This window comes from Saccharopolyspora montiporae (genome assembly GCF_015209505.1).
In the GTDB taxonomy this organism is placed as follows: Bacteria; Actinomycetota; Actinomycetes; order Mycobacteriales; family Pseudonocardiaceae; genus Saccharopolyspora; species Saccharopolyspora montiporae.
Genome location: NZ_JADEYC010000018.1, coordinates 1 through 112,914, shown reverse-complemented (window position 1 = coordinate 112,914; position 112,914 = coordinate 1). Strand labels below are relative to the sequence as shown.

The 112,914-nt window shown below is 70.4% G+C and carries 113 protein-coding genes (1 of these 113 only partly in view); 26 read left to right on the top strand and 87 right to left on the bottom strand.

Annotated elements, in window-relative coordinates:
• From IQ251_RS11465 to IQ251_RS11455, 3 genes are all read right to left on the bottom strand, one after another.
• Positions 1-17 carry the start of a sigma-70 family RNA polymerase sigma factor gene (locus IQ251_RS11465; RefSeq protein ID WP_193928620.1) on the bottom strand. Its footprint begins 556 nt before the window's first position, so only the first 17 of its 573 coding nucleotides appear in the window; it begins with the start codon at positions 15-17; its stop codon lies off the left edge, out of view.
• 445 nt (positions 18-462) lie between these two features.
• The gene (locus IQ251_RS11460) at positions 463-1,059 is read right to left on the bottom strand and encodes a response regulator transcription factor (RefSeq protein WP_193928498.1); all 597 of its coding nucleotides are present in this window, start codon (positions 1,057-1,059) and stop codon (positions 463-465) included.
• A 291-nt stretch (positions 1,060-1,350) separates the two neighbouring features.
• Complete coding sequence (locus IQ251_RS11455) at positions 1,351-2,502, bottom strand: MerR family transcriptional regulator (RefSeq protein ID WP_193928497.1); 1,152 nt, start codon at positions 2,500-2,502, stop codon at positions 1,351-1,353.
• 211 nt (positions 2,503-2,713) lie between these two features.
• On the opposite strand from IQ251_RS11455, the gene IQ251_RS11450 reads away from it, so the two are divergent.
• Positions 2,714-3,019: a WhiB family transcriptional regulator gene (locus IQ251_RS11450; protein WP_193928619.1), complete on the top strand. Its 306-nt coding sequence runs from the start codon at positions 2,714-2,716 to the stop codon at positions 3,017-3,019.
• 213 nt (positions 3,020-3,232) lie between these two features.
• Here the strand turns inward: IQ251_RS11450 and groL are convergent, their stop codons facing one another.
• Positions 3,233-4,852 carry a chaperonin GroEL gene (gene groL / locus IQ251_RS11445; RefSeq protein ID WP_193928496.1) on the bottom strand — a complete coding sequence of 540 codons (1,620 nt, stop codon included), beginning with the start codon at positions 4,850-4,852 and terminating at the stop codon, positions 3,233-3,235.
• Positions 4,853-4,971: 119 nt separating this feature from the next.
• Positions 4,972-5,262 carry a co-chaperone GroES gene (groES, locus tag IQ251_RS11440; protein ID WP_193928495.1) on the bottom strand — a complete coding sequence of 97 codons (291 nt, stop codon included), beginning with the start codon at positions 5,260-5,262 and terminating at the stop codon, positions 4,972-4,974.
• Between the two features lie 766 nt (positions 5,263-6,028).
• Here groES and IQ251_RS11435 point away from each other — a divergent pair.
• Together IQ251_RS11435 and IQ251_RS11430 are read left to right on the top strand one after the other, a co-directional pair.
• Positions 6,029-7,645 (top strand): alkaline phosphatase D family protein, encoded by a 1,617-nt coding sequence (locus tag IQ251_RS11435; RefSeq protein ID WP_193928494.1) that lies wholly within the window; start codon positions 6,029-6,031, stop codon positions 7,643-7,645.
• A gap of 49 nt (positions 7,646-7,694) precedes the next feature.
• Complete coding sequence (locus tag IQ251_RS11430; protein ID WP_370591331.1) at positions 7,695-8,285, top strand: SanA/YdcF family protein; 591 nt, start codon at positions 7,695-7,697, stop codon at positions 8,283-8,285.
• Here the strand turns inward: IQ251_RS11430 and tsaD are convergent.
• The 6 genes from tsaD to IQ251_RS11400 form a co-directional block, all read right to left on the bottom strand.
• A complete protein-coding gene (tsaD, locus tag IQ251_RS11425; protein ID WP_193928493.1) occupies positions 8,254-9,333 on the bottom strand; it encodes a tRNA (adenosine(37)-N6)-threonylcarbamoyltransferase complex transferase subunit TsaD in 1,080 nt (359 codons plus the stop codon). The two genes, IQ251_RS11430 and tsaD, sit on opposite strands and share 32 nt — an antisense overlap.
• Positions 9,330-9,824, bottom strand: coding sequence for a ribosomal protein S18-alanine N-acetyltransferase (rimI, locus tag IQ251_RS11420; protein WP_193928492.1), 495 nt, complete (start codon positions 9,822-9,824; stop codon positions 9,330-9,332). The genes tsaD and rimI overlap by 4 nt, the downstream gene beginning before the upstream one ends.
• Complete coding sequence (gene tsaB, locus IQ251_RS11415) at positions 9,821-10,477, bottom strand: tRNA (adenosine(37)-N6)-threonylcarbamoyltransferase complex dimerization subunit type 1 TsaB (protein WP_193928491.1); 657 nt, start codon at positions 10,475-10,477, stop codon at positions 9,821-9,823. Before tsaB ends, rimI begins: the two co-directional genes overlap by 4 nt.
• A gap of 46 nt (positions 10,478-10,523) precedes the next feature.
• A complete protein-coding gene (allB, locus tag IQ251_RS11410) occupies positions 10,524-11,861 on the bottom strand; it encodes an allantoinase AllB (RefSeq protein WP_193928490.1) in 1,338 nt (445 codons plus the stop codon).
• Positions 11,862-12,289: 428 nt separating this feature from the next.
• A complete protein-coding gene (locus tag IQ251_RS11405; protein ID WP_193928489.1) occupies positions 12,290-13,411 on the bottom strand; it encodes a glycerate kinase in 1,122 nt (373 codons plus the stop codon).
• 154 nt (positions 13,412-13,565) lie between these two features.
• Positions 13,566-14,387, bottom strand: coding sequence for a hydroxypyruvate isomerase family protein (locus IQ251_RS11400; RefSeq protein WP_193928488.1), 822 nt, complete (start codon positions 14,385-14,387; stop codon positions 13,566-13,568).
• 152 nt (positions 14,388-14,539) lie between these two features.
• Here IQ251_RS11400 and IQ251_RS11395 point away from each other — a divergent pair, with 152 nt between their 5' ends.
• From IQ251_RS11395 to IQ251_RS19730, 9 genes are all read left to right on the top strand, one after another.
• On the top strand, positions 14,540-14,788 hold the full coding sequence (locus IQ251_RS11395; RefSeq protein WP_193928487.1) for a hypothetical protein: 249 nt from the start codon (positions 14,540-14,542) through the stop codon (positions 14,786-14,788).
• A gap of 58 nt (positions 14,789-14,846) precedes the next feature.
• Complete coding sequence (locus IQ251_RS11390) at positions 14,847-15,212, top strand: helix-turn-helix domain-containing protein (protein WP_193928486.1); 366 nt, start codon at positions 14,847-14,849, stop codon at positions 15,210-15,212.
• A 211-nt stretch (positions 15,213-15,423) separates the two neighbouring features.
• Positions 15,424-15,948, top strand: a complete 525-nt coding sequence (gene uraD / locus IQ251_RS11385) for a 2-oxo-4-hydroxy-4-carboxy-5-ureidoimidazoline decarboxylase (RefSeq protein WP_193928485.1) — start codon at positions 15,424-15,426, stop codon at positions 15,946-15,948.
• Positions 15,945-16,274: a hydroxyisourate hydrolase gene (uraH, locus tag IQ251_RS11380; protein WP_193928484.1), complete on the top strand. Its 330-nt coding sequence runs from the start codon at positions 15,945-15,947 to the stop codon at positions 16,272-16,274. Before uraD ends, uraH begins: the two co-directional genes overlap by 4 nt.
• 5 nt (positions 16,275-16,279) lie before the next feature.
• Positions 16,280-17,170, top strand: a complete 891-nt coding sequence (pucL, locus tag IQ251_RS11375) for a factor-independent urate hydroxylase (protein WP_193928483.1) — start codon at positions 16,280-16,282, stop codon at positions 17,168-17,170.
• A gap of 199 nt (positions 17,171-17,369) precedes the next feature.
• A complete protein-coding gene (locus IQ251_RS11370) occupies positions 17,370-18,752 on the top strand; it encodes a nucleobase:cation symporter-2 family protein (protein ID WP_193928482.1) in 1,383 nt (460 codons plus the stop codon).
• 141 nt (positions 18,753-18,893) lie between these two features.
• A complete protein-coding gene (locus IQ251_RS11365) occupies positions 18,894-19,952 on the top strand; it encodes a S8 family serine peptidase (RefSeq protein ID WP_193928481.1) in 1,059 nt (352 codons plus the stop codon).
• A 159-nt stretch (positions 19,953-20,111) separates the two neighbouring features.
• On the top strand, positions 20,112-20,666 hold the full coding sequence (locus IQ251_RS11360; protein ID WP_228046579.1) for an SAM-dependent methyltransferase: 555 nt from the start codon (positions 20,112-20,114) through the stop codon (positions 20,664-20,666).
• A 39-nt stretch (positions 20,667-20,705) separates the two neighbouring features.
• The gene (locus tag IQ251_RS19730) at positions 20,706-20,903 is read left to right on the top strand and encodes a hypothetical protein (RefSeq protein ID WP_228046578.1); all 198 of its coding nucleotides are present in this window, start codon (positions 20,706-20,708) and stop codon (positions 20,901-20,903) included.
• Positions 20,904-20,937: 34 nt separating this feature from the next.
• Here the strand turns inward: IQ251_RS19730 and IQ251_RS11355 are convergent, their stop codons facing one another.
• From IQ251_RS11355 to aceB, 3 genes are all read right to left on the bottom strand, one after another.
• Entirely contained in the window at positions 20,938-21,297 is a 360-nt protein-coding gene (locus IQ251_RS11355) for a hypothetical protein (protein ID WP_193928480.1), read from the bottom strand.
• Between the two features lie 76 nt (positions 21,298-21,373).
• Positions 21,374-22,630 (bottom strand): DUF6986 family protein, encoded by a 1,257-nt coding sequence (locus IQ251_RS11350; RefSeq protein WP_370591330.1) that lies wholly within the window; start codon positions 22,628-22,630, stop codon positions 21,374-21,376.
• A 136-nt stretch (positions 22,631-22,766) separates the two neighbouring features.
• Positions 22,767-24,377 (bottom strand): malate synthase A, encoded by a 1,611-nt coding sequence (gene aceB, locus IQ251_RS11345; RefSeq protein ID WP_193928479.1) that lies wholly within the window; start codon positions 24,375-24,377, stop codon positions 22,767-22,769.
• Positions 24,378-24,600: 223 nt separating this feature from the next.
• Between aceB and IQ251_RS11340 the strand changes: the two genes are divergently transcribed.
• Entirely contained in the window at positions 24,601-25,380 is a 780-nt protein-coding gene (locus tag IQ251_RS11340) for an IclR family transcriptional regulator (protein ID WP_193928478.1), read from the top strand.
• Between the two features lie 68 nt (positions 25,381-25,448).
• Here the strand turns inward: IQ251_RS11340 and tsaE are convergent, their stop codons facing one another.
• The 6 genes from tsaE to glmS all read right to left on the bottom strand — a co-directional run bounded on the left by tsaE (position 25,449) and on the right by glmS (position 32,219).
• The gene (gene tsaE / locus IQ251_RS11335) at positions 25,449-25,925 is read right to left on the bottom strand and encodes a tRNA (adenosine(37)-N6)-threonylcarbamoyltransferase complex ATPase subunit type 1 TsaE (protein ID WP_228046577.1); all 477 of its coding nucleotides are present in this window, start codon (positions 25,923-25,925) and stop codon (positions 25,449-25,451) included.
• A complete protein-coding gene (locus tag IQ251_RS11330; protein ID WP_193928477.1) occupies positions 25,922-27,025 on the bottom strand; it encodes an alpha/beta fold hydrolase in 1,104 nt (367 codons plus the stop codon). The genes tsaE and IQ251_RS11330 overlap by 4 nt, the downstream gene beginning before the upstream one ends.
• A gap of 67 nt (positions 27,026-27,092) precedes the next feature.
• On the bottom strand, positions 27,093-28,229 hold the full coding sequence (gene alr / locus IQ251_RS11325) for an alanine racemase (protein ID WP_193928476.1): 1,137 nt from the start codon (positions 28,227-28,229) through the stop codon (positions 27,093-27,095).
• 163 nt (positions 28,230-28,392) lie between these two features.
• The gene (locus IQ251_RS11320) at positions 28,393-29,895 is read right to left on the bottom strand and encodes an NAD(P)H-hydrate dehydratase (protein ID WP_193928615.1); all 1,503 of its coding nucleotides are present in this window, start codon (positions 29,893-29,895) and stop codon (positions 28,393-28,395) included.
• An 87-nt stretch (positions 29,896-29,982) separates the two neighbouring features.
• Positions 29,983-30,354 carry a holo-ACP synthase gene (locus IQ251_RS11315; protein WP_193928475.1) on the bottom strand — a complete coding sequence of 124 codons (372 nt, stop codon included), beginning with the start codon at positions 30,352-30,354 and terminating at the stop codon, positions 29,983-29,985.
• A gap of 2 nt (positions 30,355-30,356) precedes the next feature.
• Positions 30,357-32,219, bottom strand: a complete 1,863-nt coding sequence (gene glmS / locus IQ251_RS11310) for a glutamine--fructose-6-phosphate transaminase (isomerizing) (protein WP_193928474.1) — start codon at positions 32,217-32,219, stop codon at positions 30,357-30,359.
• Positions 32,220-32,366: 147 nt separating this feature from the next.
• On the opposite strand from glmS, the gene IQ251_RS11305 reads away from it, so the two are divergent.
• Positions 32,367-33,194 (top strand): dienelactone hydrolase family protein, encoded by an 828-nt coding sequence (locus IQ251_RS11305; RefSeq protein ID WP_193928473.1) that lies wholly within the window; start codon positions 32,367-32,369, stop codon positions 33,192-33,194.
• Positions 33,195-33,230: 36 nt separating this feature from the next.
• Here IQ251_RS11305 and IQ251_RS11300 read toward each other — a convergent pair whose 3' ends face one another.
• From IQ251_RS11300 to IQ251_RS11240, 14 genes are all read right to left on the bottom strand, one after another.
• Complete coding sequence (locus tag IQ251_RS11300) at positions 33,231-33,956, bottom strand: hypothetical protein (protein WP_193928472.1); 726 nt, start codon at positions 33,954-33,956, stop codon at positions 33,231-33,233.
• Between the two features lie 5 nt (positions 33,957-33,961).
• A complete protein-coding gene (locus IQ251_RS11295; protein ID WP_193928471.1) occupies positions 33,962-36,349 on the bottom strand; it encodes a WXG100 family type VII secretion target in 2,388 nt (795 codons plus the stop codon).
• Between the two features lie 3 nt (positions 36,350-36,352).
• Complete coding sequence (locus IQ251_RS11290; RefSeq protein WP_193928470.1) at positions 36,353-36,661, bottom strand: hypothetical protein; 309 nt, start codon at positions 36,659-36,661, stop codon at positions 36,353-36,355.
• 142 nt (positions 36,662-36,803) lie between these two features.
• Entirely contained in the window at positions 36,804-37,115 is a 312-nt protein-coding gene (locus IQ251_RS11285; protein ID WP_193928469.1) for a hypothetical protein, read from the bottom strand.
• A gap of 170 nt (positions 37,116-37,285) precedes the next feature.
• Positions 37,286-37,411: a hypothetical protein gene (locus IQ251_RS19995; protein ID WP_255526580.1), complete on the bottom strand. Its 126-nt coding sequence runs from the start codon at positions 37,409-37,411 to the stop codon at positions 37,286-37,288.
• A gap of 6 nt (positions 37,412-37,417) precedes the next feature.
• On the bottom strand, positions 37,418-37,585 hold the full coding sequence (locus IQ251_RS11280) for a hypothetical protein (RefSeq protein ID WP_193928468.1): 168 nt from the start codon (positions 37,583-37,585) through the stop codon (positions 37,418-37,420).
• Positions 37,586-37,635: 50 nt separating this feature from the next.
• The gene (glmM, locus tag IQ251_RS11275; protein ID WP_193928467.1) at positions 37,636-38,970 is read right to left on the bottom strand and encodes a phosphoglucosamine mutase; all 1,335 of its coding nucleotides are present in this window, start codon (positions 38,968-38,970) and stop codon (positions 37,636-37,638) included.
• Positions 38,971-39,223: 253 nt separating this feature from the next.
• On the bottom strand, positions 39,224-39,667 hold the full coding sequence (gene rpsI / locus IQ251_RS11270) for a 30S ribosomal protein S9 (protein WP_370591352.1): 444 nt from the start codon (positions 39,665-39,667) through the stop codon (positions 39,224-39,226).
• A gap of 56 nt (positions 39,668-39,723) precedes the next feature.
• Positions 39,724-40,170 (bottom strand): 50S ribosomal protein L13, encoded by a 447-nt coding sequence (rplM, locus tag IQ251_RS11265; protein WP_193928465.1) that lies wholly within the window; start codon positions 40,168-40,170, stop codon positions 39,724-39,726.
• A gap of 499 nt (positions 40,171-40,669) precedes the next feature.
• Positions 40,670-40,957, bottom strand: coding sequence for a WXG100 family type VII secretion target (locus tag IQ251_RS11260; protein WP_193928464.1), 288 nt, complete (start codon positions 40,955-40,957; stop codon positions 40,670-40,672).
• 55 nt (positions 40,958-41,012) lie between these two features.
• Positions 41,013-41,315, bottom strand: coding sequence for a WXG100 family type VII secretion target (locus IQ251_RS11255; RefSeq protein WP_228046576.1), 303 nt, complete (start codon positions 41,313-41,315; stop codon positions 41,013-41,015).
• A gap of 242 nt (positions 41,316-41,557) precedes the next feature.
• Positions 41,558-43,411 (bottom strand): type VII secretion-associated protein, encoded by a 1,854-nt coding sequence (locus IQ251_RS11250; protein WP_193928462.1) that lies wholly within the window; start codon positions 43,409-43,411, stop codon positions 41,558-41,560.
• Between the two features lie 259 nt (positions 43,412-43,670).
• A complete protein-coding gene (locus tag IQ251_RS11245; RefSeq protein WP_193928461.1) occupies positions 43,671-43,874 on the bottom strand; it encodes a DUF397 domain-containing protein in 204 nt (67 codons plus the stop codon).
• Positions 43,864-44,712, bottom strand: a complete 849-nt coding sequence (locus tag IQ251_RS11240) for a helix-turn-helix domain-containing protein (protein ID WP_193928460.1) — start codon at positions 44,710-44,712, stop codon at positions 43,864-43,866. Before IQ251_RS11240 ends, IQ251_RS11245 begins: the two co-directional genes overlap by 11 nt.
• Between IQ251_RS11240 and IQ251_RS11235 the strand changes: the two genes are divergently transcribed.
• Positions 44,711-45,169, top strand: coding sequence for an HC3 family zinc finger protein (locus IQ251_RS11235; RefSeq protein WP_228046575.1), 459 nt, complete (start codon positions 44,711-44,713; stop codon positions 45,167-45,169). The two genes, IQ251_RS11240 and IQ251_RS11235, sit on opposite strands and share 2 nt — an antisense overlap.
• Here the strand turns inward: IQ251_RS11235 and eccCa are convergent.
• A complete protein-coding gene (gene eccCa / locus IQ251_RS11230; protein ID WP_193928459.1) occupies positions 45,151-49,248 on the bottom strand; it encodes a type VII secretion protein EccCa in 4,098 nt (1,365 codons plus the stop codon). The genes IQ251_RS11235 and eccCa overlap by 19 nt on opposite strands.
• A 304-nt stretch (positions 49,249-49,552) precedes the next feature.
• Between eccCa and eccD the strand changes: the two genes are divergently transcribed.
• Both eccD and mycP read left to right on the top strand, forming a co-directional pair.
• A complete protein-coding gene (gene eccD / locus IQ251_RS11225) occupies positions 49,553-50,998 on the top strand; it encodes a type VII secretion integral membrane protein EccD (RefSeq protein WP_193928458.1) in 1,446 nt (481 codons plus the stop codon).
• A gap of 11 nt (positions 50,999-51,009) precedes the next feature.
• Positions 51,010-52,407 carry a type VII secretion-associated serine protease mycosin gene (gene mycP / locus IQ251_RS11220; protein ID WP_193928457.1) on the top strand — a complete coding sequence of 466 codons (1,398 nt, stop codon included), beginning with the start codon at positions 51,010-51,012 and terminating at the stop codon, positions 52,405-52,407.
• Positions 52,408-52,809: 402 nt separating this feature from the next.
• On the opposite strand, the gene eccB is transcribed toward mycP, so the two are convergent.
• Positions 52,810-54,396: a type VII secretion protein EccB gene (gene eccB, locus IQ251_RS11215; protein ID WP_193928456.1), complete on the bottom strand. Its 1,587-nt coding sequence runs from the start codon at positions 54,394-54,396 to the stop codon at positions 52,810-52,812.
• Between the two features lie 174 nt (positions 54,397-54,570).
• Between eccB and eccE the strand changes: the two genes are divergently transcribed.
• Together eccE and IQ251_RS11205 are read left to right on the top strand one after the other, a co-directional pair.
• Positions 54,571-55,875: a type VII secretion protein EccE gene (gene eccE / locus IQ251_RS11210; RefSeq protein ID WP_193928455.1), complete on the top strand. Its 1,305-nt coding sequence runs from the start codon at positions 54,571-54,573 to the stop codon at positions 55,873-55,875.
• On the top strand, positions 55,872-56,603 hold the full coding sequence (locus IQ251_RS11205; protein WP_193928454.1) for a hypothetical protein: 732 nt from the start codon (positions 55,872-55,874) through the stop codon (positions 56,601-56,603). Before eccE ends, IQ251_RS11205 begins: the two co-directional genes overlap by 4 nt.
• A 62-nt stretch (positions 56,604-56,665) precedes the next feature.
• Here the strand turns inward: IQ251_RS11205 and truA are convergent, their stop codons facing one another.
• The 8 genes from truA to infA all read right to left on the bottom strand — a co-directional run bounded on the left by truA (position 56,666) and on the right by infA (position 61,336).
• A complete protein-coding gene (gene truA / locus IQ251_RS11200) occupies positions 56,666-57,502 on the bottom strand; it encodes a tRNA pseudouridine(38-40) synthase TruA (protein ID WP_370591329.1) in 837 nt (278 codons plus the stop codon).
• A 62-nt stretch (positions 57,503-57,564) separates the two neighbouring features.
• Positions 57,565-58,074: a 50S ribosomal protein L17 gene (gene rplQ, locus IQ251_RS11195; RefSeq protein WP_193928453.1), complete on the bottom strand. Its 510-nt coding sequence runs from the start codon at positions 58,072-58,074 to the stop codon at positions 57,565-57,567.
• A 49-nt stretch (positions 58,075-58,123) separates the two neighbouring features.
• The gene (locus IQ251_RS11190) at positions 58,124-59,209 is read right to left on the bottom strand and encodes a DNA-directed RNA polymerase subunit alpha (RefSeq protein WP_193928452.1); all 1,086 of its coding nucleotides are present in this window, start codon (positions 59,207-59,209) and stop codon (positions 58,124-58,126) included.
• A 136-nt stretch (positions 59,210-59,345) separates the two neighbouring features.
• A complete protein-coding gene (gene rpsD / locus IQ251_RS11185; protein ID WP_193928451.1) occupies positions 59,346-59,951 on the bottom strand; it encodes a 30S ribosomal protein S4 in 606 nt (201 codons plus the stop codon).
• Between the two features lie 26 nt (positions 59,952-59,977).
• Positions 59,978-60,382, bottom strand: coding sequence for a 30S ribosomal protein S11 (rpsK, locus tag IQ251_RS11180; protein ID WP_093414154.1), 405 nt, complete (start codon positions 60,380-60,382; stop codon positions 59,978-59,980).
• Between the two features lie 25 nt (positions 60,383-60,407).
• Positions 60,408-60,788: a 30S ribosomal protein S13 gene (rpsM, locus tag IQ251_RS11175; RefSeq protein ID WP_193928450.1), complete on the bottom strand. Its 381-nt coding sequence runs from the start codon at positions 60,786-60,788 to the stop codon at positions 60,408-60,410.
• A gap of 160 nt (positions 60,789-60,948) precedes the next feature.
• Positions 60,949-61,062, bottom strand: coding sequence for a 50S ribosomal protein L36 (gene rpmJ, locus IQ251_RS11170; protein WP_193928449.1), 114 nt, complete (start codon positions 61,060-61,062; stop codon positions 60,949-60,951).
• 52 nt (positions 61,063-61,114) lie between these two features.
• Positions 61,115-61,336: a translation initiation factor IF-1 gene (infA, locus tag IQ251_RS11165; protein ID WP_009948665.1), complete on the bottom strand. Its 222-nt coding sequence runs from the start codon at positions 61,334-61,336 to the stop codon at positions 61,115-61,117.
• Positions 61,337-61,742: 406 nt separating this feature from the next.
• Between infA and IQ251_RS11160 the strand changes: the two genes are divergently transcribed.
• Positions 61,743-62,390 carry a class I SAM-dependent methyltransferase gene (locus IQ251_RS11160; protein ID WP_370591328.1) on the top strand — a complete coding sequence of 216 codons (648 nt, stop codon included), beginning with the start codon at positions 61,743-61,745 and terminating at the stop codon, positions 62,388-62,390.
• A 186-nt stretch (positions 62,391-62,576) separates the two neighbouring features.
• Positions 62,577-63,185: a class I SAM-dependent methyltransferase gene (locus tag IQ251_RS11155; protein WP_193928448.1), complete on the top strand. Its 609-nt coding sequence runs from the start codon at positions 62,577-62,579 to the stop codon at positions 63,183-63,185.
• A gap of 57 nt (positions 63,186-63,242) precedes the next feature.
• Here the strand turns inward: IQ251_RS11155 and map are convergent, their stop codons facing one another.
• From map to IQ251_RS11010, 29 genes are all read right to left on the bottom strand, one after another.
• Entirely contained in the window at positions 63,243-64,034 is a 792-nt protein-coding gene (gene map / locus IQ251_RS11150; protein WP_193928447.1) for a type I methionyl aminopeptidase, read from the bottom strand.
• Between the two features lie 211 nt (positions 64,035-64,245).
• Complete coding sequence (locus tag IQ251_RS11145) at positions 64,246-64,800, bottom strand: adenylate kinase (protein ID WP_193928446.1); 555 nt, start codon at positions 64,798-64,800, stop codon at positions 64,246-64,248.
• 206 nt (positions 64,801-65,006) lie between these two features.
• Positions 65,007-66,320 (bottom strand): preprotein translocase subunit SecY, encoded by a 1,314-nt coding sequence (secY, locus tag IQ251_RS11140; protein WP_193928445.1) that lies wholly within the window; start codon positions 66,318-66,320, stop codon positions 65,007-65,009.
• 565 nt (positions 66,321-66,885) lie between these two features.
• Positions 66,886-67,335 (bottom strand): 50S ribosomal protein L15, encoded by a 450-nt coding sequence (gene rplO, locus IQ251_RS11135; RefSeq protein WP_193928444.1) that lies wholly within the window; start codon positions 67,333-67,335, stop codon positions 66,886-66,888.
• A 2-nt stretch (positions 67,336-67,337) separates the two neighbouring features.
• Positions 67,338-67,517: a 50S ribosomal protein L30 gene (rpmD, locus tag IQ251_RS11130; protein ID WP_193928443.1), complete on the bottom strand. Its 180-nt coding sequence runs from the start codon at positions 67,515-67,517 to the stop codon at positions 67,338-67,340.
• A 6-nt stretch (positions 67,518-67,523) separates the two neighbouring features.
• Positions 67,524-68,132 (bottom strand): 30S ribosomal protein S5, encoded by a 609-nt coding sequence (rpsE, locus tag IQ251_RS11125; protein WP_193928442.1) that lies wholly within the window; start codon positions 68,130-68,132, stop codon positions 67,524-67,526.
• Positions 68,133-68,167: 35 nt separating this feature from the next.
• Positions 68,168-68,569 carry a 50S ribosomal protein L18 gene (gene rplR / locus IQ251_RS11120; RefSeq protein WP_193928441.1) on the bottom strand — a complete coding sequence of 134 codons (402 nt, stop codon included), beginning with the start codon at positions 68,567-68,569 and terminating at the stop codon, positions 68,168-68,170.
• A gap of 2 nt (positions 68,570-68,571) precedes the next feature.
• Complete coding sequence (rplF, locus tag IQ251_RS11115; RefSeq protein WP_193928440.1) at positions 68,572-69,111, bottom strand: 50S ribosomal protein L6; 540 nt, start codon at positions 69,109-69,111, stop codon at positions 68,572-68,574.
• A 16-nt stretch (positions 69,112-69,127) separates the two neighbouring features.
• Positions 69,128-69,526: a 30S ribosomal protein S8 gene (rpsH, locus tag IQ251_RS11110; protein WP_193928439.1), complete on the bottom strand. Its 399-nt coding sequence runs from the start codon at positions 69,524-69,526 to the stop codon at positions 69,128-69,130.
• A gap of 234 nt (positions 69,527-69,760) precedes the next feature.
• On the bottom strand, positions 69,761-69,946 hold the full coding sequence (locus tag IQ251_RS11105; RefSeq protein WP_193928438.1) for a type Z 30S ribosomal protein S14: 186 nt from the start codon (positions 69,944-69,946) through the stop codon (positions 69,761-69,763).
• A gap of 43 nt (positions 69,947-69,989) precedes the next feature.
• On the bottom strand, positions 69,990-70,565 hold the full coding sequence (rplE, locus tag IQ251_RS11100) for a 50S ribosomal protein L5 (RefSeq protein WP_193928437.1): 576 nt from the start codon (positions 70,563-70,565) through the stop codon (positions 69,990-69,992).
• A 4-nt stretch (positions 70,566-70,569) separates the two neighbouring features.
• The gene (gene rplX / locus IQ251_RS11095; RefSeq protein WP_193928436.1) at positions 70,570-70,884 is read right to left on the bottom strand and encodes a 50S ribosomal protein L24; all 315 of its coding nucleotides are present in this window, start codon (positions 70,882-70,884) and stop codon (positions 70,570-70,572) included.
• Positions 70,884-71,252: a 50S ribosomal protein L14 gene (gene rplN / locus IQ251_RS11090; RefSeq protein WP_193928435.1), complete on the bottom strand. Its 369-nt coding sequence runs from the start codon at positions 71,250-71,252 to the stop codon at positions 70,884-70,886. Before rplN ends, rplX begins: the two co-directional genes overlap by 1 nt.
• A 133-nt stretch (positions 71,253-71,385) precedes the next feature.
• Positions 71,386-71,661, bottom strand: a complete 276-nt coding sequence (gene rpsQ / locus IQ251_RS11085; RefSeq protein WP_193928434.1) for a 30S ribosomal protein S17 — start codon at positions 71,659-71,661, stop codon at positions 71,386-71,388.
• The gene (gene rpmC / locus IQ251_RS11080; protein ID WP_193928433.1) at positions 71,658-71,900 is read right to left on the bottom strand and encodes a 50S ribosomal protein L29; all 243 of its coding nucleotides are present in this window, start codon (positions 71,898-71,900) and stop codon (positions 71,658-71,660) included. Before rpmC ends, rpsQ begins: the two co-directional genes overlap by 4 nt.
• Positions 71,900-72,319, bottom strand: a complete 420-nt coding sequence (gene rplP, locus IQ251_RS11075) for a 50S ribosomal protein L16 (RefSeq protein ID WP_193928432.1) — start codon at positions 72,317-72,319, stop codon at positions 71,900-71,902. Before rplP ends, rpmC begins: the two co-directional genes overlap by 1 nt.
• A 3-nt stretch (positions 72,320-72,322) precedes the next feature.
• The gene (rpsC, locus tag IQ251_RS11070) at positions 72,323-73,189 is read right to left on the bottom strand and encodes a 30S ribosomal protein S3 (protein ID WP_193928431.1); all 867 of its coding nucleotides are present in this window, start codon (positions 73,187-73,189) and stop codon (positions 72,323-72,325) included.
• The gene (gene rplV, locus IQ251_RS11065; RefSeq protein ID WP_193928430.1) at positions 73,189-73,605 is read right to left on the bottom strand and encodes a 50S ribosomal protein L22; all 417 of its coding nucleotides are present in this window, start codon (positions 73,603-73,605) and stop codon (positions 73,189-73,191) included. Before rplV ends, rpsC begins: the two co-directional genes overlap by 1 nt.
• Positions 73,606-73,647: 42 nt before the next feature.
• Positions 73,648-73,929 carry a 30S ribosomal protein S19 gene (gene rpsS, locus IQ251_RS11060; RefSeq protein ID WP_193928429.1) on the bottom strand — a complete coding sequence of 94 codons (282 nt, stop codon included), beginning with the start codon at positions 73,927-73,929 and terminating at the stop codon, positions 73,648-73,650.
• Positions 73,930-73,947: 18 nt separating this feature from the next.
• Complete coding sequence (gene rplB / locus IQ251_RS11055; protein ID WP_193928428.1) at positions 73,948-74,784, bottom strand: 50S ribosomal protein L2; 837 nt, start codon at positions 74,782-74,784, stop codon at positions 73,948-73,950.
• A gap of 32 nt (positions 74,785-74,816) precedes the next feature.
• Positions 74,817-75,116, bottom strand: a complete 300-nt coding sequence (gene rplW, locus IQ251_RS11050) for a 50S ribosomal protein L23 (protein ID WP_193928427.1) — start codon at positions 75,114-75,116, stop codon at positions 74,817-74,819.
• On the bottom strand, positions 75,113-75,784 hold the full coding sequence (gene rplD, locus IQ251_RS11045; protein WP_193928426.1) for a 50S ribosomal protein L4: 672 nt from the start codon (positions 75,782-75,784) through the stop codon (positions 75,113-75,115). Before rplD ends, rplW begins: the two co-directional genes overlap by 4 nt.
• Positions 75,784-76,434: a 50S ribosomal protein L3 gene (rplC, locus tag IQ251_RS11040; RefSeq protein WP_193928425.1), complete on the bottom strand. Its 651-nt coding sequence runs from the start codon at positions 76,432-76,434 to the stop codon at positions 75,784-75,786. The genes rplD and rplC overlap by 1 nt, the downstream gene beginning before the upstream one ends.
• A 65-nt stretch (positions 76,435-76,499) precedes the next feature.
• Positions 76,500-76,805 (bottom strand): 30S ribosomal protein S10, encoded by a 306-nt coding sequence (rpsJ, locus tag IQ251_RS11035; RefSeq protein ID WP_009948626.1) that lies wholly within the window; start codon positions 76,803-76,805, stop codon positions 76,500-76,502.
• A gap of 529 nt (positions 76,806-77,334) precedes the next feature.
• A complete protein-coding gene (gene tuf / locus IQ251_RS11030; RefSeq protein WP_193928424.1) occupies positions 77,335-78,528 on the bottom strand; it encodes an elongation factor Tu in 1,194 nt (397 codons plus the stop codon).
• A 212-nt stretch (positions 78,529-78,740) separates the two neighbouring features.
• On the bottom strand, positions 78,741-80,843 hold the full coding sequence (gene fusA, locus IQ251_RS11025) for an elongation factor G (protein WP_193928423.1): 2,103 nt from the start codon (positions 80,841-80,843) through the stop codon (positions 78,741-78,743).
• A 97-nt stretch (positions 80,844-80,940) separates the two neighbouring features.
• Complete coding sequence (rpsG, locus tag IQ251_RS11020) at positions 80,941-81,411, bottom strand: 30S ribosomal protein S7 (protein ID WP_193928422.1); 471 nt, start codon at positions 81,409-81,411, stop codon at positions 80,941-80,943.
• On the bottom strand, positions 81,411-81,785 hold the full coding sequence (gene rpsL, locus IQ251_RS11015) for a 30S ribosomal protein S12 (protein ID WP_193928611.1): 375 nt from the start codon (positions 81,783-81,785) through the stop codon (positions 81,411-81,413). Before rpsL ends, rpsG begins: the two co-directional genes overlap by 1 nt.
• Positions 81,786-82,275: 490 nt before the next feature.
• The gene (locus IQ251_RS11010) at positions 82,276-86,235 is read right to left on the bottom strand and encodes an ADP-ribosylglycohydrolase family protein (RefSeq protein ID WP_193928421.1); all 3,960 of its coding nucleotides are present in this window, start codon (positions 86,233-86,235) and stop codon (positions 82,276-82,278) included.
• A 329-nt stretch (positions 86,236-86,564) separates the two neighbouring features.
• Here IQ251_RS11010 and IQ251_RS11005 point away from each other — a divergent pair, with 329 nt between their 5' ends.
• The 4 genes from IQ251_RS11005 (at position 86,565) to IQ251_RS10990 (ending at position 89,124) form a co-directional block, all read left to right on the top strand.
• Positions 86,565-86,981, top strand: a complete 417-nt coding sequence (locus IQ251_RS11005) for a DUF6319 family protein (protein ID WP_193928420.1) — start codon at positions 86,565-86,567, stop codon at positions 86,979-86,981.
• A 129-nt stretch (positions 86,982-87,110) separates the two neighbouring features.
• Positions 87,111-87,569 (top strand): YbaB/EbfC family nucleoid-associated protein, encoded by a 459-nt coding sequence (locus IQ251_RS11000; protein ID WP_193928419.1) that lies wholly within the window; start codon positions 87,111-87,113, stop codon positions 87,567-87,569.
• The gene (locus tag IQ251_RS10995; RefSeq protein ID WP_193928418.1) at positions 87,569-87,922 is read left to right on the top strand and encodes a WXG100 family type VII secretion target; all 354 of its coding nucleotides are present in this window, start codon (positions 87,569-87,571) and stop codon (positions 87,920-87,922) included. The genes IQ251_RS11000 and IQ251_RS10995 overlap by 1 nt, the downstream gene beginning before the upstream one ends.
• Positions 87,919-89,124: a WXG100 family type VII secretion target gene (locus IQ251_RS10990; RefSeq protein ID WP_193928417.1), complete on the top strand. Its 1,206-nt coding sequence runs from the start codon at positions 87,919-87,921 to the stop codon at positions 89,122-89,124. Before IQ251_RS10995 ends, IQ251_RS10990 begins: the two co-directional genes overlap by 4 nt.
• A 41-nt stretch (positions 89,125-89,165) precedes the next feature.
• Here IQ251_RS10990 and IQ251_RS10985 read toward each other — a convergent pair whose 3' ends face one another.
• The 4 genes from IQ251_RS10985 to rpoB form a co-directional block, all read right to left on the bottom strand.
• Positions 89,166-89,963 (bottom strand): hypothetical protein, encoded by a 798-nt coding sequence (locus IQ251_RS10985; RefSeq protein ID WP_193928416.1) that lies wholly within the window; start codon positions 89,961-89,963, stop codon positions 89,166-89,168.
• A 39-nt stretch (positions 89,964-90,002) separates the two neighbouring features.
• Complete coding sequence (locus IQ251_RS10980; protein WP_193928415.1) at positions 90,003-90,806, bottom strand: hypothetical protein; 804 nt, start codon at positions 90,804-90,806, stop codon at positions 90,003-90,005.
• A 194-nt stretch (positions 90,807-91,000) separates the two neighbouring features.
• Positions 91,001-94,912, bottom strand: coding sequence for a DNA-directed RNA polymerase subunit beta' (locus IQ251_RS10975; protein ID WP_193928414.1), 3,912 nt, complete (start codon positions 94,910-94,912; stop codon positions 91,001-91,003).
• A gap of 122 nt (positions 94,913-95,034) precedes the next feature.
• Positions 95,035-98,529: a DNA-directed RNA polymerase subunit beta gene (rpoB, locus tag IQ251_RS10970; RefSeq protein ID WP_193928413.1), complete on the bottom strand. Its 3,495-nt coding sequence runs from the start codon at positions 98,527-98,529 to the stop codon at positions 95,035-95,037.
• Positions 98,530-99,316: 787 nt separating this feature from the next.
• Here rpoB and IQ251_RS10965 point away from each other — a divergent pair.
• Positions 99,317-102,655: a CHAT domain-containing protein gene (locus tag IQ251_RS10965; RefSeq protein WP_228046574.1), complete on the top strand. Its 3,339-nt coding sequence runs from the start codon at positions 99,317-99,319 to the stop codon at positions 102,653-102,655.
• Between the two features lie 21 nt (positions 102,656-102,676).
• Here the strand turns inward: IQ251_RS10965 and IQ251_RS10960 are convergent, their stop codons facing one another.
• From IQ251_RS10960 to IQ251_RS10915, 10 genes are read right to left on the bottom strand one after another with little or no spacing between them, the layout of a single operon-like run.
• Complete coding sequence (locus tag IQ251_RS10960) at positions 102,677-103,702, bottom strand: hypothetical protein (protein WP_193928412.1); 1,026 nt, start codon at positions 103,700-103,702, stop codon at positions 102,677-102,679.
• Between the two features lie 46 nt (positions 103,703-103,748).
• A complete protein-coding gene (locus IQ251_RS10955; RefSeq protein ID WP_228046573.1) occupies positions 103,749-104,294 on the bottom strand; it encodes an Rv1363c family protein in 546 nt (181 codons plus the stop codon).
• A 13-nt stretch (positions 104,295-104,307) separates the two neighbouring features.
• On the bottom strand, positions 104,308-105,411 hold the full coding sequence (locus IQ251_RS10950; RefSeq protein WP_193928411.1) for an MlaD family protein: 1,104 nt from the start codon (positions 105,409-105,411) through the stop codon (positions 104,308-104,310).
• On the bottom strand, positions 105,411-106,586 hold the full coding sequence (locus IQ251_RS10945) for an MCE family protein (protein ID WP_193928410.1): 1,176 nt from the start codon (positions 106,584-106,586) through the stop codon (positions 105,411-105,413). The genes IQ251_RS10950 and IQ251_RS10945 overlap by 1 nt, the downstream gene beginning before the upstream one ends.
• Positions 106,586-107,791: an MCE family protein gene (locus IQ251_RS10940; protein ID WP_193928409.1), complete on the bottom strand. Its 1,206-nt coding sequence runs from the start codon at positions 107,789-107,791 to the stop codon at positions 106,586-106,588. Before IQ251_RS10940 ends, IQ251_RS10945 begins: the two co-directional genes overlap by 1 nt.
• Entirely contained in the window at positions 107,788-108,768 is a 981-nt protein-coding gene (locus IQ251_RS10935) for an MCE family protein (RefSeq protein ID WP_193928408.1), read from the bottom strand. Before IQ251_RS10935 ends, IQ251_RS10940 begins: the two co-directional genes overlap by 4 nt.
• Positions 108,765-109,790 (bottom strand): MCE family protein, encoded by a 1,026-nt coding sequence (locus IQ251_RS10930; RefSeq protein ID WP_193928407.1) that lies wholly within the window; start codon positions 109,788-109,790, stop codon positions 108,765-108,767. Before IQ251_RS10930 ends, IQ251_RS10935 begins: the two co-directional genes overlap by 4 nt.
• Positions 109,787-111,160 carry an MCE family protein gene (locus IQ251_RS10925; protein WP_193928406.1) on the bottom strand — a complete coding sequence of 458 codons (1,374 nt, stop codon included), beginning with the start codon at positions 111,158-111,160 and terminating at the stop codon, positions 109,787-109,789. Before IQ251_RS10925 ends, IQ251_RS10930 begins: the two co-directional genes overlap by 4 nt.
• Positions 111,157-111,996, bottom strand: a complete 840-nt coding sequence (locus IQ251_RS10920) for an MlaE family ABC transporter permease (RefSeq protein WP_193928405.1) — start codon at positions 111,994-111,996, stop codon at positions 111,157-111,159. The genes IQ251_RS10925 and IQ251_RS10920 overlap by 4 nt, the downstream gene beginning before the upstream one ends.
• A 1-nt stretch (position 111,997) precedes the next feature.
• Positions 111,998-112,789 (bottom strand): MlaE family ABC transporter permease, encoded by a 792-nt coding sequence (locus IQ251_RS10915; protein WP_193928404.1) that lies wholly within the window; start codon positions 112,787-112,789, stop codon positions 111,998-112,000.
• Between the last annotated feature and the right edge of the window lie 125 nt (positions 112,790-112,914).

The window sequence follows — 112,914 nt, the reverse complement described above, 5'->3', positions numbered from 1 at the left end:
TCCCCCACATTGGTCATCGCAGACAGCAGCCCTGGTGTTACGCGTTCAAGCGATTCGGATTTGCCCGGCGAACTCCGCGTGCCTCGCACGCCGCGCCGCCGTCACCGTACCGGGGAATGTCCGGACGTTGGACGGGGAGTGGGGCGGCCGAGCGTCGGGAGTCACGTGTTCATCAGTACCAGATGTGGCGGACGAGGCGGTCGGCCAAGGGCACGGCGCTGTTGATGAACAACGGCCGGACAGCGAGACGATCTTCACAGGGCGGCGGGCGGCGCCGCGGGCCCGCCATTCGGCGACGGCCGCGGCGGCGCGGGGAATGACCCGGTTCGCCCGATGCGCACGGGGGTGGATGTGGTTGGCGCCACATCCACCCCCGTAACGAACTCCGGGGAACCGCAACGTCCCTCGCCGAGCACCGGCCGGCCCTGGATCGCATGCCGGTGAGCTAACTCACGGGCGAGGTCAGGCGACCAACCCGCGGCGGAATCCGTGCGCCACGGCCTGCGCCCGGTCCCGCACCCCCAGCTTGCGGAACAGCCGCCGGGCGTGCGTCTTCACGGTGTCCTCGGGCAGGTAGAGCTCGCGGCCGATCTGGCCGTTGCTCTTGCCCTGGCTCATCCCGCGCAGCACCTGCAGCTCCCGTTCGGTGAGCTGCACCCCCGGATCGGAGGGCTGGCGCGGCGCCGGCACCGACGTGCTGGCGAGGGTGTGCGCCAGGGCGGCGACCAGTTCCGGCCGGGACGCGTCCCACCGGAGGTAGCCCCGCGCACCGCCGGCGATGGCCGCGGCGATGCTGGCCGCGTCATCCGGGGCGCCGAACACGATCACGTTCGCTTGCGGGTGCGCCGACACGAGCCGGCGAGTTGCCTCGACACCGTTGGGCACCGCGCGCTGGGTGCCGACGAGCACCACGTCCGCGGATTGCCGGGAGAAGCGGGCGAGCAACTCATCGCCGTGTGCGACGCAATCGATCCGGCTCACTCCGGGGACAGCCGACATCACACGAGTGAGCCCTTCCCGGACGCTCCGTCGGTCATCGCAGATCAGGACCGTCGTCACGGGAACTCCTTCCTGCAGGCGAGTGACGTTCCACCTCCCCTATCGGAAGCAGGGGCCCAAACCTTGACACGATCCGGTGCTTAATCCGTCCAGTTTTCCGGGACGGGTGCCCGCGCCGTCGGCGTCACTGGAACGGAGCACACCGGACCCGGCTCACCGACCCGGTAGGGATCAAGGCGCATACCTGCGAAATTCACCCGATCGCACGCTGTAACGGCGAACCCGGATCCCGTTCGGCCGAACGCCGCGCGGGCCGAAAACTCGCAATGTGACTTACGACACAGCACGGGTTCAGCCCAGCACGGCCGAGCTGATCCGGTCGACCGCGGTCTCGAAACCGCCCAGGAGTTCGACGTGCGGGGGCAGCGCCCCCGCCGACCAACCCCCGCCGCCGAGGAACACCCGCGAGCGCTGCCGGGTCACCGGGATGTCGTCCAAGACCCCCGGGGCCGCGTAGGGCGGCTGCTCCGACCAGAGGACCACCGCAGCCGGCGCCGATCTGCGCACCGCCGCGGCGAGCGCTTCGCGGGGCAGGGCGGCTCCGAACAGCCGGTGCCCCACGCCCGCTGCCGCCAGCGCGGCGGCCAGCGCCACCAGGTCGAGCTCCTGCGGTTCACCCGGCACCGGGGCCAGCACCACCGGGCGCGGATTGATCGGCGGCGGAGCACTGGCGATGACCGAGCGCAGCGCGGTCGCCGAGCATTCCGCCAGCAGCTGCAGCACCTCGGCATCGGCCCCGGTCCGCTGCCTGCGTTCGCTGACCGCGCGCAGCACCGGCTGCAGCATCGACGTCCAGGTGGCGACCACGCCGTCATCGCGCAGGGATTCCAGCAACAACTGCTGCGCCGACCAGGAGTCCAGCGACAGCGCCGCCCTGCCGAGCCCGCGCGCGGCCGGTGCGGCACCGGTGAGCCGGAGCCCGCGTCCGCCGGTACTCGGCGCCGAGACGTCGATCTCCTCGCCCTCGGCTTCCAAGACCCCGGACATCATCAGCGGGGCCTCGCGCTCCTCGCCGGACACCTCAACCGCGCCCCCGGCGCCGGAGGACCCGGCGGCGGCCCCCTCCGCACCCGAGGACCCGGCGACCTCCCGGGCCGCGTGGCTGTGCGCGTAGCGGGCGGCTTCAGCGGGCGAGGCGCCGCGCAGCAGTGCGCGCTGCATCTGTTCCAGGCGCGCGATGTCGGCCGGTCCGTACCGGCGGTGTTTCCCGCTCGCGTGGTCGGTGGGGCCGAGTCCGTACCGGCGGTCCCAGGTGCGCAGCGTCGCGGGTGCGACCCCCAGCCGTCGGGCCACCGCAGCGACGGTCAACCGGGGCTCGTCGTCCCGCTGCTGCGGGTGCTCGTCCGAACCGCTCGCGGGTTCGCCGGTCGGCTCACCGGGATCGAAGGAGTTCCCGGGAACGTCTCCCCCGAGCTGTTCCGGCCGCGCTGTCACGCCGGACATGTTCCGGATCTGCGCGCCCGGAGGCAAGCCACCCCGTCATGCGAGCGCATGTCGTCGATCTTCGACACGTCGGATCACCCCAATGATGAACAAGTTATGGCGCGATAAGGGTTGAACAAGCTTTGGCGCGGTTTTACGGTTGGATCATGCGAGGTCGCGGCAGCCCGCCGCGGCCGGGGAGGGGTTCCACCGGTAGGAGGTGGTCATCGCAATGGCGGACACTCGACGTCTTCCAGGGCCGAACGCCGATATCTGGGATTGGCAGATACGGGGCTCCTGTCGAGGTATGGACAGCGCCTACTTCTTCCACCCGGACGGCGAACGCGGGCCGGCCCGGGCGCGACGGGAAGCCAAGGCGAAAGAGGTGTGCCAGCACTGCCCGGTGCTGACGCAGTGCCGCAATCACGCGCTGAAGGTGCAGGAGCCGTACGGCATCTGGGGCGGATTGTCCGAATCGGAGCGCGAAGTCATCATCAAGGCGCGCAAGCGCCAGAGCCTGACCACTGTGGCCAGCTGACGCGCTCGACGACCGGCACGGCCGGCGGGCACCGGGGTCGAATGGCTACGAGGGGCGTCATTCGCCACCGGGCGTCAGCAGGAAATCGGGGCGGCACCCGCATTGGGTGCCGCCCCGATTTCTGGATTCACGACCGTCGGTCGCGGGTATCCGGTTGTGGTTCGCCCGCGCCGGCCCGCCTGGGCCGGACCGCGGCGAGTCCGGTGCGGACGGTCAGTGACCGTGCCCGTGGCCGTGGCCGGAGTCGTCGTCCTGCTCCTCCTCCGGCTTGTCCACCACGGAGCTCTCCGTGGTGAGCACCATCCGCGCGATGGAGGCCGCGTTGGACACCGCGGAGCGGGTGACCTTGAGCGGGTCCACGATGCCCGGCTTGATCAGGTCGCCGTACTCCTCGGTGGCGGCGTTGTAGCCGTGGCCCCAGTCGAGGTCGCGGACCTTGGACACCACGACGGCGCCCTCCTCGCCCGCGTTGTTGGCGATCCAGTGCAGCGGGGCGGTCAGCGCGCGGCGGACCAGCTGCACACCGGTCGCCTCGTCACCGGTGAGCCCGAGGTCGCCCTCCAGCACCTTGGCCGCGTGGATCAGGCTGGACCCGCCGCCGGGCACGCTGCCCTCCTCGGCCGCGGCCTTGGCCGCCGCCACGGCGTCCTCGATGCGGGACTTGCGCTCCTTGAGCTCGGTCTCGGTGGCGGCACCGACCTTGATCACCGCGACGCCGCCGGCCAGCTTGGCCAAGCGCTCCTGCAGCTTCTCGCGGTCCCAGTCGGAGTCGCTGGCCTCGATCTCCTTGCGGATCTGCTCGGTGCGGGCCTGCACGTCGCTGCTCGCACCCCGGCCGTCGACCAGCGTGGTCGCGTCCTTGGTGACCGTGGCGCGGCGGACACCGCCGAGCACCTCCGGGCCGACCTCGGACAGCTTGAGCCCGACCTCGGGAGCGATGACCTGCGCGCCGGTGACCGCGGCCAGGTCGTCCATGAACGCCGTGCGCCGGTCACCGAAGTACGGTGCCTTGACCGCGACGACCTTCAGCGTCTTGCGCACCGCGTTGACGGCCAGGGTGGACAGCGCCTCGCCCTCGACGTCCTCCGCGATGATCAGCACCGGCTTGCTGTTCTGGGCGATCTTCTCCAGCAGCGGCAGCAGCTCCTGGACGTTGGAGATCTTCTCCTTGTGCAGCAGGACCTGCGCGTCCTCCAGGACGGCCTCCTGACGCTCCGCGTCGGTGACGAAGTGCGGGGAGATAAAGCCCTTGTCGAACTGCACGCCCTCGGTGACGTCGAGCTCGGTGGCCAGCGAGGAGGACTCCTCGATGCTGATCACACCGTCGTCGCCGACCTTCTCCATCGCCTCGCCGACCAGGCCGCCGATGACCTCGTCGCGGGACGAGACGGTGGCGATCTGGGCGATGTTGTCCCGGCCCTGGACCGGGGTGGCCTTCTCCTTGAGCTTCTCCACGACCGCGTCGGCGGCCTGCTGCAGGCCGACGTTGAGCGAGGCCGGGTTCGCACCGGCGGCCAGGTTCCGCAGGCCCTCGCGGACCAGGGACTGCGCCAGCACGGTCGCGGTCGTGGTGCCGTCGCCCGCCACGTCGTTGGTCTTGGTGGCGACGCTCTTGGCGAGCTGGGCACCGAGGTTCTCGAACGGGTCGTCGAGCTCGATCTCCCGGGCGATGGTCACGCCGTCGTTGGTGACCTGCGGTCCGCCGAACTGCTTGTCCAGCACGACGTGCCGGCCACGGGGCCCGAGCGTGACCTTCACGGCGTCGGCGAGCTGGTCGACACCGCTCTCCAGAGCCCGGCGCGACTGCTCGTCGAAGGTGATCTGCTTAGCCATGTTTCAACAGCCCTTCATCACATCCTGATCGGTTCGGGGCAGCGGGCCCCGACATGCGACCGCCCCGGAGGTCCCGCGGCCGGGACCGCCGGGGCGGTGTTGCTCGCGCGCAGCGGACGTCAGTTGACGACGGCCAGCACGTCGCGGGCGGAGAGGATCAGGTACTCCTCGCCGTTGTACTTGACCTCGGTGCCGCCGTACTTCGAGTAGATGACGACGTCACCCTCGTTCACGTCAACCGGCACCCGGTTGCCCTTCTCGTCCACGCGACCCGGGCCGACGGCCAGGACCTTGCCCTCCTGGGGCTTCTCCTTGGCGGTGTCCGGGATAACGATGCCGGACGCAGTGGTCGTTTCGGCCTCGCTGGCCTGGACCACGATCTTGTCCTCAAGCGGCTTAATGCTCGCCACGGTGTGACCTCCACCTTCTGGGGCCTTCGAAGCGTTGGCTGGAAAATGACGGCCCCGTGACTCCCCGCCGTCGCGGGTGCCGGGGTGCAACGGCACCGTTCGCCTAGCACTCTACTCATGCGAGTGCCAACGCTCAACAACCGGCCGGTCGGAGCGGGCACCGGAACCACCGGAACGGGGGACTGATCCACCGCGACCGGGCGCTGCGATCCACACCGGACACTCCGGCGGCGCGGTGTCACCGAGCGCGCACCGGCCGAGGCGCACCGTGTCGCGGCCGCCGGTGATCGCGCCCTGGGCGCACTACCTGCGGAGTCGTCACCGACGATCAACGCATCGTGATCGTCGCTGGTAGATCCCCATGCGGGATATGTCACCAAACTCTCGGCGGACTTTACGGGCGCCCAGCTCGGTGCCCTAGGTTCAGCGCCATGCCAGCCCTTTCCAAGCCCAAGAACAGGCCCTGGGAGCGACGCCCCCGACCTGCTCGGCCGCCGGGACCGAAGGCCCCGCCGACCCGTTCCGGCTGGCGGCCGAAGTAACGCGGTCCGCGCCGCACCCGCGGAAAACCGCCCGTGCCCCCGATCCCGGTGAACCACCGGACCCGGTCGTGCGCCCCGGTCCTCCGGCGCCCGGCCGCCATCCGCTCCGGCGAACCGAAAACCCGGATTTCGCCGGGAATTCATGCGATCATCCACTTTCGCAGGTAGCCGCGCGGCGGTCATCGATCCACGCTCGGCTGCGGACGATCGTGGAGGAGGACCCGATGGCGAACACGTCCGGGACCGGACGTACCGAGCCCCTGCGCACCGGATCCCTGCGGAACGGCCCCCGGCAGCAGGCGCTGTCCCGGCGGTCGGTGCTGCTCGGCGGTGCCGCGGTAGCGGGCGCCGCGCTGGGCGGATCCCTGCCCGCGTGCGCGCAGCCGGCCCCGGGCGCCGCGACGGCGGGGGCGGGGGCGGCCGACCCGTTCACCCTCGGCGTCGCGTCCGGGGACCCGCTGCCGGACGGGATGGTGCTGTGGACGCGGCTCGCGCCGGAACCCACCGCTGAGGACGGCTCCGGTGGCATGCCGGCGCGGCCGGTCCCGGTCGAGTGGGAGGTCGCCGCCGATGAGCGGTTCACCCGCGTCGTGCAGCGCGGGACGACGACCGCGGCCCCGGAGTTCGGGCACAGCGTGCACGTCGAGACGACCGGCCTGCGCCCGGGGCACGAGTACTTCTACCGCTTCCGCACCGCTTCGGCGCTGTCTCCCGCCGGCCGCACGCGGACCGCGCCGCATCCCGGCTCCGCCGCCGAGCTGGCGCTGTGCTTCGCCTCGTGCTCGCACTACGGCGAAGGCCACTTCACCGCGTACCGGCACCTGGCCGAGGAGGAACCACAGCTGGTCCTGCACCTCGGCGACTACCAGTACGAGTACGCCGCCGAGGCCGGCGACGTCCGCGAGGTCCTGGGACCGGAGACGCGCACGCTGGCCGGCTACCGGCAGCGGTACGCGCAGTACCGCACCGACCCGGATCTGCAGCTCGCGCATGCCACGGCCCCGTGGATGGTGGTCTTCGACGACCACGAAGTGGACAACAACTGGGCACGCGGGACACCGGAGGAACCCGAGGAGGACTTCCTGCAGCGGCGGGCGGCTGCGTTCCGCGCCTACTACGAGAACATGCCGCTGCGCGCCGCATCCCGCCCGCGCGGGGCCGACATGCGGCTGTACCGCAGGTTGCGCTGGGGCTCGCTGATCAACCTGCACATGCTGGACACCCGGCAGTACCGGGACGACCAACCGTGCGGTGACGAGGGCGAGGCCGACTGCCCGGAACGGCTCGACCCCGACCGCACCCTGCTCGGCACCGAGCAGGAGCGCTGGCTGCTCCGGGGGCTCGGCAGCAGTTCGGCGCGCTGGGACGTGCTCGGCCAGCAGGTGTTCTTCTCCCGGCTGGACACCGATACGGACGACTCCGTCGAGTTCAGCACCGACTCCTGGGCGGCCTACGTCGCCAACCGGGACCGGATCGCGCGCGGCCTCGGCGGCACCCGCAACGGCGTGGTGCTCACCGGGGACGTGCACCGGCACTGGGCCGGCGAGGTGCACGCCGCGCACGAGGACACCGACTCGCCGCGGGTGGCGACCGAACTGGTCACCAGCTCGATCTCCAGCGGCGGCGACGGCGACTCGGACCCGAACGCGGAGGTCCTCGACCACAACCCGCACCTGAAGTACTACGCGAACCGGCGCGGCTACGTGCGCGCCGAGTTCACCGCCGAGCAGGTGCGCGCCGACCACCGGGAACTGCCGCACGTCAGCACGCCCGGCGCCCCGGTGCGCACGGGCGCGTCGTTCGCCGTGGCCGACGGGGATCCCGCGTTGCACCGGGTCTGAGCCGACCCGGTCCTCGCGCGACCCTCGGTCACCCGGCACACTTGGCCCCGTGCGCGTGCGACGGCCCGTCCTGGCTGCCCTGGGAACCGGTGCCTTGGTGGCACTGCCCTACTGCTGGCTGCTGCTGCGCAGCGCCGGGCGGATCCGCACCACCCGGAACGTGCCCGCGACCGGAACCGCGCTGGTGCTCGGCGCGGGCGTGCGCCGGGACGGCACGCCGAGCCTGATCCTGCGCGGACGGCTGGAGGTCGCGCAGGACCTGCTGGAGTCCGGAAAGGTCCGGCGCATCGTGGTCAGCGGCAGTCCCCGTTCACGGGGGCACAGCGAGCCGGTCGTGATGCGCGACCACCTCGTGTCCCGGGGCGTGCCCGCGGAGCTGGTGCTGCTCGATGAGTCCGGTGTGGACACCTGGTGCTCGTGCCGGCATGCCGCCGAGGACCTGGGGCTGCGCGAGGTCACCGTGGTGACCACCGGGTTCCACCTGCGCCGCGCGGTGGCGCTGTGCCGCCGCACCGGGATGGAGACGTGGGGTGTCGGGCACGACGCGAGAGCGGCCGGACTGCGGCGGGTCGCCGCGCGCGGCGCGCGGCGCGAAGCCCTGGCGGTGGTCAAGGCGTTCTGGTGGCGGCACCATCCGTGACGGACACCGACGTCACCGGCAGACCCGGGTCGGTGGCCATGTCCAGCGGCGAGGGCTCGGTGCCGGACGCCAGCACGTGCGCGCCCAGTGCCGCGATCATCGCCCCGTTGTCCGTGCACAGCCGCGGTTTCGGCACCCGGAGCAGGATTCCGGCCGCGGCGCAGCGCTCCCGGGCCAGCGCAGCGAGCCGCGCATTGGCGGCCACTCCACCGGAGATCACCAGGGTGCGCACATCGTGGTCCTGCGCCGCGCGCACCGCTTTGCGGGTGAGCACATCGGCGACCGCTTCCTGGAACGAGGCGCACACGTCGGGCACCGAGATCTCGCGGCCTGCCTGCTGCTCGGTCTCCACCCAGCGCGCCACCGCGGTCTTGAGCCCGGAGAACGAGAAGTCGTACGCGGCGTCGCGGGGACCGGTGAGCCCGCGCGGGAAGTCGATCGCCTCGGGGTCGCCGAGGGCGGCCTGCGCGTCGATGGGCGGTCCGCCGGGGTAGGGCAGGTCCAGGATGCGGGCGACCTTGTCGTACGCCTCGCCCGCCGCGTCGTCGATCGTGGAACCGACCTCGGTGATCCGGCCGGCCACGTCGTCGACGAGCAGGAGCTGGGTGTGCCCGCCGGAGACGAGCAGCGCCAGGCTGCGCTCCGGGAGGGCGCCGTGCTGCAGGGTGTCCACCGCGATGTGCCCGGCGAGGTGGTTCACGCCGTAGAGCGGGACGCCCAGCGCCGCCGCGTAGCCCTTCGCCGCGGACACCCCGACCAGCAGCGCACCGGCCAGTCCCGGGCCCGCGGTGACCGCCACGGCGTCCACATCGGATAGCCGGAGGCCGGATTCGTCCAGCGCCCGCTGCACGGTGGGCGCCATCGCCTCCAGGTGCGCGCGGCTGGCGATCTCCGGCACCACCCCGCCGTAGCGGGCGTGCTGGTCGACGCTGGAGGCCACCGCATCGGCCAGCAGCTGAACCGAGCCGTCGGCGCCCAGCCGGACCAGCCCCGCGCCGGTCTCATCGCACGAGCTCTCGATCCCGAGAACCACGCGGTCCGCGGTCATCGGACCTCCTCCGCATCCGCGGTCCGGGCGGTGCGGCGCATCGTGTGCGCATCCGCCCCGGACGGCTGGTAGTAGCGCTTGCGCAGCCCGACGACCTCGAAACCGTGCGCCCGGTACAGGGCGATGGCCGATTCGTTGTCGGTGCGCACTTCCAGGAACGTGGTGGCCCGCCGCTCATCCGCCCGGGCCAGCAGCGCGCGCAGCAGCGCGGTGCCGATGCCCAAGCCCTGGTGGTCCGGATCGACGCCGATGGTGTGCACCTCGGCCTCCGGGTGCGCGCCGCGGTTCACCGCGAGCCCGGCATAGCCCAGCAACGCCTCGTCCGGTCCGTAGGCGCCCAGGTAGTAGTGGCCCTGGTCGATCTCGGAGACGAACGCCTCCCGCGACCACGGGTCGTCACCGGGGAAGATCAGCCGCTCCAGCTCGGCGCAGCGGGTCACATCCCGGCGGCGCAGCTTGAGCACGCGGAACGCCGGCTCGGCGCCGCTCATCGCTCTCCCCGCACCAGCACGGACTTGCGGGCCGCGGGTTCGGCCGCATCCGGCCTGCGCAGGTACACCGGGACCAGCGGGTGCGGCGCCGCGTCGAGCGAGGTGCGCGCGGCCGCCACCAGACCGGCCGCATCGGGGAAACGCGGCTCGACCGGCTCCAGACCGAGCTCGCCGGCCATCTCCCCGGCGACCTGGTGCACTCCCTCGGTCGGCACGTCCGCGGCCCGGTCCACGTGCGGGCCGTCCACCCGGTTGCGTTCGGCGTCGTAGGCGGCCCAGTAGACCTCCTTGCGCCGGGCGTCGGCGGCCACGAGCAGCGATTCCCCAGCCGGGACGCGCAGCGCCACCGCGTCCAGCCCGCACACCGGGTGCACCGGGACGTCCAACGCTTGACCGAGCGCCGCCGCGGTGGCCATGCCCACCCGCAGCCCGGTGAACGGTCCGGGACCGGCGCCCACCACGATCGCGTCCGCATCCGCCAGGCGGTGCCCGGCCTCGGCGGCGGCCTCGCGCAGCAGCGGGACGAGCAGCTCACCGTGCGCCCGCGGGTTCAGCACGGCGCGCTCGGCGAGCGCGCGTGGCCCGCCGTCGCGAAGTGCGACCAGTCCGGCCGTGACCGCCGGGGTCGAGGTGTCCAGCGCAATGACGAGCACAGCTGCTCAGACTACGGGAGTGCAGGTCACCGGGGCTATGCGGGGTTCAACCGCGGTCGAGCAACCGACCGCCCGGCGCACCATCGGCGTCGATCCGGGTCCCGCGCAGCCAGGTCTGCCGCACCACGCCGGACAGGGTCCGCTGGTGGTAGGCCGACACCGGATTGCGGTGCCGCAGGTCGCCCGCGTCGACGACGAACGCCTCGTCCGGCGCGAACACGCAGAGATCGGCGTGCTTGCCCGGTTCGATGGCGCCCTTGTCCCGCAGCCCGGTCAGCTCGGCGGGGCGGCGCGCCATCCAGCGCAGCACGTCGGCGAGGTCGTAACCGCGCAACCGCGCCTGGGTCCACACCGCGCTGAGCCCGAGCTGGAGACCGGACACACCGCCCCACGCCTCGCCGAAGTCCCCGGTGTCCCGCCGCTTGAGCTCGGGGGTGCACGGCGAGTGGTCGCTGACCACGCAGTCGATCGTGCCGTCGGCGAGCGCCTGCCAGAGCAGTTCGCGATTGGCCGCCTCGCGGATCGGCGGGCAGCACTTGAACTCGGTGGCACCGTCCGGGATCTCCTCGGCGGTGAAGCACAGGTAGTGCGGGCAGGTCTCGACGGTGACCCGGACGCCGTCGGCGCGCGCGGCGGCGATCATCCGCAGCGCGTCCGAGGAGGACAGGTGCAGGATGTGCACCCGGGCCCCGGTCTGCCGGGAGAGCTCCAGAACCTGTGCGATGGCCAGGTTTTCGGCATCACGCGGTCGGGATACGAGGAAGTCGGCGTACTTCCCGCCACCGGCTCCGGGGGCGGAGTCGACGGTCTCCGCGTCCTCGGCGTGCAGGATGAGCAGCGCGTCGAGATCCGCGACCTCGCGCATCGCGGACAGCAGCTCGGAGCTGCTCAGCGGGGGGAACTCGTCGACGCCGGAGTGCAGTAGGAAGCTCTTGAACCCGAACACCCCGGCGTCGTGCAGCGTGCCCAGCCCGCCGAGGTTCTCCGGTACGGCTCCGCCCCAGAAACCGACGTCCACGTGCGCCTTCGGCGCCGCGACCTCCCGCTTGACCTGCAGCGACTCCGGGTCGACGGTGGGCGGCAGGCTGTTGAGCGGCATGTCCAGGATGGTGGTGATCCCGCCCGCGGCGGCGGCCCGAGTGGCCGTGTCGAAGCCTTCCCATTCGGACCGGCCCGGGTCGTTGACGTGCACGTGGGTGTCGACCAGGCCGGGCAAGAGAACTTCGTCAGCGGCGAGGTGCACTTCGCGGGCCGCGGTGAGCTCGGCCCCGACCGGCTCGACGGCGGCGATCCGCCCGTCGCGCACGGCGACCGCTCCGGACCCGGAGCCTTCCGGGGTGATCATCCGCTGGGCGCGGAAAACGACGTCGAACGGCTCGACCACGGTGCGGACCTCCTCGGAATCGGATTCAACAAAGTGTTGATGCAATGTCCTCGGAGGTCAACCCCGCACCCGTTTCGACCCGGTCGCGCAGCCGGACACGCACGAGCTCCCGGCGCAGCGAGAGCGCCGGGAGCTCGACGTGCCGGAGACGGTCAGTGGCCGCCGGGACCGCCGGTCTCGGCGAGCGGTTCATCGGGCTTCGGCGGGACAGGGCTCGCTCGACCGGGAAGGTGCACCGGTCGGACACGCACCCTCGACCGCGCAGTGGGAACGGTTTCCAACTCGGGTGTGTTCGCGGCCGACCGGCCCGCTTCGGTGAGCACACGCGACGATCCCGGCACATCGCCCGATGCGGCCGCACAAAGCCGCCGCACCGCGGTGTGTCGTCGTTGTGAGTGTCGCTCTCGGCTGCGCAGCGGCGGTGCAGGTCAGAGCCAGTCGCGGGCCAGCTGTTCGCCGAGTCCGGTCAGCAGCGCGCCCGCCTCGCGCATGCAGCGGTCCGCGTCGGGCTCCACATCGGACAGCGCGTACACCGCCCGCAGCCCGGCCTGCTCGGCGCGTTCCGCGGACAGCAGGTTGCGTCCCGCCACCGCCACGGCGGGCACCGACGCCGCCGCCGCGCGCCCGGCCACCGCGGCCGGCCCTTTGCCGTGCAGCGTCTGCTCGTCCAGCGAGCCCTCGCCGGTCACCACGAGTCCCGCGCCGGCCAGCTGCTCCTCGAACCCGGCGATCTCCAGCACGACCTCGGCCCCCGGGCGCATCCGGCCGCCGAGGGCGGCGAGCACCGCGAAGCCGACCCCGCCGGCGGCACCCGCGCCCGGCTCGGCCGCCACGTCCCGGCCGGTCGCCGCGCGCACCGCGCCTTCCCACGCGGTCAGCGCGGCCTCCAGCCGCTCGACCTGGTCGGCATCGGCACCCTTCTGCGGGCCGTACACCCGCGCTGCACCGCGCTCGCCCAGCAGCGGATTGTCCACATCGGACGCCAAGACCACCTCGGTGTCGGCCAGCCGCGGATCCAGCCCGGACAGGTCCAGTTCGGCCGCGTTCACCAGCGGACCGCCGCCCGGTGGAACCGGATTGCCCGCGGCGTCCAGCACCCGGGCGCCGAGCACGGTCAGCATCCCGGCGCCGCCGTCGGTGCACGCGCTGCCGCCGATGCCGAGCACCACGGTGCGCGCCCCCGCGTCCAGCGCCGCGCGAATCGCTTCACCGGTGCCCTCGCTGGAGGCGGCCAGCGGCGCCGGTTCGTCGAAGTCGAGCAGCACCAGACCCGACACCGCGGCGAGCTCCACCACCGCGGTGCGCTCCCGGACGGCGATCCACGCGTCGACCGGATCGCCGACCGGACCGGTCGCCTGCACCGGCAGCCGCCGGAAACCGCCCGCCACCGCCGCCTGCACGGTCCCGTCACCACCATCGGCGACCGGGACCTCGCGGATCTCCACGTCCGGCCGCTCACGCCGGATGCCGGCGGCGACCGCCTCGACGACACCGGGCGCGGTCAGCGACCCCTTGAACTTGTCCGGCGCGATCAGGACAGGACCAGCCAATGTGAACTCCCGAAGTAGTGCGCGCGGTCCGCCTCGCGGGCGGCCGCGCCGTACCGGCGACCCCGCGGGCGGGGCCGCCACGTCTAGTCGCGGCCGTGCAGCCGCATGCCCCCGCGCAGCACCGCGCGGGCGAGCCCGATGCCTCCGATGCCGCTCATCGCGCGCGACCACCTGCCGGCACGTGCTGCAGCCAGCCGAAACCGTCCGCGCTCGCGCCCGTCGGCAGGTACTCCAGGCCGATCCGGCCCGGATACCCCACCGCGTCCAGCTGCGCGAAGAACTCCGCGAAGTCGATGCCGCCGGTTCCCGGCTCGTGCCTGCCGGGCGCGTCGGCGATCTGCACGTGACCGATGTCCGCGGACCAGCGCTGCAGCGCAGCGCGGGGATCGTCCTCGTTGACGACCAGGTGGTACAGGTCGAAGAGCAGGCCCAACCGGCCGTCCAGCCCGGTGGCGCGCACCCGCTCGACGAGCGCCATCGCCTCGGCCGCGGTGCGCAGCGGATACCCGGGCACACCGCTGAGCGGCTCCAGAAGCACCTGCCCGCCGATCCGACCGACGGCCTCGGCCGCGTACCGCAGCGACCGCACCGCGAGCTCGTCCTGCTGCTCCGGGGTGCCGCCGGTGCGGGTGCCGTGCAGCGCGTTGAAGAGCCGGCAGCCGAGTCGCTCGCCGATACCGGCGACCACGTCGGCGTTGTCGGTGAACTCCCGGGCGCGGGCCGGGTCGGACAGCACTCCGCGCTCGCCCGCGGGCATGTCCCCGGCGTAGAAGTTCAGCACCACCAGGGATACCCCGGCGTCGGTGATCGACCGCACGAACCGGTCCACCTCCGCATCCCCGGGCACCGGGCGGTCGAACGGCCACCAGGACTCGACCGCGTCGAACCCGGCTGCGCGGGCCGCCGCCGGTCGCCGCTCGACCGGGAGCTCGGTGAACAGGACGGAGAGGTTGACGTCGAAGCGGTCGGGATGCACCGGCCCCCCTGTGGCGGTTCGCGGGATGTCTCGCGGAACCTAGCCACCGCGGTGGCACCGGTCAACGCGCCCCGCCCGCACCGCCGACCGCCGCGCGGCGCCCGTACGTTTAGGTTTGCGCCACACCCAGTCGCATCCTCGGGAGGCCGACGATGATCCTGCGCGCCGAGTTCACCACGGAGCCGTTCGAAGGGGAAGGCGAGCCGCCCGCGCACGCGGTGGCCGCGCGCGATCTGCTGCTGCGCTCCGGGCTCGAACCGGATTTCGGACCGCTGGGCACCTCGGTCACCGGCAGTCGCGAGGTGCTGCTGCCCGCGCTGTCCCAGCTGCTGGACGAGGTGCTCAGCACCGACGCGGACCGGATCACCCTGCAGGTGACCGTGGAGCGACCGCAGGGCTAAAACCGCTCGCGCGACGTTCGCGTCCGGGGGAGGCGGACCGGCGCGTTAGGCTCGCGGTGTGCACCCGCTCGCCACCGCGATCGCCCCGCTGCTCGCCCGCACCGGCGGTACGACCGTGCCGCTCGCGGAACGCGCGGCCGGAGATGTGCTGCTGTATTGGGACGGTGTCCCCGCGGTCGCCGTCCGGCTGCCGGGTGAAGAGCTGACGAGCGCCCTGGACCGGATGATCGTCCAGGTGGAGGACGAGCTCGGCGCGCAGTTGCCCGACCTGTCCCGCCCGGACAAGCAGCGCGCGGTGCGCCTGCTGGAGGAGCGCGGGGCGTTCACGCTGCGCAAATCGGTGGAGTCGGTGGCCAAGGCGCTCGGCGTCAGCCGGTTCACGGTCTACAACTACCTCAACCGGGACAGCGGCGCGGACGACTGACCGGTCCGCCCGGCACGCGGTCCCGCGCCCGGCCCGTTACCTCCGCGAGTGGCGGCGCAGGCCCGCTGACCCGATACTTCAACAAACTGTTGACACCTTGCGGCGCTCGCCCGTAGCTTCTCCCGAACCACAAGCTCGTGACCAGCGCCACCGCCGCCGCGCTCAGCGCAGAACGGCCTGCGTCACCCGGAGATCCCGTGTTTGGACCGCTATGCCGACACCGCCATCCGATACCGCAGCAGGCCCCGGCGGGCTGAACGCGCTGCCCCGCGCGGAGCTCCTGGCACAGCTGCGCTCGTGCCTGGACATCCCCCGCTGGGCCGAGGACATCGCCGCGGCCGCCCCGTTCCCCGACGCGGACGCGGTGCAGCGCGCCGCGGACGCCGCGGCGCCCGAGCTCACCGAGCAGGAGATCCACCAAGCCCTGGCCGCGCACCCGCGGATCGGCAGCCGCCCGGAGGGGTCCGGCACCGAGGCCACCTGGTCGCGCAGCGAGCAGTCCGGCGTGGACTCCGCCGACGCGGACCTCGCCGAGCGGCTGCACCGCGGCAACGCGGCCTACGAGCAGCGGTTCGGGCACGTCTACCTGGTCTGCGCCAGCGGGCGCAGCGGGGCCGAGCTGCTGGAGATCCTGCACGCGCGCCTGGACAACGACCCGGCCGACGAACTGCGCGTCGTCGCCGGGGAACTCCGCGAGATCGCACGACTGAGAGTGGCGAGGCTGATCCAACGATGAGTGCAGTGACCACGCACGTGCTGGACGCGGCTGTCGGCAGGCCGGCCGCGGGCATCGCGGTGCGGCTGGAGACCGCGGACGGGTCCGCCGAGCTCGGCCGTGCCGCCACCGATGACGACGGCCGGGCCCGCGACCTCGGGCCGGACCGGCTGGACGCGGGCGATTACCGACTCACCTTCGACACCGGGGAGTACTTCGCCCGCACCGGTACCGACACCTTCTACCCGCAGGTGCAGATCACCTTCCGCATCGCCGATCCGGCCCAGCACCACCACGTTCCGCTGCTGCTGAGCCCGTTCGCCTACTCCACGTACCGAGGGAGCTGACCACCATGGGCATCGTCATGGGCCCGAACCAGTACGGCAAGGCCGAGGTGCGGCTCGTCGCCGTCGACCGCTCGACCCCGCGCCACCGCATCAAGGACCTCACCGTCAGCAGCGCGCTGCGCGGCGAGCTCGATCCGGCGCACCTGACCGGGGACAACAGCAAGGTGCTGCCCACCGACACGCAGAAGAACACCGTCTTCGCCTTCGCCCGCGAGGCTCCGGTCGGCGAGATCGAGGACTTCGCGCTGCGCCTCGGCAAGCACTTCACCTCCACCGCGGACGGGATCACCGGCGCCCGAATCCTCATCGACGAGCACGCCTGGGAGCGCATCCAGGTCGACGGCGCCGGGCACGACCACTCGTTCAGCCGCGGCGGCGACGAGAAGCGCACCACCGCGGTGACCTTCGACGGCGAGCACGCGCACGTGGTCTCCGGGCTGCGCGACCTGGTGGTGCTCAAGTCCACCGGCTCGGAGTTCCACGGCTACCCGAAGGACCGGTACACGACGCTGGCCGAGACCTCCGATCGCGTGCTGGCCACCGCGGTCACCGCGCGCTGGCGCTACAGCAGCACCGACGTGGATTGGGCGAAGAGTTTCGAATCGGTGCGCGCCCGGCTGCTGGCCGCCTTCGCCGAGACGCACAGCTACGCGCTGCAGCAGACGCTCTACGAGATGGGCAAGGCGGTGCTGCACGAGCACCCGGAGATCGCCGAGGTCCGGCTGTCCCTGCCGAACAAGCACCACTTCGCGGTGGACCTCCAGTTCTGCGGACTGGACAACGCGAACGAGGTCTTCCACGCCGCCGACCGCCCGTACGGGCTGATCGAGGGAATCGTCACCCGCGACGAAGCCGAGCCGCAGCCCGCGGCCTGGTACAGCATCGACGAGTTCTAGAAACCCACCGGAAAGGCCCGACCCGCGGACGCGGATGTTCGCGGGCGGATGAATCCTGCCCGAAAAACGGTCCGCACGACCATTTCCACTGCGGACGGATCTTCAATTCCCGGTAACGGAAGGAAACTTCGGCACAACCGGGAAAAGTCAACCTTATCGCCCAGGCATTCCCATTCTCCTCGCGGCCCTGGAGCATTCGATGGCGCTGTTCAAAACCCGCCGGAACCACGGCACCCGGAACGGATCACCCGCTGACGTGCACCCGGTCGACCAGGTCCCACCGCCCGCGCGCATGCTCGCCTACGGCGTGCAGCACGTGGTGGCCATGTACGCCGGGGTGGTCGCCCCGCCGCTGATCATCGGCGAGGCCATCGGCCTGCCCCCGACGGATCTCACCCTGCTCATCGGCGCGAGCCTGTTCACCGCCGGGATCGCCACGATGCTGCAGTCGCTGGGCGTGTGGCGGGTGGGCGCCCGGCTCCCGTTCGTCAACGGCGTCACCTTCGGCTCCGTGGCCCCCATCCTGGCGATCGTCGGGCAGCAGACCGGCCAGGAGAACCCGCTATCGGTGATCTACGGGTCCGTGCTCATCGCCGGGGTGCTGGCGTTCCTGGTCGCCCCGTACTTCTCCCGCCTGGTGCGGTTCTTCCCACCGGTGGTCAACGGCACCGTCATCACGCTGATCGGATTGTCGCTGATGCCGGTCGCGGTGGGCTGGATCGCCGGCCAGGACGAATCCGCACCCGACTACGGGGCGCCGGGCAAGATCCTGCTCGGCGCGTCGACGTTCGCGCTGGTATTGCTGCTCAACCGGTTCCTGAAAGGATTCCTCAACCGGATCGCGCTGCTGATCGGCCTGGTCGTGGGCTCGCTGGTGGCCTGGCCCGCCGGCTACGTGGACACCTCGACGTTCGCGTCCGCGCCGCTGTTCGACCTGCCCGTGCCGTTCGACCTCGGTGCGCCCGCGTTCAGCATCACCGCCACGCTCTCGATCTGCATCGTGATGCTCGTGGCCATGATGGAGAGCACTGCCGACATGATCGCGCTCGGCGAGATCGTGGACCGCCCGGCCGATGAGGCCACGATCGCCGCGGGACTGCGCGCGGACGGCGCCGGGAGCGCGCTGGCCGCGGTGTTCGGCGGATTCACCTGCAGCGCGTTCGCGCAGAACGTCGGGCTGGTCGCGCTGACCCGGGTGCGCAGCCGATACGTCGTGGCCACCGGCGGCGGCGTCCTGGTGCTGCTCGGGCTGTTCCCGATGGCCGGCGCGGTGGTCTCCCTGGTCCCGCAGCCGGTGCTCGGCGGGGCGGCGCTGGTGCTGTTCGGCTCGGTGGCCGCCAGCGGCATCCGCACGTTGGGCCGGGCCGACCTCGGGGATCCGCTCAACTCGCTGCTCGTGGCCGGCGCGCTGGGCATCGGACTGGTGCCGGTGGTGGCCCCCGGCTTCTACGAGAGCTTCCCGAGCTCGCTGCGCACAGTGCTCGACTCGGGTATCAGCACCGGGTGCATCGCGGCGCTGCTGCTCAACCTGCTGTTCAACGCGTTTCGCCGGAAAACGGCCGATACGCCGGAAAACGCCTGATCACCGCGCATGCGCGGTGTCGTTGCTGCTGCATTCGGCGCAATTTCCTGGTCCCGCGGGCGGTATTTCGCGATCAGGTGAAACGGCCTGCCGTTCCGGTTCGTTGATCGCGAGAACTCATGCCCGAAGTTGGGAGACGCAATGCGAACGCGCGTCCTGATCACCGCCGCGCTGGTGGGTGCCTCGGCACTCGCCGCGCCGGCGGCAGCAGCGGAGGAACCGGAACCGGCAGCACCCGGTCCCACCGCGCAGCAGTGGGGCCTGGACCAGGTGCACGCCCCCGATGCGTGGCCGGTCAGCACCGGCGCCGGCCAGACGATCGCCGTGGTCGACTCCGGCGTGGACCTCGACCACCCGGACCTGGCGAACAAGCTGGTCCCCGGCGCCACCTTCGTGGGCTGCGGTGACCGTCCCGCGCCGTGCGGCAACGGCGACTGGCGCGGGACGGACGGCGAAGGCCAGCCCGCCGACGTGCACGGCACGCACGTGGCCGGCATCGCCGCCGCCTCCGGCGGGGTCACCGGCGTGGCCCCGGACGCGCGGATCATGCCGATCAAGGCCCTGGAGGACGGGTCGGGCAGCTTCGCCGAGATCGGCCAAGGCGTGCGGCACGCGGCGGACAACGGCGCCGACGTGATCAACCTCAGCGTGGGCGCCTTACCCGGTTCGCAGGCGCTGACCCTGCTCGGGCTGACCGCGGAGACCAAGGAAGCGATCGCGTACGCGCGGGAGAAGGGCGTGGTCGTGGTCGCCGCCGCGGGCAACGAAACCGCGCCGCTGTGCGCGACTCCCGCGTTCGAGTCCGGGGCGCTGTGCGTGGGCGCCACCGACCAGCAGGAGAACCGGGCGCTCTACTCCAACCTCGGGATCAAGCTGGACACCGACGTGGTCTCCGGACCCGGCGGCTCCTCGCTGGGCGGCTGCGAGGAGGACATCTGGTCCACCGTGCCGCGCGGCATGGGCTCGGGCGAGTGCGGCGACGCGGACCACGACGCGCTGGCGGGCACCTCGATGGCCGCCCCGCACGTTTCCGGTGTGGCGGCGCTGCTGACCGCGCAGGGCCGGAACGCCGACGGCGTCGAGCAGGCGCTGCTGGACTCCGCGCGCACCCCGCTGCTCGGGGACGCGCGCGGGGTGTTCAACCCGCTGTACGGCAAGGGCATCGTCGACGCGGGGGCCGCGGTCCGCGCACCGGCCTGATCCGTCCCGACCTGCGAACGAAGGGGGCCGTCCGATCCCGGGCGGTCCCCTTTTTCGGGCCGCAGGCGGTGGCCCGAAGACGCGTCCATTGCCGTGACCGGCACGTTCGCGCGGGAAAACCGATTGTCCCGAAACGCCGGTGCGGGTCAGGCTGACCTCATGAGCACCGAGGACTCCGCGGTCGCGACCCGTGCCGCCGCCTACCCCGATCTGGATCACATCTACGCCCAGTGCAGCGGGCCCGGCGGATTGCGGCTGGCCGAGCACCTGGCCGAGGCAATCGGATTGCGCGCGGGCGCCGTGCTGGTCGATGTGGGCGCCAACCGGGGATTGCAGACCTGCTGGCTGGCCAAGGAGTACGGGGTCACCGCGCTCGCCCTCGACCCCTGGGAAGACCGGCAGGACGGTCGCCCGATGGTCGAGCACATCGCAGGCAACGCACGCGAGTGGGGCGTCGCCGACCGGGTGATCGCGGTGCGGGCAGGTGTCCCCGATACCCCGTTCGCGGCGGAATCCTTCGACTTCGCCTACTGCACCACGACGCTGGAAATGATCCGCGGCCTTCAGGGCGAGGCCGGCTATCGGGACGCGCTCGGCGAGATCCACCGGATCCTGAAGCCCGGTGGGATGTTCGGGCTCGGTGAGCCGATGCACCTGGATGCCCCGATTCCCGAGGATCTGCGCCCGTACGTGACCCGGGGTGAGTTCTGCTAGGCCGACTGCTTCAGCGACCTGACCAGTACGGCGGCCCAGGTGGCCGACGCGGGGTTCGACGTGGTCCACGCCGAGCATCCCGCGGACGCCGCCGCGTGGTGGGACGAGTTCGCGCGCCACGACCCGTTCGCCAAGGCCGACCCGGACGGCGACCCCACCACCTTGCGGATCGATGCCGGGCGCTGGACCAGCTTCGGCGTGGTCATCGCGCGCAAGCCGACCGGTCCGCGGAGCTGATCCGCCGACCGGTCGGCGCGGCGACCGCACCCGGTCAGCAGCGCTTGCGGCGCCGGCAGCCGAACGCGAGGGCCGCGGTGACCAGCACGCTCGCCAGGGCGATCTGCCCGCCGAGCACGATGCGGTTGACGCTGACCGCCGGGTGCCAGACCACGGAACCGTCCTCGCGCACCGCGAACGCCCCGACCGGCCGGGCCACCCCGCCGGCTCCGCTGCCGCTACCGGTTCCCCCGCCGGAATCACCGCCACCGCCGCGACCACCGCCGAAGCGCACCTCGGCCACCGGCAGCAGGGTCGTCCCGCCCTGCCGCACCGGTTCACCGAAGACCTGGTCACCGGTCACCCGATCCGCCACCGCCCGCAGCGCGTCGCGCTCGCCCGAGTCCTCGCCCATCGTTGTGCTCCCGTCCGGTCCGCCGATGCCGTCCGCGGACGATTCTGGCAGAGCGCGAGCCCGGGCACCGCCGCGTTCAGCGGGCCAGCGACCGCAGCCGGTCCTCGTCGATCCCGGTCGTGCGCTGCACCTCGGCGGCGTCGGTGGCCCCGCTGTCCAGCGCCCGCACGAAGGTCGCGGCCAGCGCGCGGGCGGTGGCCGGCTCGTCCAGCACCGCCGAATCGGACTGCCCGACGTAAGCGGCCAGCCGCTCACCCTGCGGACCCGCGGCTTCCCGGAACTCGGCGAACACCGCCGCGTAGCGGGTGACCAGCTGCGCCGGGTGCAGGTCCCAGCTCTGGTGGAAGCCGTGCGCCAGCGACCGGCGCACCAGCCGGTAGTGCGTGCGCCACCCGTGCTCGACCTGGTCGCCGACCGGCAGCACGTTGGTGGATCCGTCCGAGCAGAGCACCCCGCGCCCGGCTGCGGCGACCTGCATCGCGTTCCGGGCGAAGTCGCAGGCTCCGTGCGCCAGGTGCTGGTGCTGGGCGGTCAGCCCGCACGCGGCCGTGTAGTCGTACGTGCCGAAGTGCAGGCCGCTGATCCGGCCCGCCCCCGCGCGCAGGAATCCGGGCAGCGCGAACCGCCCGTCCGCGTCCACGACGGACTGGGTGGTCTCCACCTGGATCTCGAAGCGCAGCGCCCCGCTCGGCAGGCCCAGCCGCTCTTCGAGCAGGCCGAGCAGTTCGGCGAACACCTCGACCTGCGCGACATCGACGACCTTGGGGAAGGTGATGACCAGCCCGTCCGGCAGGTCCCCGCCCTCGTCCAGCAGCGCGGTGAGGAAGACGTCCAGGGTGCGCGCGGAACGCTCGCGCAGCTGCGGGGTGTCGAACGACTTCACCCGCGGCCCGAAGAACTGCGGGCCACCGCCGCCGGCGCACCACCGCGCCGCGATGCGCGCGGTGCGGTCGGCATCGGCGTCCTCGGTCTCGTCGTCCGGTGTCCCGTAGCCGTCCTCGAAGTCGAAGCGCAGGTCCTCGACCGGGGCGCGCTCCAGCTTCGCCCGCACCCGCGGGTGCACGGCGGAGGCCGTGCCGGGATCGAGGTCGAGCAGCGCGGCCAGCTCGGTCGGTCCGGGCAGGTGCCCGTCCAGTGCCGCCAGTGCCTGCCGGCCCCAGTCGTGCACCGTGTCCGGACCGATCGCACCGGCGGGCACGTAGCAGGTGTGCACCGGTTGCCGGGAGCTCGGCGCACCGGGGTACTCCCGCCGCATCTTCTCGTCCACAGGAGACAGTCGAGCCAGCAGCTCGGTCACCTCGGCCCGGTCCAGCGATTCCGCAATGCCACCCACGATTCCTCCACTGCTCAGCGGTGCGGGGCGTCCCCCGGCGGAATCCTCCACCGGGGAACGCCCCGCGCACGTCATGGACATCTCCCGGCCGCGCCGGGATTCGGCCCTCCTGGAACCCGATCCGCGCCGGGACGCCTCAGTCGATCTGCTCGTAGGCGGGCAGGGTCAGGAAGTCGACGAACTCGTCGGCCACCGCGACCTTCTCGAACAGCTCGACCGCGCGGGAGAGGTCGTCGGTGGGGAACCCGGATTCGGCGCGCAGCGCCTTCTCCGTGTCCGCGATCACCTCGCGGACCAGTTCGACCGTGACCTGCTCGCCACCGGCCAGGACCACGTCGTTGTGCAGCCACTGCCAGAGCTGCGACCGGGAGATCTCGGCGGTGGCGGCGTCCTCCATCAGGTTGTGGATCGCCGCTGCGCCGTTGCCGCCCAGCCAGGACACGATGTAGCGGACGCCGACGTCGACCGCCGCGCGCAGGCCCTCGATCGTCTTCTCACCCGGCGTCGCTGCGACGTTGAGCAGGTCGTCGGCGGTAATCGCCACGTCCTCGCGGACCCGGTCGATCTGGTTGGGCTTGTCGCCGAGGACCTTGTCGAACTCCTCGAAGCAGATCGGGACCAGCCCGGGGTGCGCGACCCAGGAACCGTCGAAGCCGTCCCCGGCCTCCCGGCTCTTGTCGTCGTGCACCTTGCCCATGGCCTTCTCGTTCGTCTCCGGGTCCTTGGTGGGGATGAACGCGGCCATGCCGCCGATCGCGAACGCACCGCGCTTGTGGCAGGTGCGCACCAGCAGCTCGGTGTAGGCCCGCATGAACGGCGCGGTCATGCCCACCGAGTTGCGGTCCGGCAGGATGTAGCGGTCCGAGTCGCGGAACGTCTTGATGACGCTGAACAGGTAGTCCCAGCGCCCGGCGTTGAGCCCCGCGGAGTGGTCGCGCAGTTCGTAGAGGATCTCCTCCATCTCGAATGCGGCCGGGTAGGTCTCGATGAGCACGGTGCCGCGGATGGTGCCGTGCGGGATGCCGAGCTGCTGCTGGGCGTGCGTGAACACGTCGTTCCACAGCCGGGCTTCGAGGTGGCTCTCCATCTTGGGCAGGTAGAAGTACGGCCCGCTGCCGCGCTGCAGCAGCTCGGCGGCGTTGTGGAAGAAGTACAGGCCGAAGTCCAGCAGCGCGCCGACCATCGGCTTGCCGTCGACGAGCACGTGCTTCTCGTCCAGGTGCCAGCCGCGCGGGCGCACCAGCTGCACGGCGTGCCGGATGTCGTCGCGCAGCGAGTACGACTTGCCTTCCGGCGTGTGCAGCTCGATCTGCTTGCGCACCAGGTCGTACAGGTTGACCTGGCCGGACACCACGTTGTCCCAGTGCGGGGTGTTCGCGTCCTCCAGGTCGGCCAGCCAGATGCGGGCGCCGGAGTTGGCCGCGTTGATGGCCATCTTGCGGCTGGTCGGCCCGGTGATCTCGACGCGCCGGTCGGCGATGTCGGCCGGCGGTTCGGCGACCTGCCAGTCGCCCTCCCGCACGTGCTTGGTCTCGGGCAGGAAGTCGAGCCGCCCCTTCGCGGCGGCCTCGGCCCTGCGCTCGCCCCGGCGGGCGAGCAGATCGTCGCGCCGCGCGCCGAAGGTGCGCTGCAGGTCGGCAACGAACTCCAGGGCGGCGCTGGTCAGGATCTCGTCGCCGCGCTCCACCGCGCCGCCGAGCACCCGCACGCCGGGAACGGTTGCTGCGTCAGGTGCCGTTTCGGACATGGGAAGTCCACCTCTTTCTGCCGTGCATCACCGCGGTGGCCGATCCGCTCACCGCGCCGCGGGAAGTCGTAGAACCAGCCTCGCAAGGACCAAGCTTTTCTGCATCGTGGATGTTAGTTTCCACATGGCGTTCCGAGCAACACCGTACGCTCGTACCGGAACGGCTAGACTCGCGCGGTCGGCGCGAAGCGGACGGACCAGTGCAGTGGGAGGGAGTTGTGCGATGACCACTGCCCCGAAGGGCGCGAACCAGGGCGGCGGGGTGCAATCGGTCGAGCGGGCCTTCGAGCTGCTCGAACTGATGGCCGACTCCGGCGGCGAGGTCGCCCTGTCGGAACTGGCGGACCGGTCCGGTCTCCCGCTGCCGACCATCCACCGGATCATGCGCACCCTGGTCGGCAACGGCTACGCGCGCCAGCAGCCCTCCCGCCGCTACGCGCTCGGCCCGCGGCTGATCCGGCTCGGCGAGACCGCCAGCAAAGCCCTCGGCGCCTGGGCTCGCCCCTACCTGGCCGAACTCACCGAGGCCACCGGGGAGACGTCGAACATGGCGGTGCTGGACGGCGCGCAGATCGTCTACGTGGCGCAGGTGCCCTCGCAGCACTCGATGCGGATGTTCACCGAGGTCGGCCGTCGCGTCGACGCGCACGCCACCGCCGTGGGCAAGGCCGTCATGGCCGACCTGCCGCCGGACTCGGTGAATCAGCTGCTCAGCCGCAGCGGGATGCGCCCGCAGACCGAGCGCACCATCAGCACCGTCGAGGAGATGCAGCACGAACTCGGCCGCATCCGGCAGCACGGCTACGCGGTCGACGACGGGGAGCAGGAGGTCGGGGTCCGCTGCTTCGCGGTCGCCGTGCCGGACGCCCCCGCGGGCGCGGCGATCTCCATCAGCGGCCCGGAAGGTCGGATGACCCGCATCTCGCTGGACGAGGTGATCCCGCTGATGCAGCGCCTGGCGCACGAACTCGCCGACGAGCTAGCGGTCAGCGATACCGCCTGAGCCGGGCAACCGCGTCGAGACCCGCCGGGTGGTGCCGGCCGCGCGCGCCGGAACCGGCCGGCACCACGTCACGCGACCGCCAAACCCTGCACCCGCTGCTGCCACGCGGTGCCGTGCGGCTGCAGCCGCACCTCGCGCACGTCGTCGGATCCGCGGGACAGGCCCAGCAGCAGGAACGAATCGGCCAGCCGCTCCACCAGCCCGGCGCCCCATTCGACGACGACGGCCGCCTCGGTGAGGTCGGTATCCAGGTCCAGATCGTCGATCTCGTCCAGCCCGCCGAGCCGGTACGCGTCCACGTGCACCAACGCGGGCCCGGTCCCGGACGCCGGCCGGTGCACCCGGGCGAGGACGAAGGTCGGCGAGGTGATCCGCCCGGAAACCCCCATCCCGGCGGCGATACCCCTGGTCAGCACGGTCTTACCCGCGCCGAGCGGGCCGTCCAGCAGGACCAGGTCCCCGGCCCGCAGCAGCGCCCCCAGCCTGCGGCCGAACTCCAGCGTGTCCGCCTCCAGCGGCAACCGGATCGCGCGGTCGATGCTCAACTCCCCGCCACCTTCCTCCGTCGCGCGGTCCGCTTCCGGGCATAGCTCCTGCGCACCAGCGCTGCGATGTGTTCGGTGACCAGCTCGGGACACTCCAGGATCACCAGGTGGCCCGCCCCCGCGACCCGGACGAGCTCGGCGTCGGGCAGTTCCCCGGCGATCACCTCCGCGTGCGGCACGTACGGGGTGAGCCGGTCGGCGTCCCCGCTGAGCACCAGGACCTCGCAATGCCGCAACGCGGCCAGCGCATCCTTCCGGGAGTGCGTACTGATGGTCTCCAGGAAGTCGGTGATGACCTCCACGGACGTGGACCCGATCATGTCGGCCATCAGGTCCACCACGGTGGGCGAGATCGACCGGTCACCGAACGCGAGGGTCCGGATGACGTTCCAGGTGATCCGGTCGCCGACCTTGCGGGTGCGCTCCACGAGGGCCGGCTGCAGATCGGCCAGCACGCCCAGGCCGCGGGTCAGCGGATTGGACCGGGACAGCACCGGCCGCGGCAGCCCCGAGGAACCCACCTCGCCGCACGAGCTGCCGACGAAGGCCACCCCGCGCACGTGGTCGCGGAAGAGCTCCGGCCGCTGCGCGGCCAGCGCCATGATCGCCATCCCGCCCATGGAGTGGCCGACGAGCACCACCGGCCCGCTGCGGACCGTCGCGCGCAGCACCGCGTCCAGGTCCCGGCCGAGCTGATCGATGGTGCTCGTGCGCTTCGACGAGTGCCCGGACCGGCCGTGGCTGCGCAGGTCGAACAGCACCAAGCGCACCCGCGGATCGGACATCTCCGGCAGGTCGCGGCGCTGGAAGTGCCAGGACCGGGAATCCAGCGTGAAGCCGTGCACGAGCAGCACGGTCAGCTCCGCCTCGCCCTCGGCCGGGTCGATCTCCTGCACCGACAGCGGGATCCCGTCATCGGCGGCCACGGTCGACCGGCGGTCCGACGGCAGCTGGCCGAGGACCTCGTCGGCGTACGGATCGGTGGACTTGCGGCGCAGCGCGGCGCGCGTGCTGTGCGTGGCGACCCCGACCGCCGCACCGGTCACCGCCGCCCCCACGGCTCCGCTGCCCCACGCGAGGGCCTGCCACAGCGGCTTCATGCCGACCTCCCCAGTCCGCCGAACCGTTCGCCGCGACACCGCGGGACCGGGCACCCGCGCCGCCCCATCACGCCTCCACCACCGTGCGCGTCACCCGCGGCCGGTACATCCCGGTGACGATCTCGTAGTGGATGGTGCCGAGGCCGTCCGCCCACTCGGCGGCCGTGGGCTCCCCGCGGTCGCCCGGCCCGAACAGCACCACCTCGTCGCCCTCGTGGACCTGGTCGTCCCCGCAGTCCACGACCAGCTGGTCCATGCAGACCCGGCCGACCACCGGACGGCGGCGCCCGGCCAGCCAGACCGACATCCGGCCGGACAGCCCGCGCGGCACGCCGTCGGCGTAGCCGACCGGCACCAGCGCCAGGGTCACCGCGTGCGGCGCGGTCCACCGGTGCCCGTAGGAGACTCCTTCGCCGGCCGCGACGCGCTTGGTGCCCACCACCGAGGAGCGGAAGGTCATCGCCGGGCGCAGATCGTGTTCCCCGACCCCGGGAACCGGATCCAGCCCGTACACCGCGATCCCCGGGCGGACCAGGTCGAAGTGCAGGTCCGGCCTGGTCAGCAGGGCCGCGGAGTTGGCGAGGTGCCGGATCGGGCGCAGTCCGGCCGCGCGAGCGCGCAGGTAGGCGTCCTGGAACCGCTCCGCCTGCCGGTCCACCGAGGGGTGCCCGGGCTCGTCGGCGCAGGCCAGGTGCGACCAGACCGCGGCGACCTCGATCCAGCCGCGCTCCTCGGCCTTGGCCGCCCGTTCCACCAGCGTCGGCCAGGCCGCCGGCGGGCACCCGTTGCGGCTGAGCCCGGTGTCGATCTTCAGGTGCACCCTGGCGGTGCCCCCGCGCCGGTCCGCGGCCGCGGCGATCCGGTCGAGCTCGCCGACCGAGGAGGCGGACAGTTCCACATCGGCGTCCACCGCGGGCCCGAAGTCGTCGTCGGCCGTGTGCAACCAGCACAGCAGCGGCGCGCGCACACCCGAGGTGCGCAGCTGCAACGCCTCGTCGACCGAAGCGACGCCGAGGCAGTCCGCCCCGGATTCGAGCGCGGCCCGCGCGACCGGTACCGCCCCGTGCCCGTAGCCGTCGGACTTGACGACGACCATGGTCGCGGCGCCCGAACGGCGGCCCCGCGCCGAGAGCACCCTGGTGTTGTGCCGGATCGCACCGAGATCCACCCGCAGGTCGGCACGCCGGGCTGGCTGGTCACTCATGGCCTGGACATGGTCCCACACCCGACCCCGGCGGCTGCGCGCGCCGGACACCTTCTCCCCTGGTCAGCCGCACTGTAGCCAACATCACTCGAACCGGTGGGACGGTCGGGCCTGCGCAAGGGCCCGGCCGGGAACAGCCTGCGACGCCGATCGGCCCACGCCGTCACGTCAAGGCGGCGCGGCGGACCGCTCGGACGGCGGCGGGAACCTGGTCGAGCAGCGCAGACGCCCCGATCGGCGCGCCGACGCCGTCCGCATCCCGCGCAGCCAGCTCGGCGGCGTCCGAGTGCACCCGGGTGGCGCAGCCGCACGCCAGCCACGGGTCCATCCCGGAGGCCAGCAGCGCGCCGATCAGCCCGGTCAGCACGTCCCCGGAACCCGCGGTGGCCGGCCAAGCCTGCTGCGAATCGTTCACCAGCACCCGGCCGTCCGGGGCGGCGACGACCGTGGTGTTGCCCTTGAGCAGCAGCACCACGTCGAAGCGGGCGGCGACGCGACGGGCCGCGGCCACCCGGTCCGTCCCGACCGGTCCGGCGCCGAGCCGTTCGAACTCCCCGTCGTGCGGGGTGAGCACCACCGGTGCGTCCGGGTCGCGCGCGTCCCACAACGTCGGGTCCGCGCCCAGCAGCGTGATCGAATCGGCGTCCGCGCAGACCGGGCGCCCGGAATCGAACACGTGCCGCAGCACGTCCCGCCCGCTGGCACCGGTTCCGATGCCCGGTCCGACCGCCCACGCCTGCACCCGCCCGGCGTCGGTGACCGAACCGGTGACCACCACCTCCGGCCAGCGGCGGCACACCTCGTCGGCGGCCGGGCCCGCGTAGCGCACCATCCCGGAGGTCGCGCGCACCGCCGAACCGCCGGCCAGCACGGCCGCGCCGGGGAACGTGGCGGAACCGGCCGCCACGCCGACCACGCCCTGGCTGTACTTGTCGTCCTCCGGGCCCGGCACCGGCCACGCCGCACCGACATCGGCGGCGTCGAGCACGTGCAGCTCCGGCTCGGGCAGATCGCCGTCCAGCCCGATGTCGGCGACCAGCACATCACCCGAGCGCACCGCCCCGGGCCCGAGCACGTGGCACGGTTTGCGCCCGCCGAAGGTCACCGTCACGTCCGCCGACACAGCGGGGCCGTCCACCGCACCGGTGACCGGGTCGACCCCGCTGGGCAGGTCGACGGACACGATCGGCATCAGCACCCGGTCGACCAGCTCGGCGGCCATCGGGCGCAGCCCACCGGACGCGGAGAGCCCGACGATCCCGTCGACGACCGCGTCCGCCCGCTGCACCGCCTCCGCGGCCTCGGCACCGACCCCGGTCGTGTCCGGGTTCGGTCCCTCGGCGCGCACCGCGCGACCCCCGGCGCGGCGCAGCGCGAGCAGTCCGCCCTGGTGCGCCCGATCGGCGTCCAGCAGCACGGCCGTCACACCGACACCTCGCTTGCGCAGGAAGGATCCTGCCCACAGCGCGTCACCGCCGTTGTTGCCCGCACCGACGAGCAGCGTGACGTGTCGCCCGGCGACCCCGCCGGTGCACTCGGTCAACACCTGCGCGGTGTGCCGCGCGACGGCGTGCGCGGCGCGACGCATCACGGCCGGCTCGGGAGTCCGGGTGAACAGCCGCTGCTCGGCGGCACGGATCTGCTCGGGCGTCCACACTCCGCGCATCGGGTCCTCCGGCGACCACATCGTCGTTCCAGCCGAGCCCATGATCGCAGGTCCGCGCGGCGCCGCCCGCGGAGGAGCCCCGCGCGGTCAGCGGCCTTCGGCCACCACGTGCGCCCCGGCGACATCCGCGTCGTGCGTCAGCGACACGTGCCAGGCCACCACTCCGCGCTCCCGGGCCGCGGCCGCCAGCGCACCCGAGATGCGCAGCTCCGGACGACCGTCGGCGCCCGGCACCACCTCGCAGTCGAGGAACCGGCAGCCCGCCGGGACGCCGAGCGCCTTGGCCGCGGCCTCCTTGGCGGCGAACCGCGCGGCCAGCGAGCGACCGGTCCGCGGACTGCCGTCCGGGCGGGAGCGTTCCCGCGGGGTGAACACGCGGTCCGCGAGCCCCGGCGTGCGGCGCAGCGTCGCGGCGAACCGCGGCACCCCGACCAGGTCCGTGCCGATCCCGACGAGCACGACTACTCCACGGTCACGGACTTGGCCAGGTTGCGCGGCTTGTCCACGTCGTAGCCCCGCGCCCGCGCGATCTCGGCCGCCATGACCTGCAGCGGAACGGTCGACACCAGCGGCTGCAGCAGTGTGGGCACGGCCGGGATGGTGATCAGCTCGTCGGCGAACGGCCGCACCTCCTCGTCACCGCGCTCGGCGATGACGATGGTGCGGGCGCCGCGCGCCTGGATCTCCCGGATGTTGGACACCATCTTGGCGTGCAGCTGGGCGCGGCCGGTGGGCGAGGGCATGACCACCACGACCGGCAGATCCTGCTCGATCAGCGCGATCGGCCCGTGCTTGAGCTCGCCCGCGGCGAAGCCCTCGGCGTGCATGTAGGCGAGTTCCTTGAGCTTGAGCGCGCCCTCCAGCGCGACCGGGTAGCCCACGTGCCTGCCCAGGAACAGCACCGCCTTGGACGTGGCCATCTCGGTCCCGAGCTCGCGCACCTGCTCCACGGTGGACAACGTGTCGCGCACCGCTTCGGGCATCGCCGCCAGCTCGTCGAACTCGCGGGCCACCTCGTCGGAGTACTTCGTGCCGCGCGCCTGGGCCAGGGCGAGGCCGACCAGGTAGTTCGCCGCGATCTGCGCGAGGAACGTCTTGGTCGCCGCCACCCCAATCTCCGGTCCGGCGTGCGTGTAGAGCACCGCGTCGGACTCGCGCGGGATCTGCGCACCGTTGGTGTTGCAGATCGCCAGCACCCGGGCGTGCTGGGTGCGCGCGTGCCGCACCGCCTCCAGCGTGTCGGCGGTCTCCCCGGACTGCGAGATCGCCACGACCAGCGTGTCCCGTCCCAGCACCGGGTCGCGGTAGCGGAACTCGCTGGCCAGCTCGACCTCGACCGGGATCCGGCACCAGTGCTCGATGGCGTACTTGGCCAGCAGCCCGGAGTGGTACGCGGTCCCGCAGGCGACGACGAAGACCTTGTCGATGTCGCGCAGGTCCTGCTCGGCCAGCCGCAGCTCGTCGAGGACCACCCCGCCCCGGGCGAAGTGCCCGCGCAGCGTGTTGCGCAGCGCTTCCGGCTGCTCCTCGATCTCCTTGAGCATGAAGTAGTCGTGGCCGCCCTTCTCGGCGGCCGACAGGTCCCAATCGACGGTGAACGGTTTGACCTCGACGTCGGCACCCGCGAAGTCGGTCACCCGGTAGCCGTCCCGGGTGATGGTCACCACCTGGTCCTGGCCGAGCTCCACCGCATCCCGGGTGTGCTCGATGAACGCCGCGACGTCGGACGCCAGGAAGTGCTCCCCGTCGCCGACCCCGACGACCAGCGGCGACGACCTGCGCGCGGCCACCACGGTGCCCGGCTCGTCGGCGTGCGTGACGAGCAGGGTGAAGGCGCCCTCCAGCCTGCTCGCGACGGCGCGCACGGCGGCGCTGAGGTCCCCGGCCGCCGGGCCGTCCGCGTAGGCGGCCGCGACCAGGTGCGCCGCGGACTCGGTGTCGGTGTCGCTGGCCATCTCGACCCCGCGACCCTCCAGCTCACCGCGCAGCGCCGCGAAGTTCTCGATGATCCCATTGTGCACCACGGCGACCTTGCCGGTCGCGTCGCGGTGCGGGTGGGCGTTGCGGTCGGTGGGGGCGCCGTGCGTGGCCCAGCGGGTGTGCCCCATGCCGCTGTCGCCGGTGAACCGGGCCTCATCGGCCTCGGTGATCCGCTTCTCCAAGTTCGTCAACGCACCCGCGGCGCGCTCCACGACGAGTCCGCCGACCCCGTCCGGCAGGGCGACCCCCGCCGAGTCGTAGCCGCGGTACTCCAGCCGCCGGAGGCCGTCGAGCACCACGTCCAGCGCCTGGCGATGTCCTGCGTAACCAACGATGCCGCACACCCGGCCCAGCGTAGCTACCGCCACCGAGCCCGGGCCTGGCGAGTACCGGCATCGTCCCTGGTTCGGGGTGGATCGAGTGGGCGCATTCACACCCGGACCGCGATGGTGCGCGCCACCTGCGACGCGTGTCCGCTAACGTTGCCGACCATGGCGCGCACAGCCAAGAAGATCCGGTCCCCGAAGCACGCGCTGGAGCAGCTGTCCCGGCGCGGTCCGCACGACGTGCTGCACGGCGATCCGGCGCTGGTGGGGCTGCCGGGCGTGCTCTGCACCCCGCGCTCCGGACTGGGGCTGCCCGCGCTCGCGTTCGGGCACGGTTGGCTGCAGCCGCCCCGCCGCTACCTCGGTCTGCTGCGGCACCTGGCCTCGTGGGGCTTCGTGGTGGTGGCGCCGGGTACCCAGCGGGGACCGTTCGCCTCGCACCGCATGTTCGAATCGGACCTGCGCACGGCCCTGGACATCGCGATCGGGGCCCGGCTCGGCGAGGGCGCGATCAGCGTGGACCAGCGTCGGCTGGGCGCGGCCGGGCACGCGATGGGCGGCGGGTCCGCAGTGCTGGCGGCCGCGACGGACGAGCGGATCCGCGCGGTGGCGACGCTCGCCGCGGCCGAGACGCACCCGCCCGCCTCGGACGCCGCGGCGCAGGTGCGCGTGCCGGGCCTGCACCTGGCCGCGGGCAACGACCTGCTGGCCCCGGCGGTGGCCAACGCCCGGCCGATCGCGGCGTCCTGGGCCGGTCCGGTTCAGCTGCGCACCATCAAGAAAGCCAGCCACCTGGGCTTCACCGAGGGCAGGCACTGGACCGAGCTGGTGCTGCACGGCAAGGGCGAATACCGGACCCAGCGGCTGGCCAAGGGCCTGCTGACCGCGTTCTTCCTCCGCGAACTGGCCGGCGACCGCCGCGGCGAAGCCCTGCTGGAGCAGGACGTCTCCGGCGCGGCGATCGACCAGGAACACACCCGCGCAGCGGCCTGAACCCGGGCCGTGCCCCCGGCGAAGGCACGGCCCGGGTCAGCGCAGCCAGGTCTGGTTCTCGAAGTCCTCGTCGTCGTCCACCGGCTGCCTACGCTGCGGGCGCGGTGGCGGCCCAGGTTTCGCCTGCGGTGCGGGCGGCGGCTCCGGTGCTGCCGGCTGCGGCTTGTCCTTCCTGCCGAACCGGCCGGCCTGCACGTTCCAGGCGTTCGCGGGCTGCTGCGGCGCCGCCTGGCCCGGTCCGCCCGGTTGCCCCTGCTGGCCCGGTTGCCCCGGCGCCCCCGGATGCCCCGGTGGCAGGGGCGGTGCGGGCGGGGCCGGGGGCGCCAGCGGGTGGCCGAACCGCCCGGCCCGTCCCTGCCATTCCTGCTGCGGCGGCGGGGTTCCCGCTGCAGCCGCAGGATTCGTCGCGGCCGGGCTCGGCACCGCGGGGCCGGTCGCGGCCGCGCGCTCCTTCTCCTGCGCGACCAGCTGCTCGGACAGCCGCTCGACCTCCGGATCGACGTCCGCGTCCAGATCCTCCGCCCCGGTGCCGATCTCCTGCGGGCCCGACGTGTCCTCCTGCTTGCGGAGGAACTCCGAGCGCTCGCGGACGCGCTCCAGGAGCTTCTGGCCCTTCTCGGTCGTCTCGGCGGCGTTCTTGTCCGCCTTGGCCGCGGTGTCCCGCCAGGTCTGCTCGACCACGCGGGCGTTCGCGGCGTGCTGCGCCACCAGACCGGTGAGCCGGTTCCGGAAGGCTTTCAGGTTCTCGCTATCCCCGGTCATCCGACTCACTTCTCCGGTTCGCGTTCTTCACCGATGACCGAGCGGAAACGCACCTTGGACGCCTCGATGCCGTCATCGAACAGCTGGCCCGAGGTCTTCCACGGGCTGTCGTTGCTGCGCTCCTGGTCACCGCCCTGCTGATTGGCGCCGGCGCCGCCCATCATGCCGCCACCCATCATGCCGCCACCCGCGCCGCCTTGGCCTTGGCCGCCCTGCGCGGCCGCCGGTGCCGCGGGCTGGCCACCGCCGTCGCCCATCGCGGCCATGCCGGGCGTTCCGCCTGCGCTGGTCTGGCCACCGGGCGGCATGGCCGGCATGCCGGACGTCCCGCCACCGCCGCCGCCCGCGGGCACACCCCCGCCACCACCGCCGGCCGGAGCACCACCGCCACCGGCACCGGCAGCCCCGGCGCCGGCAGGATCACCACCGCCGGAACCACCTTCCACGCCCGGGATCTCACCGGAAGCACTGCCGAACGAAGCACCGCCCCCGGGCGGCATCCCACCGCGCGCCGAGGCCGGGTCCGGACCACCGGCACCGGACTCACCGAAGTCGACGGTCTGGTTCAACGGGGGTTTCCCGTCGCCGTTGTCCACCCCGACCTGGATGCCGCCCTCGGGATTGCGTTCCAGCGTGATCGTGCGGCCGCCCTCCTCGATGACGGCCTTGCCGTCCTCGCCGGGCTGCACCGGGATCGGACCGTCCGCACCGGGAGCACCGCCCTGCCCGGACTCGCCCGGGGCGCCACCGCCTTCCGGACCGAAGCCGACCTCGTAGGTCTTGGGCTTGCCGTCCTCGCCGATCAGCTCGACCTGGGTCTTGCCGTCCGGACCGGGCTTGCCGACGCCGACCGCGTCCTCGCCCTCGCCGAGCGTGACCTTCTCCTCGCCGGGAGCCCCGGGCGTTCCCGGACCACCGGGTCCGCCGGGTTCACCCGGACCACCAGGAGTTTCCCGACCGCCGGGAGTTTCCGCACCACCAGGGGATTCGCCAGCGCCCGCCGCGTCCGGACCACCGGATTCGCTCGGGCCGGGCGGCATCTCCCTCGCATCGGACGGCGGCTGGCCAGCGCCGGCACCACCGGCACCCGCACCACCGGCACCAGCACCACCGGCGGCGCCACCCTCGGCACCACCACCGGCGCCACCACCGCCACCGGCTTGCTGCCCGGCCTGGTCACCACCCGACTCGGGCTCGCCCTGGCCGTCCTGCCCGTTGCCGCCCTGCTCCTTCTCCGGACCCGGGTTCTGGAACGGGTTCTCCTCAGCCTTGCCCAGCTCCTCGGTGAGCTGCCCGAACGCCTCGTCGACGCTCTTCTTCGTGTCCGCGCACATCTTCACGAACTGCTCGCACTGCTCCTCCACCGTCGAGGCGAAGGTCTCCCGCACCACCTTGCTGCACTGAACCCGGATCTTCTCGCGGGCCTCGCCGGCCAGATCTCCGCAATCTTCCTCGATCGGGACGTCCCAGATCGAGCAAGCCATCCGCAGAGTTTTGTCGTCATCCGTACCGTTGGCCACGTCAATCGTGGTCTTCCAATCCTGTGGCGCCTTTCCGCCGATCTGCTCGCTGTGCTCGTCCAGACCGAGAGTGGTTTCCGCTTTCTTGCGCACCAACTCGGCCACTGACTTGATGGTTTCCCGAGTCATCCCAGCTGCATCGTTGACCGCCCCAATCACCCGATCGTTGACGGTGGGGGTGAACTTCGACGCGAAGAAGTCCTGTGCGGAGTCCGCGGCACCACCGGTCCAGCCCTGCCACAAGCCGCCCAGCTTGCCCGACATGCCCTCGTGTGATTCCCGCAGCTGCTTCTCAGCCCCGTCGAGGGATTCGGCGCACTGCACGAGCTTTTCGAAGCTGAGTCCGCGCTGCTGATCGTAGTGCTTCTGCAGCGTCTCGACCTTCCGGACTTTGTCCTTGTCCTCGTGGTCAGTCGCGATCTCGTGGTATAGCGGCACGAAGTTCTTAAAGAAGAGCAGCCCTGGTTTGCCTGCGTCCAGCAATTCGTCCGCGTCCTTGGCCCCGGCGCCACCGTGCACGCCGTCCGCGCCCTTGCTCCGGCTGTCTTCCAGCTTGCCTTTGCCGTCGGCTACGGCCTTGTCATGCTGTTCCCGCTTCGCCGCTCCATCATCAGCAGACTCCTTGGCTTTCCCATACGCCTCGATGAGACTTTCGTCGGTACCACCCCCGGTGGCGACGTCGGCCCATGTGGCGCCATACCCGTCGTCATACTTGTTGAGGTAGGGAGTGGCATCCGGATTGGTTCGGAAATAGCCCAGCTCATCCGCTGACGCATACCGAACGGCCAGCTCTTGTTTCTGATCGTCCGGGACGTCGGGGCTGTCGAGGAGCTTCTTGACGTCTTCCCACTCGGGGGGCTTCTCATCTGACATGCGTCACTCCCCGGACTTTTCGACGGTGGCGGAGGATTCGGCGTCGGACCAGTCGTAGCCGGATCCGGTCTGCTCCAGCTTGCCCGCGAAGTCGTCCATCGCATCGGCCATGCTGGTCACACACTTGGCGAGCTTGTCCATGCCATCCTGGAACCCCTGGAAGTTCTCGCCGTGCTCCCGGCCGAAGTCGCCCTGCCCCATGCCGAGATCGCCGAGCTTGGCACCGTGCTGGTCCCGGACCGGGTCCGCCTGCGCCCGGATGCCGGAGGCGACCGAGGTGAACTCACCGGCGTTGGCTTCGAACCCTGACACCGCTTACCCCCTTGCTGAAACCGATCGGCATCCGGACACAACGCGCGACGCCGACGAAGACCTTGTGGGCCTCATCGTGGCAGCTTTCGATCATGCCGAGCGCCGAGTTCGCGCATTCGCTTGCATCCGCGAAGGGCCCCGGTCACCAGCCCCGGTCCTGCTGCGGCGGCTGGCCCCAACCCTGCTGGGGCTGCGGCTGCTGGGGCTGCGGCTGCTGGTACGGCTGCGGCCAGCCGGGCACCTGCTGCGGTGCCTGCGGCGACTGGAAGCCTTGCGGCGGCTGCTGGAAACCCGGCGGAGCCTGTTGGAACCCCTGCTGCCAGCCGTGCGGCGGCATCGACTGCCCGTACGCCTGCGGACCGGTGCGCTTGCTGCGCACGACGAGCCAGCTGACCAGCGCAACGAACCCGGCCACGAGGAGGAAGAGGACGAAGACAAGGAGGGGGATAGCCACGGTACGGCTCCAACGGTGATCGACATCAGTGCCAGCCGTGAACCTATCCGAGACACCGAAGCACTGGCCGCCGACCAGATGATCCGGGCAACGGGCGCATGCCGGACTCGATCCGCGCGCACGATGACGGGCCGCACCGCCAGCGGTGCGGCAGCAGCCCGGTGCGCCGGCTAGAAGACGATCGGGATCCCCCACCCCTGAGCCATCACCACGGCGGCCAAGAAGGCGCTCACCACCAGTGCGACCAGGGGCAGGAGGAAGACCACCAGCAGGTCACCGAAAACGCGTCCACGCACGAACGATCACCTCGTCCGCTGCCGGTGTGGCCGGTTCATCAGCCAGGACCCGCTCTCGTGCGCGGCGCTGACGACCTTGATCCCGGCCAACGCGAGCGCAGCCAGCGCGACGATCCCGGCCACGAGCCCGATGGCCACGAGTCCGGCGGTCATGGCGACAACAATGGCACCCATGTGATCAGGATCTCACATCAACGAGTCGATCGGAGATCCACATCACAAGTTCACCGGATTGCGGCAACCACCTCGGCCAGATGTTCGGCCACCTGCTGGGCCGTCTGCTCGTTCGGCGCCTCCACCATGACCCGCACCAATTGCTCGGTGCCGGACGGGCGCAGCAGCACGCGCCCGGTCTCGCCCAGCTCGGCCTCAGCGGCACCCACCGCAGCGGTCACCTCCGCCGCGGACACCGCGACCGCCTTGTCCACCACTCGCACGTTCACCAGCACCTGCGGCAACCGGCGCATCACCTTGGCCAGCGAGGACAGCGGACTCCCGGTGGCCGACATCCGCCCCATCAGCCGCAGCGCGGTGAGCAGGCCGTCCCCGGTCGTCGCGTGCCCGGGCAGCACCACATGCCCGGACTGCTCGCCACCCAACGAATAGCTGCCGGAGCGCAGCTCCTCCAGCACGTAGCGGTCGCCGACCTTGGTGGTCCGCAGCAGCACGCCGTGCTCACGCATGGCCAAGTGCAGGCCGAGGTTGCTCATCACCGTGGCCACCAGCGTGTTGTCCGCCAGCTCCCCGGACTCGGACATCGCCACGGCCAGGATCGCCATGATCTGGTCGCCGTCGACGACCGTCCCGGTGGAGTCCACCGCCAGGCAGCGGTCGGCATCGCCGTCGTGCGCGATGCCCAGATCGGCGTCGTGGTCGAGCACCGCGGCGCACAGACCTTCGATGTGCGTGGAACCGACCCCGTCGTTGATGTTGATGCCATCCGGATCGGCATTGATCGCGATGACCTCCGCGCCCGCGCGCCGGTACGCCTGCGGGGCGGCTTCGGCGGCGGCGCCGTTGGCGCAGTCCACCACGACCTTGAGCCCGGTCAGCGGCTGCGGCGCGGCCGCGAGCAGGTGGTCGCCGTAGCGGCGCACCGCGTCCGGCACGTCCCGGGCCCGCCCCACGTGCACCCCGGTGGGCCGGTCGTCGTGCTCGTGCAGGCGGGCGGCGATCTCGTCCTCGACCACGTCCGGCAGCTTGTGCCCCCCGGCCGCGAACAGCTTGATCCCGTTGTCCGGCATCGGGTTGTGCGAGGCGGAGATCATCACGCCGATGTCCGCGCCCAGCGCCCCGACCAGGTGTGCGACCGCCGGAGTGGGCAGTACCCCGACCCGCAGCACATCGGCACCCGCCGAGGTCAGACCCGCGGTGACCGCCGCTTCGAGCATCTCGCCGCTCGCCCGCGGGTCCCGGCCGACCAGCGCGACCCGCCGGCGCGAGTCGTCCCGGTCGTAGAGCACCCGCGCCGCCGCCGAAGCGACCGACATGGCCAGCTCCGGGGTGAGCTCGGCGTTGGCCAGTCCACGCACACCGTCGGTGCCGAACAACCGGGACATCGACACTTCCTCCCTGGGATCGCGCCTGCGGCCACGCGCCCGGCGGTTGCCGGCAGCGGGCGAGGGAGCCGCGGGCGAATCATGACATGCGACACCGTGACACGAATCTCCGAAGCGGGCGCCGCGCGCGCATCCGACGCCCCCGCACAACGACAACGGGAGCAGCCCCCACCCCCACCAGGGCGGAAGACTGCTCCCGCGACGTGCGGTCCGCCCACCCGAACACCGACGGGCGGACCGCTGGAAAGCCGATTCAGCGCTTGCTGTACTGCGGCGCCTTGCGGGCCTTCTTGAGGCCGTACTTCTTGCGTTCCTTGGCACGCGAGTCGCGCGACAGCATGCCCGCCTTCTTCAGCGCCGGACGGTCGTCGGCGTCGTAGGTGGACAGCGCGCGGGCGATCGCCATGCGCAGCGCGCCGGCCTGCCCGGACGGGCCGCCACCGGACAGCGTGGCGACGACGTCGAAGTTCTCGGCGCGCTCGACGGTGGACAGCGGCTCCCGGATCACCTGCTGGTGAACCTTGTTCGGGAAGTAGCGCTCCAGGTCCTTGCCGTTGAGGCGGAAGTTGCCGCTGCCCGGCACCAGGCGGACGCGCGCGATGGCCTGCTTGCGGCGGCCGACGGTCTGCACCGGGCGGCCTGCCGGAACCGGGACGTCAGCGGGGACGTCGGCCGGGGCGGCGGTCTCGGGCTCCACCTCGACGCCGGCAGCCTCGGCGAGGCTCACTTGCTCTTCCTGCTGGAATTCGTCAGTCACTTCTTGACCTTCGCCTTGATCTCGAACGGCTGCGGGTTCTGGGCTTCGTGCGGGTGGTTCGGCCCAGCGTAAACCTTGAGCTTCTTGCTCATGGCCCGGCCGAGCTTGTTCTTCGGCAGCATGCCCTTGATCGCCTTTTCGAGCAGCCGCTCGGGGTGCGAGTCCAGCACCTCGCCGAAGGAGTGCTTGCGCAGACCACCGGGGTAACCGCTGTGCCGGTAGTGGAACGCCTGCTCACGCTTGTTGCCGGTGAGCGCGACCTTGTCGGCGTTGATGACCACGACGAAGTCGCCGGTGTCCATGTGGGGCGCGTAGGTCGGCTTGTGCTTGCCGCGCAGCAGCGTCGCGGCCTCGGTCGCCAACCGGCCGAGCACCACATCCTCGGCGTCGATCACATGCCAGGCGCGGGTCACCTCGCCGGCCTTCGGGCTGTACGTGCGCACGGATCTACCTCGTCGTCGTTCGCGTCGGAATCGTCTGTGCGGAGCCCGTGTCCACCGGGGGCGGCCCGGAACTCCGGACCCGTCCGGGAGACCGGCACGCCCTCGTCGATCAACACCGGGACCGGGACCCTCGACGTCCGCTACGGACATCGGACCGGATCCGGTCCTCCGGTACGAACCGCAGTCGCGCACCGCACAACGAAGAATGAGACTACTTGGTGGCTCGTACCCCGGTCAAAACGGGTCCCCCCGGTCCGATCCGCACGCCCGCGGCGGTGCGGACCTGGATCGGGCGGTTCTCCGCGGACTGGAATGCAGCTCGCCGCGGAGCGGGATCCGCCGACCCGGCACGTGGCCTCGTTCAGCGTAACGCGAGCCGCGCGGCGACTCGGCGGCACCCCCGAACGTCCGGTCGGGCCGGGCGGGGCGAGGCCGCGGGCTCGGGTCCGACACGCGAACGGCCCCGGCCGGAGCCGGGGCCGCGGGTGCTCGCACGTGCTCAGGCGAAGCGGCCGGCGTTCTTCTTCTCACCCGCCTGGAAGTTCTCGGCCGCGGTGTTCACCGCCATGCCCATCTTCGCGGCGGTTTCCTGCATCTCCTTCGCGGACTGGTCCCACTGCTTCTGCGCGTCGTGGTAGGCGGCCTGCGCCTCGCCTTCCCAGGTCTCGACGAGCTTCTGCAGGTTGCTCTCCAGCTGATCGAGCTCGCTCTCGATGTTGCTCGCAGCCTTCTGCAGGTCGTCGGCCGCCTGCTGCAGCTGCGCGAAGTCGACCTTGATCTCGCTCATTGCTTACCCCTCAGTGACGGAAGTGAACGGATGTGCACCCGAGAACGGACCGGCCTCAGCCGCCCAGCATGCCCTCGATCTTGCTGATGTTCGACGCCTCTTCCTCCTGGGAAGCCGCGTAGTCCTTGCCCGAGGACTGCACGTTCTCGGCCAACTGGCCGAGCTTCTCCAGGATCTTCTTGCCGTTCTCCTCGTAGCGGTCCATCAGCTTGCGGAAGACGTCGGCGGCCTGGCCCTGCCAGCCGGCCATCGCGGGCTCCAGCTGACCCTTCAGCTGCTGGAGCGCGTTCTGCACCGCGTCCCGCGTCTCGTTGATGTCCTGCGAAGCCTTCTCGATCGCCTGGGTATCGGCACCCATTCCAGCCATCGTCGGATGACCCCCTTCGAGCTCGTCGTCAAGTCCGGATGAACCTGCGACGCAGACATTGCCATGTCCGGTTCCGCGTTGTCCCGGTTCCTGATCAAGCCGTTGCGCGTGTAAATGCGCGACCGCGGGCGCGCACCGTTCGCTCTCGCGAAAGATCCAGGTGAACGCCGATCTCGGCCGGTTCGGCGATATCTGTTGCATTCGCACCGGATTCGGGGCGCGGCCCGCGCACCTCAGCCGATGCGCACCGAACCCACGACCTGTTCGCAGGCGGCGCGCACGTCCCGCACCGCTTCCGGCGCGTATTGGCAGCCGACGAAAACCCGCGACCGGCCCCGGTGCAGCACGTACCACTCGACCGTCGTGCCCTCGTGCTGCTCGCGGTAGTACGCGACGTCGCGGCCGGCGAAGCTGGCGCGCGGGGTGAACTCGGCGAACGACTCGCCCCCCGCGACCCGCCGGTCGTACTCGGCGCGCAGGTCCTGCACGGCGCGTTCCGGATCGTCTTCGACCGCGACGTCCAGCCGGCCTTCCTGCACCGCGATCCGGTCGGCGCCATCCCCGTCGACCGGGGCCACCAGGGTCTGCCAGCTCTGCGGGTCGCCGCCGATCTGGTGCCAGCCCGCCGGGGCGGCGAAGGAGTAGTCGTACTGCGCGATGCGCCCGCCGGATTCGGATTCCGAAGGCGCGGCGGAATCCCCGGAAGCGACCCGACTCCCGGGACCGGGGGAGTCTGCGGCACCACCACCGCCGGTGGTCAGCAGCATGACGATCAGGCCGAGCAGCGCGGCGGCGGCGATCGCGGCCGCGACGAGCCAGGGCAGCCGGTTGCCCGCGGGCGCGGCGGGCCGCCGCGCCGCCGACACCGGCCGGGTGGCATCGCTGGCGCCGATGACGATCGTCGAGGCGCGGCTGAGCGAATCGCCCGGTGCCACGGCGGGCGGTATCCCGGACGGCGGGCCCACCGGATGCTTGCGCACGGTCGTCCCGCCCGCGGCACGCGCTGCGCGTTCCGGATCCAGCCGCACCGCGCGCAGCGCACCGCGGGCCACGACCGTCTCCGGTTGGTCCAATGTGGTCGGAACGACCCCGGTGCGTTCGTGCACGAGCCGGGACACCAGCGGAATCCGGCTGGAACCGCCGACCAGGAACACCCCGGCGAGCCGACCGCGTTCGACCTGCGCGGTGCGCAGCGTGTCCAGCACGAGCTCGGCGGTGCCCGCGAGCCGCCGATGCACGAGCCCCTCCAGATCGGCCCGGGTGACGTGCGCATCGGAGAACGGCTGCGGCAGCGGCACATCCGTGTAGGTGTGCCGGGACAGCGTCTCCTTCGCCCCGCGCACGTCCTGGCGCAGCACGCGGCGGCGGCGCCGGTCGGGCATCTCCCGGCCGTGCGCGAGCGCCGCCCACGCGGCCGGATCCGCGCGCCCGGCACCGGTACCGACGTGGTCGAGCAGCGCCTGATCGATGTCCGCGCCGCCGAAGTTCGGATCGCCGCGGGTCGCCAGCACGTCGAAGGAGGGGCCGTTCTTGGCCACCGCGCTGGCGTCGACCGTGCCACCGCCCATGTCCAGCACCGCCAGGGCCGCGCCGTCGGCGAGCCCGGCGGAGTGCAATCCGGCCGAGTGGAACACCGCGGCGGCGACCGGCTCGGGCACCAGCGCGATCTCCCGGCCCAGTCCGGCGGCCGCGCGGCGCAGCACCCCGGTGCGCACCGACCCCCAGTTCGCGGGATGCGTGAGCACGAGCAGGTCCACGACCGCGCCGCCCGCGTAGCGGCGCGCCTCGGCGACGGCCCGGCCGAGCACGGCGCGCACCGCGTCGGGGACGGGCAGCACGGTGGAACCGAGCAGCAGTTCGCCCTCGTCGATCCGCCGCTTGGGGTGCGGTTCGAACCGGGCCGGGTCCACGGCGGCCTGGCGTTCGGCCTCGTGCCCGACGAACAGCGTGCCGTCCGGGGCCGCGAACACGGCCGAGGGCACCAGCGGCTGGCCGTCGACCACGACGACCTGCGGTTCACCACCACCGACCGCGACGACGGCGCATGTGCTCGACGTGCCGAAGTCGATCGAGACGTGCAGGGACACCCAGAACTCCTTCACCGCCGCGCAGGACCGCGGTCCTCCGGCGTGGTCGTCCGGCCGCCGCCAGGCGTGCCGCCTCCCCCGGCACGGCACCCTAGAGGGTGGTGCTGCGGGCTCACCAGCAGTCCGGGTCCGGTCGACAGGGGCGGCTACCGCCCGTCCGGTGCGGATTCGCGCCGCAGGCGGGGCGGCGGGATGTCGGCAACGACCGCGGAAGACCACACGTTCGTGTGAACTTCAACGACGGACGCCCCATACCCGGTCACGTCGACATGCCCCGGACGAAGCCGGTCCGCACCGCGGTCAGGAAGCAGGTCCACACCCGCCGGTCGAACTCCAGCACCGCACCGCGCGGGTCCTTCGAATCACGCACCCGGACCGAACCGGCGGCGGAACCGACCTCCACGCAGTTGCCCTGCGGGCCGCTGCGGCCCGGCTTCCTCCACACCAGCGATTCACGGCTCATGGCCGCCATTCTCGTGATACTTCGCGTACCTGTTCAGGATTTCCGCGGATTCCTGCTCGCTCGCACTGGCTCCGTCGACGAGCTCGACCGCCTCGACGAACAGCCGCACGTCCGCCGGATCGTCCAGGAAAGCCCCGGAACTGCGGGCCTCGGTGTACACCAGCGGTCCGGACCGCGGGAAGCCGAAGAGCACGAACGTGCCCGCCAACCCGGCGTGCGCCCCCGCGGCCAGCGGGATGACCCGCAGCTGCACCCGCTCGCCGAACCCCGCTTCGCGCAGCCTGCGCACCTGCGCTGCCATCACCTCAGACCCGCCCACCGGGCGCAGCAGCGCAGCCTCGTCCACGAAGCACCGGTGCACCGGGGCATCGCCGGAGCGGAGGGCGCGCTGCCGGGTCCGCCGCACCGCGAGCATGTCCGCCAGCTCGATCGCACCGACGCCCGCCGATTCCAGGACCGCCCGCGCGTACTCCGGGGTCTGCACCAGGCCGGGAACCAGGTTCAGCGATACCTCGGTGATGCGCACCGCGCGCTGCTCGGCATCGAGCAGATTGGTCAGCTGCGGCGGGAGATCACCGACCAGACCGCTCCACCGCGGGGTGCGGACTTCGGCGGCCAGGCGCAGCATCCGGCCCCGGTCGGGGCCGAAAACCCCCAGCACGTCGAGCAGTTCGGCCACCGCCTCCGGTCGGATACCGCGCTGACCGGTCTCCACTCGGCTGATCCGCGCCTGCGACCAGCCCAGCGCCTCGTGCAGTTCGCGCAACGTGAGACCGGCGGACTTGCGGGCGGCGCGCAATTCCTTCGCCAACGCGCGGGATCGGGGAGTGTCCGGCATGGCACCAGCTTACGAAGCCACCGCGGCGCACCGCTTCTCGCTCATCCGGGGAATTGAAGATCTGCGGATCGGTGGCATCCTCGTACGAACGATCACGGAGGTGGTGATGGGCGAATACCCCGGCTACGTGTGGCGTCCGGTCACCGGAGGGCGGCACGCGTTCGACGCGGACGACCGCCGCCTGCCCCGCGGGCGGACCACCACCGCCTTCTGCGGGGCCGATGTGGACACCGCGGAACTGCACGACCGCACCGAGACCGACTGGATCCGCGAACCCACCTGCGCGCAGTGCTGGCGGATCCTCGCCGACCGCCCGCGCGAACCGCACTGGACCGACGCGCTCCTGCGCAGCCCCCCGCTGAACGGCAACGACCTCCCCCGCGGCACCCGCGAGGGAGGTCGCGCGGCGGGCGGTCGCGCGGACCGCCCGCCCACCGGTCACTCCGGCTGCAGGTAGGCGCTCTGGATCATCTGCGGGCCGCCGCGCAGGCTGCGCGAGACCAGCGTTCCGCGCCCCGGCGGCAGGTGCCGGGACTTGATGTTGCCCACCAGCTGACCGTCGTCCTTGTTCGCGCTCATCGCCAGACCCGGAGCCGAGGACTCCCGCATCTTGCCGATGATCGGCTCGAACATCGCGCGGCTGGCCCCACCGGAGTTGCGGGCCAGGATCACGTGCAGACCGACGTCCGCGGCCTGCGGGATGAAATCGGCCAGCGGCTGCAGCGGGTTGTTGCCCTGCGGAGCCACCAGGTCGTAGTCGTCCGCGATCACGAACAACTCCGGCCCCTTCCACCAGGAGCGGTTCTTCAACTGCTCCTGCGTCACGTCCGGCCCCGGCAGGCGCTTCTTCAGCGCCGCGCACACGTCCTTGACGTTGCCCTTGAGCTGGTCGGCACCGACCGAATACTCCAGCAGATGCCCGGTGTTGAGGAACCCGAGCATCGTGCGCCGGTAGTCGACCAGCAGGATCAGCGCTTCCTTGGGCGTGTAGCGCTCGGTGATGCCGCGCACGATGGTGCGCAGCAGCGCCGTCTTGCCCGACTCCGGCTCGCCGAACGCGTAGAAGTGCGGCTCTCGGGCGAAGTCCAGGTAGACCGGGTGCAACCCGTCCTCGTTGACGCCGACCGGCACCAGCTTCGGCGCGGGCTGCTGTTCCGGACGCGGCAGCTGCTCGTACGGCAGCAGTTCGGGCAGCAGCCGGACCTGCGGCGCAGGACGGCCCTTCCAGGAGCTCTTGACCCGGTTGACCAGGTCGGAGACCCCGTCGGCGAGGTCGTCGTTGTACAGCTCCCAGCCGGCGCGGGCGGGCCTGCGCTCCCGTTCGGCCTGCTCTTCCTCGATACCCACGCGGTCACCGATGTTCTCGCTGTCCACGCGTGGAACCGCGGTCAGGAAGTGCAGTTTCGTGTTGTGCATACCGCGGCCCGGACGTTCCGCCGGGACGGTCACCGCCACCTTGCGGTCGATCTCGGACTCGCTCGGGTCGCCCAGCCGCAACTCCAGCCGGGTGCCGAGCAGGTCCTTCAGCGCCGGCCGGATCTCCGCCCAGCGGGTCGCCGAGACGAACACGTGCACGCCGAACGTCAGGCCGTTGGCGGCCAGGTTGAGCACGTCCTGCTCCAGCGATTCGAACTCCTCGCGGAACGTGCGCCACCCGTCGATGACCAGGAAGACGTCGCCGTAGGGGTCGTCCTCGATCTCCCCGCGCCGCTTGCGGTTGCGGAAATCGGTCATGCCGTCGATGGCCTGCTGCTGGAACCGGGCTTCCCGCTCGGACAGCAGCTGCTTGAGCTCGGCCACCGTGCGGCGCACCGTGTCCGGATCGCGGCGGCCGCCGAACGAACCGACGTGCGGCAGGTTGCGCAGCGCGGCCATCGAACCGCCACCCAGGTCGACGCAGTAGAACTGCACCTCCTCCGGGGTGTGCGTGACCGACATCGCGGTGATCACCGAACGCAGCGCGTTGGACTTGCCCGACTGCGGGCCGCCCACGACCGCACCGTGCCCGGCGCCGCCGCCCAGGTCCAGCATCATCGGGTCCTGGCGCTGGTGGTACGGCACGTCGATGAGCCCGACCGGTACCTGCAGCCTGCCGCTGCCCGCGTACCCGGCGGCCGTGTAACCGCGGTCGTCGGTCTGCTGCAGCGGCGGGAGCAGCGCGTCCAGCGTCGGCGGCGTGTCCAGCGGGGGCAGCCACACCTGGTGCGCAGGCGGGCCTTGGCCGCGGATCTTGTCGATGACGATCTGGAAGTCGGTCGGAGCGAGGTCGTCCTTCTCCTCCTCCTGCTGCTCCGCGGGCTCCTCCTCGACCGGCTGCTCCGGTTCCGGGGGCTTCTCCACGAAGTCCGGGATGAAGTAGCGCGGCATCTTGTCCCCGGTGACCGGTTGCGCCCCGCCCTTGAGCGCCGGTTTGCGCCCGCTGGTCTGGTGCAGGTGGCCGGAGACGAAGGCCGCCCGGAAGCGGTCCATCCCGTTGGGGTGCTTCAGGAATCCGTGCCCGCCCGTGGCCGGCAGGTCACCGGCGTCCGGAACGCCGATCGCCGCGCGGGATTCCGCCGCGTTGAACGTCTTGAGACCGATCCGGTAGGACAGGTGCGAGTCCAGGCCGCGCAGCTTGCCCTCTTCCAGGCGCTGCGAGGCCAGCAGCAGGTGGACCTGCAGCGATCGGCCCAGCCGACCGATCATCACGAACAGCTCGGCGAAGTCCGGCTGCTGCTGCAGCAGCTCGGAGAACTCGTCGATGACCACGAACAGCGCGGGCAGCGGCTCCTGGCAGTTGTCGTCGCCCGCCTCGCCCATCTTGCGGTAGTCCCAGACGTTCTTCGCGCCCGCCTTGTTGAGCACTTCCTGGCGGCGGTTCATCTCACCGGCCAGCGCGTCCTGCATCCGGCCGATCAGCGTGGAGTTGTCCTCCAGGTTGGAGATGCTCGCCGAGACGTGCGGCGCGGGCTCGAAACCGTTGAACGTCGCACCGCCCTTGAAGTCGACCAGCACGAAGTTGAGCATCGACGAGGAGTGCGTGGCCATCAGGCCGAGCACGATGGTGCGCAGGAACTCCGACTTGCCGGAACCGGTCGCACCGATGCACAGCCCGTGCGGGCCCATCCCGCCGGACGCGGTCTCCTTGATGTCCAGGTGCACGATCTCGCCCTGCTCACCCGGGCCGATCGCCACCCGGTACAGGTCGTTGACCGGACGCGCCCGCCAGGCCTCGTTGAGGTCGAACGTCACCACGTCCCCGCCGAGGCCCAACTGCTCCACGTAGTTCAGCGAGGTGGTCAGCGGCTCCTGACCACCCGCTTCCGCCTCGGCCGCCTGGCCGCCCGCGGCGACCCGGTACGGCGAGAGCTGCCGGGCCAGCGACTCGGCCTCCTTCGAGCTGAGCGTGTCCGGCTTGCCGAACCACTCCACCCCGCTGCCGCCGCGGGCGCCGATGCGGTCCGGCTCCACGACCATCCGCATCCCGCGCCGGGCGGTGAGCTGGCCGAGCGAGTCGGACAGATCGAGGATCGTCACCCCGGCCAGGCCGCCCTCGATGTAGAGCTGCTCCTCGCGGGTGATCTCCGCGTCATCGACGAGGATGACGACGTGCGGCTGGCCCTCCGGCGGCGCCGAGTTGCGCTGGAACCGCTGCCGCTCGGCGAACTCCTCGGCCAGCATCTCCTCGACACCGCGCAGCGAGCCGCTCATCAGCCGCATCGGGCCGATGCCGTCGGTGTGCTCGGGGTGCTGGGCGTGCGGCAGCCACTTGACCCATTCCCACTCGGTGCGGGCGCGGCCGCTGCTGGCCACCGCGATGAGCACGTCGTCCGGGGTGTGGAACGTCGCCAGCTGGGCCAGCATCGCCCGCGCCAAACCCCGGGTCAGTTCGCGCTCGCCCTGCAGCCCGACCGCGGCGAACCCGCGCAGCGAGGTGGCGATGGGCAGCTCCGGCACCAGCGAGTGCGCCCGCACGAACCGGCGCAGCGCCAGGGTCGTGATCGGCTCCAACTCGTCGACCGGGCCGGTCTGCGGCGGCACCAGGCGGGTCTCCAACCGCTGCGAACCGCGGCCGACCCGGACCTGGCAGAAGTCGTTGTCGTTCGGCCTGCGCTCCCACATCCGACGGCTGCGCGCGGCCAGCGACCACAGCGTCTGCGGATCGGGGTGCACCCACTCGCGGGCCAGCCGCTGCTCGTCGGCGGCCTCCCGGGCCCGATCCCGCATCTGCCCGAGGTACCGCAGGTAGTCCTTGCGGTCCTCGTTCATCTCGGCCTTCTTCTGCCCGCCCTCCTTGCCGCCGCCGGCCATCATCCCCACGGTCGAGACGAGCATCATCATCGGCATCATCAGCATCATGGGGTTGTTGGCCGCCCGCTGGAGCATGAAGACCATCATGCCCAGCGACGCGACGATCATGATGCCCGGAAGGATCTTCTGGACGACGTTGCCCGGGATCGTTCGCGGAATCTCCGGCGGTGGTTCGAGGTGCACCTCCCCGCCCGGCGGCTTGGGAGCGGCCAGGCGTGGCGTGCGCTTGAACTGCAGCGTGCTCACCGGACGCAGCAACCTTTCCGTGTCAAACGTGCTCTCGAAGGCCACGGCCAGCATCCGTACTGCCCGCGACACCGCCGACAGCGGGGTCCAGCCCCGGCCGGGACCAGCCGGCGTGACCAATCGGATACGAAAGTAGTTGCCACGAGTTGGCCCAAACCAGTCACCCGTCGACGGTCGGTGTGGCCATACTAGGGGCGCTCTGGCGACCGCCGGGCCGGTTTCGGCAGAAAAACCGTTCTTGGTTGGATCGAGCCAGCGCGATAACCGAATGCAAGGCAAACGAGCAAGGGAGTAGGGGGCCCAAGTGGCGACCGGGACCACGGTGTTCAGCCGCGTGACGGTGGTGGCGCCGACAACTCGCATCGACCTGGCGCTTCCCGCGGACGTGTCGGTAGCGGACCTGCTGCCGATGCTGCTGGACATGGCACGCGAGATCACCCCCGACGGCGGCTCGCGCCACGGCGGCTGGTGCTTGGCCAAGCTCGGGGAGAGCCAACCCCTCGACCCCGGTCAGACGCTGGCTTCGCAGGGCATCGTCGACGGCGACATGTTGCAGCTGCGGCGCAGGTCGGACGATCCGCCACCCCCGCTGTACGACGACGTGGTCGACGCGCTCGCCGAAGCGGAACCCGGCAGCTACCGCCCGTGGACCAAGGAGACCGCGGCGCGGGTCGGGCACACCGCGGGCGCGCTGGGCATGATCGCCGCCGCGGTGGCGCTGGGCATCGCAGGGCCCGCCGGGCTGCTGCACCCGACGATGGACAGCATGGCCAAGATCGCCTACCAGGTCGTGGCCGCCGCGGTGGCGTTCCTGGCGGCGCTGCTGGCCGTCGGCGTGGGATCCGTGGTCACCCGCGCCTACGCGGCGTCCACCACCGGCACGGTCATCGCGGCGGCGGGCGGTCTGCCGATGGCCTTCGTGGCCGGGTTCAACGCGGTGCCCGGCTCCTCGCTGGAACCGCGGCTGCTGTTCGCCTGCGCCCTGGTGCTCATCTGCGCCGCGGTGTCCATCATGGTCATCGGCGCCGGGATCATCACGTTCATCGCGGCCGCCACGGCGGGCGCGTTCGGCACGGCCTCCTTCCTGATCGCCACGCTGATCCCGGACACCGCGGTGAACTCCGGGATCGCAGCCGGCGCCGCGGCCGTCGGGCTCGCGGGCATCTCGCTGCTGCCGCGCATCACCATTCAGCTCGCCAAGCTCCCGCTCCCGCACGTGCCCGGCAGCGCCGAGGACCTCAAGGAGGACTCCGGCTTCCCGGACTACCGGATGATCGAGCGGCAGACCGGGCTCGCGCACCAGTACATGACCGGTCTGATCGTGGGCTGCGGGATCGTCGCCGCGCTCGGCGCGGTGCTGTCCGCACTGGACGGGACCATCTGGGGCGTGCTGTTCGCCGTGGTCGTGGCGGCCGTGCTGCTGCTGCGCGGGCGCAACTACGCCAACGGCAGCCAGGCACTCGCGCTGCTGTTCAGCGGTCTGCTCGCGGCCCTGGGCTGCACGGTCGGGCTGCTGGTGCAGATCGGTCAGCAGCCGCTCGCGGTGGCCTGGTCGTTCCCGCCGCTGCTGCTGCTCGGCGTGTTGGCCGTCGTGTTCGGCGTGGTCTTCCCGAACCGCCGGTTCTCGCCGGTGCAGCGCCGCACGGTGGACATCCTGGAGGCCGTGCTGATCGCCTTGGTGCTGCCGCTGGCACTGGCCGTCATGGACGCCTACATGGCCGTCCGCGACCTCAACCTCAACCTCTTCTGAGGGGCATCGAGATGGGCTTCACCTTCCGGCGCGGCACGCGTGCGCTCGCGCTGTCGGCCGCCGCGGGCACGCTGCTGCTGGTCGGTCCGGCACTGCCCGCGACGGCGCAGACCTCCGACGAGCCCCCGCCGCTCAACCCCGCCGAGCGCACCGGGGACGGACCGCTCGGGCCGATCCCGTACCCGCAGCAGCAGGGCTGCATGCGCGGCAGTCCGGGCGGTTCGGTCGAGGAGAAGTCCTGGGCGCAGCGCGTGCTCGGTTTCGAGCGCGCGCACGAGCAGGGACTGACCGGCAGCGGCACGAAGGTCGCGGTCATCGACACCGGTGTGAACGAGCACCCGCTGCTGCCGCGGGTGCAGGACGGCAGCTCCAGCGTGCCCAAGGGCGGGGCGCTGGAGGACTGCGACGGGCACGGCACCATCGTCGCCGGCATCATCGGCGCGCAGCAGGACAGCACCAGCGGCAACATCGGCATCGCGCCGGACACCGAAATCCTGTCCATCCGGCAGTCGTCGAGCCTGTTCGTCGACGAGGAGACCAACCAGCCCATCGGCAACACGCAGACGATGGCGCAATCCATCAACCGCGCCGTCACCATGGGCGCCGATGTGGTCAACATCTCCCAGTCGTCCTGCCAGGAGATCGCCCGCGCGTCCAACCCGGCCGACAGCGGCAACCAGCAACTGCACAACGCGGTCCGCGACGCCCACGAACAGGGCGTGGTGGTGGTCGCCGCGGCGGGCAACACCGAGGACGCCTGCCAGCAGAACGCAGCAGGCAGCCCGTCGACCGCGGTGCTGCCCGCCTGGTTCGACGACTACGTGCTGACCGTGGCCGCCACCAACGAGAAGGGCGCCCCCTCGGAATTCAGCGTCGCCGGCCCGTGGGTGGACGTCGCAGCACCCGGGGAGAACCTCACCACGGTCGATCCCGGTTCCGGCGGAACCGGATTGGCCACCCAGATCGCCACCGGTGAGCAGGGCGAGATGAGCCCGATCCAGGGCACGAGTTTCGCCGCGCCCTACGTGTCCGGGCTGGCCGCGCTGATCAAGCAGAAGGCGGAGCGGGACGGTGCGCCGCTGGACGCCGAGCAGATCATGGAACGGATCAAGAAGACCTCGCTGCCTCCCGGGGGCATCAACGGTGAGAACAACGTCGTCGGTGCCGGGATGATCGACCCGGAGGCCGCGCTCGGCGACGTGGTGCCGGCCGAGCACGGTGTGGCCGAGGCGCCGCCGCAGCCCAAACCGCTGCGCGCGGACGTGATCCCGCAGCCGGACTACCCGGCGCTGATCGTGGCCATCGGCGGCACCGGCGCCGGGATCGCGGCGATCGTGTTCATCGCGTTCCTGGTCAACGCGATGCGCAACATCCGGCGTCGAGCCGCCGGCGGCGGTTCGGACTCCTGACCCGGAGCACAGGCGCGACAAAGGCCCCTCACTTCCCGGATTCCCGGTAAGGAGGGGCCTTTTCGCGGCTCGGGGCACCGAACGGATCGGCGGGTGCCGGGGTTGGCTCGGAGGGATCGACCGGACCCGGGGGCGCTGGTCCGGGATCGAGCGCCGACTCCGTCCTGACGCTGCTCCGACCGCGAACACCGGTCCCGTCCCGGGGCAGCCCTCCCCGCGCACCGAACCGGCCCGGGCGCCGGGCGATCCGACACCGACCCCGCACCCGGCACACGAACGCACCCGCAGAAATGCGAAACCGCCCGCAACGGCAGTGCGCTGCGGGCGGTTTCGGTCCTCGGACGTCAAGGGGCACCGACCGGGTCGCGGATCCCCGGGCCACTCCCGGGGATCCGCACCGGATCAGGCGCCGGCCTGCTGCTGGCCCTGCTGGTCCTGGCCCTGCCCGGACTGCTGGTTCGTCCCGCCCGGTCCGACCGGCACGGAGTCGTAGCTCAGCCCGGCTTCCGCCGGATCCAGGAAGTCACCGCGCGGCAGCGCCCTGGTCAGCCAGGACGGGCCCGCGGTCGCGCCGCCCGGACCATTGACCACGCCGAGGCCCTGCGCAGTGGCGATGTCCTTGATGCCGTACTGCACGCCCTGGTCCGAGACCAGGAACAGCGGACCGCTGTCCGCACCCGCCTCGTTGGAGGCGCCGCGGACCACGGCCGCCTTGCCCGCCGGCATGTAGAACCGGTCGACCTCCGGCCCGGAACCGTCGGCCTGCGCCAGCTCGACCGGGGCCTTGTTCGCCGGGTCCCCCTTGTTCAGGGTGACGGTGATGTTCTGGTCGCCGTCGACGTTCTTCCAGCTCAGGCAGGACGTCGCCGATTGCTGGAAACTCACCGGCTGCGGGACGGCCATCGGGAAGGTGTCCAGCTCCAGCTGCTGGGCTTCCGGGGCCTCCGGGGCCTCGGTGACCGCACCCGTCGCATTGGGCACTTCCCGGCTGCTGTACTTGTCCGCGTGCAGCACGGCGGCCGCGCCCTCGCTGATCTTCTGCTTGCCGCTCTGCAGCAGCAGGAAGAACTCGTCCGGCTGGCCGGGAACCGAACGCTTCACCACATCGCCGACCTGCTGTCCGTTCAGGTAGTCCGCGGGCTGGTCGTCCCCGTCGACCGCCGGCACCTGCAGGTCCGGCACCGACGGGACCGCGTTGAGCATGTTCGTGCTGACGGTGCGCGGAGTCGCCCCGTTGAGCCCGAAGATGTCCTGCACGGTCGTCTCGGTCTCGTCCACCTTGGCCTTGACCGCGTGCGTGTTGCTGCGTCCGGGGAGGTCCTGCACCCGGTAGACCAGGTAGCGGTCCCCGGAGGTCGCGTCCTCCACGTACAGCGACTGGTCGGGCCGAATCTCCGCCCCGTGGTCGGGGTCTCCGCCGATGACCGTGGTCTGCACGTCCGTGGCCTGTTCGATCCGGGACTCGTTGAGGCTGTCCTGGACCTGGCCGACATCGCAGATCGCCCAGAACGGGCGCGCCGCGTCACCGGCCTCCGGCAAGTAGGTGGGTGCGTTGACCATGCCGGTCAGCGCACCGCGCGGGTATTCGCCCAGTGCCGCCTCCTTGACGGTGGTCGGTTCCACCGCGCCACCGCCCTGACCGCCGCCCTGCGCCATCACCAGCAGCTTCGCCGAGGCCATGTTCATCATCGGAATCAGCCGCTTGTCGGCCTCCTCATCGGAGGTGACGACGAAAACGCTGCCGCTCTCCTTCGCGATGACGATCGACCCCGGGTCCGGAACCGAACCCTTGCCGCCGAACAAGCCCCACACCAGGAAACCGATCATCCCGATGCACGCGACGAGAACACCGGCCACCGTTGCGCGCTTGTGCGAGCCCATCGGGTCGTGCAGCATCACCGCGTCCTTGCGGACCAACGCCGACTCCATGCGGCGGAGCACGAACCGGTATGCCTGGACCTGTGACTTCGTTGTGGGTGTTGATGCCATTCTTCGCCTACAGCTCTCCCGTCCGAGGTACCGTTTCGCAGGATAGCCGCAGAGAGATGCCGAATGGGTGCGGTTCGGCCGAGTCCATCAGTATTCTCATCGCGCGGTTGCTCGCCAGACACCTGCTCGCGAGCCGTGTGCCGCACCTACCAGCGAGGGGGAGAGACCGAACGGATGTCCGTGACCACGCAACATCCGGCCCAGCCGCAAGCTTCCGAGCCGACCGCTGCGCCCAGCAGCAGGATCCGCGCGCGCAGGCGGCGCCTCAACGGCGTCACCCTGTTCGGGATTCCGGCCGCCAACCTCGTGCTCATCGAGGTAGGCCTGGCCATCGGGCTGATCATCGTCATCGTGGAACCGACGCTGTGGCCGGTTTCGATCGGGGTCGCGGCCTTCGTGCTGCTCATCGCCCTGCTGCGCCGCCGCGGACGCTGGTTCACCCAGTGGTTCGGACTGGTGCTGGAGTACCGGACCCGCAGCCACACCCGGGTTTCCACCCCGGCCGACCTCGATGCGCTCGAACCCGCCGAGGACAAGGACGGGGACGGCATCATCGGCCCGGAGGAGAACCACCGCGTCGCGCTGCTGCGCCTGGTGGTCCCGGACCTGGTCATCGCCCGGACCCAGGACCACGACCGCAATCCGGTGGGCATGGCCTGGCACAAGGGCAAATGGACCGCCGTGCTCATGGTGGAGCCGACGCCGTCGCTGCTGAACCCGGTCGGCGGGGCGCCGAACCTGCCGCTGGGGGTGCTCACGCCCTGCCTGGAAGACCGCGGGGTGGTGCTGGACGCCATCCAGGTCATCTGGCACTGCTACCCGGGGAGCGCTGCGCTGCCGTCCAACTCGCCGGCGCTGAACTCCTACCTGGAGGTGCTCGGCCCGCTGCCCGCCGCCGCGCGCCGCACCACCTGGGTCGCGGTCCGGCTGGACCCGCAGCGCTGCGCGAAAGCGATCGGCGAGCGCGGTGGCGGGATCGTCGGCGCCCAGCGCGCACTGCTCGGGGCGACCTCGCGAGTGCGCAACGCCCTGGAGCGGCAGAACATCCCGGCCCGCCCGCTGGACCCGGACGAGCTGTTGCAGGCGGGGATCTCCTCCGCCGAGCTGCACACCTCGATCGGTTCGCAGCGCCCGGTCGGCCTCAAGGAGCGCTGGGACGGGGTGACCGCGGGCGGAGTCGGGCACTCCAGCTACGCGATCACCGGCTGGCCGAACCAGATGAGCAACAGCCTCGACGCGCTCACCGGGATCCGCGCGCTGTCCACGAGCATCGCGCTGTCCATCTCACCGGCCGGCGAGGAGAACGAGGTGGGCCTGCGTGGGCTGGTGCGGGTCAGCGCGCGCACCCCGGACGAACTCGACAACGCGGACGGCCGGCTGCAGACCCTCAGCAACCGCGTGGGAGTGACCCTCACCCCGCTGCGCGGACTGCAGCTGGACGGGTACGCCGCGACGCTGCCGCTCGGAGGTGCGGCATGAGCCGAAGCAGAACGATCGACGTCCCCGGCAACCAGGGCGCGGCACCGGAATTCCTGGTTCCGCCGGAAACCCTGGACGCGGTGAGCCCGTCCGGCGACCGCGGCGGCATGATCATCGGTTCCGGGCCGCAGAACGAGCCACTGGCCGCCTCGGTGCTGCGCCCGGAGCCGACCAGGATGGCCACGGTCGGCGGCCTCTACCTCGCGCGCCAGATCGCGCTGCGCGCCATGGCCACCGGCGCCTGGGTGATCGTGGCCACCGGACGCCCCGGGGCGTGGAAGATGCTGGAACGCGCCGCCGGGCAAACACCGGACGGAAAACCGGTGCCGCTGTGCCAGATCCGCAAGCTCACCCCGTTCGAGCTGCCGCGGTCCACTGAGGACACACCGCTGCTGCTCATCCACGACGGCGGTGCGGTGCCGCAGGAGCTGTTCCCGCCGCGGGCCCCGTGGCAGACCACCATGTACGTGCTGCCCTACCTGCACCCGCAGGTCAGCAGCGGCACCACCGCCAACACGGCGGACATGGTCCTGCTGCAGCGCCTACCGCTCAACCAGGCCCAGCTGGCGGGCCGGATCTGGTCGCTGCACCCGCAACAGGTGCACCAGCTCACGCAGCTCAACGACACCGAGATGATCGCGCTCGGCAACATGATGTGGACCCGGGTGCGCCTGGTGACCCGGGACAAGGAGCAGGAGATCCTCGGCCCGGTCCGCCGCGGCGACTGAGCACGCGCTCCAGCGGAGGAGCCCCGGCCCGCGGGTCGGGGCTCTTCTGCTGCCGGGCGGCGTCACTCCAGCGAGCGCAGTGCCCTGGCCTGCTCGGCCCGGGCGGCCAACGCGGCATCGTCCGGGTAGTCGACCCCGGCCAGCGTCAGACCGTGCGCTGGGGCCACCGCACTGGTGCGCTCCCCGCCGCGCAGCAGCTCGCCGGGCCAGCCGCTCGGCCGCCGGCCGTCGCCGACCATGAGCAGCGTGCCCACCAGGCTGCGCACCATCGAATGGCAGAACGCGTCCGCCGTGACGTGCGCGACGACCAGGTGCTCGGCCACCCGCTCCCAGCGGAAGTCCTGCAGCTCGCGCACCGTGGTGGCGCCCGGACGTGGTTTGCAGTAGGCCGCGAAATCGTTGAGCCCCAGCAGTTCCCGCGCACCGTCGTTGAGCGCGGCCACGTCCACCGGGCGGTTCCAGCCCAGCGTGTCGTGCCTGCGCAGCGGATCCGCGCCCCAGGGCGCGTCGGAGACCTGGTAGCGGTAGTGCCTGCGCAGCGCGGAGAACCGGGCGTCGAAGGCGTCCGGCACCACGCGGGCGCCCAGCACCCGCACGTCCGGCGGGAGCAGCCGGTTCCACCGGTGCCGCATGCGGCTCAGGTCGGGAATGCCGTGCTCGTCCAGCGCGAACCGGGTGCGGTCGGCCTCGTCCAGCGGCACGACATCGGCGTGCACCACCTGGCCACCCGCGTGCACCCCGGCATCCGTCCGGCCGGCGACCACGACCGATCCCGGCACCCGGCGGCCGGGTGGTTGCTTGGCGAGCGCGTCCTCGACCAGCCCCTGCACCGTGCGCAGGCCCGGCTGCCGGGCCCACCCCGAGAAACCGGCACCGTCGTAGGCGAGGTCGATGCGCACACGAACGAGCCCGCCGTCCCCGGCGGGGGCGGCGGGCTCGTTCGGGATGTCACCGGAGCGAATCAGGACTCGTCCTTCTTCTCCTCGGTGGTCTCCTCGGCCGGGGTCTCGGCGGCGTCCGCCGACTCGTCCGCGGCCGGTGCGGCCTCCTCGGCCTTCGGCTCGTCCTTGGCGAACTTCGTGCCGCGGGCGGCCTCGGCCTCGGCGGTGGCGGTCTTCTCGGTCACCAACGAGATGACGGCCATCTTCGCGTTGTCACCCTTGCGCGGCATCGTCTTGATGACGCGGGTGTACCCGCCGTTGCGGTCGGCGAAGAACGGACCGATCTCGGCGAACAGCTTGTGCACGACATCCTTGTCGCGGATGGTCTTCATGACCTCGCGACGGTTGTGCAGGTCGCCCTTCTTCGCCTTGGTGATCAGTCGCTCGGCGATCGGCCGCAGCCGTTTCGCCTTCGCCTCGGTCGTGGTGATCCGCCCGTGCTCGAACAGCGAGGTGGCCAGGTTGGCCAGCATCAGCCGCTCGTGCGACGGCGATCCGCCGAGACGCGGACCCTTCGTCGGGGTGGGCATCGGTTGCTCCTCTCGGGCGCGCGCCGGTGACCCCGGACGCGCAACACAGCTACAGCTGCTCTGTCTCCGCGTAGTCCTGACCGTCGTCGTAGCCGGCGTCCTCGACGGGGCCGACCGCACCGATGGGCTCGTCGTCCTCATCGGCGGACCAGCCCTCGGCGGGGTACTCGGCCGCAGCAGCGGACGGGTCGAACCCGGGCGGGCTGTCCTTGAGCGCGAGCCCCAGGCCCGCCAGCTTCATCTTGACCTCGTCGATGGACTTCGCACCGAAGTTGCGGATGTCCAGCAGGTCGGCCTCGCTGCGCGAGACCAGTTCACCGACGGTGTGGATGCCTTCCCGCTTGAGGCAGTTGTAGGAGCGCACCGTCAGGTCGAGGTCCTCGATCGGCATCGCGTAGGCCGCGATGGTGTCCGCCTCCGCCGGAGACGGCCCGATCTCGATGCCCTCGGCGTCGATGTTGAGCTCGCGCGCGAGCCCGAACAGCTCCACGAGGGTGCGACCGGCCGACGCCACCGCATCGCGCGGGGTGATCGACGGCTTGGTCTCCACGTCGAGGATCAGCTTGTCGAAGTCCGTGCGCTGCTCGACGCGGGTCGCCTCGACCTTGTAGGTCACCTTCAGCACCGGCGAGTAGATCGAGTCCACCGGGATGCGGCCGATCTCGGCGCCGGTCTGCTTGTTCTGCATCGCGGGGACGTAGCCACGACCACGCTCGACGACGAGCTCGATCTCCAGCTTGCCCTTCGCGTTCAGCGTGGCGATGTGCAGATCCGGGTTGTGCACCGTGACACCGGCCGGGGGCACGATGTCGGCTGCGGTGACCTCACCCGGGCCCTGCTTGCGCAGGTACATCGTCACCGGCTCGTCCTCTTCGGAACTGACGACCAGTTCCTTGATGTTCAGGATGACGTCGGTGACGTCCTCCTTCACACCCGGGATCGTGGTGAACTCGTGCAGCACACCGTCGATGCGCAGGCTGGTGACCGCCGCTCCCGGAATCGAGGAGAGCAGCGTGCGACGCAGCGAGTTGCCGAGGGTGTAGCCGAAGCCGGGCTCCAGCGGTTCGATGACGAACCGGGAGCGGGTCTCCGAGACTGCCTCCTCGGACAGCGAGGGTCGCTGGGAGATGAGCATTTCGGTTTCCTTTCCTCACGACGCCCGCTATTTGACGCCGATGGGATGCGGTGCCCGCCCAGGGCGGGCCGGTGGCGGCTTCCTGCACCGCCGACCGCGGCGCGCGCCGGCGGTGCGGGACCGCCGGCGCCACGCGTCACTTCGAGTAGAGCTCGACGATGAGCTGCTCGGTGACCGGGGTATCGATCTGCGCCCGCTCCGGGAGCTGGTGCACCAGGATGCGGAGGCTGGACGGGACGACCTGCAGCCAGCCCGGAACCGGCCGCTCGCCGAGGGTCTCCTTGGCGATGACGAACGGGGTGCTGGCCTGGGACTTCGGCTTGACGTCGATGATGTCCCACTTCGAGACCTGGAAGCTGGGGACGTTCACCCGCTTGCCGTTGACCACGAAGTGGCCGTGGCTGACCAGCTGCCGCGCCATGCGGCGGGTGCGGGCCAGGCCGGAGCGGTACACGACGTTGTCCAGCCGGGACTCCAGCAGCTGCAGCAGGTTGTCACCCGTCTTGCCGGGGCGCCGGTTGGCCGTCTCGTAGTACGAGCGGAACTGGCGCTCCAGCACACCGTAGGTGTACTTCGCCTTCTGCTTCTCCTGGAGCTGCTGCAGGTACTCGGTCTCCTTGATCCGCGCGCGGCCGTGCTGGCCCGGCGGGTAAGGACGACGCTCGAACGCCTGGTCACCACCGATGAGGTCGACCTTGAGGCGACGGGACTTGCGAGTCGCGGGGCCGGTGTAACGAGCCATTTCTTCTTACTCTCCCTTCCCGCGGCTCAGACCCGACGGCGCTTCGGCGGGCGGCAGCCGTTGTGCGGCTGCGGGGTGACGTCCTGGATGGTGCCGACCTCCAGGCCGGCGGCCTGCAGCGAGCGGATCGCCGTCTCGCGGCCCGAGCCCGGGCCCTTCACGAAGACGTCGACCTTCTTCATGCCGTGCTCGGCGGCCTTGCGGGCGGCGTTCTCCGCAGCCATCTGCGCGGCGAACGGGGTGGACTTGCGCGAGCCCTTGAACCCGACGTGCCCGGCGGACGCCCAGCTGATCACCGCACCGGTCGGGTCGGTGATCGAAACGATGGTGTTGTTGAACGTGCTCTTGATGTGGGCTTGCCCGTGAGCAACGTTCTTCTTCTCCTTGCGCCGGACCTTCTTGACGGCCCCGGCGCGAGCCTTGGGTGGCATAGCTGTGTTGGTCTCCTAGCGAGGCTTACTTCTTCCCGGCCTTCTTCTTGCCGGCGACCGTCTTCTTCGGCCCCTTGCGGGTACGGGCGTTGGTCTTGGTCCGCTGCCCGTGCAACGGCAGGTGACGGCGGTGCCGCCAGCCCTGGTAGCAGCCGATCTCGATCTTCCGGCGAATGTCGGCCTGGACCTCGCGGCGGAGGTCGCCCTCGACCCGGTAGTTGTCCTCGATGTGATCGCGCAGCTTGGTCAGCTGGTCGTCGTCGAGGTCCTTCGGGCGGACGTCGAGAGAGATCCCGGTCTGGTTCAGGATCTCCTTCGAACGGGTACGGCCGATGCCGTAGATGTACGTGAGCGCGATCTCCATGCGCTTGTCGCGCGGGAGGTCGACTCCGGCGAGCCGAGCCATGCGGCCCCCTTCTCCTTCTCTGTGGCCAGGTCTTCTCCTCCACCGTCCCCGCACTCGGGTGCGGAGCCCCGGCCTGGTCCGGGGGTCAACCGGCTCATCTCCCGAGCCGGCAGGTTGGGGGAGTTCTACTGTTCGTCGGCGATGCCCTGCGGGCCCGCGATCAACCCTGGCGCTGCTTGTGGCGCTTGTTGTCGCAGATGACCAGCACCCGGCCGTGGCGGCGGATGATCTGGCAGTTGTCGCAGATTCGCTTCACACTCGGCTGGACCTTCACGGTCGTGCTCTCCTGCTCGGACGCGTGTCCGGTCTCCCGGACACCGTGGAGGTCACTTGTAGCGGTAGACGATGCGCCCACGGGAAAGGTCGTATGGCGAGAGTTCCACCACAACCCGGTCCTCGGGCAGGATGCGGATGTAGTGCTGACGCATCTTGCCACTGATATGTGCGAGGACCTTGTGGCCGTTCTCCAACTCGACACGAAACATCGCGTTGGGGAGCGGTTCGATCACCCGACCCTCGACCTCAATGGCCCCGTCCTTCTTGCCCATGTCCTCCGCGTTTCGTGACGGTGACGGTTTTCGGACAAAGTCCCGCTGCGACCTCCGGAGGCCCCGGCAGCCGCAGCGAGCACACTCCCGACCCCGATTCGAAATGCGGATTGGCTATCCTCGACAAGGCAGCCAGGCGCGACGAACCGGCGCCACGAGTGCGCCGAGGCTCCATGCTACTCGCCGCCGTTGCGGCCCTCCACAACGGGGCAGGTCATCGGCGCTGCGCACACAGCGGCGGCGGGTACCGGCAGCCGGAGTGCTGCGCGCTACCTTGCGCGGGTCATCGCAACCTCATTAGTTTCGATCAAGTGCTCGACGCCCGGCGGCAGCCGGCGAAGGCCAGCGAGCGAGGAGAGCCGTGCAACCCCAGCCCGACCAGCGCGTACCGACCCCCGTACGCGCGGTGACCCGGATCACGCGCGGCACCGCGGGCAAGCTCGCCGAGTACCGCACCTTCCTCGGCACGGCCGTGCGCCACCCCCGGATGATCGGCGCCGCCACCCCCACCACCGCGGCTACCGCGGCCACCGTCGCCCAGGTCGTGCCCACGACCGGTCGGCCGGTGGTGGTCGAGCTCGGCCCCGGGACCGGATCGCTGAGCAACGGCATCGCCCGCAGGCTCCCGGAGGGCGCCCGGCACATCGGTATCGAGCTCAGCCGCGAGCTCGCCGAGCATCTGCGCAGCAGCAAGCCGTGGATGCACGTCGCCCAGGGCGATGCCGGCGATCTACGCGCGCTGCTGGACGGCATGGGCGTGGACCGGGCGGACGCCGTCATCAGCAGCATCCCCTGGTCCCTGCTGTCCGGGGCCGACCAGGAGCACATCCTCGAACAGGTGACCGCTTCGCTGCGCCCGCACGGCGCATTCACCGCGCTGACCTACGTCCCGGCGGGACGCACCAGCGGCGGCAGGCAGTTCCGCAGCAGGCTCGGCTCGACCTTCGACGAGGTCGTCACGCACACCACGTGGCGCAGCTTCCCGCCGATCCTGCACTACATCTGCCGCCGCCCACTGCACCGGCCCGCCCAGGGCGCGCGCACCGCATCCTGACTCCGCCCCAGCGGCGCCTCGGCCGCTGCACGCACCGACGTGCGGAACGAAACCGGCGAACCGCCGCACGATTCGCGCGCGGGCGTCCTTTTCCGCCCATCCGGCCCGCTGCCCAGGCGGTACGCGCGCACGCGCCCCGCGGCGGACGAGATACCGTGACCGGCATGGCGACCGGCAGGAGTAGCTGTGGACAAAGGTGACAAACTGCGCGAGTACCGGACGTTCCTGACCCGTGCGGTCCGGCAGCCGTCGACCGTGGGAGCGGTGCTGCCCACCTCGCGGCACGTCGCCGCCGCCGTCGCGGGCGTGGTACCCGGCTCAGGCAGCCCCGTGGTCCTGGAACTGGGCCCGGGGACCGGCGCGCTCAGCGACGAGATCCGCGCCAAGCTCCCCGACGGCGCCCGGCACATCGCGGTGGAGATCGACCCGAAGCTCGTGCGCTACCTGCGCGACACCAAGCCCTGGCTGGAAGTGATCGAAGGCGACGCGGCCCACCTGGGGAAACTGCTCGCCGCCGCCGGGGTGCACCAGGTGGACGCCGCGATCAGCAGCATCCCGTGGACCCTGCTGCCCGTCGCCAAGCAGCGCGAGCTGCTCGGCGAGGTCGCCGCCCTGTTGTCCCCGGCGGGCGTGTTCACCACGGTCACGTACGTCACCACGCTGTGGCGCGCGTCGACTCGCGCGTTCATCGACGTGCTGCACGAGACCTTCGACGAGGTGCTGCCCAGGTCGACGGTGTGGGCCAACGTCCCGCCCGCCCGCGTCTACGCCTGCCGCAGGCCGCACCGGTCCTGACCACCAACGGGCGGGTAGCGAAGCCGCCGAGTGGGCCCCGCCGCCACAGCCGGTGGCTCAGTCCTCCGGCGCGGTCAGCACCCAGGGGCCGTCCTCGGTGATCGCCACCGTGTGCTCCCAGTGCGCCGCGGCCGATCCGTCCTCGGTGACCACGGTCCACTGATCGGCCAGCTCCTCGGTCTCCGCCGAGCCGAGCGTCAGCATCGGCTCGACCGCGATCGCCATCCCGACCTTGAGCTTGGGCCCGCGTCCCGGCTTGCCCAGGTTGGGCAAGAACGGCTCCATGTGCATCCGGGTGCCGATGCCGTGCCCGCCGTACTCGGCGATGATCCCGTACTCGGTGCCGTCGGCCGCGGCCGCGGCACGGGCTGCGGACTCCACCGCGTGCGAGATGTCGGTCAGCCGGTTGCCCGCGCGGACCTGCTCGATACCGGCCCACATAGCCGCCTCGGTCGCCGCGGACAGCGCCAGCGCCTTCGGGGGGACCGCACCGATGGCCAGCGTGACGGCCGAATCACCGTGCCAGCCGTCCAGGATCGCGCCGCAATCGACCGAGAGCAGATCGCCCTCGGACAGCGTCTCGCGACCGGACGGGATGCCGTGCACGACCTTCTCGTTCAGCGAGGCGCACACCGACGCCGGGAAGCCGTGGTAACCCTTGAACGACGGCACCGCACCGGCATCCCGGATGACCTGCTCGGCGACCTGGTCGATCTCCGCGGTGCTCACCCCGGGCGCCGCGCGGTCCGCGACCGCCGCCAGCGCGCGCGACACGACCAGACCGGCGGCGCGCATCGCCTCGATCTCCCCGCGCGACTTGAGCTCGATGCCCTTCCCCCGACGCAACAATGCACCCACCTCAGCATGATCGATGTCCGCGGACCGGGGATTCGACCCGCGTCGGCACCCGGTCTGCCGGAAAGCCTGACTGCGCTGCACCGGGACCGCATCCCGCACCGGTCAGCGACGGCGCTGCTTCCGACTCCGAGCCCCGGCGGCGGACGCAGCCGTCACCGGGGCTCGGAGTCGGTCGAACCGCCGGGTCCCGGCGGCACTGTGTTCAGGAGCGCCCGCGCAGCGCTTCCTGGGCCCGATCGGAGATCTGCTCGACCGTGCCCATCGCGTCGATCTTGACGATTCGATCCGCGTAGTACTCCAGCAACGGCTCGGTCTCCTCGCGGTAGACCGCCAACCGCCTGCGGATCACGTCCTCGGTGTCGTCCGACCGGCCGCGGTCGAGCATCCGGCGCACCAGCTCCTCCTCCGGCACGTCGAACTGCACCACCGCGGTCAGCTCGACACCGTTGGCGCCGAGGATCTCGCTGAGCACCTCGGCCTGCGCCGTGTTGCGCGGGTAGCCGTCGAGCAGAAAGCCCTTCTGCGCGTCGCTGTCGGCCAAGCGGTCCCGGACCATCTCGTTGGTGACCTCGTCCGGCACGAGCTCACCCGCGTCCATGTAGCTCTGCGCCTTCTGGCCGAGCGGCGTCTCGTTGCCGATGTTCGCGCGGAACAGATCTCCGGTGGAGATGTGCGGAACGTCGAGCCGCTCGCTGAGCACGGCCGCTTGGGTGCCCTTGCCCGCACCGGGCGGGCCCACGAGAACCAGTCGCACCAAGGATCTGCCTTTCGAATCAATCCGAACGCGCGCCAGATGCTGACGAGCGCGCCGCCTGCCCTCCCTGCCACCGGGCAACCAGCTCCGCGTGGACCCTACGCGGATCCACCACTGCGGGATCTGCGGCCTCGGCCGCCGCCCAACCCCGCCCGCGGCCGCCGTTCCCGGCGACCGGCTGGGGCGGGGCTGAACTCGGGCAGCCGATTTTACCGGAGGAAGCCTTCGTACTTGCGCTGCGTGAGCTGGCTCTCGATCTGCTTCACCGTGTCCAGACCCACGTTGACCATGATCAGCACCGCCGTACCGCCGAACGGGAAGTTCTGGTTCTGGCCCTGACCACCGGTCAAGCCCAGGAAGAAGTTCGGCAGGATCGCGATCACGCCGAGGTACAGCGAGCCCGGGAGCGTGATCCGGGACAGCACGTAGCTGAGGTACTCGGCGGTCGGGCGCCCGGGGCGGATGCCCGGGATGAAGCCGCCGAACTTCTTCATGTCGTCGGCGCGCTCTTCCGGGTTGAACGTGATCGACACGTAGAAGTACGCGAAGAACACGATCAGCCCCATGTACAGCAGGATGTGCACCCAGCTGGACGGGTCGACGATGTAGGTCTGAATGAACCGCGCCCACCAGGTGTCCTGGTTGCCGGCGAGCTGGCCGAGCAGCTGCGGCAGGTAGAGCAGCGAGGAACCGAAGATGACCGGGATGACACCGGCCTGGTTCACCTTCAGCGGCAGGTAGGTCGACGTACCGCCGTACATCCGCCTGCCGATCATGCGCTTGGCGTACTGCACGGGGATCCGCCGCTGCGCCTGCTCGATGAACACCACCGTGGCGATGATGGCCACGGCGAAGCAGCAGACCACCGCGAAGACCAGCGGGCCGTGCGAGTTCAGGATGTTGCCGCCCTCGGCCGGGACGCGGGCCGCGATGGAGGCGAAGATCAGCAGCGACATGCCGTTGCCGATGCCCCGCTCGGTGATGAGCTCGCCCATCCACATCAGCAGGGCGGCGCCCGCGGTCATGACCAGCACGACCACGATCAGGTTGAGCACCGAGTTGTCCGGCACGACCGGAACGGTGCAGCCCGGGAAGAGCTGTCCGCGCACCGCCAGCGCCACCACACCGGTCGCCTGCAGCACCGCGAGCGCGATGGCCAGGTACCGGGTGTACTGGGTCAGCTTCGCCTGCCCGGACTGGCCTTCCTTCTTCAGCTGCTCGAAGCGCGGGATGACCACCTGCAGCAGCTGCACGATGATGCTGGCCGTGATGTAGGGCATGATGCCCAGCGACAGCACCGACAGCTGGAGCAGCGCGCCACCGCTGAAGAGGTTCAGCATCGAGTAGACGCTGTCCGCACCGGTGCCCTGCACCTGTTCGATGCACTGCTGGACATTCGGGTACGAGACCCCGGGCGACGGAATCGTCGCGCCGAGCCGGTACAGCACGACCATGCCCAGTGTGAACAGGATCTTGCGGCGCAGGTCCGGCGTCGCCAGAGCCGAGCGGAAGGCGCCGAGCACGCGAACCTCCTGTACGCGAGCCGGTCGAGACCGGCCGGGACGGTGGCCGACTTCCAGCAAGCCGGCGCGGCGGGATTCTTGCAGGACCGCAGCTGGCACGGTACTGCCGGGGCGACCTTAGCAGGCGTGGCAGAAACCACGGTCAGCGACCGAAGAACCACCGGACATCACCGCGGAGCCGGCACCGGACGCCGTTTCACCTGCCACGACGGCGAAACGTTCGCCCTGGGCAACCCTGCCGGTCCCGCCCCGGACCTCCGCCGGGACCGCGCACCGGGATCCCGGGCGCCGGCACGCGCGGTGAATCCGCGGCGTTGCCAATTCAATCGGGCGCTCCGGGGCGGCACCGGTCGCGACACGCCGCGCCACAGCGGAATTTCCGACCGCGTACCCGGGCGAACCGGACACCGCCCGACGCCGCGGGCGGAACAGCCGGTCGATGATCATCAAATCGAGTGGGAAAACGGCACCGAGCCGCAGCGCGGAACTCCGGCCACACGACGAAAAGCGGGGGCCGGACGACATCGTGATGCCGTCCGACCCCCGCTCCGGGCCGAAGTCCGCCTCAGCGGTCCAGCTTGGTCGCCGAACCACCCGCGGCGGTGATCTTCTCCTGCGCGCTACCGGTGAACGCGTGCGCGCTCACCTCCAGCCGCACGCCCGCGAGGTCCCCGTCGCCGAGGATCTTCACGAGCTCGTTCTTCTTGACCAGGCCCGCACCGATCAGCTCGTCGATGCCGACCTTGCCGCCCTGCGGGAACGCCTCGACCAGCTTGCCGACGTTCACACCCTGGTACTCGGTGCGGAAGCGGTTCTTGAAGCCGCGAAGCTTCGGCAACCGCATCTGGATCGGCATCTGCCCGCCCTCGAAGCGGGGCGAGACGGTCTTGCGGGCCTTGGTGCCCTTCGTACCGCGACCAGCGGTCTTGCCCTTGGAAGCCTCACCACGGCCGACACGGATCTTGTCGCGGTTGGATCCCGGGGCGGGTCGCAGATCATGCAGCTTGATGACCATGATCAGACCTCCTCGACCGTGACCAGGTGCCGAACGGCGTTGATCTGGCCACGCACGTGCGCGTCGTCCGGCCGGACGACGGACTGCCGGATCTTGCGCAGCCCGAGGCTGCGCATCGTGTCCCGCTGGGCCTGCCGGGTACCGACCAGGCCGCGGACCTGCGTGATCTTCAGCTCTGCCATCTCTGATCAGACCTCCTGACCAGCGCGGGCCCGCAGCATCGAAGCCGGCGCGACGTCCTCCAGCGGCAGACCGCGGCGAGCAGCGACCTCCTCCGGGCGCTGCAGCTGCTTGAGCGCGTGGACGGTGGCCTGCACGATGTTGATCGGGTTGTCGCTGCCCAGCGACTTGCTCAGCACATCGTGCACACCGGCGCACTCCAGCACCGCGCGGACCGGACCGCCGGCGATGACACCGGTACCGGCGCTGGCCGGACGCAGCAGCACGATGCCCGCCGCGTCCTCGCCCTGCACCGGGTGGGTGATCGTGCCGGACAGGCGCGGGACGCGGAAGAAGTTCTTCTTCGCCTCCTCGACGCCCTTGGCGATCGCCGAGGGGACTTCCTTGGCCTTGCCGTAACCGACACCGACCATGCCGTCCCCGTCGCCGACGACGACCAGCGCGGTGAAGCTGAACCGCCGACCGCCCTTGACGACCTTCGCGACGCGGTTGATGGTCACGACCCGCTCGAACTGCGGGGTCTTCTCTTGGGCCGCCCCGCCACGGCCACCGTCGCGGCGGTCCTTGCGGTCCTTGCCGCCGGACTCTCCGCCCTCACGCCGAGTGCGTCCAGGCATCAGGCGTCCCTTTCGTTGTCGTTCTTAGCCACTTGTCAGAACTCCAGTCCGCCGTCGCGGGCGGCGTCTGCCAGTGCGGCCACGCGGCCGTGGTAGGCGTTGCCGCCCCGGTCGAACACGACCTTGTCGATGCCCGCGTTCTTCGCGCGGGCCGCGACCAGCTCGCCGACCTTGGTGGACTTGGCCGTCTTGTCGCCCTCGAACGCCTGGAGATCGTTCTCCAAGCTGGTGGCGGAGGCCAGCGTGTGGCCCTTCGTGTCGTCGATCACCTGCGCGGTGATGTTGCGCAGGGAGCGCGTCACGACCAGGCGCGGCCGCTCTGCCGTGCCGAGGATCTTCTTGCGCAGCCGGGTGTGCCGCTTGGCCCGGGAAATCCGACGCACGGTCGAGATGTCCTTGCCCACCGGCTTGCGGTTGGTAGCTGTCGTCTCGCTCATGGTCACTTACCCGTCTTTCCGACCTTCCGGCGGATGTTCTCACCCGCGTAGCGGACACCCTTGCCCTTGTACGGGTCGGGGCGGCGAAGCTTGCGAATCCTGGCGGCGATCTCACCCACCAGCTGCTTGTCGATGCCCTTGACCGAGAGCTTCGACGGCCCGTCGGTGGAGAACTCGATGCCTTCCGGGGGCTCGATCACGATCGGGTGGCTGTAGCCGAGCGCGAACTCCAGGTTCGAGCCCTTCTGCAGCACCCGGTAACCGACGCCCTGGATCTCCAGGTCCTTCTGGAAGCCCTGGCTCACGCCCAGCACCATGTTGTTGACCAGCGTGCGGCTGAGCCCGTGCAGCGAGCGCGACTCGCGCTCGTCGTCGGGCCGCTTGACCAGCAAGGAGCCGTCCTCGTCCCGCTCAACGGTGATCGGGGCGGCGACCTCACTCGACAGCGAGCCCTTCGGCCCCTTCACGGAGACCGTCTGACCGTCGATGGTCACCTCGACACCGGAGGGGACGGTGATCGGCAGCTTTCCGATGCGCGACATATCCGTTCCTCCTCCCTCACCAGACGTAGGCGAGGACTTCCCCGCCCACGCCCTTTTTCATGGCCTGCCGGTCGGTCAGCAGACCGCCGGAGGTCGAGATGATCGCGACGCCGAGTCCGCCCAGCACCTTCGGCAGGTTGTTGGACTTGGCGTACACCCGCAGACCGGGCTTGGAGACCCGGCGCAGGCCCGCGATGCTCCGCTCGCGGTTCGGGCCGAACTTGAGCTCGACAACGAGCTTCTTGCCCACCTCGGCGTCCTCGACGCGGGAGCCGGACACGTAGCCCTCCCGCTGCAGCATCTCGGCGATGTTCGCCTTCAGCTTCGAGTGCGGCATCACGACCTCGTCGTGAAACGCCGAGTTGGCGTTGCGCAGACGTGTGAGCATGTCTGCGATCGGGTCGGTCATCGTCATGACCTACTCAACCTTTCTCGTCTGGTTCCGACGGGTCCGGATCGCGACTCCCGGCGAACCGGGAGCGTCTGGACCCTGGCCTGGACGAAGTCGGGGTCATCGCCTGCCACCGGGGCAGGCCTGTCGTTCGCGTGCAAGCACGGCCTTCACCGCTGGTGCGCGGGCATCAGCCCTGGTGGCGGCGCCTGCCCGAGGGTACCGGCCTGCGGTACGGCTCGGGCAGGCGGCCGCGGGTCACCAGGAGGACTTGTGCACGCCCGGCAGCTCGCCGGCGTGCGCCATGTCGCGGAAGCACACCCGGCACAGCCCGAACTTGCGGTACACCGAGCGCGGACGCCCGCACCGCTGGCAGCGGGTGTACCCGCGAACCTTGAACTTGGGCTTGCGCGCGGCCTTGATGATCAGCGCCTTCTTGGCCATCGGATCAGTTCTCCTCGTTTGGATCCACAGCGAGGCCCACGGGTCACTCGTCCTTGAACGGGAAGCCCAGCTGCTTGAGCAGCGACCGGCCCTCGTCGTCCGTGTTGGCCTTGGTGACCACGGTGATGTCCATGCCGCGGGGGCGGTCGATCGAGTCGGGGTCGATTTCGTGGAACATCGACTGGTCACTCAACCCGAACGTGTAGTTGCCGTTGCCGTCGAACTGCTTGGCCGACAGCCCGCGGAAGTCCCGGATTCGCGGCAGCGAAATGGTGATCAGCCGGTCCAGGAACTCCCACATCCGGTCCCCGCGCAGGGTCACCCGGGCGCCGATGGGCATCCCCTCGCGCAGCTTGAACTGCGCGACGGACTTGCGGGCCCGCCGGACCTCGGGGCGCTGACCGGTGATGGCCCCCAGGTCGCGAACTGCGCCTTCGATGAGCTTGCTGTCCCGTGCGGCGTCGCCGACGCCCATGTTCACCACGACCTTGACCAGGCCGGGCAGCTGCATGGGGTTGGCGTACTGGAACTCCTGCTGCAGCGCGTCGCGGATCTCGTCGCGGTAGCGGAGCTTCAGCCGCGGGACGATCTTCTCAGCGTCTTTTTCCACCGTCGACATGAGTTTAGATGTCCTTACCGTTACGACGAGAAATGCGGACCTTCTTGCCGTCCTCACCGGTGCGGTAGCCGACCCGCGTGGGCTGGCCGTCGGAGTCCAGCGCCATCACGTTGCTGACGTGGATCGGCGCTTCCTGGGTGACGATGCCGCCGGACTGGGCACCGCGCTCGGTCCGAGAGACCTTGGTGTGCTTCTTGATCCGGTTGACACCCTCGACCAGGACCCGGTCCTCCTTCGGGAAGGCCTGGATGACCTTGCCCTTGGCGCCCTTGTCCTTGCCGGAGATGACGACGACGGAGTCGCCCTTCTTGATCTTCATCACAGCACCTCCGGCGCGAGCGAGATGATCTTCATGAACCGCTTGTCGCGCAGCTCGCGGGCCACCGGCCCGAAGATGCGCGTGCCCCGCGGCTCACCGCCCGGCTTGACCAGCACGGCGGCGTTCTCGTCGAACCGGATGTAGGAACCGTCCGGACGACGCCTCTCCTTCTTCTGCCGGACGATGACGGCCTTGACCACATCGCCCTTCTTGATGCCCGCAGCGGGCATGGCTTCCTTGACGGTCGCCACGATGATGTCTCCGAGACCGGCGTAGCGCCGACCGGAACCACCGAGGACCCGGATCGTAAGGATCTCCTTGGCCCCGGTGTTGTCGGCGACGCGCAGTCGCGATTCCTGCTGGATCACGTCTGACTCCCTGACCCTAAGTGCTCGAACCTCGTCGCCCGAGCACACTCTGGCGCGCCAAATTTCCGACTTGACGCGCGCGGTCACGCCGGGAGCGCGGCCGGCAGCACAGGCCGACCGCGCACCCGGTCGATTACTTGGCCTTCTCCACGACCTCGACGAGCCGCCAGCGCTTGTCCGAGGACAGCGGGCGAGTCTCCATCAGGAGGACCCGGTCGCCGACCCCGGCATCGTTGGCCTCGTCGTGCGCCTTGACCTTGGTGGTCTGCCGCATGATCTTGCCGTAGAGCGCGTGCTTCTTGCGGTCCTGCAGCGAGACCACGATCGTCTTCTCCATCTTGTCGGAGACGACGTAGCCTTCGCGGACCTTGCGGCTGTTGCGGGTCACGCCCTGTCCTTTCTCGCTCATGCCGCGCCCTCCTCAGCGCCCTCGGCGGAAACCGTCAGGCCCAATTCGCGCTCGCGCATGATGGTGTAGACCCGGGCGATGTCCTTGCGGACCACACGCAGCCGCCGGTTGTTCTGCAGCTGACCGGTAGCCATCTGGAAGCGGAGGTTGAACAGCTCCTCCTTGGCTTCCCGCAGCCGTTCGATGAGCTCCTCGTTGTCGAGATCCCGGAGCTCGGACGCGGTGACACCCGCTGCCATCAGAAGTCACCACCCTCGCGGGACACGATCTTGCACTTCATCGGGAGCTTGTGCGCCGCACGGGTCAGCGCCTCGATCGCCGTCTTCTCGTTCGGGAAGGTCAACTCGAACATGACGCGACCGGGCTTGACGTTGGCGACCCAGTACTCCGGGGAGCCCTTACCGGAACCCATGCGGGTTTCGGCCGGCTTCTTGGTCAGCGGGCGGTCCGGGAAGATGTTGATCCAGACCTTGCCGCCACGCTTCACGTGCCGGTTGATGGCGATACGGGCCGATTCGATCTGGCGGTTCGTCACGTAGGCGTGCTCGACCGCCTGGATCCCGTACTCGCCGAAGTTGATCCGGGTGCCACCCTTCGCGAAGCCCTTTCGCTTCGGCGCGTGGCTCTTGCGCCACCTCACCTTGCGTGGGACGAGCACGTCTCAGCCCTCCGTCTTCTCTTCGGCCTGCGGCTCAGCAACGGCCGGAGCGCTGGCGGAGGCCACGTCACCCGCGGTCTGCGCCTGCTCCGGGCTCTGAGCCGAGCCCTTGCCGCGGTCTCCACCGGAACCGCGACGGCGCCCGCCGCGCTCCGAACGGCCACCTCGGTCACCGCGGTCCCCACCGCCGGCACCACCGCGCGGCGGACGGACCTCGGACTCCTGCTGCTTCTGCTTCAGGCCGCCGACCAGTTCACCCTTGTAGATCCACACCTTGACGCCGATGCGGCCGAACGTGGTGCGGGCCTCGAAGAAGCCGTAGTCGATGTCCGCGCGCAGCGTGTGCAGCGGGACCCGGCCCTCGCGGTAGAACTCCGACCGGGACATCTCAGCCCCGCCCAGGCGACCCGAGCACTGCACCCGGATGCCCTTGACCTGCGGCGAACGCATGGCCGACTGCATGGCCTTGCGCATCGCCCGGCGGAAGGAGACCCGGTTGGACAGCTGCTCGGCCACGCCCTGCGCGACGAGCTGCGCGTCCGCCTCGGAGTTCTTCACCTCAAGGATGTTCAGCTGGACCTGCTTGCCGGTCAGCTTCTCCAGCGACCCGCGGATGCGGTCGGCCTCGGCACCCCGGCGGCCGATCACGATGCCCGGGCGGGCGGTGTGGATATCCACCCGCACCCGCTCGCGGGTCCGCTCGATCTCGACCTTGGAGATGCCGGCGCGCTCCATGCCGCGGGAGAGCTGACGGCGGATCTTGACGTCCTCCGCGACGTACTCCGAATACTGCTTGTCGGCGTACCAGCGGGACTTCCAGTCCGTGGTGATGCCGAGTCGGAAGCCGTGCGGGTTGATCTTCTGACCCACTACCGGGCACTTCCCTTCTGGCTCTTTCGGGACTTGCCGGCCGTCTGCGGCCGCGACTCGACCTCGACCGTGATGTGACTGGTCCGCTTGCGGATCCGGTACGCACGACCCTGCGCACGCGGGCGGAACCGCTTCAACGTCGGGCCCTCGTCCACGTACGCGTGGTTGACCCACAACGTGGCCGGGTCGAGGGAATTGTTGTTCTCCGCGTTGGCCATCGCACTGGCGAGCGCCTTCGACACCGGACCGCTTGCGGTCTGCGGCGCGAACTTAAGCACGGCCAGGGCTTCGCTGGCGCTCCGGCCCTTGATGAGCTCGACCACGCGGCGCGCCTTCATCGGCGAAACGCGGACGAACCGGGCCCGCGCCACTGCGCGCGGGAGCTCCGCGGCAGTGTCGTCGGAACGGGCTGTCATCCTGCTACCCCTTGCTCTTACTCGTTCGTGTCACAGACCCGCTCAGCGGCGGCGCGACTTCCGGTCTTCCTTGACGTGGCCCTTGAACGTGCGGCTCGGCGCGAATTCGCCCAGCTTGTGCCCGACCATCGCCTCGGTGATGAACACCGGAACGTGCTTACGGCCGTCGTGCACCGCGAAGGTGTGACCGAGCATGTCCGGGATGACCGTGGACCGGCGGGACCAGGTCTTGATCACGGTCTTCTTGCCCGACTCGTTCAGCGCGTCCACCTTCTTGAGCAGGTGGTCGTCCACGAACGGGCCCTTCTTCAGGCTGCGTGGCATTTCTGCTTACCTCCCTGCTCAGCGCTTCTTCTTGCCGGTGCGGCGACGACGAACGATGAGCCTGTCACTGGGCTTGCGCAGCCGCGTACGGCCTTCCGCCTTGCCCTTGGGGTTGACCGGGTGGCGGCCACCCGAGGTCTTGCCCTCACCACCACCGTGCGGGTGGTCCACCGGGTTCATGACGACACCGCGCACGGTCGGGCGCTTGCCGCGCCAGCGCGAACGGCCCGCCTTGCCCCAGTTGATGTTGGCGTGCTCGGCGTTGCCAACCTCGCCGACCGTGGCGCGGCACCGGGCGTCCACGTTGCGGATCTCCCCGGAGGGCATCCGCAGCTGGGCGAACGGGCCGTCCTTGGCCACCAGCTGAACCCGGGCACCGGCGGAACGCGCGATCTTCGCGCCCTGGCCCGGGCGCAGCTCGATCGCGTGGATCACGGTACCGGTGGGGATGTTGCGCAGCGGCAGGTTGTTCCCGGGCTTGATGTCGGCCTGAGCGCCGTTCTCCACCCGGTGGCCCTGCTTCACGCCGTTGGGCGCCACGATGTAGCGCTTCTCGCCGTCGGCGTAGTGCAGCAGAGCGATCCGCGCGCTGCGGTTGGGGTCGTACTCGATGTGCGCGACCTTGGCCGGCACACCGTCCTTGTCGTTGCGGCGGAAGTCGATCAGGCGGTAGGCCCGCTTGTGGCCACCACCCTTGTGCCGCGTGGTGATCTTGCCCTGCGCGTTCCGACCTGCCTGCTTGTTCAGCGGGCGGACCAGCGACTTCTCCGGCTCCGACCTGGTGATCTCGGCGAAGTCGGACACGCTTCCGCCGCGACGGCCCGGCGTCGTCGGCTTGTACTTGCGAATGCCCATCTCTAACGCAACCTCGTCCTAATCAGCGCCGGTCAAGCGGCCGGTCCGCCGAAGATCTCGATCGGCTTGCTCTCCGGGGAAAGGGAGACGATCGCCCGCTTGGTGTTCTTGCGCTTGCCGTACCCGGTGCGGGTGCGCTTGCGCTTTCCCTCGCGGTTGATCGTGTTCACGTTGGCGACCTTCACGTTGAAGATCTTCTCCACCGCGATCTTGATCTCCGTCTTGTTCGACCGCGGATCAACCAGGAACGTGTACTGGTTCTGCTCCAGCAGGCCGTAGCTCTTCTCGGAGATCACCGGCGCGATGATGATGTCTCGCGGATCGGCGCTCACTGGTCTGCCTCCTCTGCCGAAGACGCGGCGGCCTTGGCCGAACGACCGGCGACGAAGCGCTCGTACGCGGTCTTGGTGAACACCACGTCATCGCTGTTCAGAACGTCGTAGGTGTTCAGCTGACCGGGGTCGAGCAGGTGCACGTTCTGCAGGTTGCGCAGGCTCAACCAGGAGTTCTCCTCCTCGTGCCGGTCGAGCACGACGAGCACCTTCTTGCGGTCGGTCCAGTTGCGCAGCGCGGTCTTGCCCTGCTTGGTGGACGGCGTCTCGCCACCGACCACGTGCGTGACCACGTGCAGCTGGCCGGCGCGAACCCGGTCGGAGAGGGCGCCGCGCAGCGCGGCGGCCTTCATCTTCTTCGGGGTCCGCTGGCTGTAGTCCCGCGGCTGCGGGCCGTGCACGGTGCCACCACCGACGAACTGCGGCGCCCGGATCGAGCCCTGGCGGGCGTTACCGGTGCCCTTCTGCCGGTACGGCTTCTTGCTGCCGCCGGCGACCTGGCCGCGCGTCTTGGTGGCGTGCGTGCCCTGCCGGCCTGCGGCCAGCTGGGCCACCACGACCTGGTGCATCAGCGCGACGTTCGCCTGCGCGTCGAAGATCTCGGCCGGCAGCTCAACGGTGCCGTCCGTCTTGCCGTCCGGGGTACGGACGTCGAGCGTCAAGCTCATCACGCACCACCCTTCGCGGGACTCTTAACCAGGACCAACCCGCCCTTCGGGCCGGGCACGGCACCCTTGATCAGCAGCAGGCCGGTCTCGGACTCGACCTTGTGCACCTGCAGGTTCTGCGTGGTCACCCGGTTCGAGCCCATCCGGCCCGCCATCCGCATGCCCTTGAACACGCGACCCGGGTACGCGCAGCCGCCGATGGAGCCCGGCTTGCGGTGCACGGCCTGCGTACCGTGGCTGGCACCCTGCCGCGCGAAACCGTGGCGCTTGATCGTCCCGGCGAAGCCCTTGCCCTTGCTCGTGCCGACCACGTCGACCACCGCGCCCGACTCGAACACGTCGGCGGTGACCTCCTGGCCGGCTTCGTACTCACCGGCGTCACCGGTGCGCAGCTCGACGACGTGCCGGCGCGGGGTGACCCCGGCCTTGGTGAAGTGGCCGGTGCGCGGCTTGTTCACCTTGCGCGGGTCGATGGCGCCATACGCCAGCTGCACGGCCGAGTAGCCGTCCTTCTCCTGGGTGCGGACCTGGGTGACCACGTTCGGCCCGGCCTGCACGACAGTCACCGGGACGACCCGGTTCTTGTCGTCGAAGACCTGGGTCATACCGAGCTTGGTGCCCAGAACACCCTTGATCTGCCTGTCAGACATTGGTCTCGTTCTCTCCAGCTGCAGTGGCCGACCCGGCAAGCGAGCGGCCCGTCGCCTGCCGTCCCTTATTGGATGTTCACGTCGACGCTGGCTGGCAGGTCGATGCGCATCAACGCGTCAACCGTCTTCGGCGTCGGTTCGAGGATGTCGATGAGCCGCTTGTGCGTCCGCATCTCGAAGTGCTCCCGCGAATCCTTGTACTTGTGCGGGGAGCGGATGACGCAGTAGACGTTCTTCTCCGTGGGCAGCGGCACCGGCCCCACGACCCGAGCGCCGGTGCGCGTCACGGTCTCGACGATCTTGCGTGCGGACGCGTCGATCGCCTCGTGGTCGTAGGCCTTGAGCCGGATGCGGATCTTCTGTCCCGCCATAGTGGCTTGCCGTTCCTCTTGTCTCGTGCCGCGGTTACGTATTGAGCGGGTGCCAAGCACCCATCCCGGGCGGTGGTGCCCCACGCGGCCTCGGCCATGTGATGTCCCGATGCCGGATGCCCCGGCCACGAGTCACAGTCCTCGGTCCGCCCCTGTTCAGGTCTTTGATGCCCGGTACCTGCGGTCGGGCGTGTCGCCCGGAAGCCGCGTACCGGTCCCCTCGAACGTCGCCGTGGGGTGGGCCGGAGCCCGTTACATCTTTCGGTTGGCCACCCCGCTCGCTCCACCACCGCGAGCGGTGAAGCGGGCCCGGTGCGGACCGGTCCCTGCGAACAAGGGCGGGAGGCCCTCGCAGCAGAGCGGCCGAACCTCGGGAACACCCGAGGTCGACCACCTGCCAACGAGCAACCCGTACAGGATGGCATACCCAGCACGCCACCCCGAATCGGGGGTGGGTTTCCGGCGCTCGTACGCACCGGAAACCCGAAAGAGGGCCTGCCCCGCCCAGGCGGAACAGGCCCTCGTCACGTCACTTGACGATCTTGGTGACGCGACCGGCGCCGACCGTGCGGCCACCCTCGCGGATCGCGAAGCGAAGGCCCTCGTCCATCGCGATCGGCTGGATGAGCTGCACCGACATCTCGGTGTTGTCGCCCGGCATGACCATCTCGGTGCCCTCGGGAAGGGTCACCACACCGGTCACGTCGGTGGTGCGGAAGTAGAACTGCGGCCGGTAGTTGTTGAAGAACGGCGTGTGCCGGCCACCCTCGTCCTTGGACAGGATGTAGACCTGCGCCTCGAACTCGGTGTGCGGGGTGGTGGTGCCGGGCTTCACGACGACCATGCCGCGCTCGACGTCCTCGCGCTTGACACCGCGGATCAGCAGACCCACGTTGTCGCCCGCCTGACCCTGGTCGAGCAGCTTGCGGAACATCTCGACGCCGGTGACGGTGGTCTTGATGGCCTTGTCCTTGATGCCGACCATCTCCACCTCCTCGTTCACCTTGATGACGCCGCGCTCGACGCGACCGGTCACCACGGTGCCGCGGCCGGTGATGGAGAAGGAGTCCTCGACCGGCATGAGGAACGGCTTGTCGACCTCGCGCTCCGGGTCCGGAATGTTGGCGTCGACCGCGTCCAGCAGCTCGATGATCTTGTCCGACCAGCCCTGGTCGCCTTCCAGCGCCTTGAGCGCGGAGACGCGGACGACCGGAGCGTCGTCACCCGGGAACTCCTGCTCGGACAGCAGCTCGCGAACCTCCATCTCGACAAGCTCAAGGATCTCCTCGTCCTCGACCATGTCGGACTTGTTCAGCGCGACCAGGATGTACGGGACGCCGACCTGGCGCGCGAGCAGCACGTGCTCGCGGGTCTGCGGCATCGGGCCGTCGGTCGCCGCGACCACCAGGATCGCACCGTCCATCTGGGCGGCACCGGTGATCATGTTCTTCACGTAGTCGGCGTGACCCGGAGCGTCGACGTGGGCGTAGTGCCGCGCCTCGGTCTGGTACTCGACGTGCGCGATCTGAATCGTGATGCCGCGCTCTTTTTCCTCCGGCGCCTTGTCGATCTCGTCGAACGGCGTGAAGGGGTTCAGCTGCGGGTACCGCTCGTGCAGCACCTTGGTGATCGCCGCGGTGAGCGTGGTCTTGCCGTGGTCAACGTGACCGATGGTCCCGATGTTGACGTGCGGCTTGTCCCTCTCGAACTTCGCCTTCGCCACTGGATTGTCCTCCTGGACTTGTTAACTTTCCGCCGTACGACTTGGTGTGCCAGGCGGAGTCCTGTCGGGTTTGGTGGCGCCGGGCGCGGCCCGCGGCCCGCCCGGCACCGCCGAACTGGAGGGGATTGCTCCCCGGTCGCCTTCGCAGCGTAGCTCCGGCGTCTTGCCCGGCTTCTGCGGCCGTCGATGTCCGCTGCTGGGCAGTGGTGCCGTTACTCCCCGGTCGCCTTGGCGATGATCTCCTTGGCCACGCTGGACGGGACCTCGGCGTAGGAGTCGAACACCATCGAGTAGTTGGCCCGACCCTGGGTCTTCGACCGCAGGTCGCCGACATACCCGAACATCTCCGACAGCGGCACGAGTGCCTTGACGACGCGGGTACCGCTGCGCTCCTCCATGGCCTGAACCTGGCCACGGCGGGAATTCAGGTCGCCGATGACGTCGCCCATGTAGTCCTCGGGCGTGGTCACCTCGACCGCCATCATCGGTTCGAGCAACGCCGGGGACGCCTTGGCGGCGGCCTCCTTCATCGCCATCGAACCGGCGACCTTGAAGGCCATTTCCGAGGAGTCGACCTCGTGGTACTGGCCATCGAGCAAGGTCACCTTCACGCCGACCACCGGGTAGCCGGCCAGCACGCCGAACTGCATGGCGTCCTGCGCACCCTGGTCGACCGACGGGATGTACTCCCGCGGGATCCGGCCGCCGGTGACCTTGTTCTCGAACTCGTAGGTCGCGGCGTCCGAAGTCTGCTCGATCGGGTCAAGCTGGATGATCACGCGCGCGAACTGGCCGGAACCACCGGTCTGCTTCTTGTGCGTGAACTCGTGCTTCTCGATCGACTTGCGGATGGTCTCCCGGTAGGCCACCTGCGGCTTGCCAATGTTGGCCTCGACCTTGAAGTCGGTCTTCATGCGGTTGACCAGCACCTCAAGGTGCAGCTCACCCATGCCGCCGATGATGGTCTGCCCGGTGTCGTCGTCCAGGTTGACCCGGAAGGTCGGGTCCTCCTCGGCGAGCTTCTGGATCGACGTGGACAGCTTCTCCTGGTCGGCCTTCGTCTTCGGCTCGATGGCCACCTGGATGACCGGCTCGGGGAAGCTCATCGACTCCAGCACGATCGGGTTCGCCGGATCGCAGAGCGTGTCACCGGTGGTGGTCTCCTTGAGGCCGACCACCGCGTAGATGTGCCCGGCCTGAGCCTCGTCGACCGGGTTCTCCTTGTTGGAGTGCATCTGGAAGAGCTTGCCGATGCGCTCCTTGCGCTCCCGCGTGGAGTTCATGATCTGCTGAGCGTTGCTCACCTTGCCCGAGTACACCCGGATGTAGGTGAGCTTGCCGAAGAACGGGTGGACCGAGACCTTCGACACCAGCGCCGCGAACGGCTCCTGGGTACTGGGCTTGCGCTCGGCCGCGGTCTCGCCGTCGGGCAGCAGGCCCTGCACCGGCGGGACGTCCAGCGGCGAGGGCAGGTAGTCGACCACCGCGTCCAGCATCGGCTGGACGCCCTTGTTCTTGAACGCGGTACCGCACAGCACCGGGAACGCCTCCCGGTCGATGGTGAGCTTGCGGATGCCGCTCTTGATCTGCTCCGTGGTGAGCTCCGCACCGCCGAAGTAAGCCTCCATCAGCTCTTCATCGCTCTCGGCGACGGCTTCGATGAGCTCCTCGCGGTACTTCTGGGCGGTCTCCACCAAGTCGGCCGGGATGTCCTCGACCTCGTACTGCGTGCCCTTCTGGACCTCACCGCGCCAGGTCAGCGCCTTCATGTGGACCAGGTCCACGACGCCCTCGAAGTCGGACTCGACGCCGATCGGCAGCTGCAGCACCAGCGGGCGGGCGTTGAGCCGGTCCTTGATGGTGCCCACGGTGAAGTAGAAGTCCGCGCCCAGCTTGTCCATCTTGTTGACGAAGCAGATGCGGGGGACGTCGTACTTGTCCGCCTGGCGCCAGACCTGCTCGGACTGCGGCTCGACGCCTTCCTTGCCGTCGAAGACGGCGACCGCACCGTCCAGTACCCGCAGGCTGCGCTCCACCTCGACGGTGAAGTCGACGTGCCCGGGGGTGTCGATGATGTTGATCTGGTTGTCGCCCCAGAAGGTCGTGGTAGCAGCCGAGGTGATCGTGATACCCCGCTTCTGCTCCTCTTCCATCCAGTCCATCTGGGACGCACCGTCGTGCGTCTCACCGAGCTTGTGGGTGATCCCGGTGTAGTACAGAACACGCTCGGTCGTGGTGGTCTTGCCCGCGTCGATGTGGGCCATGATGCCGATGTTGCGGACCTTGGTCAGGTCAGTCAGCACGTCGCGTGCCACGAGTTTCTTCCCCGTTCCCTAACAGCAGGTGCAAAAGCCTTGGACAGGTGCAAGCTGTCGAACCGGGTGCGCCGAGGCGGGCAAGACCCGACCGACGTCACCAGCGGTAATGCGCGAAGGCCTTGTTGGACTCCGCCATCTTGTGCGTGTCTTCCCGCTTCTTGACGCTGGCGCCGAGGCCGTTGCTGGCGTCCAGGAGCTCGTTCGTCAGGCGATCGACCATGGTCTTCTCCCGACGCTGGCGGGAGTAGGTGATCAGCCAGCGCAGCGCCAGCGTGGTCGACCGGCCGGCGCGGACCTCGATCGGCACCTGGTAGGTCGCGCCACCCACGCGGCGGCTGCGGACCTCCAGGGTCGGCTTGACGTTGTCCAGGGCGCGCTTGAGCGTGACGACCGGGTCGGTGCCGGTCTTCTCCCGGCAGCCTTCCAGCGCCGCGTAGACGATCCGCTCGGCCAGGGAACGCTTGCCGTCCACCAGGACCTTGTTCACCAGCTGGGTGACCAGCGGGGAGCCGTACACGGGGTCGGCGTGCAGCGGCCGCTTCGGGGCCGGACCCTTGCGGGGCATCAGCTCTTCTCCTTCTTCGCGCCGTACCGGCTGCGAGCCTGCTTGCGGTTCTTCACACCCTGCGTGTCAGCGGAACCACGGATGATCTTGTAGCGCACACCGGGCAAGTCCTTCACACGGCCGCCACGAACGAGCACAATCGAGTGCTCCTGCAGATTGTGGCCCTCACCAGGGATGTAGGCCGTGATCTCCATGCCGCTGGTGAGCTTGACACGGGCGACCTTGCGCAGGGCCGAGTTGGGCTTCTTCGGGGTGGTCGTGTACACGCGGGTGCACACACCACGCCGCTGCGGGCTCCCCTTGAGCGCCGCGGTCTTGGTCTTCGCGACCTTGTCCTGGCGGCCCTTACGGACCAGCTGCTGGATGGTGGGCATGGACCGGCTTTCTGTCAGCGTTCGCGTCTTCTGGTACTCGTCCAAGCGGCGCTCGTTCGAGCTTCGGCGTGCCCCGGCGGCGAGCACCTTCAGGCACTGTGTACTTGAGACTCCCCCGGCCACGAGGTCGGGCGTGTCGCCCGCTCCTCGGCCTTCCGGCGCTCATGGCGGCCCAGCGGGGTGATCCCAATGGGTTTCTCGCAGAGGAGTTCCGCACGACCCGCTCGGCGCTGCCGCTCCGGGCGACGAACGCGCGTTCGTCCCCGTCACGTCATGCACGGGCATGCGGATCGACCCGATGGGTGTCGGGTCCGATATATAAAGATACCTGCCCCGTTCTCAGGGGGTCAAAACGGGGGGTCCTCGTTGACCTGCCTCATCGGCCCGCTCAGGAGCTCCGCGGGAAGCTCCGGCGGGTGGGGCCGCGCGGCAGGAGCCTACCCGCGGCGACCGGATCAGCCCACCCCCGCGCAGCCGGCGCCCCCGGCCGTCAGGCGTTGTCCCCCTCGTAGACGACGCGGCGCGGCGCGGGCTTGGGCGCCGGGAATCCGCCGGGATCATCGACGGCCCCCACGTCCGAGGCCTGCCGCCGGACCGGCTCCGGCGGCAGTTCGCGCACCGGGTAGCGCTCCTGCCAGTCCTCGTCCGCGGGCAGCTCGGCTCCCCCGGACCGCGCCTCGCCGGATCGCGCGACCCCGAACTCGGCGACGCAGTCCAGCGCCACCTGCTGGACGACATCGCGCAGCTCCAGCTCGGCCAGCCAGTCCACCGGCAGCGCGGCCACCCCGTGCAGGGCTCCCGCGATGCTGCCGCAGATCGCGCCGGCCGCCGCGCCGGATCCGTCGTGCTGCGCGGCGGTGCGCAGCGCGAGCTGCACGTCCGCATCCGCCGCGAGCGCCGCGCACACCGCGATGGCCAGCGCCTGCTGCCCGGTTCCGCCGCCACCGAGCACCTCGGTCAGGCGCTGCGCATCGGGCACCCCCTCCTCCGCGAGCTCGACGGCCGCTTTCAGCAGCGCAGCGGTTTGCTCACTGCCCTCCCAGGTCTCCAGGACCTGCAACGCCAGCCAGACCCCGTCGTCCAGACCGCGCCCGAGCAAGGCCTGCTGCACGATCACCGCCAGCGCCCCCGCCGGGTGGTAGCCGGCCGGATCCGAGTGGGTGAGCGCGGCGGTGCGCGCGCCGAGCAGGAACACCTCGGCCGGGTCGGCGGACCACAGCGCCGCGGGCACCGCGCGCACCACACCACCGCCGCCCGCGGCGTCATTGATCCGCTCGGTGAGCGATCCCGCAGGCCCGCCGGACCCGAAACCGGACAGCGCGTCGAACACCGCCCGTTCCGGCGCGCGGGCGGCGAACATGCCCGGCACCTCGATCAACCAGCCATCCGGTGCGGCGTACTCGACGCCGAACCGACCGGCCGCCGCCGACCACTCGACCCCCTGGGTGTGCAACCACCGCTGGTAGGCCAGCTGCACCTCCGGCAACGGATCGCCGCTGCCGAGCGTGCGGCCCGCGACGCTGCCGCGGATGAGCCCCTCGGCCGTGAACAGCGCCAGGCGGGCGTCGGCGCTCAGCATGTATCCCGCCCCCGGGTCACGCAGGCCGTCCTCGTCGCCTCCGGTCCCGTCCGCGGCGCGCCCCTCCGGCTCGGCGCCGAGCGCGTCGCCGAGCGCTCCGGCCAGCAGACAGCCCAGCACGCGCTCGGTCGACGAGGGAGCGCCCGCGCCGGGGCCGTCGTCCTTGGCGTGCTCGCCGCGCGGTGGGCGCACGGCGACCTGTGCGGAGTCCTGCGCGGCGGCCTCGGCCGACCCGTCCGCGGCCTCGGGGTCGGCGGAGCGGGTGGTCGCGGCACCGGCACCGGCATCGTCCGGTGCCTCGGTATCGCCGGAAGGCTCCGCAGCACCGGGGAACTCGGTGTCACCGGCGAACTCGGGCGGACCGGCGAGCTCGGCAGCACGGGGGAACTCCGCACCGACCGGAACCTCGGCACCACCGGGATCCTCCGCGCCGAGAGGTCTGTCCACATCGTCCGCAGCGTCGGGAAAACCGGCACCACTGGGAAATTCCACACCGCCCGGGGCTTCGGCACCGGCAGGGTCGTCCGGGTCGCCGGAGACCTCGGGAGCATCCGGAACGTCCCCGACCGGGTCGGCCTGCTCCCCGGCGCCCTGCTCGTACTCCGCGCCGGTTTCGGCCGAAACATCCGCGGGCGCGGCGGCATCATCGACGGTTCCGGACTCCGGGGCCAGGTCGATGGGCGACCGGGGAGGCGGTTGCAGGTCGACCGGCTCGCGCTGCGGTTCCGCCGCAGGCTCGCCGTCCGGTGCGTACTGCTCCGGCCGCGCCGCGGACGCGGACTCCGGGAGATCGGCTTCGGCGGTGGCGACCGTGTCCAGCGGTTCCCACCCGGACGGCACCGGCACGTCGGGCAGGTCCACCAGCTCGGGCAACTCCTCGTCCGGCTCCGACCCGAACCGGTCCGCAGAGTCGGGCTCGGTCGGGTCAGCGCCCTCGGAGTCCGGGAGCCAGGTCGGGTCCGCCGTCTCGCCCGGCTTCGCGGCAGCCGGATCGGGCGCGGCATCCGGCCACCGGTCGTCCGGCTGCGCGGCGGGCGGCGCGAACTCCTCGACACGACGCAGGTCCGGCGAGTCCGCGGCATCGTCGGCCCGGGACACGTCGCCGACCGCTTCGGACGCGCCGTCCCGGTTCACCGCGCCGGGAGCCGAATCCGCCGGCGAGTCGACCGGTCCGTCCTCCGCAGACCGCTGGGCGGTCTGTTCGATGAACGCGGCGAAGGCGGGCCTGCCGGGTGCGGACAACCATGAGGGGGCGGGATTGTCCTCGGTGCCCAACCACGAGGTCGCGGGCTGGTGGCGCGGCCGCTCCCGCGCGGACGGGGAGCGGTGCGCTCCGGCATCGGCCTCCGGGTCCCGCGCCGGAGCCGGTTCGGGGGCTGGGTCCGAATCGGAGGCCAAACTCGACGAGTCGGGGGCGGGAGCCGGTTCGGAAGCGGGAGCCGGTTCGGCGGCAGGAGCCGGTTCGGGCTCCTGATCGGACACCGCGGGGAAGATCGCCGTCGTCTCCGCGGCGGTCTCCGCCACCGCGTCCGGGGCCTGCTCCGCGGCGACGATCGGGATCGGGCCGGTCGGGAACGGCTCGTCCACGGGCACGGATTCCGACCGGTGCTGCCCGAGCTCCCCGTCCCGGACGGACGCGCCGCCGATCGCGGGCAGCACCATCGTGCGCTCCGCGGACCCCTCGACGGTGCGCCCGGGAGCGGACGGCAGTTCCCGCTGCGCATCCGCCCCGCTGGGCATGTAGCGCTCGGCCCAGCGGGGCCGCTGCGGCGCGAACGCCTCACCCGCGTCCTGGCAGAGGATCTCGATCGGCTCGCGCAGCTCCAGCTCGTCGAGCCATTCCTGCGGAATGCTTCCCGGACCGTGCATCGCCCCGGCGAGCTGACCGGCGAGCGCGCCGGTGACGCTGCTGTCCGCGGAGTGGTTCACCGCCGCCAACACCGCGTCCGCGAACGTGCGGGTCGAGCTCACCGCCGCCAGCGCGATGCCGAGCTCGCCCGGCTCGTCGTGCACGTCGAACTCCACGTCCAGGTCCTCGGGGCGGACCGGGAGCCCGCGCTGACCGAGGAACATCGCAGCGTGCACGGTGCGCCGCACGTCAGCGGGCACCCGGCTCACCCGGTAAGCACTGCCGAGCCGGTTGAGGTCTGCGGCGGTGACCGCGTCCCAGAGCCGGGCACCGCGCAGCAACTGGGCGAGCACATCGCTGTGCAGACCCGCTGCGCCGAGCGCGTTCGGCCCTGAGGTGAACAGGTTCGCGGTAGCGGCGGCGGTGGCGTGCACGATCTCCGGCGTCGGCGACCAGACCATCGCCGGAGCGGCCCAGGCCGCGCACGCGGCGAGACCGTCCGCCGCAGAGTGCGGGCGCAGCGCGCCGTCCGGACCGATCGGGAACCGTTCGGCCATCTTGCCGACCATGCCCAGCGCCGGACCGCCGGGATTGCGGGTGGAGTGCAACTCCGCGCGCTCCAGCAACCAACCGGCCGGACGCGGTTCCCGGCTCAGCTGCGCGGACATCGCGTACTCCCACGGAACGCCCTGCGTGTGCAGCCAACGCAGGTAGTTGGTGCCCACATACTCGGTGGGCAACCAGGCGTCCCCTCCCGGGTTGGCCGCTTTCGCGCGCAGCAGCGCGTCCAGGGTGAACACCGTGAGCTGGCTGATGTCGCCGGCTGCACCGCGCTTACCGAAAACCGGGACGTAGCCCCGGATTCCGGGCGGTCCGAAGCAGCTGCGGATCCCGGCGAGTGGAAGCGCCCGGACACCGGAGCCGACCGCGTCACCCACAGCGCCGCCGAGCATCGCGCCGCGGAAGCGGTCGGTCCAAGCGGGTTGCGCGGCCCCGCGCCCGCTCGGCTGTGCGTCGGTCATCGCGAACTCCCTCTCGGTCACCGGGCACCGCCGGCCCGGTCCAGTCCGGATCCCGGCGGCCCGGGACCGCTCTCGGCCGGCGCGCCGGCCCCTGTCTCGACCACCTCGCGAAGTCCCCTCCCGCGCGCCCGCGGGCGGCACCACGCACCGGCAATGTTGCCGCACCCGATCACCGGGCCGTCCGCGTCCCCCGCCCGGGCGAGCGCGCGCGGCGATCCGCAGCGCAGGTGAGCGCGCCACCCGGCCACCGCGCATTCCCGGCGCGGCACACCGGACTCCGGGGAACACGTGTTCTACCCTGGTGGTTCGGCCGTGAACAGGAGAGTGAGTTGACCGAAGAACAGACCGGCACCGACGAGAGCACCACCCCGCAGTCCGCGGCATCGCCGGACGGGCAGCAGACCGCGGCGGAAGGCACCGAGCAGGCCGAGGAATCCGCCCCGAAGAAGAAACGCACCAAGAGCACCGCGAAGAAAACCCGGACCGTGGAACTGACGCTGACCGTGACCGGGACCGCGGACGGCGAGTGGCAGGCCGACCTGATGCATTCCGGCAAGCGCGTCGTGCAGGGCCTGCAGGTCCCGGCGTCGGCGGTGTCCAAGGCGGCGGCGGAACTGCACACCGACATCTCGGAAACCATCGAGGAGGTGCTCAGCACCGCCCGCCAGCAGCAGGAAGCCAAGCTGGCCGAGCTGGAAGCCGAGGTGGAACGGGTCCGCAAGGCGCTGGCCGAATTGGAGAGCTGAGTCCGGGCACCGCCCGCACACCGCGGTGCGGGCGGTGCGGGTCGCGAATTGGCCCGATCCGGCACCGGCTCCCGCGCTCATCGGCGATCATGTGCGAATCACCAAGGTCACCTGAGCGAGGGAAACTTCATGACCGACTTGGACCAGCTGAACCAGAAGCTGGAGTCGCTGAAAGAGGCTGGGCGCCGGGTCGAGCAGCAGATGAGCGGGCTCGGCGAGATGAAGGAACAACTCGGTGGGATCGAGGTCCGCACCGCGTCGGACGACCGGTCGATCACCGTGGTCGCCGGACCGGGCGGGGTCACCGACATCCAGCTGAACCAGGACGCCCTGCGCCGATCGCCGAGCCAGCTCTCCGGCGCGATCATGACCACGCTCCGCGAGGCCGTCGCCGAAGCCGCGCGCCAACAGGCCGACGTGGTGCAGGAGTTCCTGCCGGACAGCGATGTGCGCGAGCGGGTGCTGCGCACCCAGCAGGAGATGCAGGACCCGACGTCGACGTCCACCCGTACCGCGCCCCCGCCGGTCGTCGACGACCTCGACGACGAGATGCCCGATTCCTTCCTGGACGGCGGGAGGGACCGCTGATGGGCGGCGGATACCGCGCGACCGCGGACTCGTTGACCGGCTGCGGGGGCAAGATCGAATCGATCGGCTCCGATGCCGACTCCATCAAGCAGAAGGCGACCGAGGCCGAGGTGCCCGAGATCTCCTGGGGCCTTCTCGGTTTGGCCACCGTGTACGGCTCGTACCGCGAACTGCTGGACACGTTCACCGAGCACATGGACCAGGTCTGCGAGGGCCTGTCCAAGGCGGGCACCGAGATCGGCGACGCCGGGCGCGACTACCAGGACACCGATCGGCGGGCGGCGGACGCGATGAGCGCCCTGCTCGGCAACGTGGACAACATCGCGGGCGGCGGAGGAGGTGGCCGCGGATGACCGGCAACCTCGAAGCCGCCCAGGACAACGCCGCGCTCAGCATGACTGCCGATCAGGTCGACACCTCGGCGTTCGGCGACATCAAGTTGGTCAAGGACGTCATCGGCGGCGCCGAGAACCTGTCCAAGGGCGACGTGGAAGCCGCCAAGGGTGACATCGAGAGCTTCCTCTCGGACGCCGCCAGCTGCGCAGCCGACCCGATCACCTTCCTCGCCGGCACCGGCGTGGAGTTCGTCCTGGACTTCGTGACCCCGGTCCGTGATGCGATCCAGTTGGTCACCGGGGACAGCGAAGCACTGACCCAGGGCGCGAAAGCGTTCTCGGAAGTCAGCCAGGACCTCGAACAACTCGCGGAGAAGCTGACCCAGACCCTCGACGGCGACCTCGCGGAGTGGGAAGGCCAAGCCGCGGACGCGATGCGCACCAAGATGGGCGAGTTCATCGACGGGGTGCAGAACACGGCCGGTCAGGCGCACAACCTGTCCGAGCTGCTGCAGATGAGCTCCACCATGATGGAAGCCGCCGAGGGCGTCATCAAGGGCATCCTCGCCGAGTTCCTGACCTGGGCCGTCGCGACCTGGCTGACGGCACTCGCCACGGCACCGGCCACCGCCGGTGGTTCGACAGCGGCAGCCGGCGCAGCCACCACCGTCGAAGCCGCCATCACCTGCGCACGCACCGCCGAGAAGGTCAAGAAGGTCGTCAAGACCATCGAGATGGTCCAGCTCGCGATCACCGCGATCAAGGCGGTGCTGGACTCCATCAGGATCGCCGAGAGCGTTCAGCAGATCACCGACGGCGCCGACGGGAAGGGCGGGAACAGCGACGCCCAGGACGGTAGCGAAGCCGCCGGCAATACGAACGACGGGCTCACCGAGGTCAAATCGCGCGGAGACCACGTCGCCAAACAGAACCAAGAACGAGCAGAAGAAGCCGGCTACACCCTCGACGACACCAACAAGGCCGCCGTTCAGAACGAGGACGGCTCAACCACGCAGATCAAATCTGATGGTGAGTTGATCCACGGGACAACCTCACAGAACACGCCCTCATACGGTGCGGCTGACTGGGGAAAATCCGGACTGAACCAGGTCGGTAGCGGGCTCGACACCGCCGCCGATCAATTGGAAGAACAGGCGAAGGGCGGCGGATTCAGCGACGTACCGTCCGACAAGACCATCGAAGGCCAGTTGGACTGGTGATCCCGGGGTCGCCGCGTGCGGACACGCGGCGACCTCACCGGTCACGAAACCGGAAGCTGCAAGCTGCTGACTCGGAACCCGGAACCCGTATCAGTGGACTGGAAGACGTTGTTCGGGATCCACCGCCGAACCTCCTGCACGGTGGCGACGAGGCCATCGAGAACCGCAGGATCGAAGACAGGACGATTGACCCAGAGCACCAAAGTACGCCCTGTCAATCGGAAACAGGTTTGCTCCAACCGCACACCCGGGTAGGGGCCGGCATTCTTGTTGTACAGCCACTGCACCCGGTCCGGATTGATCACCGAGCGGATGTGCTCCTCCGACTCGCCCTCGACCCGGTAGAGCGCATCCAACCGCTCCGAGCCCGTCCCCTTCGACGGTCCGCGAAACATCTGGAACGTCCGGTTCAGCTTGAACAGGTGCAGCACGTCGTCCAGCACGTCGCGGGCCTGCATCAGCACGACTTCCGGAACCGGTGCCGGCAGTTCGACAACGATCGCCGTCCTGGGGTGCGTCTTCTTCTTGGTCTTGCCGGTCGACCGCATACCGCCCGCCGACGAAGACGTCGAACCACCGCTGCTCTGGTACTTGATCGTAAAGTCGACCTGCAGCACCACGGCAGGCGCGCCATCCACCGCTCCCGCAGCCAGCACGGGCACCTGTTTGCGGCGGAACTCGTGGAACGGCTGGCCGGGGAACTGCTTCAACACCTGCTTCGGCACATCCCGCGCCACCCGCCAGCCACGCGGAGCTCCCCACTCCTGCACCAGATCCGCAACATGCCGCAACTCCTCGGGCACCGGGGCACCACCCGCAGCGTTCACCAGAACCTCCAACCAGCCGAGCACCTCGGCGACACCACCAACGCCCGCACGTTACGTCAGCTGCACCTGGGACAACGGCACATTGCCCTGATCCGCCTGCACACCCGCAGGATCCTGGAACGCCTGCTGCGGAATCCAACTCCGAATCTCCTGCGCCACCCGGATCAACCCGTCAATCACCGCAGGATCGCGAAAGTTTCGACGGGACCACACGATCAACCGCCGCCCAGAGAGCCGAAAACGAACATCTCCGAGCACCACATCTTCGAGCGGCCCCTTGGCGTCCGTGTACAACCACTCCGCCCGCTCCGGAGTAAATACAGAACGGACATACTCCACCGAGGAACCAGACAGGTGGTACATCCTGTCCAAGTACGAGACTCCGGTCCCGAGCGCGCCCGTACGCAGCCGGAACCACCGATTCAGCTTTGCCACATGCAGGATCTCGTCGAGCGGATCCCGCTTGAGCACGAACTCCAACTTCGGAACCGGCGCCGGCAACTCCACCACCAGCGGCGCCCGGTACTCCGTCTCCTTCTTCGTCTTCCCGGTCGACATCATGCCGCCCGTCGCCGACGAATACGTCGAACCACCGTTGCTCTGGTATTTCACCGTGAAATCCACCTGCAGCAACGCCGCAGGCGCGCCATCCACCGAACCCGACGCCACCACCGGAACCTGCTTGCGCCGAAACGCGTGGAACGGCGTACCCGGGAACTGCTGCAGCACAGCCTTGTCCACATCCCGCGCCACCCGCCAGCCGCGCGGACCCCCCCACTCCTGCACCACGTCCGCAACATGCCGCAACTCCCGCGGCACCGGCGCACCACCCGCAGCGCTCACCAGAACCTCCAACCAGCCCAACACCTCGGCGACACCAACGCCCCGCACGCTACTGGACCCGGCCCCGCCGCAACGGCGCTTGCCCGATTCCACGCGAGCCGTCCACCGGTTGACGAAAAGGCCCCGAACACGACGAAGGGCTCCTGTCCGGAGGAGACGGACAGGAGCCCTTCGTTCAGATCACACCGGCCGGAGCCGGTGGTGCATCAGCGGTAATCGCGGCCGAAGTCGTAGTCGTCCAGCGGAACCGCCGCACCGGTGCCTGCGCCGAAGACATCCGGGGTGTAGTAGCTGTCGTCGTAGGACGGGATCGCGTACGCCGCGGCCCGTGCCTCCTCCGTCGGCTGCACCTGGATGTTGCGGTACCGGTTGATGCCGGTACCGGCCGGGATCAGCTTACCGATGATCACGTTCTCCTTGAGGCCGACCAGCTTGTCACTCGCGCCTTCGATCGCGGCGTTGGTGAGGATGCGGGTCGTCTCCTGGAAGGAGGCCGCCGACAGCCACGACTCGGTGGCCAGCGACGCCTTCGTGATGCCCATGAGCACCGGACGGCCGGAAGCCGGGTCGCCGCCCTCGGCGACGACGCGGCGGTTCTCCGACTCGAACTGCGCGCGCTCGACCGGCGAACCGGGCAGGAACTCGGTGGCACCCGAGTCGATGATGATGACCCGGCGCAGCATCTGGCGGACGATCACCTCGACGTGCTTGTCGTGGATGCCCACGCCCTGCGAGCGGTACACCTTCTGCACCTCGTCGACCAGGTGCAGCTGGGCCTCGCGCGGGCCCATCACGCGCAGCACCTCGTGCGGGTCGACCGCACCTTCCAGCAGCTGCTGGCCGACGTCGACGTGGTCACCGTCCTGCACCTGGCGCTCGGTGCCGTCCACCGAGATCGCCGCGAGCCGCTGCCGCTTGGACAGCTTGTCGTAGACGATCTCCTCGCCGCCGTCGTCCGGAATGATCGTGATCTTCCAGTAGCGGTCGTTGTCCTCCAGCCGGATGCGGCCGGAGGTATCGGCGATCGGCGCCTTGCCCTTCGGCACCCGGGCCTCGAAGAGCTCCTGGACACGCGGCAGACCGGTGGTGATGTCGTCGCCGGCGACACCGCCCTGGTGGAAGGTGCGCATGGTCAGCTGCGTGCCCGGCTCACCGATGGACTGGGCGGCGACGATGCCGACGGCCTCGCCGACGTCGACCAGCTTGCCGGTGGCCATCGAGCGGCCGTAGCACACCGAGCAGACCCCGACACCGGACTCGCAGGTCAGGACGCTGCGGACCTTGACCTTCTGGATGCCTGCGTTGACCAGCATCTCGATCGCCGGGTCACCCAGGTCCGAACCGCGGGGCAGCACGAGGTTGCCGTCGGCGTCCGAGACATCCTCGGCCGTGGTCCGCGCGTAGACGCTGGTCTCCACGTTGGCGTCCCGGATGATCGTCCCGTCGACGAGCTTCTCCGCGATCGGCATCCGGATGCCGCGCTCGGTGGCGCAGTCGTTCTCGCGGACGATGACGTCCTGCGACACGTCCACCAGACGCCGGGTGAGGTACCCGGAGTCGGCGGTGCGCAGCGCGGTGTCGGCCAGACCCTTGCGGGCACCGTGGTTGGAGATGAAGTACTCCAGCACCGACAGACCCTCGCGGAAGTTGGCCTTGATCGGGCGCGGGATGTACTCGCCCTTCGGGTTGGACACCAGACCGCGCATGCCGGCCAGCTGCACGACCTGCGTCATGTTGCCCGCGGCACCCGACTTCACGATCATGCTGATCGAGTTGTCATCCGGGAAGTTCTTCTCCATCGCATCCGCGACTTCTTCCCGGGCGGCCGTCCAGACCTTGACCAGCTCGTCGTTGCGCTCCTGGTAGGACAGCGCACCGCGGCGGTACCGCTTCTCGACCTGGTCGGCCCTGGACTCGTAGTTGTCCAGGATCTCGGTCTTGGCCGGCGGCACGATCACGTCCGAGATGGACACGGTCACGCCCGAGCGGGTGGCCCAGTAGAAGCCGGCGTCCTTGAGCCGGTCCAGGGTCTGCGCCACCGTCACCATCGGGTAGCGCTCCGCCAGGTCGTTGACGATCGCGGCCTGCTGCTTCTTCGGCAGCTGCTGGTTGACGAACGGGTAGTCCGTCGGCAGCAGCTCGTTGAACCAGACGCGGCCCAGCGTGGTGTCGGCCAACCAGGCCTGACCCGGCTCCCAGTCCTCCGGCGTGGCTTCCCGCGCGGGGACCACGTCGCGCAGCCGGATCCGGATCTTGGCCTGCAGGTCCAGGTTGCCCAGGTCGTAGGCCATGATCGCCTCGCCGACCGAGGAGTAGACCTGCCCCTCGCCGTTCGCCCCGTCCACCTGGCGGGTCAGGTGGTAGAGGCCGGTGACCATGTCCAGCCGCGGCATCGCCAGCGGCCGCCCGGAGGCGGGCGAGAGGATGTTGTTGCTGGACAGCATCAGCACGCGCGCCTCGGCCTGCGCCTCGGCGGACAGCGGCAGGTGCACCGCCATCTGGTCACCGTCGAAGTCGGCGTTGAACGCCTCGCAGACCAGCGGGTGCAGCTGGATGGCCTTGCCCTCCACCAGCTGCGGCTCGAACGCCTGGATACCCAGCCGGTGCAGCGTGGGCGCGCGGTTGAGCAGCACCGGGTGCTCGGCGATGACCTCTTCCAGCACGTCCCACACCTGCGGGCGCTGCCGCTCCACCATCCGCTTGGCGGACTTGATGTTCTGCGCGTGGTTGAGGTCGACGAGCCGCTTCATGACGAACGGCTTGAACAGCTCGACCGCCATCTCCTTCGGCAGGCCGCACTGGTGCAGCTTGAGCTGCGGGCCGACGACGATGACCGAACGGCCCGAGTAGTCGACGCGCTTGCCGAGCAGGTTCTGCCGGAATCGGCCCTGCTTGCCCTTGAGCAGGTCGGACAGCGACTTCAGCGGCCGGTTGCCCGGGCCGGTGACCGGACGTCCGCGGCGGCCGTTGTCGAACAGCGCGTCCACGGACTCCTGCAGCATCCGCTTCTCGTTGTTGACGATGATCTCGGGCGCACCGAGGTCGATCAGCCGCTTGAGGCGGTTGTTCCGGTTGATGACCCGGCGGTACAGGTCGTTGAGGTCGGAGGTCGCGAAGCGGCCACCGTCCAGCTGCACCATCGGCCGCAGGTCCGGCGGGATCACCGGGACGGCGTTGAGCACCATGCCACTCGGGTCGTTGCCGGTGGTCTGGAAGGCCGCGACGACCTTCAGCCGCTTGAGCGCGCGCAGCTTCTTCTGGCCCTTGCCGGACCGGATCGTCTCGCGCAGGCCTTCGGCCTCGGCGTTGATGTCGAAGTTCGCCAGCAGCGCCTGGATCGCCTCGGCACCCATGCCCCCGGTGAAGTACTCGCCGTACCGGTCGTAGAGCTCGCGGTAGAGCAGCTCATCGGAGATCAGCTGGCGGGGCTCCAGCTTGGTGAAGGTCTCCCAGATCTCGTCGAGCTTGTCGAGCTCCCGCTGCGCGCGATCGCGCAGCTGGCGCATCTCGCGCTCGCCGCCCTCCTTGACCTTGCGCCGGACGTCGCTCTTCGCGCCCTCGTTCTCCAGCTCGGCCAGGTCGGCTTCGAGCTTCTGGGCGCGCTGCTCCAGATCGGTGTCGCGCTGGTCGGAGATCTGCTTGCGCTCGGCGTTGATCTCGCTTTCCAGCGTGGACAGGTCGTTGTGCCGCATCTCGGTGTTGACCGAGGTCACCACGTAGGCGGCGAAGTAGATGATCTTCTCGAGGTCCTTGGGGGCCAGGTCGAGCAGGTAGCCGAGCCGGCTCGGGACGCCCTTGAAGTACCAGATGTGCGTCACCGCGGCGGCGAGCTCGATGTGGCCCATCCGCTCGCGGCGGACCTTGGCGCGGGTGACCTCGACACCGCAGCGCTCGCAGATGATGCCCTTGAACCGGACACGCTTGTACTTGCCGCAGTAGCACTCCCAGTCCCGGGTCGGACCGAAGATCTTCTCGCAGAAGAGCCCGTCCTTCTCCGGCTTCAGGGTGCGGTAGTTGATGGTCTCGGGCTTCTTGACCTCGCCGTACGACCACTGGCGGATGTCGTCGGCCGTGGCCAGGCCGATGCGGAGTTCATCGAAGAAGTTGACGTCAAGCACGTCGGGTCTTCTCCCTTGGTCGAGAGGTTGCTGCCGACTCCGGTCACGACCGGGAGGTCGTCAGCGCCAGGTTGGGTCGGACGCCGGTCCGCGGGGCGATCCCCGCGGACCGGCGGCGAGGGTCAGTGCGCGATGTCGTCGACCGACGGCGCTTCGTTGCGGGACAGGTTGATGCCGAGGTTGGCCGCGGCACGTTCCAGGTCCTCGTCCTCGCTGTCGCGCATCTCGATGGCGGCGCCGTCGCTGGACAGCACCTCGACGTTCAGGCACAGCGACTGCAGTTCCTTGAGCAGGACCTTGAACGACTCCGGAATGCCCGGCTCGGGGATGTTCTCGCCCTTGACGATCGCTTCGTAGACCTTGACGCGGCCGACCACGTCATCGGACTTGATCGTCAGCAGCTCCTGCAGCGTGTACGCGGCGCCGTACGCCTGCATGGCCCAGCACTCCATCTCACCGAAGCGCTGGCCACCGAACTGCGCCTTACCACCCAGGGGCTGCTGGGTGATCATCGAGTACGGACCGGTCGAACGGGCGTGGATCTTGTCGTCCACCAGGTGCGACAGCTTCAGGATGTACATGTACCCGATCGCGACCGGGTACGGGTACGGCTCTCCGCTGCGCCCGTCGAGCAACTGGGCCTTCCCGTCGCCGCCGACCATCCGGTCGCCGTCGCGGTTCGGCTTGGTCGAGGCCAGCAGCCCGGTGATCTCCTCCTCGCGGGCACCGTCGAACACCGGGCTGGCGGTGTTGGTGCCCGGCTCGACCTCGTAGAGATCGTCCGGGAGCCGCTGGGCCCAGTCCGGGTCCCCGTTGATGGACCACCCCTGGGAGGCGATCCAGCCGAGGTGGGTCTCCAGCACCTGCCCGATGTTCATCCGTCGCGGCACGCCGTGCGTGTTCAGGATGATGTCGACCGGGGTGCCGTCCTCCATGAACGGCATGTCCTCGGCGGGCAGGATCTTGCCGATGACGCCCTTGTTGCCGTGCCGGCCGGCGAGCTTGTCACCGTCGGAGATCTTGCGCTTCTGCGCCACGTAGACGCGGACCAGCTGGTTGACGCCCGGGGGCAGCTCGTCGTCGTCCTCGCGGTTGAACACGCGGACGCCGATGACCTTGCCGGTCTCGCCGTGCGGCACCTTCAGCGAGGTGTCGCGGACCTCGCGGGCCTTCTCGCCGAAGATCGCGCGCAGCAGCCGCTCCTCCGGGGTCAGCTCGGTCTCGCCCTTCGGCGTGACCTTGCCGACGAGGATGTCCCCGCCCTGGACCTCGGCACCGATGCGGATGATGCCCCGCTCGTCGAGGTCGGCCAGCACGTCGTCGGAGACGTTCGGGATGTCCCGGGTGATCTCCTCGGCGCCGAGCTTGGTGTCGCGGGCGTCGACCTCGTGCTCCTCGATGTGGATCGAGGTGAGCACATCGTCCTGCACCAGGCGCTGGGACAGGATGATCGCGTCCTCGTAGTTGTGCCCCTCCCACGGCATGATCGCGACGAGCAGGTTCTTGCCCAGCGCCATCTCACCGTTCTGGGTGCACGGCCCGTCGGCGATGGCCTGCCCGACCTCGATCCGGTCGCCCTCGTTGACGATCGGCTTCTGGTTGATGCAGGTGCCGTGGTTGGACCGGTTGAACTTCGACATCTGGTGCGTGTGCCGGGTGCCGTCGTCCGACATGATCGTGACGTGCTCGGCGCAGACCTCGTCGACGACGCCGGCCTTCCGCGAGGTGATGACCTCACCCGCGTCGACCGCGCCGCGCAGCTCCATGCCCGTGCCGACCAGCGGGGACTCGCTGCGCAGCAGCGGCACCGCCTGACGCTGCATGTTCGCGCCCATCAGAGCGCGGTTGGCGTCGTCGTGCTCCAGGAACGGGATCATCGCCGTCGCGGCGGAGACCATCTGCCGCGGCGAGACGTCCATGTAGTCGATCTCGGTCGGTGCGAGCAGCTCGACCTCGCCGCCCTTCCGCCGGCCCAGGACCCGCTCGTCGACGAAGTTGCCGTCGCTGTGGATCGCGGCGTTGGCCTGCGCCTTGACGTAGCGGTCCTCTTCATCGGCGGTCAGGTAGTCGATCTGATCGGTGACCTGGCCGTCGACGACCTTGCGGTACGGCGTCTCGATGAAGCCGAACGGGTTCACGCGGGCGAACGTCGCCAGCGAGCCGATCAGGCCGATGTTCGGGCCTTCCGGCGTCTCGATCGGACACATCCGGCCGTAGTGCGAGGGGTGCACGTCCCGGACTTCCATGCCCGCGCGCTCGCGGGAGAGACCGCCCGGGCCCAGCGCGGAGAGCCGGCGCTTGTGCGTCAGGCCCGCGATGGGGTTGGTCTGGTCCATGAACTGCGACAGCTGCGAGGTGCCGAAGAACTCGCGGATCGCGGCCACGACCGGGCGGATGTTGATCAGGGTCTGCGGCGTGATCGCCTCGACGTCCTGGGTGGTCATCCGCTCGCGGACCACGCGCTCCATGCGCGAGAGCCCGACCCGGACCTGGTTCTGGATCAGCTCGCCCACGGTGCGCAGCCTGCGGTTGCCGAAGTGGTCGATGTCGTCGACCTCGACCGGGACGGTCTCGCCCTCGGCACCGCCCTGCACGGCCATCGAGCTGTCCGCGGCATGCAGCCGGACCAGGTACTCGATGGTGGTGACGATGTCGTCCTCGGTGAGCACGCCGGTCTCGTAGGACGTGTTCAGGCCGAGCTTCTTGTTCAGCTTGTACCGGCCGACGCGGGCGAGGTCGTAACGCTTCTCCTTGAAGAACAGGTTCTCCAGGAGCGTCTGCGCGCTCTCCTTCGTCGGCGGCTCGCCGGGGCGGAGCTTGCGGTAGATGTCCAGCAGCGCCTCGTCCTGGCCTGCGGTGTGGTCCTTCTCCAGCGTCGCCATCAGCGTTTCGGAGAAGCCGAACCGCTCCTGGATCGCCTCGGCGGTCCAGCCGAGCGCCTTGAGCAGCACGGTGACCGGCTGCCGGCGCTTGCGATCGATGCGCACACCCACGGTGTCGCGCTTGTCGACGTCGAACTCCAGCCACGCGCCGCGGCTGGGGATGATCTTGACGTTGTAGACGTCCTTGTCGGTGGTCTTGTCGACGGACTGGTCGAAGTACACACCGGGGGAGCGCACGAGCTGGGAAACGACGACCCGCTCGGTTCCGTTGATGATGTAGGTGCCCTTGTCCGTCATCATCGGGAAGTCACCCATGAACACCGTCTGGCTCTTGATCTCGCCAGTGGTGTGGTTGGTGAACTCCGCGGTGACGAACAACGGCGCCGAGTAGGTCATGTCCTTGTCCTTGCACTCCTCGACGGAGGCCTTGACCTCGTCGAAGCGCGGATCGGAAAAGGACAGCGACATCGATCCGGAAAAGTCCTCGATCGGCGAGATCTCGCTGAGGACCTCCTCCAGGCCGCCGGCCGGGTTCTCGTCGCCGGCGTCGACCCGGCGCTGGAACCAGGCCTCGTCACCGACGAGCCATTCGAAGGACTGGATCTGCAGGTCGAGCAGATTCGGCACGTTCAACGGCTCGCGGATGTTCGCGAACGAGACCCGCTTGGGTGCCCCAGGGATCCCCGACGTGAAGTTGGAAGCTGCAGAGACCTTGGTCGCGCGGGAGACTGCCAAGATGCGTCCTTCCGGGACTCTGAACTGGCTACAGCCGCGCCAGCGGTAACCGGCCTGCTCGGAGGAGCTGACCAGCCGCGCCCGCTAACACAGCTGTCAAGGGTGCAATTGCGCCCACGATCCTACGGCCCGGTGTTGGGCAGACGGAAAGAGGGCAGCGCAAAGTAGCAGTCTAACTGGAACCACGCCAGCTGTCGAGGGGGCCCACCAGATGGCGGCCCAGCCCCGTGTCGACGACCAGAGTGAACCCGAGAAAGCCGACAGTCAAGAGATCGCACCTCGATCACTCTCGTGGCGGAGAACACGATCACCACACGTAACCGGCATCGAGGGCGTTATCGCTGCTCAGCGGCTTGATACGGGGGCTCTCCCGCGCGTCGGAGCGGGGTCTCGGGCGGGTGCTGGAGCGGGCTCGCGAACCGCCTCCGAGCCCGCTCGCGGCCCCGGCGTTCGGCGCGTCCTCCACCACGCGGGGCGATCGCTCCACTCCGCTCCGCGGCGGGTTCCGGAGCCCTCCGCCGGGGTCCCGGCGCGCGGCCCGCGGCACGTGCTGCTGCAGCCGATGGGCGGGGTTCCTTCGGCCCGTCGGCCGAGCGGTCGCGCAGGCCGGAGCATCGATTTCCGGCAACCGCCGCTGCACCGGGCCCGGTACGAGTAGGTTTGCCCGCGTGCACGGGCTGCCGGGGGTCCCGGCAGCGCCGGTAGCGGGACACGGCTCCGGGGCGCTTCGGCGGATCCCGGCCGCGTCGAGGCCACCGGCAGCGAGACGCCCACGGGAGAAGTACGGATGACGGACGACGCGAGCCGCGCCAGCGAACGGTTCGGCAGGCTGCAGCGCTGGACCGGTGGACGCGGCACCGGCGACCAGGGCGGCACCGGTTCCAGCTGGTTCTCCAACGACGAGCTGGGAGAGCCGGACGAGGCGCAGGAGCAGCCGCATCCGCAGCACGACCCCCGCGGCGCGGCCGGGCACGACCCGTTCGGGCAGGACGCCGCAGCGCAGGGCGCGGAGCCTCCCGCGCCCCGGGGGCAGCGCGGACCGCAGGCACCCGCACCCCCGCCGACCGCGGCGCCCGCCCAGCAGTCCCCGGCGGCGCAGCAGTCCCCGGCAGCCCAGCAGGCCCCGCAGCAGGCCGGCTCCGATTCGCGGGCGTCCACCGAGCAGCGCTACGCCGAGGCCATCGCGACGATGAACGAGATCGTCAGCACGCTGGACTTCGGGCAGCTTCCCCGGGTGACCGAGGTCTTCCGGGTGACCGCCAGCGTGCTGCGCGAGGACGATCCCGCCCGGGCCGGGGTGCTCAACAACCTGGGCAGCGCTGCCCAGCTGACCCACCTGCGCAGCGGGGACCTGGTCGATCTCGAAGACGCGATCTCCTACTACCGCTCGGCCTCGGCCACTGCGCACGCCGACGACCAGGACCTGGTGCTGTATCGCTGCAACCTGGTGCTGGCGCTGGGCGAGTACGCCGGCAAGGCGGGCGACGTCGGCACCGCGGCCGAAGGAATCCGGGTGGCGCGGGAGACCGTCGAGCGGACCCCACGCCGCGACCACCGGCGCGCGATGACGTTGATCCGGCTGGCCAACGCGCTCAAGCTGCACGCCCGGCTGGCCGACGACGCGGACTCGGACGGCGAGTCGATCGAGGTGTTCCGCGAGGCCGCGCGGATCTCCCCGGCGCGCGAGGCGGCCACCTCGGAACTGCTGATCAACCTCGGTGCCGCGTTGCTGCGCCGCTACGAGCGGGACGGATCGGCCGAGGACCTGGACGAGGGGATCAAGCATCTCGGCTCCGGCGCCGGGGCGCTGGCCGACGGGGAGCCGCGGCGCTCGGCGCTGTGCCACCTGGCCAACGCGCTGCGGCTGCGCTTCCGGCACAGCGGATCGCTGTCCGACCTCAACGCCTCGGTCAACGAGATGATCGGGTTGCTCGGCGTGCTCGAACCCGGGCACCAGCTCACCGGCCGGACCGCGTGGATCCTCGCGGCGACCGCCATCGAGCACGTGGACGCGACGGGCGAGCCGAGCCAGCTGCGCCGGGTGCTGCACCCGCTGGCTCCCGCCATCCGGTCGATGGCCGGCACGGATGCGGAACGCTCGCTCGCGCTGGCCGGTTACGGGGCCATGCTGCGCAGGCACTTCGTGCACGGCTCGGAGCAGGCAGCGCTGGACGCCGGGGTGCGGGCCTGCCAGGCGGCGACCGAGGCGCCCGGCCCGGCGGACAAGGCGGCCGCAGTGCGCAACTCGCTGGTCACGGCCTTGATCGACCGCTACGAGCACACCGGCGACACCGGGGACCTGGACCAGGCCGCCGACCTGGCGCACGCGGTCTCGCAGGCCGCGGGCGAGGGCAGTGCCGACGGCTACACCGCCCGCGCCCAGCTGGGGCTGATCGCCATGCACCGGTTCCGGCTGCGCGACGGCCAGTCCGATCTGGAGCGCGCCGTCGAGCTGTTCGACGCGGTGCTGGCCGAGATCCCGGACCAGATCCCGTCCCGGGCGGCGGTGGCCACGAACCTCGGCCGCGCGCTGCAGGCGCTGCACCAGCGCACCGGTCGCCGCCGCTACTACCGCTGGGCGCGCAAGGTGCTCACCGAGGCGGCCGAGCAGACCACCGCACCCGCCGAGCAGCGGCTGCGTGCGGCCAACCTGAGCGGCCGGCTGGCCGCGGAGGCGAGCCGGTGGGGCGAAGCCGTGGAGTCCTTCCGCAGCGCGCTGAAGCTGCTGCCGCTGATCAGCTGCGGCAAGCGCGTGGTGGCCACCCCGGCGACCCAGCGGCGCTGGGCGACGATCACCGCCGACGCGGTGGCCGCGGCGCTGGAGGCGGGCGAGCCGGTGCGCGCGATGGAGATGCTGGAGTTCGGCCGCTCCGCGATCCTGTCCGACTTCTTGCCCGCGGGCGGGGAACTCGGCGAACTGCACCGCACGCACCCCGACCTGGCCGACGAGGCGGTGCAGCTGCGCAGGCTGCTGAATCGCCCCGCCGACGAACCGGTCCTGGGCGAACCGGACGACCGCGGGCGGTTGGCCCGCTCCTGGGAGCGCCTGCTGGAGGAGATCCGCGCCGAGCGGCCCAGCCACCTGCGCCCGCGCAGGCTGCGCGAACTCGCCGAGGGAGCACCGGACGGCACCGTGGTGATGATCAACCTCAGCCGGTACCGCTCGGACGCGCTGGTGCTCGTCGGCGGCCGGGTCGTGACGGTGCCGCTGCCGAACACCAGCCCGGAACGCGCCGCCGAACGCAGCGCCGCCCTGCTGGCGGCCGCGCAGCAGGACGACCACCGCACCGCCGATTCGGTGCTGGACTGGACCTGGCAGCACATCGCCCGCCCGGTGCTGGAGCGGATGGGCTACCTCGGCGTGCCCGGCGGCGGTGTGCGCTGGCCGCGGGTCTGGTGGAGCGCGATGGGCGAAACCGCGTTCCTCCCGTTGCACGCGGCGCAGGCACGTACCGGGGAATGCGTCCTGGAACGCGTGGTCTCCTCCTACACGCCGACACTGGGGGCGTTGCTGCGCGCTCGGGAGCGCCCGATGCCGGATTCGGGCGCGGCGCTGGTGGCGGCGGGTTCCGCGCAGCAGATCGGCCGGGAGCTGCCGCGGCAGAACCAGGTGCTGGCGCAGTACTGGCCGCAGGCCGAGATCAAGTCGGTGGAGGCGGCGACCGCGCCGGACGTGCTGCGCGACCTGCCGCGGCACCCTTGGCTGCACGTGTGCGAACCCAGCTCGCAGTTCCCGGCGCAGCCCGCGGCCGGCGTGCTGCTCGAACGGGACGCCCCGCAGCGCAGCCTCGGTCTGGTGGAACTGGGCCAGGTGCCGCTGGAGGACGCCGAGTTCGCCTACCTCGGCCAGTGCGCCACCGCGGCGGACGAGACGTCACCGGCCGGGATCTCGCTGGCCGGCGCGCTGTCGTTCGCCGGATTCGCGCACGCCCTGGGAACGCTGTGGGAGGTGGACGAGCACAGCGCGGTGCGCGTGCCGGCCGGTTTGTACGAGACCACGTACCACGACGGGGAATTCGACACCGCACGCACGGCTTTCGCGCTGCACCACGTCACCCGCGCGCTGCGCAACGAAGCACCGGAGGCCAGTTGCGCGTGGGCCGCGCACGTGCACGCCGGGCCGTGACTCCGGCCCGGCCGCGGCGGCTCAGCGCAGCGTGATGCGGTTGAGCTTCCACTGGTCGCCGTGCTTCTCGGCGCCGACGGTGAGCTGCGCGGGCTCGTTCTGCCCCTCCTGGTCGCCCGCGCGAGTCGCCTTCTGGTCGACGTAGAGCAGGACCTCCGCGCGGTCGCCCTGCAGCCAGGTCACCGCGCTGGACTTGACCGAGGTGTCCACGACGAGCTTCTGCTGCGGCGCCTGGTCGCGCAGCACGCCCCAGAGCTCGTTGTACTTGGCCACGGCCGGCCCGACGAGCAGCTCGTCCGCCGCCGCATCGGCCTTGTCCTGCTCGGCGAAGTTGTAGGAGAACAGCTTGGTCACCGCCTCGCCGACCTGCCCGTTGACCTCGCTGGTCGCGCCCGCGTCGACGAGCGCGTCGTTGGCGGCGGCACCGCTGGTGTGCAGGGCGACGGTCTCGTAGGCGAACCAGGCGCCGAACCCGGCCAGCACGGTCGCCGCGGCCAGCAGCGCCACCCGCAGGCCGAACCCGGGGCGCCGCGCGGATCCGGCGGCGTCCGGGTCGTCGTCCGCATCGGACTCGTCGGCTTCCGCGGCTTCGTGCTCGGCGGCTTCGTGCTCCGCGGCTTCGGCGGCATCGGACTCGGCATCGGACCGGGCCGCGGTCGGTTCGTCGCCGGCGGGATCGGCGGCGTCGGATTCCGGCCCCTCCTCCGGCAACCGGGCGATCCGGTCCGCGGACAGGTCCGCGTCCGCGGCCGCACCGGATTCCCCGGAATCGCCGGGTTCCGCCGCGGCATCGGACTCCGGAGCATCGCCCGCGGTCGCATCCGCCGACCCGTCCGCGGCGGTCTCCGCCCCGCGGTCCGCAGATCCCGGTCCCGATTCCGGCTCAGCCGATTCCGGCTCCGGACCCTCCGGCTGTTCGGGCGGATCGGTCTCCTGGGCGCCGGTCTCCTGGGCGCCGGGCTGCTGCTGGCGTCGGCGCAGCCCGGCGACGCGCTGGCGACGGGCTCCCCGCCGGTCGGGTCCGGAACCACGGCTGCTGCTGGACACGTGCTGCTCCCTCGAAAACGGTGCGGATCTGCTGGTCCGGCCCCGGTCAGCCGACCGGGACCAGGCCCAGCCTGCTGAGCTTCCAGTCCTCTCCCTCGCGGGTGAGCACGGCCTGGTAGCGGTGCCGCTTCGCGGACGGCTGCTGGTCCTCGGCCTGAACGGTCATCTCCACCACGGCGAGCATCGTGGCCTTGTTGCCCGCGTCGTCGAGTTCGGTGATGCCCGCGTCCAGCACCTCGGCGTTGCTGATCGTCTTGGCCTGCTGGATCTGCTGCACGAACGGTTCCCGCCCGTTGCGGACCTCCTCGCGCAGCGCCCCGGTCGCGTTGGCCTCCCAGCGGTCCAGCCCGCCCTTTACATCCCGGTGATCCATGCTGTTGAACGCGGCGACGGCCTTGCGCCCGCCTTCCAGGGCATCATCGCGGATCGCGGCGCGCTGGATCCCCTCGTCGTTGGACGCCAGCGCCCAGGCACCGCCGAATCCCGCGCACACGAGCAGGGCGGCCACCAGGATCGCGGACACGAGCCAGCCGACCCGGCCGCGCTGCGCGGGTTCCGGGACCGACTCGGAATGGGTGGTTTCGGTGGACATGGCTCCTTCTCCGCTACTGGCCGGGGGCGTTCTGCGCACCGCGCACGCCGGTCTCGCTACCCGGCGGCTCGGCGCAGTGCGCGTCGGTGTTCAGCGGCACCGGGTTCATGTCGTTGCCCGGCCTGCGGTCGGTCCCCTCGTACCCGGCGGCGCACGGCATCGGGTCGAACGCGTTGAGCACCAGACCGAAGTGGGCCGTGCCGTCGCCCGGCATCACGGTCTCCGAGGCGGTCACCACAGCCGGGTACAGCGTCATGATCTGCTCGATACCGTCGGTCTTCTCCGCCAGCAGCTGCGAAGTGCTGGTGAGGTTGCCCAGCAGCGGGGTCAACTGGTCGTTCTCCCGGATGGCACCGCTGACCTGCCGGGCCGCCGGGGGCGCGTTGTCGATGACCGAGCGCAGGTCGCCGTCGGACTTCTCCAGCTCGCCGGTGAGCAGTTCCAGGTCCTCGCTGAACGACCGGATCGACGAGCCCTGCTCGTTCTGCGTGGCCAGCACGGTTTTGCCGTCCGCGAGCAACCGCTTGGTCTGCGGCACGTGCTGCTGGGCCTCGTCGGTGAATTCGCGCGTGGTGTCCACGATCGTCTGCAGGTTGCCGCCGTTGTCGCGGAAGGCCGTGCCGAGTTCGTCCACCACTGTGCGCAACGAGTCCTGCGGGACGGATCCCGCGAAGTCGTGGAGGTTGGTCATCAGCGTCTCCACCGGCAGCGGAATGCGCGCGGCGTCCGAGCGGATCACCGAGCCGTCGTGCAGGTGCGGACCGCCGGCGGACCGCGGCCGCAGGTCCACGTACTGCTCGCCGACCGCCGAGCGGTTGGCGACCACGGCCTCCACGTCGGACGGGATCGGCGGGGCGCTGGATTCGATGTCCAACGGCACCTCCACCCCGGTTCTGGTCAAGTCCAATTCACCCACTCGACCGACAGGAACCCCACGATAGGTGACCTCGGCGTTATCGAAAACACCTCCGGTCCGTTCCAGTTCCACGGTGACCTCGTAGCCGCGCGAGCCGAACATCCGGTCCAGCCCGGCATAGCGGGCGCCGGCGTAGCTGACGCCGACCAGCGCGATCGCGACGAAGGCGATGATCTGAAGACGGACTCTGCGAGTGAACATCAGCTGCCTCCGAGAACGCCGCCGAGCAGTCCGCCGGAATCGGAACCGTCCGACTCCTCCGGGGCCTCCTGCTGCTGTTGCCCGGAATCCCCGCCGTCACCGGACAGCGGAAGCGGGGAGTCCTCGGCGGGGTTGGGCGGATTGATGATCGGCTGCCTGCTCCGGCCGAGGTTCTCCAGCAGGTTGGACAGGTTCAGGTCCACGTCGGCGTAGAGGTTGGTGTAGTCGCTGCCGCCGATCCCCTCTGCCGCGTTGTCCGGGAACGGGAAGGTGAGCAGGATTTCCAGCGACTTGGGCAGGTTCTCCCCGGCGGCGGCCAGCTGCTCCAACGTCGGCGCCAACTGGTTGAGGTTGTGCACCAGGTCCTCTCGGCTGCGGTTGACCGTGTCGGTGGCCACCCCGGACAGCTCGTCCAGCGATTCCAGCATGGTGACCAGCTGCCCGCGCTGCTCGTTGAGCACCCGCAGGCCCGGTTCCAGCTCGTCCAGCGCGGTTTCGATGCTGCCGCGCTGCTGCTCCAGGCTGGCGCTGAGCCGGTCGATGCTCTCCAACGCGCGGGTGATGTCGTCGCGCTGCGCGTCCAGCCCGGCGACTGTCTCCTCCACATTGGACAGCAAGCCCTTGATGTCGGACTCGCGGCCCTCCATGGCGTTGTTCAGCTCGCGGGTGATGTTCTGCAGCTGTGCCACACCGCCGCCGTTGAGCAGCATGGACAGTGCGCCCAGCACTTCCTCGACTTCGGGGTTGCGGTTGGTCCGGTCGATGCCGATCAGGTCGTCGTCGGCGAGCCGGCCCGCGGGCTGCTCGGGCTGCGGGGGGTCGCCGAGCTCCACGAACTTCTCGCCGAGCAGGCTGGACTGGCGCAGCCGGGCCGAGGCGTTCTCCGGTAACCGGACATCCCCGTTGACCTGCACCACGGCTTCGGCCTGCCAGGAGTCCGGTGCGAGCCGGATGGTCTGCACGCGGCCGACCGGCACGTCGTTGACCCGCACGCCCGCGTTGGGCACCAGGTCCAGCACATCGGCGAACCGCACCCGCACCTGGTAGGGATCGCCGCCGAGGTCGGCACCTCCGGGCAGCGACATGTCATAGACGCCGCGCGTGCCGCAGCCGGCGAGCACGAGGGCCGCCGTACCCACGGCCAGGACGGCGCGGAGAACTCGTTTCGCCGACATCAGTTACCTCCCGGTCGCTGCGAATCCGGCAGGGACAGCGGCAGTTCGGGTGCTCGTCCCTGCTGCAGCGAGCCGATCGTCTCGGCCGGGGTGGGCAGTGGATCGGCCCCCTCGACCACCGGCTCCAGCGAACCGCACGCGTCCGCGAGCTCCCGCGGGACCTCCTCGCCCGGCGAGTTGTGCTGCAGCAGCTTGCAGACCGCCACCAGCGGCGGCTGGTTGAGCTCGTTGATGTTCGCCCGGACGTCGAGCGTCCCCGAGGCGCCGTTGTAGGCGTTGGCGAGGTTGCCGATCGCCAGCGGGGCGTTGGTGAGCGACTCGCCCAGCGCCTGCTTCTGCTCGACCAGCACTCGGCTCACCGAGTTCAACTGGTCCACATTGGACTTCAGGTCTTCCCGGTTGTCCCGCACGAACGACTCGACCTTGCCCAGTGCCACGGCCAGCTCGGCCATCGCCGCGCTGAGCTGCTCGCGCTCACCGGCCAGGTTCCCGCTCACCTGCTCCATCTGCGTGTTGAACCGGTGCATCTGCTCATCGTTGTCGGCCAGCGTCGTGGTGAACTTCTGCAGGTTGTCGATGGTGTCGAACAACTGCTCGCTGTTGCCGGACAACGTCGTGCCCGCCTCGCCGAGGTTGCGGATCGTCTCGGAGAGCTTCTCCCCGTTGCCCTCCAGGTTGGCCGCACCCGTGTCCAGCAGCTCGGACAGCGCGCCGTCCGAGTTCGCCCCCTTCGGCCCCAGCGCGGTGGTGAGGTCGTTGAGACTGCGGTAGACCTCGTCCAACTCGACCGGGGTGGCGGTGCGGTCCGACTTAATCACCGCGCCGTCCTGCAGCTCCGGGCCGCCGCGGTAGACCGGCGTGAACTGGATGTAGCGGTCGCTGACCACGCTCGGCGCCACGGCCACCGCGCCGGCGTCCGCGGGCACCTGCACGTCCCGGTCCAGCGTCATGTCGACCCGCACCTGCTCGCCCTGCGGGCGGACGTCGTCGACCGAGCCCACCTGGACCCCGAGGATGCGCACGTCACCGCCGGGATAGATACCGACGGCGGCGTCGAAGTGCGCGGTGACCTTGCGCTCGCCGGCCCCGAAGAACAGCCACCACCCGGCCAAGGTCGCGGCGAGCACCACGACCAGGCCGATGGCCACCCCGGCGACGCCCGGCCTGCGCCGCCGGGCGATTGCGGTGTTGTCGGCGGGCGTCATGGCTGGCAGCCCTTCTCGTTGATCGGACCGACGGCCGGCGGCAGCAGGCCGCACAGGTAGGTGTCGAACCACCTGCCGTTGCCGAGCACGTTGGCGAACAGGCGGGTGAACGGCGCGAACGACTCCAGGCTCTGGTCCAGGCTCTGCTGGTTGCGCTCCAGCAGCGCGGTAACCCGGTCGAGCTGCTCCAGCGCAGGCCCGATCTGCTCCTCGTTGTCCTCGACGAGTCCCTGCAGCTGGGTGGACAGCTCGCGGGTGCCCTGCAGCAGCGAGTTGATCGAGTCGCGCCGCGCGTTGAGCTCCTCCAGCAGCAGGTTCCCGTCGTTGAGCAGCTTCTCGAACTCGGCGTTGCGATCGGCGACCGTGCGCGAGACCTGCGCGGTGTTGTCCAGCAGCTCGGAGAGCTGCTGGTCGCGCTTGCTGATCGTCTGGGACAGCTCGGACAGCCCGTCGAGCGCTCCGCTGACCTCGTCCGGCGTTCCGGCGAACGTGTCGCTGATGGTCTGGAAGCTCTGCGCGAGCTGGCCGGTGTCGATCTGGTCGACGGTGCCGGACAGATCGCTGAACGCGTCCATCACGTCGTAGGGCGACATCGTCCGCTGCACCGGGATCGGCTCATCCGCGGGCATCTCCTGCTCACCGCGCGGATCCAGCGCCAGGTACTTCTGGCCCAGCAGCGTCTTCACCTTGATCGCGGCGGCCGTGTTGTCGCCCAGCCACGCGTCGTCGACCCGGAAGCTGACCAGCACGTGGTCACCTTCCAGTTCCACATCGCTGACCGTGCCGACCTTGACCCCGGCCACCCGGACCTCGTTGTCCGGCCGGAGCCCGGCCGCCTCGGTGAAGTGCGCCTGGTAGACGGTGCCGCCGACCAGGGGCAGGCGCTCGAAGTTCATCGCGGCAAGGAATCCCAGCACCAGCACCAGGATCCCGGCGATGCCGATCTTGAGCGGATCGCGTTGGGCAAACGGCTTCATCGCTGGCACCTCGGCTGGTTCACGGGCAGCAGCGGCAGCTGCAGGTCCAATTCACCGATCTCGGCCTTACCGCCCGCACTGCACACGAAGAAGTTGAACCAGGACCCGTGCGAGGCCGTGCGGCCGACCGTTTCCAGCTTGTTCGGCATGTTCTGCAGCCACCGCTCGGTGATCTCCTCGTGGTCGTTCAGGTTCCGGGACAGGTCGCCGAGTCCGGCGATATCGCGCTGCAGCCCGGGCCGGGCCTCCTCGGCCAGTCCGGCGGTGGTGTTGGTCAGCCCGTCGAGCGCGGTCACGGCGTCGCCGATCGAATCGCGGTCGGCGGCCAGGCCGGACACGACCTGCTGCAGCTGCACGATCGAGCCGGACAGCTCCTCATCGCGCGAGTTGACCGAGTCGAGCACACCGTTGAGGTTGTTCACGACATCGCCGATCACCTGGTCCCGCGAGGCGATCGTGGAGGTCAGCGAGGAGGTGTGCGCCAGCAGGCTCTCCACCGTGCCGCCCTCGCCCTGCAGGACCTGGATGATCTCGTGCGAGAGCTTGTTGACGTCCTCCGGCGAGAGCGCCTGGAACAGCGGCTTGAACCCGCCGAGCAGCACGGTCAGGTCGAGCGCCGGCTTGGTGCGCTCCAGCGGGATGGTCCCGCCCGGACGCAGGTAGCCCTCCTGCGCGCCGGTGCCCTCCTCCAGCGCGATGTAGCGCTGTCCCACCAGGTTCCGATACTTGACCTGTGCGGTGACCGTAGCGGGCAGCCTGCGCTCGGCCACGTTGAACCGCACCTCGGCCTGCCTGCGGTCGGCGACCTCGATCGACTCGATCTCGCCGACCTTCACCCCGGAGATCCGCACGTCGTCGCCCTCGTTGAGCGCGGTGACGTCGGTGAACCGGGCCGTGTAGGACTCCGCCGAGCGCAGGTCGCGGTTGGCGATGGTCAGCACCAGCAGCCCGGTGGCCAGCACGGTGACCAGCACGAAGATCAGGAATTTCACCAGCGGAGCGGTGATGGAACGTCCGTTCACCGGTAGCTCACCTCCGCACCGCGCAGCGCCGGGCCGACCAGCAGCGCACCCCAGTCCGGCACTTCTTCGGCGGGCCGACCGACCGCGGGGGCCAGCATCCCGGACACCATGTCGCTCTCCTGCGGTGAATTCGCCTCACCCAGCGCACGCGCGGACTGCGGTGCGGTGCCCGCCGCGCCGCTGGACTCCGGCAGGTAGTCCTCGCCCATGGACGGCGGGTTGAGCCCGCCGTCGATCGGCCGGGACGGCGCCGGCGGCACCGAACCGTCCTTGAACGGGCCGTCCGGCGGGTATTCGGGCATCGGCTTGGGCAGCGGGATCAGGTCGTAGCAGCGGGGTCCGCGCTTGTCGGCGAACTCCGGCTCGTCCTGGTTCGGGTAGTACTTGCCGCGACTGGACACGATCTCCAGCGTCACGTGCAGCCCGGGCTCGTCCGTGCCCTCGCCGAAGGTCTTGCGCACCTCGGGCACCAGCCGGGACATCTGGTTGAGGAAGCACGGGTAGGCCGGGGCGTACTTGGACAGCACGTCCAGCGTCGGCCGCTGCGCCTCGCCCAGCGTGATGATGTTCTCCCGGTTCTCGGTGGTGAACCGGGTCGCGTCCTCCGCGGTGGTGGTCACCTGGCCGGTGAGCTCGTCCAGCGATTCCCGCTGTTCGACCAGCGTGCGCGAGGTGGTGCTGAAGTTCTCCAGCGCCTGCACCACGTCCGGTGCCGCCTCTTCGTAGGTCTCGGCGACGCCGACCAGTTCCTGCAGGTTGCGCTGCAGGTCCGGGATGGACGGATTCATCTCCTCCAAGTAGCCGTTGAGCTGCTCCAGGCTCTGCCCGATCGATTCGCCGCGCCCGTCCAGCGCCTGGTCGACCGCGTTGAGCGTGGCCGCGAGCTCTTGCGGTTGCACCGCCTGCAGCACCGGCATGGTGTCGGCCAGCACCTCCTCCAGCTCGACGGAGGCGCTGGTGCGGTCCTGCGTGATGACATCGCCGCTGGCCAGCTGTGCCCCGGACGGCTCATCCGGTAGTTCCAGCGAGACGTAGCGCTCACCGAACAGGGTCTGCGGCAGCAGCCGGGCCGAGAGGTTCGCCGGGAGCCGGTCGGCGAACTGCGGTTCCAGCTTCAGGTCGAGTTCGGCCCCGTCACCCTCGGAGCGGATGTCGCTGACGCGGCCCACGGTCAGCCCGCGCACCTTCACGTCGGAATCGGGCATGAGCTGGTTGCCGGTCGACGGCGCCTGCAGCACGACGTCCACTGTGGACGTGAATGCCTTCTGGTAGATCGCCACCGTCAGGCTCAAGAACATGACGGCGGACATCAGGAATGCGACGCCGAGCAGCCGGCGCCGGGTCGTGGTCAACGCGCGCTTGGTGTTCATCCGGTGATCCGAACGGTCGTGGTGGTGCCCCAGATCGCAAGGCTCAGGAAGAAGTCCAGCAGTGCGGTCGTCACGATCGCGGTGCGCACGGCCCGCCCGACGGCGATGCCGACCCCGGCGGGTCCGCCGCTGGCGCGGTAGCCGTAGTAGCAGTGCGTCATGATCACGACGACGCTGAAGATGAGCACCTTGCCGAAGGACCAGAGAACGTCCTCCGGCGGCAGGAACAGGTTGAAGTAGTGGTCGTAGGTGCCCGCGGACTGCCCGTACAGGTAGACGATGACGCCGCGGGACGCGATGTAGGAGGTCAGCAGGCCCAGCACGTACAGCGGGATCACCGCGATGAACCCGGCCATGATTCGGGTGGTGACCAGGTAGGGCAGGCTCGGTATGCCCATGACCTCCAGCGCGTCGATCTCGTCGGAGATCCGCATCGCGCCCAGCTGCGCGGTGAACCCGGAGCCCACCGTCGCCGATAACGCGAGACCGGCCACCAGCGGCGCGATTTCACGCGTGTTGAAGTACGCCGAGATGAACCCGGAGAACGCGGACGTGCCGATCTGGTCGAGGGCGGTGAAGCCCTGCAGACCGACGACCGTGCCGGTGAACACCGTCAGGCCGATCATCACGCCCACCGTGCCGCCGATGACGGCCAGCGCACCGCTGCCGAAGCTGACCTCGGCCAGCAGGCGCAGAGTTTCCTTGGCATAGCGCCGGATCGCACGCGGGATCCAAGCCAGCGACCGCAGGTAGAACGACATCTGGTCACCCAGGTCGTCCAGCACCTCCAGCGGCCGGCGCAGCATCCGCCGCGCGCGCTGCGGGATCGTCACCATGTCACATTCCCTTTGGTGGTACGACCTGGAGGTAGACGGTCGTGAGGATGAAGTTCACCGCGAACAGCAGCAGGAAGGTGATCACCACCGACTGGTTCACCGCGTCCCCCACGCCCTTCGGACCGGGCGGGGGGTTCAGGCCCCGGTAGGCGGCCACGACCCCGGCTATGAAGCCGAATATGAGCGCCTTCAGCGCCCCGATCCACACGTCCGGCAGCTGGGCCAGCGCGTTGAAGCTGGCCATGTAGGCGCCCGGTGTCCCGCCCTGCAGGATGACGTTGAACGTGTACCCGCCGACGACGCCGACCACGCTGACCATGCCGTTGAGCAGCACGGCGACCAGCATCGCCGCGAGCACGCGCGGCACCACCAGGCGGTGGATCGGCGAGACGCCCAGCACCTCCATCGCGTCGATCTCGTCCCGGATCTTGCGCGAACCGAGATCGGCGCAGATCGCCGAACCGCCGGCCCCGGCGATCAGCAGCGCGGTCACGATCGGGCTCGCCTGCTGGATGATCGCCAGGACGCTGGCCGCACCGGTGAACGACTGCGCACCGATCTGCCGGGTCAGCGAGCCCAGCTGCAGCGCGATGACCGCACCGAACGGGACGGAGACCAACGCCGTGGGCAGGATCGTCACGCTGGCGATGAACCAGCACTGCTGCACGAACTCGCGGATCTGGAACGGCCGCTTGGGCAACGCCCGGCACACGTCCAGCGCGAGCGCGAAAAGGCGCCCGGTCTCGCGGATCCCGCCCGCTCCGGGGAATCGGGTCTGCGTGGGTGCGCTCACCGCTCATCTCCCCGCTTGCGGCCGAACCAGCGCCGCCGCTGGGCCGAGACCGGTTCCTCCTCCGGGTTGTGCCCCACCGTCCACGGCGGCTGCTCGGCGGACTGCTGCTGACGCGGGTACGGGGA

Excerpts from the sequence above, each read along its gene's own strand:
- IQ251_RS11455 (WP_193928497.1), bottom strand. The coding sequence starts at position 2,502 with ATGTCCGGCGTGACAGCGCGGCCGGAACAGCTCGGGGGAGACGTTCCC.
- IQ251_RS11450 (WP_193928619.1), top strand. The coding sequence starts at position 2,714 with ATGGCGGACACTCGACGTCTTCCAGGGCCGAACGCCGATATCTGGGAT.
- groL (WP_193928496.1), bottom strand. The coding sequence starts at position 4,852 with ATGGCTAAGCAGATCACCTTCGACGAGCAGTCGCGCCGGGCTCTGGAG.
- IQ251_RS11435 (WP_193928494.1), top strand. The coding sequence starts at position 6,029 with ATGGCGAACACGTCCGGGACCGGACGTACCGAGCCCCTGCGCACCGGA.
- tsaD (WP_193928493.1), bottom strand. The coding sequence starts at position 9,333 with ATGACCGCGGACCGCGTGGTTCTCGGGATCGAGAGCTCGTGCGATGAG.
- rimI (WP_193928492.1), bottom strand. The coding sequence starts at position 9,824 with ATGAGCGGCGCCGAGCCGGCGTTCCGCGTGCTCAAGCTGCGCCGCCGG.
- IQ251_RS11395 (WP_193928487.1), top strand. The coding sequence starts at position 14,540 with ATGATCCTGCGCGCCGAGTTCACCACGGAGCCGTTCGAAGGGGAAGGC.
- uraD (WP_193928485.1), top strand. The coding sequence starts at position 15,424 with ATGCCGACACCGCCATCCGATACCGCAGCAGGCCCCGGCGGGCTGAAC.
- uraH (WP_193928484.1), top strand. The coding sequence starts at position 15,945 with ATGAGTGCAGTGACCACGCACGTGCTGGACGCGGCTGTCGGCAGGCCG.
- pucL (WP_193928483.1), top strand. The coding sequence starts at position 16,280 with ATGGGCATCGTCATGGGCCCGAACCAGTACGGCAAGGCCGAGGTGCGG.
- IQ251_RS11370 (WP_193928482.1), top strand. The coding sequence starts at position 17,370 with ATGGCGCTGTTCAAAACCCGCCGGAACCACGGCACCCGGAACGGATCA.
- IQ251_RS11365 (WP_193928481.1), top strand. The coding sequence starts at position 18,894 with ATGCGAACGCGCGTCCTGATCACCGCCGCGCTGGTGGGTGCCTCGGCA.
- IQ251_RS11360 (WP_228046579.1), top strand. The coding sequence starts at position 20,112 with ATGAGCACCGAGGACTCCGCGGTCGCGACCCGTGCCGCCGCCTACCCC.
- IQ251_RS11355 (WP_193928480.1), bottom strand. The coding sequence starts at position 21,297 with ATGGGCGAGGACTCGGGCGAGCGCGACGCGCTGCGGGCGGTGGCGGAT.
- aceB (WP_193928479.1), bottom strand. The coding sequence starts at position 24,377 with ATGTCCGAAACGGCACCTGACGCAGCAACCGTTCCCGGCGTGCGGGTG.
- IQ251_RS11340 (WP_193928478.1), top strand. The coding sequence starts at position 24,601 with ATGACCACTGCCCCGAAGGGCGCGAACCAGGGCGGCGGGGTGCAATCG.
- IQ251_RS11330 (WP_193928477.1), bottom strand. The coding sequence starts at position 27,025 with ATGAAGCCGCTGTGGCAGGCCCTCGCGTGGGGCAGCGGAGCCGTGGGG.
- alr (WP_193928476.1), bottom strand. The coding sequence starts at position 28,229 with ATGAGTGACCAGCCAGCCCGGCGTGCCGACCTGCGGGTGGATCTCGGT.
- IQ251_RS11320 (WP_193928615.1), bottom strand. The coding sequence starts at position 29,895 with ATGCGCGGAGTGTGGACGCCCGAGCAGATCCGTGCCGCCGAGCAGCGG.
- IQ251_RS11305 (WP_193928473.1), top strand. The coding sequence starts at position 32,367 with ATGGCGCGCACAGCCAAGAAGATCCGGTCCCCGAAGCACGCGCTGGAG.
- IQ251_RS11300 (WP_193928472.1), bottom strand. The coding sequence starts at position 33,956 with ATGACCGGGGATAGCGAGAACCTGAAAGCCTTCCGGAACCGGCTCACC.
- IQ251_RS11295 (WP_193928471.1), bottom strand. The coding sequence starts at position 36,349 with ATGTCAGATGAGAAGCCCCCCGAGTGGGAAGACGTCAAGAAGCTCCTC.
- IQ251_RS11280 (WP_193928468.1), bottom strand. The coding sequence starts at position 37,585 with ATGGGTGCCATTGTTGTCGCCATGACCGCCGGACTCGTGGCCATCGGG.
- glmM (WP_193928467.1), bottom strand. The coding sequence starts at position 38,970 with ATGTCCCGGTTGTTCGGCACCGACGGTGTGCGTGGACTGGCCAACGCC.
- IQ251_RS11260 (WP_193928464.1), bottom strand. The coding sequence starts at position 40,957 with ATGAGCGAGATCAAGGTCGACTTCGCGCAGCTGCAGCAGGCGGCCGAC.
- IQ251_RS11255 (WP_228046576.1), bottom strand. The coding sequence starts at position 41,315 with ATGGGTGCCGATACCCAGGCGATCGAGAAGGCTTCGCAGGACATCAAC.
- IQ251_RS11245 (WP_193928461.1), bottom strand. The coding sequence starts at position 43,874 with ATGAGCCGTGAATCGCTGGTGTGGAGGAAGCCGGGCCGCAGCGGCCCG.
- IQ251_RS11235 (WP_228046575.1), top strand. The coding sequence starts at position 44,711 with ATGGCACCAGCTTACGAAGCCACCGCGGCGCACCGCTTCTCGCTCATC.
- IQ251_RS11240 (WP_193928460.1), bottom strand. The coding sequence starts at position 44,712 with ATGCCGGACACTCCCCGATCCCGCGCGTTGGCGAAGGAATTGCGCGCC.
- mycP (WP_193928457.1), top strand. The coding sequence starts at position 51,010 with ATGGGCTTCACCTTCCGGCGCGGCACGCGTGCGCTCGCGCTGTCGGCC.
- eccB (WP_193928456.1), bottom strand. The coding sequence starts at position 54,396 with ATGGCATCAACACCCACAACGAAGTCACAGGTCCAGGCATACCGGTTC.
- eccE (WP_193928455.1), top strand. The coding sequence starts at position 54,571 with ATGTCCGTGACCACGCAACATCCGGCCCAGCCGCAAGCTTCCGAGCCG.
- IQ251_RS11205 (WP_193928454.1), top strand. The coding sequence starts at position 55,872 with ATGAGCCGAAGCAGAACGATCGACGTCCCCGGCAACCAGGGCGCGGCA.
- rplQ (WP_193928453.1), bottom strand. The coding sequence starts at position 58,074 with ATGCCCACCCCGACGAAGGGTCCGCGTCTCGGCGGATCGCCGTCGCAC.
- IQ251_RS11190 (WP_193928452.1), bottom strand. The coding sequence starts at position 59,209 with ATGCTCATCTCCCAGCGACCCTCGCTGTCCGAGGAGGCAGTCTCGGAG.
- rpsD (WP_193928451.1), bottom strand. The coding sequence starts at position 59,951 with ATGGCTCGTTACACCGGCCCCGCGACTCGCAAGTCCCGTCGCCTCAAG.
- rpsK (WP_093414154.1), bottom strand. The coding sequence starts at position 60,382 with ATGCCACCCAAGGCTCGCGCCGGGGCCGTCAAGAAGGTCCGGCGCAAG.
- rpsM (WP_193928450.1), bottom strand. The coding sequence starts at position 60,788 with ATGGCTCGGCTCGCCGGAGTCGACCTCCCGCGCGACAAGCGCATGGAG.
- infA (WP_009948665.1), bottom strand. The coding sequence starts at position 61,336 with ATGGGCAAGAAGGACGGGGCCATTGAGGTCGAGGGTCGGGTGATCGAA.
- rplO (WP_193928444.1), bottom strand. The coding sequence starts at position 67,335 with ATGGTCATCAAGCTGCATGATCTGCGACCCGCCCCGGGATCCAACCGC.
- rpmD (WP_193928443.1), bottom strand. The coding sequence starts at position 67,517 with ATGGCAGAGCTGAAGATCACGCAGGTCCGCGGCCTGGTCGGTACCCGG.
- rpsE (WP_193928442.1), bottom strand. The coding sequence starts at position 68,132 with ATGCCTGGACGCACTCGGCGTGAGGGCGGAGAGTCCGGCGGCAAGGAC.
- rplR (WP_193928441.1), bottom strand. The coding sequence starts at position 68,569 with ATGAGCGAGACGACAGCTACCAACCGCAAGCCGGTGGGCAAGGACATC.
- rplF (WP_193928440.1), bottom strand. The coding sequence starts at position 69,111 with ATGTCGCGCATCGGAAAGCTGCCGATCACCGTCCCCTCCGGTGTCGAG.
- rpsH (WP_193928439.1), bottom strand. The coding sequence starts at position 69,526 with ATGACGATGACCGACCCGATCGCAGACATGCTCACACGTCTGCGCAAC.
- IQ251_RS11105 (WP_193928438.1), bottom strand. The coding sequence starts at position 69,946 with ATGGCCAAGAAGGCGCTGATCATCAAGGCCGCGCGCAAGCCCAAGTTC.
- rplE (WP_193928437.1), bottom strand. The coding sequence starts at position 70,565 with ATGTCGACGGTGGAAAAAGACGCTGAGAAGATCGTCCCGCGGCTGAAG.
- rplX (WP_193928436.1), bottom strand. The coding sequence starts at position 70,884 with ATGAAGATCAAGAAGGGCGACTCCGTCGTCGTCATCTCCGGCAAGGAC.
- rpsQ (WP_193928434.1), bottom strand. The coding sequence starts at position 71,661 with ATGAGCGAGAAAGGACAGGGCGTGACCCGCAACAGCCGCAAGGTCCGC.
- rpmC (WP_193928433.1), bottom strand. The coding sequence starts at position 71,900 with ATGGCAGCGGGTGTCACCGCGTCCGAGCTCCGGGATCTCGACAACGAG.
- rplV (WP_193928430.1), bottom strand. The coding sequence starts at position 73,605 with ATGACAGCCCGTTCCGACGACACTGCCGCGGAGCTCCCGCGCGCAGTG.
- rpsS (WP_193928429.1), bottom strand. The coding sequence starts at position 73,929 with ATGCCACGCAGCCTGAAGAAGGGCCCGTTCGTGGACGACCACCTGCTC.
- rplB (WP_193928428.1), bottom strand. The coding sequence starts at position 74,784 with ATGGGCATTCGCAAGTACAAGCCGACGACGCCGGGCCGTCGCGGCGGA.
- rplD (WP_193928426.1), bottom strand. The coding sequence starts at position 75,784 with ATGAGCTTGACGCTCGACGTCCGTACCCCGGACGGCAAGACGGACGGC.
- rplC (WP_193928425.1), bottom strand. The coding sequence starts at position 76,434 with ATGTCTGACAGGCAGATCAAGGGTGTTCTGGGCACCAAGCTCGGTATG.
- rpsJ (WP_009948626.1), bottom strand. The coding sequence starts at position 76,805 with ATGGCGGGACAGAAGATCCGCATCCGGCTCAAGGCCTACGACCACGAG.
- rpsG (WP_193928422.1), bottom strand. The coding sequence starts at position 81,411 with ATGCCCCGCAAGGGTCCGGCCCCGAAGCGGCCGCTGCACGCCGACCCC.
- rpsL (WP_193928611.1), bottom strand. The coding sequence starts at position 81,785 with ATGCCCACCATCCAGCAGCTGGTCCGTAAGGGCCGCCAGGACAAGGTC.
- IQ251_RS11010 (WP_193928421.1), bottom strand. The coding sequence starts at position 86,235 with ATGACCGACGCACAGCCGAGCGGGCGCGGGGCCGCGCAACCCGCTTGG.
- IQ251_RS11000 (WP_193928419.1), top strand. The coding sequence starts at position 87,111 with ATGACCGACTTGGACCAGCTGAACCAGAAGCTGGAGTCGCTGAAAGAG.
- IQ251_RS10995 (WP_193928418.1), top strand. The coding sequence starts at position 87,569 with ATGGGCGGCGGATACCGCGCGACCGCGGACTCGTTGACCGGCTGCGGG.
- IQ251_RS10990 (WP_193928417.1), top strand. The coding sequence starts at position 87,919 with ATGACCGGCAACCTCGAAGCCGCCCAGGACAACGCCGCGCTCAGCATG.
- IQ251_RS10965 (WP_228046574.1), top strand. The coding sequence starts at position 99,317 with ATGACGGACGACGCGAGCCGCGCCAGCGAACGGTTCGGCAGGCTGCAG.
- IQ251_RS10955 (WP_228046573.1), bottom strand. The coding sequence starts at position 104,294 with ATGTCCACCGAAACCACCCATTCCGAGTCGGTCCCGGAACCCGCGCAG.
- IQ251_RS10950 (WP_193928411.1), bottom strand. The coding sequence starts at position 105,411 with ATGTTCACTCGCAGAGTCCGTCTTCAGATCATCGCCTTCGTCGCGATC.
- IQ251_RS10945 (WP_193928410.1), bottom strand. The coding sequence starts at position 106,586 with ATGTCGGCGAAACGAGTTCTCCGCGCCGTCCTGGCCGTGGGTACGGCG.
- IQ251_RS10940 (WP_193928409.1), bottom strand. The coding sequence starts at position 107,791 with ATGACGCCCGCCGACAACACCGCAATCGCCCGGCGGCGCAGGCCGGGC.
- IQ251_RS10935 (WP_193928408.1), bottom strand. The coding sequence starts at position 108,768 with ATGAAGCCGTTTGCCCAACGCGATCCGCTCAAGATCGGCATCGCCGGG.
- IQ251_RS10925 (WP_193928406.1), bottom strand. The coding sequence starts at position 111,160 with ATGAACACCAAGCGCGCGTTGACCACGACCCGGCGCCGGCTGCTCGGC.
- IQ251_RS10920 (WP_193928405.1), bottom strand. The coding sequence starts at position 111,996 with ATGGTGACGATCCCGCAGCGCGCGCGGCGGATGCTGCGCCGGCCGCTG.